This is a genomic window from Kitasatospora sp. NPDC023118, assembly GCF_055560875.1.
The window spans coordinates 1-101039 of the sequence record NZ_JBVHHW010000029.1 but is presented as its reverse complement, the minus strand read 5'-3'; the positions used below and the strand labels follow the sequence as shown (position 1 = coordinate 101039).

Annotated in this window: 80 protein-coding genes, 1 tRNA gene and 3 pseudogenes; 35 read left to right on the top strand and 49 right to left on the bottom strand. The window is 71.6% G+C overall.

Annotation, left to right across the window (positions count from 1 at the left end; genetic code table 11):
* The first annotated feature begins 651 nt into the window (after window positions 1–651).
* Window positions 652–795 carry a hypothetical protein gene (locus ACZ3UD_RS30320; protein ID WP_465594687.1) on the top strand — a complete coding sequence of 48 codons (144 nt, stop codon included), beginning with the start codon at window positions 652–654 and terminating at the stop codon, window positions 793–795.
* Between the two features lie 321 nt (window positions 796–1116).
* Here ACZ3UD_RS30320 and ACZ3UD_RS30315 read toward each other — a convergent pair whose 3' ends face one another.
* The 5 genes from ACZ3UD_RS30315 to cas7g all read right to left on the bottom strand — a co-directional run bounded on the left by ACZ3UD_RS30315 (window position 1117) and on the right by cas7g (window position 12267).
* Entirely contained in the window at window positions 1117–2250 is a 1134-nt protein-coding gene (locus ACZ3UD_RS30315) for an IS630 family transposase (protein WP_465594684.1), read from the bottom strand.
* Window positions 2251–5405: 3155 nt separating this feature from the next.
* Window positions 5406–6515, bottom strand: a complete 1110-nt coding sequence (locus tag ACZ3UD_RS30310; RefSeq protein WP_465594681.1) for a type I-G CRISPR-associated protein, Cas3-extension family — start codon at window positions 6513–6515, stop codon at window positions 5406–5408.
* Window positions 6516–6517: 2 nt separating this feature from the next.
* On the bottom strand, window positions 6518–9598 hold the full coding sequence (gene cas3g / locus ACZ3UD_RS30305) for a type I-G CRISPR-associated helicase/endonuclease Cas3g (protein WP_465594678.1): 3081 nt from the start codon (window positions 9596–9598) through the stop codon (window positions 6518–6520).
* Complete coding sequence (gene csb2 / locus ACZ3UD_RS30300) at window positions 9595–11067, bottom strand: type I-G CRISPR-associated protein Csb2 (protein ID WP_465594675.1); 1473 nt, start codon at window positions 11065–11067, stop codon at window positions 9595–9597. Before csb2 ends, cas3g begins: the two co-directional genes overlap by 4 nt.
* A 6-nt stretch (window positions 11068–11073) precedes the next feature.
* On the bottom strand, window positions 11074–12267 hold the full coding sequence (gene cas7g, locus ACZ3UD_RS30295) for a type I-G CRISPR-associated RAMP protein Csb1/Cas7g (protein ID WP_465594672.1): 1194 nt from the start codon (window positions 12265–12267) through the stop codon (window positions 11074–11076).
* 1269 nt (window positions 12268–13536) lie between these two features.
* On the opposite strand from cas7g, the pseudogene ACZ3UD_RS30290 reads away from it, so the two are divergent.
* A pseudogene (locus tag ACZ3UD_RS30290) lies at window positions 13537–13947 on the top strand (DNA/RNA helicase domain-containing protein); the annotation flags it as partial.
* Between the two features lie 119 nt (window positions 13948–14066).
* Here the strand turns inward: ACZ3UD_RS30290 and ACZ3UD_RS30285 are convergent.
* Complete coding sequence (locus tag ACZ3UD_RS30285; RefSeq protein WP_465594669.1) at window positions 14067–14996, bottom strand: phosphorothioated DNA-binding restriction endonuclease; 930 nt, start codon at window positions 14994–14996, stop codon at window positions 14067–14069.
* 257 nt (window positions 14997–15253) lie between these two features.
* On the opposite strand from ACZ3UD_RS30285, the gene ACZ3UD_RS30280 reads away from it, so the two are divergent.
* The 5 genes from ACZ3UD_RS30280 (at window position 15254) to ACZ3UD_RS30260 (ending at window position 21589) form a co-directional block, all read left to right on the top strand.
* Window positions 15254–15859, top strand: coding sequence for a hypothetical protein (locus ACZ3UD_RS30280; RefSeq protein ID WP_465594666.1), 606 nt, complete (start codon window positions 15254–15256; stop codon window positions 15857–15859).
* A gap of 954 nt (window positions 15860–16813) precedes the next feature.
* Window positions 16814–17443 carry a site-specific integrase gene (locus ACZ3UD_RS30275; protein ID WP_465594701.1) on the top strand — a complete coding sequence of 210 codons (630 nt, stop codon included), beginning with the start codon at window positions 16814–16816 and terminating at the stop codon, window positions 17441–17443.
* Between the two features lie 731 nt (window positions 17444–18174).
* A complete protein-coding gene (locus ACZ3UD_RS30270) occupies window positions 18175–18375 on the top strand; it encodes a DNA-binding protein (RefSeq protein ID WP_465594663.1) in 201 nt (66 codons plus the stop codon).
* Window positions 18376–19617: a tyrosine-type recombinase/integrase gene (locus ACZ3UD_RS30265; protein ID WP_465594660.1), complete on the top strand. Its 1242-nt coding sequence runs from the start codon at window positions 18376–18378 to the stop codon at window positions 19615–19617.
* A gap of 460 nt (window positions 19618–20077) precedes the next feature.
* On the top strand, window positions 20078–21589 hold the full coding sequence (locus ACZ3UD_RS30260; RefSeq protein WP_465594656.1) for a restriction endonuclease: 1512 nt from the start codon (window positions 20078–20080) through the stop codon (window positions 21587–21589).
* A gap of 101 nt (window positions 21590–21690) precedes the next feature.
* On the opposite strand, the gene ACZ3UD_RS30255 is transcribed toward ACZ3UD_RS30260, so the two are convergent.
* The 4 genes from ACZ3UD_RS30255 to ACZ3UD_RS30240 form a co-directional block, all read right to left on the bottom strand.
* A complete protein-coding gene (locus tag ACZ3UD_RS30255; protein WP_465594653.1) occupies window positions 21691–23610 on the bottom strand; it encodes a hypothetical protein in 1920 nt (639 codons plus the stop codon).
* A gap of 1094 nt (window positions 23611–24704) precedes the next feature.
* Complete coding sequence (locus ACZ3UD_RS30250) at window positions 24705–25706, bottom strand: AraC family transcriptional regulator (protein WP_465594650.1); 1002 nt, start codon at window positions 25704–25706, stop codon at window positions 24705–24707.
* Between the two features lie 108 nt (window positions 25707–25814).
* Entirely contained in the window at window positions 25815–26309 is a 495-nt protein-coding gene (locus tag ACZ3UD_RS30245) for an anthrone oxygenase family protein (protein WP_465594647.1), read from the bottom strand.
* A 1-nt stretch (window position 26310) separates the two neighbouring features.
* Entirely contained in the window at window positions 26311–27129 is an 819-nt protein-coding gene (locus ACZ3UD_RS30240) for an NmrA family NAD(P)-binding protein (RefSeq protein ID WP_465594644.1), read from the bottom strand.
* A 197-nt stretch (window positions 27130–27326) separates the two neighbouring features.
* Here ACZ3UD_RS30240 and ACZ3UD_RS30235 point away from each other — a divergent pair, with 197 nt between their 5' ends.
* Window positions 27327–27824, top strand: coding sequence for an anthrone oxygenase family protein (locus ACZ3UD_RS30235; RefSeq protein WP_465594641.1), 498 nt, complete (start codon window positions 27327–27329; stop codon window positions 27822–27824).
* A 70-nt stretch (window positions 27825–27894) separates the two neighbouring features.
* Here the strand turns inward: ACZ3UD_RS30235 and ACZ3UD_RS30230 are convergent, their stop codons facing one another.
* The 3 genes from ACZ3UD_RS30230 to ACZ3UD_RS30220 form a co-directional block, all read right to left on the bottom strand.
* Window positions 27895–28485, bottom strand: coding sequence for an anthrone oxygenase family protein (locus tag ACZ3UD_RS30230; RefSeq protein WP_465594638.1), 591 nt, complete (start codon window positions 28483–28485; stop codon window positions 27895–27897).
* Between the two features lie 185 nt (window positions 28486–28670).
* Entirely contained in the window at window positions 28671–30134 is a 1464-nt protein-coding gene (locus tag ACZ3UD_RS30225; RefSeq protein WP_465594635.1) for a multicopper oxidase family protein, read from the bottom strand.
* Window positions 30135–30259: 125 nt separating this feature from the next.
* On the bottom strand, window positions 30260–30904 hold the full coding sequence (locus tag ACZ3UD_RS30220; RefSeq protein WP_401086853.1) for an AfsR/SARP family transcriptional regulator: 645 nt from the start codon (window positions 30902–30904) through the stop codon (window positions 30260–30262).
* A 571-nt stretch (window positions 30905–31475) separates the two neighbouring features.
* Here ACZ3UD_RS30220 and ACZ3UD_RS30215 point away from each other — a divergent pair.
* From ACZ3UD_RS30215 to ACZ3UD_RS30160, 12 genes are read left to right on the top strand one after another with little or no spacing between them, the layout of a single operon-like run.
* The gene (locus tag ACZ3UD_RS30215) at window positions 31476–32687 is read left to right on the top strand and encodes an aminotransferase class I/II-fold pyridoxal phosphate-dependent enzyme (protein WP_465594632.1); all 1212 of its coding nucleotides are present in this window, start codon (window positions 31476–31478) and stop codon (window positions 32685–32687) included.
* Window positions 32688–32737: 50 nt separating this feature from the next.
* Window positions 32738–33991: a beta-ketoacyl-[acyl-carrier-protein] synthase family protein gene (locus ACZ3UD_RS30210; RefSeq protein ID WP_465594629.1), complete on the top strand. Its 1254-nt coding sequence runs from the start codon at window positions 32738–32740 to the stop codon at window positions 33989–33991.
* On the top strand, window positions 33988–34854 hold the full coding sequence (locus tag ACZ3UD_RS30205) for a MaoC/PaaZ C-terminal domain-containing protein (protein ID WP_465594626.1): 867 nt from the start codon (window positions 33988–33990) through the stop codon (window positions 34852–34854). The genes ACZ3UD_RS30210 and ACZ3UD_RS30205 overlap by 4 nt, the downstream gene beginning before the upstream one ends.
* Window positions 34851–36431: an AMP-binding protein gene (locus ACZ3UD_RS30200; protein WP_465594623.1), complete on the top strand. Its 1581-nt coding sequence runs from the start codon at window positions 34851–34853 to the stop codon at window positions 36429–36431. Before ACZ3UD_RS30205 ends, ACZ3UD_RS30200 begins: the two co-directional genes overlap by 4 nt.
* Complete coding sequence (locus ACZ3UD_RS30195; RefSeq protein ID WP_401086863.1) at window positions 36428–36685, top strand: acyl carrier protein; 258 nt, start codon at window positions 36428–36430, stop codon at window positions 36683–36685. Before ACZ3UD_RS30200 ends, ACZ3UD_RS30195 begins: the two co-directional genes overlap by 4 nt.
* A gap of 58 nt (window positions 36686–36743) precedes the next feature.
* Window positions 36744–37763, top strand: a complete 1020-nt coding sequence (locus tag ACZ3UD_RS30190) for an anthranilate phosphoribosyltransferase (RefSeq protein ID WP_465594620.1) — start codon at window positions 36744–36746, stop codon at window positions 37761–37763.
* Complete coding sequence (trpA, locus tag ACZ3UD_RS30185; protein WP_465594617.1) at window positions 37756–38649, top strand: tryptophan synthase subunit alpha; 894 nt, start codon at window positions 37756–37758, stop codon at window positions 38647–38649. The genes ACZ3UD_RS30190 and trpA overlap by 8 nt, the downstream gene beginning before the upstream one ends.
* Window positions 38650–38700: 51 nt before the next feature.
* Window positions 38701–39075, top strand: a complete 375-nt coding sequence (locus ACZ3UD_RS30180; RefSeq protein ID WP_465594614.1) for an ectoine synthase — start codon at window positions 38701–38703, stop codon at window positions 39073–39075.
* 57 nt (window positions 39076–39132) lie between these two features.
* Window positions 39133–40278, top strand: coding sequence for an acyl-CoA dehydrogenase family protein (locus tag ACZ3UD_RS30175; protein ID WP_465594611.1), 1146 nt, complete (start codon window positions 39133–39135; stop codon window positions 40276–40278).
* Complete coding sequence (locus tag ACZ3UD_RS30170; protein ID WP_465594607.1) at window positions 40275–41012, top strand: phosphoribosylanthranilate isomerase; 738 nt, start codon at window positions 40275–40277, stop codon at window positions 41010–41012. The genes ACZ3UD_RS30175 and ACZ3UD_RS30170 overlap by 4 nt, the downstream gene beginning before the upstream one ends.
* Window positions 41009–41731, top strand: coding sequence for a beta/alpha barrel domain-containing protein (locus ACZ3UD_RS30165; protein WP_465594604.1), 723 nt, complete (start codon window positions 41009–41011; stop codon window positions 41729–41731). Before ACZ3UD_RS30170 ends, ACZ3UD_RS30165 begins: the two co-directional genes overlap by 4 nt.
* Window positions 41728–42570: an alpha/beta hydrolase gene (locus tag ACZ3UD_RS30160; protein ID WP_465594601.1), complete on the top strand. Its 843-nt coding sequence runs from the start codon at window positions 41728–41730 to the stop codon at window positions 42568–42570. The genes ACZ3UD_RS30165 and ACZ3UD_RS30160 overlap by 4 nt, the downstream gene beginning before the upstream one ends.
* A gap of 257 nt (window positions 42571–42827) precedes the next feature.
* On the opposite strand, the gene ACZ3UD_RS30155 is transcribed toward ACZ3UD_RS30160, so the two are convergent.
* The 6 genes from ACZ3UD_RS30155 to ACZ3UD_RS30130 all read right to left on the bottom strand — a co-directional run bounded on the left by ACZ3UD_RS30155 (window position 42828) and on the right by ACZ3UD_RS30130 (window position 47683).
* Entirely contained in the window at window positions 42828–43463 is a 636-nt protein-coding gene (locus ACZ3UD_RS30155; protein WP_465594598.1) for a DUF6875 domain-containing protein, read from the bottom strand.
* Window positions 43460–44059 carry a hypothetical protein gene (locus tag ACZ3UD_RS30150; protein WP_465594595.1) on the bottom strand — a complete coding sequence of 200 codons (600 nt, stop codon included), beginning with the start codon at window positions 44057–44059 and terminating at the stop codon, window positions 43460–43462. Before ACZ3UD_RS30150 ends, ACZ3UD_RS30155 begins: the two co-directional genes overlap by 4 nt.
* Window positions 44060–44103: 44 nt before the next feature.
* Window positions 44104–45498 carry a pyridoxal phosphate-dependent decarboxylase family protein gene (locus tag ACZ3UD_RS30145; protein ID WP_465594592.1) on the bottom strand — a complete coding sequence of 465 codons (1395 nt, stop codon included), beginning with the start codon at window positions 45496–45498 and terminating at the stop codon, window positions 44104–44106.
* Window positions 45499–45681: 183 nt separating this feature from the next.
* On the bottom strand, window positions 45682–46434 hold the full coding sequence (locus tag ACZ3UD_RS30140) for an SDR family NAD(P)-dependent oxidoreductase (protein ID WP_465594589.1): 753 nt from the start codon (window positions 46432–46434) through the stop codon (window positions 45682–45684).
* The gene (locus ACZ3UD_RS30135) at window positions 46431–47417 is read right to left on the bottom strand and encodes a 3-oxoacyl-ACP synthase III family protein (protein ID WP_465594586.1); all 987 of its coding nucleotides are present in this window, start codon (window positions 47415–47417) and stop codon (window positions 46431–46433) included. Before ACZ3UD_RS30135 ends, ACZ3UD_RS30140 begins: the two co-directional genes overlap by 4 nt.
* A gap of 11 nt (window positions 47418–47428) precedes the next feature.
* On the bottom strand, window positions 47429–47683 hold the full coding sequence (locus tag ACZ3UD_RS30130; RefSeq protein WP_465594583.1) for a hypothetical protein: 255 nt from the start codon (window positions 47681–47683) through the stop codon (window positions 47429–47431).
* A 298-nt stretch (window positions 47684–47981) separates the two neighbouring features.
* On the opposite strand from ACZ3UD_RS30130, the gene ACZ3UD_RS30125 reads away from it, so the two are divergent.
* The 6 genes from ACZ3UD_RS30125 to ACZ3UD_RS30100 all read left to right on the top strand — a co-directional run bounded on the left by ACZ3UD_RS30125 (window position 47982) and on the right by ACZ3UD_RS30100 (window position 54087).
* Window positions 47982–48878: a class I SAM-dependent methyltransferase gene (locus tag ACZ3UD_RS30125; protein WP_465594580.1), complete on the top strand. Its 897-nt coding sequence runs from the start codon at window positions 47982–47984 to the stop codon at window positions 48876–48878.
* 10 nt (window positions 48879–48888) lie between these two features.
* Window positions 48889–50487 carry a flavin-containing monooxygenase gene (locus ACZ3UD_RS30120; protein WP_465594577.1) on the top strand — a complete coding sequence of 533 codons (1599 nt, stop codon included), beginning with the start codon at window positions 48889–48891 and terminating at the stop codon, window positions 50485–50487.
* Window positions 50484–52022 (top strand): FAD-binding protein, encoded by a 1539-nt coding sequence (locus ACZ3UD_RS30115; RefSeq protein WP_465594574.1) that lies wholly within the window; start codon window positions 50484–50486, stop codon window positions 52020–52022. Before ACZ3UD_RS30120 ends, ACZ3UD_RS30115 begins: the two co-directional genes overlap by 4 nt.
* A 102-nt stretch (window positions 52023–52124) precedes the next feature.
* Window positions 52125–52598 (top strand): SRPBCC family protein, encoded by a 474-nt coding sequence (locus ACZ3UD_RS30110; RefSeq protein ID WP_465594571.1) that lies wholly within the window; start codon window positions 52125–52127, stop codon window positions 52596–52598.
* Window positions 52595–53431, top strand: coding sequence for an alpha/beta fold hydrolase (locus ACZ3UD_RS30105; protein ID WP_465594568.1), 837 nt, complete (start codon window positions 52595–52597; stop codon window positions 53429–53431). The genes ACZ3UD_RS30110 and ACZ3UD_RS30105 overlap by 4 nt, the downstream gene beginning before the upstream one ends.
* A gap of 11 nt (window positions 53432–53442) precedes the next feature.
* Window positions 53443–54087, top strand: a complete 645-nt coding sequence (locus tag ACZ3UD_RS30100) for a 4'-phosphopantetheinyl transferase family protein (RefSeq protein ID WP_465594565.1) — start codon at window positions 53443–53445, stop codon at window positions 54085–54087.
* Between the two features lie 621 nt (window positions 54088–54708).
* Here ACZ3UD_RS30100 and ACZ3UD_RS30095 read toward each other — a convergent pair.
* The 6 genes from ACZ3UD_RS30095 to ACZ3UD_RS30070 all read right to left on the bottom strand — a co-directional run bounded on the left by ACZ3UD_RS30095 (window position 54709) and on the right by ACZ3UD_RS30070 (window position 60608).
* Window positions 54709–54782, bottom strand: a tRNA-Pro gene (locus tag ACZ3UD_RS30095).
* A 133-nt stretch (window positions 54783–54915) separates the two neighbouring features.
* Window positions 54916–56160 (bottom strand): MFS transporter, encoded by a 1245-nt coding sequence (locus ACZ3UD_RS30090; protein WP_465594562.1) that lies wholly within the window; start codon window positions 56158–56160, stop codon window positions 54916–54918.
* Window positions 56161–56421: 261 nt separating this feature from the next.
* Window positions 56422–57210 carry a DUF1684 domain-containing protein gene (locus ACZ3UD_RS30085; protein WP_465594559.1) on the bottom strand — a complete coding sequence of 263 codons (789 nt, stop codon included), beginning with the start codon at window positions 57208–57210 and terminating at the stop codon, window positions 56422–56424.
* A gap of 213 nt (window positions 57211–57423) precedes the next feature.
* Window positions 57424–58284, bottom strand: coding sequence for an acyl-CoA thioesterase II (gene tesB / locus ACZ3UD_RS30080; RefSeq protein WP_465594556.1), 861 nt, complete (start codon window positions 58282–58284; stop codon window positions 57424–57426).
* Window positions 58285–58498: 214 nt separating this feature from the next.
* Window positions 58499–59188 (bottom strand): alpha-ketoglutarate-dependent dioxygenase AlkB family protein, encoded by a 690-nt coding sequence (locus ACZ3UD_RS30075; protein WP_465594698.1) that lies wholly within the window; start codon window positions 59186–59188, stop codon window positions 58499–58501.
* 667 nt (window positions 59189–59855) lie between these two features.
* On the bottom strand, window positions 59856–60608 hold the full coding sequence (locus ACZ3UD_RS30070; RefSeq protein WP_465594553.1) for a transglycosylase family protein: 753 nt from the start codon (window positions 60606–60608) through the stop codon (window positions 59856–59858).
* A 592-nt stretch (window positions 60609–61200) separates the two neighbouring features.
* Between ACZ3UD_RS30070 and ACZ3UD_RS30065 the strand changes: the two genes are divergently transcribed.
* Complete coding sequence (locus tag ACZ3UD_RS30065; protein WP_465594550.1) at window positions 61201–62031, top strand: hypothetical protein; 831 nt, start codon at window positions 61201–61203, stop codon at window positions 62029–62031.
* Window positions 62032–62358: 327 nt separating this feature from the next.
* Window positions 62359–62916 carry a hypothetical protein gene (locus tag ACZ3UD_RS30060; protein ID WP_465594547.1) on the top strand — a complete coding sequence of 186 codons (558 nt, stop codon included), beginning with the start codon at window positions 62359–62361 and terminating at the stop codon, window positions 62914–62916.
* Window positions 62917–63012: 96 nt separating this feature from the next.
* Here the strand turns inward: ACZ3UD_RS30060 and der are convergent, their stop codons facing one another.
* The 4 genes and pseudogenes from der to ACZ3UD_RS30040 form a co-directional block, all read right to left on the bottom strand.
* Window positions 63013–64467 (bottom strand): ribosome biogenesis GTPase Der, encoded by a 1455-nt coding sequence (gene der / locus ACZ3UD_RS30055; protein WP_465594544.1) that lies wholly within the window; start codon window positions 64465–64467, stop codon window positions 63013–63015.
* A gap of 170 nt (window positions 64468–64637) precedes the next feature.
* Window positions 64638–65375 (bottom strand): (d)CMP kinase, encoded by a 738-nt coding sequence (gene cmk, locus ACZ3UD_RS30050; protein WP_465594541.1) that lies wholly within the window; start codon window positions 65373–65375, stop codon window positions 64638–64640.
* Window positions 65376–65461: 86 nt separating this feature from the next.
* Window positions 65462–66109 (bottom strand): annotated as a pseudogene (locus ACZ3UD_RS30045) (DUF4419 domain-containing protein); the annotation flags it as partial.
* Window positions 66110–66158: 49 nt separating this feature from the next.
* A complete protein-coding gene (locus ACZ3UD_RS30040) occupies window positions 66159–67244 on the bottom strand; it encodes a prephenate dehydrogenase (protein ID WP_465594538.1) in 1086 nt (361 codons plus the stop codon).
* 344 nt (window positions 67245–67588) lie between these two features.
* On the opposite strand from ACZ3UD_RS30040, the gene ACZ3UD_RS30035 reads away from it, so the two are divergent.
* The 3 genes from ACZ3UD_RS30035 (at window position 67589) to ACZ3UD_RS30025 (ending at window position 71860) form a co-directional block, all read left to right on the top strand.
* The gene (locus ACZ3UD_RS30035) at window positions 67589–69838 is read left to right on the top strand and encodes a DUF4139 domain-containing protein (RefSeq protein ID WP_465594535.1); all 2250 of its coding nucleotides are present in this window, start codon (window positions 67589–67591) and stop codon (window positions 69836–69838) included.
* A 3-nt stretch (window positions 69839–69841) separates the two neighbouring features.
* Window positions 69842–71407, top strand: a complete 1566-nt coding sequence (locus tag ACZ3UD_RS30030) for a mucoidy inhibitor MuiA family protein (RefSeq protein ID WP_465594532.1) — start codon at window positions 69842–69844, stop codon at window positions 71405–71407.
* A 90-nt stretch (window positions 71408–71497) separates the two neighbouring features.
* Window positions 71498–71860: a DUF952 domain-containing protein gene (locus ACZ3UD_RS30025; RefSeq protein WP_465594529.1), complete on the top strand. Its 363-nt coding sequence runs from the start codon at window positions 71498–71500 to the stop codon at window positions 71858–71860.
* A 15-nt stretch (window positions 71861–71875) separates the two neighbouring features.
* Here ACZ3UD_RS30025 and ACZ3UD_RS30020 read toward each other — a convergent pair whose 3' ends face one another.
* The 10 genes from ACZ3UD_RS30020 to ACZ3UD_RS29975 form a co-directional block, all read right to left on the bottom strand.
* The gene (locus tag ACZ3UD_RS30020) at window positions 71876–72883 is read right to left on the bottom strand and encodes a helix-turn-helix domain-containing protein (RefSeq protein WP_465594526.1); all 1008 of its coding nucleotides are present in this window, start codon (window positions 72881–72883) and stop codon (window positions 71876–71878) included.
* A gap of 237 nt (window positions 72884–73120) precedes the next feature.
* Window positions 73121–74362 (bottom strand): pseudouridine synthase, encoded by a 1242-nt coding sequence (locus ACZ3UD_RS30015; protein WP_465594524.1) that lies wholly within the window; start codon window positions 74360–74362, stop codon window positions 73121–73123.
* 63 nt (window positions 74363–74425) lie between these two features.
* Entirely contained in the window at window positions 74426–75019 is a 594-nt protein-coding gene (gene scpB, locus ACZ3UD_RS30010; protein ID WP_402944057.1) for an SMC-Scp complex subunit ScpB, read from the bottom strand.
* Window positions 75020–75279: 260 nt separating this feature from the next.
* Window positions 75280–76194 carry a segregation and condensation protein A gene (locus ACZ3UD_RS30005; RefSeq protein WP_465594521.1) on the bottom strand — a complete coding sequence of 305 codons (915 nt, stop codon included), beginning with the start codon at window positions 76192–76194 and terminating at the stop codon, window positions 75280–75282.
* 170 nt (window positions 76195–76364) lie between these two features.
* Window positions 76365–76958, bottom strand: coding sequence for a hypothetical protein (locus ACZ3UD_RS30000; protein WP_465594518.1), 594 nt, complete (start codon window positions 76956–76958; stop codon window positions 76365–76367).
* Window positions 76955–78022, bottom strand: coding sequence for a ParA family protein (locus tag ACZ3UD_RS29995; protein ID WP_030245868.1), 1068 nt, complete (start codon window positions 78020–78022; stop codon window positions 76955–76957). The genes ACZ3UD_RS30000 and ACZ3UD_RS29995 overlap by 4 nt, the downstream gene beginning before the upstream one ends.
* A 424-nt stretch (window positions 78023–78446) precedes the next feature.
* On the bottom strand, window positions 78447–79562 hold the full coding sequence (gene ald, locus ACZ3UD_RS29990; protein ID WP_465594515.1) for an alanine dehydrogenase: 1116 nt from the start codon (window positions 79560–79562) through the stop codon (window positions 78447–78449).
* A gap of 261 nt (window positions 79563–79823) precedes the next feature.
* Window positions 79824–81875, bottom strand: a complete 2052-nt coding sequence (locus ACZ3UD_RS29985) for a tetratricopeptide repeat protein (RefSeq protein WP_465594512.1) — start codon at window positions 81873–81875, stop codon at window positions 79824–79826.
* A 256-nt stretch (window positions 81876–82131) separates the two neighbouring features.
* Window positions 82132–82779 carry an NUDIX domain-containing protein gene (locus ACZ3UD_RS29980; protein WP_465594509.1) on the bottom strand — a complete coding sequence of 216 codons (648 nt, stop codon included), beginning with the start codon at window positions 82777–82779 and terminating at the stop codon, window positions 82132–82134.
* Between the two features lie 106 nt (window positions 82780–82885).
* Window positions 82886–84565: a CTP synthase gene (locus ACZ3UD_RS29975; RefSeq protein WP_465594506.1), complete on the bottom strand. Its 1680-nt coding sequence runs from the start codon at window positions 84563–84565 to the stop codon at window positions 82886–82888.
* A gap of 717 nt (window positions 84566–85282) precedes the next feature.
* Here ACZ3UD_RS29975 and ACZ3UD_RS29970 point away from each other — a divergent pair.
* Window positions 85283–87280 carry a glycoside hydrolase family 15 protein gene (locus ACZ3UD_RS29970; protein WP_465594503.1) on the top strand — a complete coding sequence of 666 codons (1998 nt, stop codon included), beginning with the start codon at window positions 85283–85285 and terminating at the stop codon, window positions 87278–87280.
* Here the strand turns inward: ACZ3UD_RS29970 and ACZ3UD_RS29965 are convergent.
* From ACZ3UD_RS29965 to yczE, 3 genes and pseudogenes are all read right to left on the bottom strand, one after another.
* Window positions 87277–88455 carry a glycosyltransferase family 4 protein gene (locus ACZ3UD_RS29965; RefSeq protein ID WP_465594500.1) on the bottom strand — a complete coding sequence of 393 codons (1179 nt, stop codon included), beginning with the start codon at window positions 88453–88455 and terminating at the stop codon, window positions 87277–87279. The two genes, ACZ3UD_RS29970 and ACZ3UD_RS29965, sit on opposite strands and share 4 nt — an antisense overlap.
* Window positions 88456–88687: 232 nt before the next feature.
* Window positions 88688–90421: a DNA repair protein RecN gene (gene recN / locus ACZ3UD_RS29960; RefSeq protein ID WP_465594693.1), complete on the bottom strand. Its 1734-nt coding sequence runs from the start codon at window positions 90419–90421 to the stop codon at window positions 88688–88690.
* Between the two features lie 88 nt (window positions 90422–90509).
* A pseudogene (yczE, locus tag ACZ3UD_RS29955) lies at window positions 90510–91066 on the bottom strand (membrane protein YczE).
* Between the two features lie 341 nt (window positions 91067–91407).
* On the opposite strand from yczE, the gene ACZ3UD_RS29950 reads away from it, so the two are divergent.
* Window positions 91408–93063 (top strand): aminotransferase-like domain-containing protein, encoded by a 1656-nt coding sequence (locus tag ACZ3UD_RS29950; protein ID WP_465594497.1) that lies wholly within the window; start codon window positions 91408–91410, stop codon window positions 93061–93063.
* A 19-nt stretch (window positions 93064–93082) separates the two neighbouring features.
* Here ACZ3UD_RS29950 and ACZ3UD_RS29945 read toward each other — a convergent pair whose 3' ends face one another.
* The 4 genes from ACZ3UD_RS29945 to ACZ3UD_RS29930 form a co-directional block, all read right to left on the bottom strand.
* Window positions 93083–93991, bottom strand: coding sequence for an NAD kinase (locus tag ACZ3UD_RS29945; protein ID WP_465594494.1), 909 nt, complete (start codon window positions 93989–93991; stop codon window positions 93083–93085).
* 96 nt (window positions 93992–94087) lie between these two features.
* On the bottom strand, window positions 94088–94894 hold the full coding sequence (locus ACZ3UD_RS29940) for a TlyA family RNA methyltransferase (protein WP_380610162.1): 807 nt from the start codon (window positions 94892–94894) through the stop codon (window positions 94088–94090).
* A gap of 36 nt (window positions 94895–94930) precedes the next feature.
* On the bottom strand, window positions 94931–95128 hold the full coding sequence (locus tag ACZ3UD_RS29935; protein ID WP_465594491.1) for a hypothetical protein: 198 nt from the start codon (window positions 95126–95128) through the stop codon (window positions 94931–94933).
* Window positions 95112–96005: a hypothetical protein gene (locus tag ACZ3UD_RS29930; protein ID WP_465594488.1), complete on the bottom strand. Its 894-nt coding sequence runs from the start codon at window positions 96003–96005 to the stop codon at window positions 95112–95114. Before ACZ3UD_RS29930 ends, ACZ3UD_RS29935 begins: the two co-directional genes overlap by 17 nt.
* A gap of 160 nt (window positions 96006–96165) precedes the next feature.
* Between ACZ3UD_RS29930 and ACZ3UD_RS29925 the strand changes: the two genes are divergently transcribed.
* Entirely contained in the window at window positions 96166–96513 is a 348-nt protein-coding gene (locus ACZ3UD_RS29925; RefSeq protein WP_465594485.1) for an alkyl sulfatase C-terminal domain-containing protein, read from the top strand.
* Window positions 96514–96535: 22 nt separating this feature from the next.
* Here ACZ3UD_RS29925 and ACZ3UD_RS29920 read toward each other — a convergent pair whose 3' ends face one another.
* The gene (locus ACZ3UD_RS29920; protein WP_465594482.1) at window positions 96536–97573 is read right to left on the bottom strand and encodes an HAD-IIA family hydrolase; all 1038 of its coding nucleotides are present in this window, start codon (window positions 97571–97573) and stop codon (window positions 96536–96538) included.
* A gap of 65 nt (window positions 97574–97638) precedes the next feature.
* On the bottom strand, window positions 97639–98223 hold the full coding sequence (locus ACZ3UD_RS29915) for a tetratricopeptide repeat protein (protein ID WP_465594479.1): 585 nt from the start codon (window positions 98221–98223) through the stop codon (window positions 97639–97641).
* Between the two features lie 92 nt (window positions 98224–98315).
* On the opposite strand from ACZ3UD_RS29915, the gene ACZ3UD_RS29910 reads away from it, so the two are divergent.
* Window positions 98316–99686 (top strand): DUF1015 family protein, encoded by a 1371-nt coding sequence (locus ACZ3UD_RS29910; protein WP_465594476.1) that lies wholly within the window; start codon window positions 98316–98318, stop codon window positions 99684–99686.
* A 75-nt stretch (window positions 99687–99761) separates the two neighbouring features.
* On the opposite strand, the gene ACZ3UD_RS29905 is transcribed toward ACZ3UD_RS29910, so the two are convergent.
* Window positions 99762–100655 (bottom strand): tetratricopeptide repeat protein, encoded by an 894-nt coding sequence (locus tag ACZ3UD_RS29905; RefSeq protein WP_465594690.1) that lies wholly within the window; start codon window positions 100653–100655, stop codon window positions 99762–99764.
* Window positions 100656–101039: the final 384 nt, after the last annotated feature.

Below are 101039 nucleotides of genomic sequence, written 5' to 3'. Positions count from 1 at the left end.
CAAGAACCGCGCCAAGCACCACGACGTCGGAAAGACCGTGAAACGCGCCGATTCGATCAAGGAACACCAAGCACAGCGAGGTTAAACGCCAAGCTCAGGTCCAGTAAAAATTCACCACCACGGCCGGGACGCTCTGCTGACCGGGATCGACCGGCATGTCGCCTGCGCCAAGCCCTACCAGGCCACCAGCACCGCGGGTGGCGTCCAGGATCGCCTCGTGCCTCGCGTGGAGATGCGCGCCTCAATCGTCTCGCTCCACGGCCTCGACGCGAATGGCCTCCACTTGACGTGATCAAGTGGAGGCCATTGTGAGAAGTTGTGAGAGGCTAACATCGACGCTGTCGCACCGTCAGGCGAAGACCGCCTCTGACCTGCGACTTTACGTCGGGACGACAGGATTTGAACCTGCGACCCCTTGACCCCCAGTCGCCCGGGGATAGCCATCGCTGCACGTCAGACGGTAGACAACCCGCGCTGTTCGTTCGCCGAAGCGCACCTCAGAGACGGTGGTGAACGGCGCGTGGTCCCCGGCAAATCCCTCACCGATACCCTTCCGGCTGCACCCCTCAGTCACGCTTGGCGTGCAACCGCATACAGAGGAGTGGGGCTCGGAATACTCATCCACAGGTCGTACTCGCCGAACTCACTGTGATGGTGCCGCACCAGAATGATGCAGAACGACTGCGCTCCAACGCCACCGACGCGGGCGTCACGTTCGAGCTCCGATGGTGCCGCACCGGGACGGCGCGGAGCGACGCCTCCGAACTCCGGCACGCCGAGCTGGACCGCCCGTGACTGCGATGGTGCCGCACCAGGATGGTGCGGAGCAACTGGCGACCTTGAGAACGGTCAAGCCCTCGGCTCCGTGGCTGCGATGGTGCCGCACGGGGACGGCGCGGAGCGACAAAGGGTTCAGGCGGTTCTACCGGCCCGGACCAATGCTGCGATTGTGCCGCACCGAGGTGGCGCGGAGCGACACCATCCGGGACTTCCAAACCCTGGCCGAGCGCGTGCTGCGATGGTGCCGCACCGGACTCATGCGGAGCAACACCGACGTGGTGGCTGGCGCGCAGCAGCAAGACCTCCTGCAACGGTGCCGCACCTGCTAGTGCCGGATCAGGCAACGTTTGCCCTGCTGACGACCTCACGTAGGCGCTCGTCCTGGGCGTGCTTGTTCCGCCAGATGATGTAGCGGCGGATCATGCTGCCCTGCTCCTTGTGGCTGGCATGGTCAGTGCCGTCCAGGGTGAAGTAGCGCAGGGCGGTGAACTGCGCCTCGATCCGGTTCAGCCAGGAGGAGTTGGTCAGGGTGTAGGCGATCTCGACATTGTTCGCCGCCGCCCACGCCCCGACCCGCTGGCATCGCTTCGTCGTCAGGTGCGGAGAATAGTTGTCGCAGACGATGGCGATCCGCACCTCGACCGGGTGCAGCGAGCGCAGGTAGCGGCAGAACTCCAGGAACTTCGTCCGGTTCTTGGTCTTCTTGATGTGGCCGTAGAGTTTGTCCTTGGCGAGGTCGTAGGCGGCGAACAGGTGCCGGACCCCGTGCGGTCGGGTGTAGGTCGCCCGTCTGCGGGGCCGGGGCGCGCGGTCGGGGTCCTTGTGCCTGCCGCCGCGTTCGGCCCACTGTCGGCCGGGGTGCGGCTGGAGGTTGAGTGGCCCGAACTCGTCCATGCAGAAGATGACTTCGGGTTCGCCCTCCTCGGGTATGACCTCGTCGTCGGCGATCGCGTAGAGGTGTTCGACGCGGGCCTTCTTGGCGGCGTAGTCGGGGTCGCGGGAGGTCTTCCAGGTCTTCACGCGTTGAAAGGAGACGCCCTCCTCTCGGAGCAGGACCCGAAGGCCCTCGTGGCTGATGTCGTCGACCACCCCCTCGGCGACCAGGAAGTCGGCCAGCTTGGCCAGGCTCCAGGTCGAGAAGGGCAGGCCGTGCTCGACCGGCTTGGACTTGGCGATCTTCTTGATCTCCCGGCGCTCGGGCAGCGTAAACGTCCGTGGTCGCCCGCCCCTGTACTTCGGATAGAGCGAGTCGAAGCCGTCGGAGTTGAAGTTGTGGATCACATCGCGGACCCGGTCCGAGCTGGTGAACGTGACCTCGGCGATCTTCGCCACGGGCATGTGCTGGGCGGACAGAAGCACCATCTGGGCCCGCCGCCAGGTCACCACCGACCCAGTGCCCCGGCGGACGATCCGCAGAAGTCGTCTGCCCTCATCGTCATCGATCTCACGGACCTGCACGCGTTCAGCCACGTGATCATTCTGATGGTTCCGTGTCGCCCAGCGCAGCAACCGGACGACACGTCACAGCGAGGCGAACGTTGCCTGATGCGGCACTAGGTACGAAGGAACGGCCACCGCGCGTTTTGGGCCAAGGAAGAGCAGTCGCTGCGACAGTGCCGCACCGGGATGAGGCGGAGCGAAGCGATCGGCGGGGTTGCCCTTTATCAGTTGACGGATGCTGCGATGGTGCCGCATGGGACAGTGCGGAGCGGAAGGGCATGTCCCGCGGTTTGAGGACGCGCTCGATGATGCCGCACCAGGAGAGTGCGGAGCGACATGCAGAGCATCCCGAAGATGGTCAGCTCCATGATGTCGCTGCGATGGTGCCACACCGGGATGGTGCGGAGCACCGCCCCCGGTGCGGAGGAGCATCCAGCCCTCGGCGCCTTCGGCGGCAGTGGTGATGCTGCGATGGTGCCGCACCGAAGTAGTGCGGAGGCGCGACGAGGACGGCGTCATCCACTTCGCGTTCCAGGAGCTGCGATGGTGCCGCACCGGCAGGGTGCTGAGCGACCGCCCTGCTCGCCGCCCCTCTGACCTGCAAAAGCCTCCTGCGATGGTGCCGCACCGAGCGATGCGAAGCGACAGGCCTGTGCAAGCGCGACGCGAAGACCGTCGTGCTCCTGAGATGGTGCCGCACCGGGGGTGCGGAGCAACTACCGATGACTGTCTTCGAGGTCTCCCGGTCCCACGCGCTGCGATGGTGCCGCACCGGGGTGGTGCGGAGCGACCCCCGGCACCGTGTGATCTTCCGCGACGCCGAGCTCCTGCGCCGCACCAGGATGGTGCGGAGAGACCCGCAGGAGGGCTACCTGATGGAGAGCTGGGCGGTGCTGCGACGGTGCCGCACCGGGACGGTGCGGAGGGAGGCTGCGCGGGTGGAAGATGCGCCTGCTGATCTGTGCGCTGCGATGGTGCCGCACCGAGGTCGTGCAGAGCAACCAGGTGGGAGCCGTAGTGCTTGGGCAAGACCGTGACGGTCCTGCGATGTGACGCACCAACGCGGTACGGAGCGACGACAGGGACGGCAGCACGGCGCGTACCGAGGCGGGCCTGCGATGGTGCCACACCGAGGTGGTGCGGAGCGACTACATCGGCTCTCTCGCCAACATGGTCGGCGGCACGCTGTGATGGTGCCGCACCAGGTGGGTGCGGAGCGAAACCTGAACGTGCCGACGTACCGCAACGTGCCGATCGTGCTGCGACGGTGCCACACCGGGAAGATGCGGAGAGACAACGCCTCGATTGCCACGGAGGCCGCAGGCAAGACCCTGCGATGGTGCCGCACTGGTGAGGCGTGGAGGAGCCCGAAGCCGTCCAGGTCCGTGGCCCTGCGCTGGCTGAGGCCGCGATGATGCCGCACTGGCAGGGTGCGAAGGGAGCGCCTCAGCCCTCGCTGGCGCCTCGGGAGCTGAGGTACCTGCGGTGGTGCCACACTGCAGTGTACGGCGGGGCTGCCGGGCCGACGACGCAAGCGGCCTCCAACTGGACACGGCGGCGATGCCGCACCGACAGGGTACGGAGGAACGCGAGTGCAATCATGGCACTCAAGGCTGGCTTGCCCCTGCAGCGGTGCCGCACCGAGATGGTGCGGAGTGACCCGAGCCCAGCTGGGTCAGCGACCGCTCGACCCCGGGACTGCGATGGTGCCGCACCGAGGTGGTGCGGAGCGACCGGTCACCTTCTGCGAGGACGAGGTAAGGGGTTCCCCTGTAACGGGTGCCGTACCAGGATGGCGCGGAGGGAGTGCTGCACGCCGCGCTCGTCACCTCTGCCGGGCACCTGCTGCGATGGTGCCGCACCGGGATGGTGCGGAGCGACGAGCTACTGGCAGCCGGCCTCCACCGACGCTCAGGGGCTGCGGTGGTGACGCACCCGGAGGGTGCAGAGCGGTGACGGGATGAGCTTGGACGAGAGCGTCTGGCTGGGCACGTTGCGATGGTGCCGCACCAGGGTGGTGCCGAGCGATCCGCCAAAGGAAGTAGCCGCGGTGGTCCAGCGGGAGGTGCTGCGCCCATGAAGCACCGACAAGATGCAGAGGGACATTGCCGTCCTGGCGGTTCGCTGCTTCCAGCACTGGATGCTGCGATGGTGCCGCATCGGGATGGTGCGGGGCGACAATCTGCCCCTTGAGGGTGGTGGCCTCGCTTGCGGAGCTGCGATGGTGCCCCACCAAAGGGGTGCGGAGGGACGACCGCAAGACGTTCACGGAGGCCGTGGTTTCCGAGCGGCGATGGTGCCACACCCGGGCAGTGGCGGGGGGACGTCCCGGCTGACCGCGCTCTTCGTGTCGCTCGTGCAGCAGCGATGGTGACGCCGCACCAGAACGGTGCGCAAAGGTTTTTGATCGCTGTCGAGGCCAGACTACCCCCGTGGAGCTGCGATGGTGCCGCACCGGAACGGTACGGAGGGACTTCAACCTCTCTACCAAGGGCACGGACTACTTCGTGCTGTGATGGTGCCGCACCGTGCTGGTGCGGAGCGACCCGGGGAAGTGCGCGCGCTGGCACTCGCCGGCTAGCTGCGATAGTGCCGCACCGGGGTAGTGCGGAGCGACTCGCGGACGCCGGGGTGGCCATCTTCTACCGCCACCTGCGATGGTGCCGCACCGGGACGGTGCGGAGCGACCTGGTGACATCACCCCGCCGATCGTCGGGCCGATCCTGCTGCGATGGTGCCGTACCGGGACGGCGACCGCCGGATCTCCCACCGAGCTGGCACCGGCCGGGTAGCTTCGATGGTGCCGCACCAGGACAGTGCGGAGAGAGTACTGATCGGGTCGACGCAGAAGATGGGCACCGGAACGCTGTGATGGTGCCGCACCGGGGTGGTGCGGAGCGATGTGCGGGTGACCGGGGACGCGCCGTCGTAGTGGACGCTGCGATGGTGCCGCACCACGATGGTGCGGAGCGACGAGCTGAGCTGCTGGTTTGGCAGTTCGGGGAACCCGTTGCCGTGCCTGCCGGGGCCTTCTTCGGGGCAATCCGGACTTGTTGCTTCTGTACGGTGGGGTGTTTCCGTGTGCTTGTGGTTCCGAAGTCGTGTTCGGCCGGGGTCTCGTTCTGCGTGTCGGCGCTGTGGAGTTGTCAAGGAGCGGGTGTTGAAGGGGTGGCCGGGGGTGGGGTTCAGGGCCAGAGGCGGCGGCTGGCGGCGAGGGGACCGTTGGATTGTTTGAGGCCGGTTCGGGGTGCGGTGTAGAGGGCGGTGACGCCGAGGTTGGTCAGCATTCTGGCCTTACGGGTGGTGCCGGGTTCAGTAGCGCGGACGGCGGGGTGTTCGAGGAGGACGGTCACGTCGGTGGTGGTGAGTGGGGGTGTCCAGGCGGGCCAGCGTAGGGCGCCGCGGCTGTCGGTGGTGTCCCAGCTGGTGGCGGCTTGGGTGCGGCCGGTGGCGGTGAGGCGGAAGGTGGCGAGGGCGTGGAGGGCGAGCCAGGTGGGGCCGGGGGCTCCGCGCTGGTAGGCCTTGCCTTCGGAGTTGGTGTGGGCGTCGCCGAGGGAGCGGTGGTCGAAGTTGGCGGAGGCGTAGTCGGGGATGCGGCGCCAGCCGTCCAGGGCCGAGCGGATCTGCCTCGGGTCCTTGTGGCAGCCGAGGACGGCTTTCTGCATCAGGCCGGTGATGGTCATCTGGCCGGCGGCGGCGATCAGCGGGGTGACGGGGGTACGCCGCACCGTGGCGGGATGTGCTCCTTCCGCAGGTTCCGGGTCGTGCCTGCCGGTCTTGGGTTTGGTGTCTTCGAAGCACATGACGTTGGCCAGGGAGGCGAACCAACGGGCGTGGAGGTCGCCCGTTTCGCGTTCGGAGCGGGCGAGTTCGCGCAGCGTCTGGTGCGCGGTGTCGACGCGCATGCGCAGGGCTTCGTTGGGGGCGGTGGCGTCCTCGCGTGGCCGGGTCAGGAGCCCGGGAACGTGCGGGAAGGAGTCCCAGATTTCACCCTCCGCGCCGGCCGCATCGGCGTCCCCACCCTCGCTGTCCTCCGTCTCGGCGCTGTCCGCGGGCTCCCCGGCGGTGCGGGCTGCCTTGGCGGGCATGGGCGGGAGGCGGCTGGCGAGGAACTCGGTGAGGGTGTCGAGAGTGAGGGGCTGGTCGGTGGTGAGGACTGCTGGGCCGGCCGGGCCCTTCCAGTGGAGTAGGGGCTCGGTGGGCAGGGCGACGGTGCTGAGTTCGAGGATGCCGAGGGCGGCAAGGAAGCCGAGCGGGTCGTCGGAGCGCAGGGCGGGGAGTTCGAGCTGGTGCATGGTCAGCTGCCTTCTTCGGAGCAGGCGATGTCAGCGAGGCGGACGATGGCTTCGAGCATGGCCAGGCCCCAGAAGCCGTAGCGCCGGTTGAGCGCGCGGAAGCGGCGTGGGCCCATCCAGTCGGTGCCGATCACCGTGCTGGAGACGGTGACGGTGGTGTCGTCGGGCATGGTGCACTCGACGAGGACGGGCTCGGGGTCGGTGAACGCGGGCAGCATCGGGCGGGCGTAGCCGTGGTGGGCGGCGACGAGGTGGGTGACGAGGTCGTGGTCGAGTCCTCGGGCGGTGGCGGGGTCGGTGGCGAGCCAGGTGTGGACGGCGGCGGCGCTGAGGGCTTCGTGGCGCAGGTCCTTGGACCAGTTGGCCACGCGGGCGGCGCGTCGGCGGGCGGCGCGGTCGGCGGGGTCCATGCCGGACTTGGCGAGGGGTTCGGGCAGGGACTCGGCGAACAGGCGGTCACCGGAGCAGAGCATGCACTGGAACCGCGGGTGGAACTTCCCACAGTCGTGGGCCCTGGCCGCCAGCACGACGGCTTCGACCAGGTCGTCGGGCAGGCCGACGGCCCGGGCGTAGTCGCGGGCGCGTTCGCCAACCTGCTGGTGGTGGTGCTTGAGGGTGACGGTGCGGGTGAGGCTGCTGCTGTCCGGGTCCTCGTCGTCCGCGGCGATCCGGTAGCGGCCGGCGTCGGCGAGCCGGGGCGGGAGGAGGGCGATCCGGCCCGGACCACCGTGGTCGATCAGCACCACCCCGGTCGTAGCCTCCCGTCCGGTGCGCCACTCGGTGACCTCCAGCAGGGTCTCCAGGTGCTGGCGCAGCAGGGGGGTGTGCCTGGAGGGACCGTTGTGTGCGGTGTCGGTGGGCAGGGCGGCGAGCAGCCGGGTGATCGCGGCGCGGACTGTGTCGGTCGTGCTCGGGGTTTCCGGGTCGTCGGGGTCTGTGGTGAGGTCGGTGTGGGCCTGTTTGATGATCGGGGTGAAGTGCTCGGGGGCTGTGCCGGTGGTGCTGGCTAGGACGGCCGGGTCCAGGCGTAGCGGGGTGCGGGTGTTGTCGGTGGGGTGGTCGCCGAGGTCGGGGACGGGGGTGTCGGGGTCGGCGGTCCAGCCGTGGGCGTCGTGGCCGCCGGCGGTGGTGGGCAGGACGAGGGTGGCGCCGGGCTTGAGGTCCTGGATTAGGCGTGGGGTGGTCCAGGTGCCGTCGGTTTCGCGTTGGAGGACGGTGGTGCGCAGGCGGGTGGGTGGGTTGCGGGGTTCGGGGGTGGTGTCGGCGTTGGGGCCTTCGAGGTCGCTGGTGTCGGGGGTAGCGCGGGGTTGGGTGAGGAAGCGGCGCACGGTGGCGAGGGGTAGGGCGAGGGTTTCGGCGGTGTGGACGGGGGTGGTGCGGATGTGTTCGGCGAGGGTCTCGGGGTCGGTGGTGTCGGTGGGGAGGTCGGCGCGCCACAGGAGTTGGACTTCGGGCTGGCCGGTGTCGAGGCCGTGGAGGAAGGGGGCGGGGGATTCGTCGGGGACGGGGATGGGGCTGGTGCGGGCCAAGGCATCCAGGCGCACCTGGTGAAGTGGCGGGATGTGACCGCCGGCGCGGGTGAGCGGTGTGGTGTCGGTACCCTCCAGCAGACCGGGCAGGGTGGCGGGGTTGAGGACCAGGCCGTCGAGGAGGTGGGGGGTCAGCTCGGCGGGATCCTGGCTGTCGTACGGCGTGGTGTGCTGGGTGAGCCACTGCCAGGTGTGGGCGGCGGCCGGACCGTAGACGGGGATGCGGTCGGGTTCCTCGGGGTTGTGGGTGCGTACGAGGATCGCGGGCACGGTGCCGAGTTCGCCTCTGCGGTCGAGGCGTCCGAGGCGTTGCAGGGCGGAGGCCCAGTCGCCGCATTCGCTGACCATCGCGCCGAAGGTGCAGTCGATCCCGACTTCGAGGGTCTGGGTGCTGACCACGACGAGGGGGCGTTCGCGGTGCGGGTCGATGCCGGTAAGGAGTTCGGCCAGCGGGCCGGTGACGAGCAGGTCGCGCTCCGCGGGCCGGCAGCGGCCGGTCAGCAGCAGCACGTCCACGTCGGTGCGCCGGGCCAGCGCTTCGTGGGCGGCGCGGGCGTGGGTGATGGTGTTGGCGATCACCGCGATCGCGGGCAGCCGCAGGATAGGCAGGACGGCATCCAGGCCGGTCTCGGCCGCGAGCGCGAACGCCTCCGCGGGCTTCTTCGAGCAGCCGGCGGCGTCCAGAAGCGTCACGTGGCGCTCGGCCGCGATCCGGCGCCCGGCGATCGGATGGGTGCGGTCGGCTTCACCGATGCCCAGGCGGGGCCGGCCGCTGGTGGCGCTGGTCGCCGACAGGCTCACCACCCGAAGCGCCCGCGCCGCCAACTCATGGCGCGCCGCAGTCTGCTGGTAGAGCGCGGTGTCGGCGGCGGTCGCGAGCAGGGCCTTCGACAGGTGGGCCTCGTCCAGGGCGAGCAGGGCGTCGTGCCCGGTCAGGGCGGCGTCGATCGGAGCGCGCTGGGGGGAGGTGTGGTAGCCGCGGAACAGCAGGCGGCTGCCGTACTGGTCCACGGTCGAGGTCACCACCAGCGGCTGGGCCGGACTGCGCACCCAGTTCGACTCCCAGCGGGTGCCGCCGCGCATCCGCACCACCTCCAGCGGAGACTCGCCGCCGCTAAGGTCGCGCAGCGCGGCAGCGACCTTCGCCCGCACCGAGCCGGACGGCGCCCCTGCGAGCGCCGCGGCCAGTTCCGTGGAGTGCTGGTGGGCCTGGTCGACCACGAGACGTCGGTCGACGCAGAAGAACAGCCGCAGCGGCACCGTCCGGTGCTCGCGGCCCAGCCCGCGGGCGTGTTCCCAGGCCAGAAGGAAGAGCCAGATGTCGATGAACGTGGTCTTGCCCAGGGCGGTGGGGACGTCGAGGTCGGGCCAGTCGGTGCCGTCGGCCACGGCGTCCAGGTAGGCGCTTTGCCATGGGAACGGCGCCCAGCCCTCGCACCCGTCGCACACCGCGGTCGCGGCTCCGTCGGGGCAGTGGGTGTGGTGGTGGACCTCCCGGAAGAAGGTCGGGAACTCGACCACCTCGATCGCCGGCAGCCGCTCGGTGCCCGTCACTGGTCGTCCTCCTGAAAGTGCGGCTCCGGTCGGCACAGGCCCAGGCCGAAGTTCTTCTTGCTGCCCAGCACCACCGGCCCCGTCACCGGGCCCGGGAAGGTCAGGCGCACGTGGCAGCTCGGCAGCGGCCGCTCCCCGTCTTTGCGGCGCACCGGGAACCGGTTAGCGTCTCGCGCCCCGGGTACGAGGCCGCCGCGCGGGCTCACCTGCACCTGCGCGGGTTCCGGCAGGCCAGCCGCGGTGCAGCTGGCCGTGACCGAGTCCTCCCACGCGGCTTCCTCGTACTTCTTGGGGAAGCGGTCGAGGACCATCGGCAGCACCGTGGTCCACACCGTCGAGGGCCTCTGCCACGTCCCCGGTTGGACGGTCTGCGGCCACGAGTCCGTGTCGGCGGGACTGACCCGTACCAGGTCCAGTGGTTCCCCGTCCGCCAGTCGGATCCGGCGCAGCCCTCCGTCGTGGCTGAGCAGGGCGGTGAGCAGTGCCTTGCGGTCCTGTCGGGGCATCTCTTGGGGAAGGGCGATGCCCAGGCCGCGCAGCATCCCGTCGGCGTGGTGGTGGCCGGCGAACGGCAGAGCGAGGTAGGCGACCGGCCGCGGGTCGTCCGGGCTGTTCTTGTGGCCGTGGACCGTGGTCATCGCTTCGACGTCGTGGCCCATCGCTTCCAGGGTGCTCATCACCGCGCCCCGCAGCCGGCCGGTCAGCTCCAGCGTCCATCGCGGGTCCAGCGCCACACCCGGCGCGAACGAGAACGCCAGCAGATCAGAGAACGGCCCCTCCACGACCTGCCTTTCGGGCCGGTCATCGTGCTCGGGGTCGAGGTAGTGGTGGGTGAGCGACTGGCTCCAGGCCGGCCGCTGCTCCTCGAACGCCTCCTCCAGCCATGCCAGATAGCCGCGGTAGGGGACACGGATCGGCCGCGAGCCCTTCGGGTACTCGCCCGCGGGGGCCGGCAGCCAGCGCTGCCGCCACCCATCGCCGTTGCCGGGCTCGTCGGGGCCGCACCAGGCGTCCAGCAGCCCCGTCCCGGTCGAGCGCCCGAAGTACGGCACCCGAAAAGCCAGTTCCTTCAGCACCGGGGCAAGCTCCTCCCCAGGCTCCGCGGCCCAGCTGAACACCATCCGCGTACCGGACAGTGTCTTCTGCGCCCACGTCCGCGGCACCCCACCGGCGGTGCGCCCTGGAAGAAGGCCGTGGGTGACCTTCTTCGGGTCCACGATGTTGGTCACCACCCATGCCGCGCGCGGGTGATCCGCCTCCAGCGGTCTGGCCGGCACCGTGACTACCGGCGGCTCCTGCGCCTCCAGCCACGTCAGCGCCATCCGGTGCGCGGCGTCCTCGAGGTCCGCATGCGCGACCAGCGCACAGAACAGGCGAGCCGGGTGGGGCGGCCACTCGGCCTGCTCACCGTCCATGGCGGTCGCCTGGTAGAGCGGCTCCAGCAGCTCCACCGAGATGTGGAAAGGCATGACGCTCTACTCGCCTTCCGCCTCGCCGATGCCCTCCAAGCGGAAGGAGCGCTCGATCGCCTGCTGCACCTGCGCGTTCGGCCGTAGCCGCACCGGCTCCTTCGACCACTTGAGGCCCGCCTCCTCGGCCCGCGAGCGCGCGAACTCGAACAGCTCCAAGGCCTGCGCCGCCGTCTCCAGCTCCAGCGGCTCCGTCGCCGCCACGCCCTCACGCCCGCGGCCGACCCACTCGATCCGCTCCGACACCAGCAGCAGGTCGCAGCCCGAGCGCAGCCGCACCGCCGGCGCCGCGAAAGCCAGCCGGTCGCCCAGCAGCGCCAGCGCCGCCAGCAGGGCCCTCCCTGCCCGCACGTACTCCTTCGGAGCGTCGCCGAAGCGCAACGCCCTCAGGCCGGCCATGGCCAGCGTCGCGTTCCGCTCGATCGCCTGCACCGTCACCCCGCCCATGCCCTCGACCGGCGGGACCATGCCGTGCCCGACCGCCGACGCCCTGAGCGTCTTTCCCTTGCCGCTCTTCTTCCCGGTGCCCTCCACCGGCCTCCAGCCATCGGAGGTCAGCTCCACGTTGTCCCCGGGGAAGTTCCACTTGTCGAAACGCCCCGCCGCCCGCACCCCCCGCAGCGGATCCAACCCCACCATCTCCGAGGTGTAAGTGCGCGGCACCTTCAACTGCACGCGCCGCTTGCGGTGCGAATCCCACAGCCCGTACACCAGGTCCGACGGCGCCGACTCCAGGAAGGCCCGCACGTCCCCCGTCCCGGTTTCACGCAGTGCCCGGCCCGTGTCCGTCTCGTCGAACTTCACACCGGACTCGTCCAACGCGTCCCGGAAGTAGGCGTCGCGGGAACGGTGCGGCGCATCCAGGTTCGTCATCCGCAGCGCCCGACCTTCCGCAGTCACGTGCAGCGCCAGATGCGGCACCACCGCCTCTCCCAGGTCGACGGCCTCCAGCAGGGCCGTCTCACAGCGGTTCGCCTGCGACTGCCGCTGGTCCAGCAGCACCACCCTCGTGCGCTGCCCCCCGACCCACCGGTCCTCGAACAACTGGCCCGGACCGTCGCTCTCCTTGAGCTTCACCGTCGGCGGCGCCACCGGCGCCCCCACCCCGGCCACCGGCTCGTACTGCGCCGTGACCCGGATCGCGCCGTCCACCGACAGCCCGCTCGCCGCCCCGGCCAGCCGCTCGTACAACGCCTCCATGAAAACCTCCTTGGGCAGAACCTCTCGGACAGTTCGCATCGAAGCAGCCCCCACCGACAGCCATCACTCATTCGAGTGAATCCCTGCCACGTGGAATTCCAGATTCATGGGAAAGCGATATAGTGCGCTGCCCGTCTCACCCGCGCCACGCCGGAGCCGCATTCTCGGGAATCGACTCGCACGGCCAATTCGAATATTTCCTCGAAGGATCACAGCGCACCGTAGCCTCAAGCCGCGCCCCATGGCGCCCCGGGGGGAAAGAACGGGGCATAGGCACCCTAAAGCGCTAGTCGGACGGCCGTGCGCTGGAGATGGTTACGCCCCCCGAGGCCTCCGAGCGCCTCTTGGGCACCACATCCGCAGCTCCATCGATCTCGGCCCGCCGCATCACGGCAGCCAATCCCACCCCTCGCCTACTGAAGGCTGTTCAGTGATCCACCGTCGACGCCACAGGACGGCGGCTTACACCCAGTACTGCGACGTCGAACGGCTCAACGGTGCCGCAGGCAGTTTCTGACTGCGGAGAGGGATCACATCACAGTCTGGTCCAACCTGACCCAGGCTGCTCTTCGATGGTGCCGACGCGTTTCATGCGCGACTTCGGAGGCACCTGACTCTAGTCACCACATGCTGATGAAGGGTCGTCAATCAGAAGCACTTCACTAGTTCGAGCTAATCTTTGGTAGGCGCAGAAGCTGCACCTAACCTCACTAATGCTGCGAACGCCTGCGGAGCCGATGATTCTCTCCGTGAAGAGGATTCAAATAGATCTGTACCCTTCTCTCTTGTCGCCACACTGCGATGCCTCCGTTCTCAGTACAAGTCAGTCCAGAGCCAATGGAGGTCTGGACCCTGTGAGGATGCGAGGCACTCATGGTGAAGAGCGGCAGGACGATCGCTACCCGTGGCGTCGGACGGTGGCTGCGGCGCAATGCGGCCGTCATCGCGGCACTGGCGGCTGTGGCCGGGGTCGTCATCGCGGCGCTCAAGTAGTTGCCGCAGGCTGAGCAGCCCTGGGCCCTCAGCCATGAACGGAGGCCCCGGCCATTGCAGTTGGCCGGGGCCTCCGCGGGCGATACACGGTTCAGGCTGTGCATCCGTCCAGCACGCTACCGCACCCTAGCCGTTGAGCTTTTATGATGCGCCGCATCAGGTCGCCAGTACAGCCTCGTTTGGATCGCGGTTGGGCTGCGCCCCGTGTCCGGCACGCGGGTCGGCCTTGCCTCGGCATAGGGCGTCCACCTCGTCCCTACCGGCGCCAACGCCGCTGGCCCGTGGGCCCGCCCGTGGAACGTGTACGGCGACCGCTCGATCGCCGGCGCTCCGCCGGCAGCGCTGTGGGCCACCGACCTGGCCGGCTTCGGCTAGGTCGGCTGCGTGTACACCGTCCAGGGCTTCGAGTACGACTGGAGCGGCGTCATCGTCGGGCCCGACCTCGTCTGGCGGACCGATCGGTGGGTCACCGACCGGACGGCGTCCAAGGACCCCGTCTTCCGCAAGGCCACCACCGTTGCCGACATCGACCGCCTGATCCGCAACACCTACAAGGTGCTGCTGACGCGAGGAATGATCGGTACGGTGGTGTACTCGACGGATCCGGAGGCGCGCGCGAAGCTGCGGGAGCTGGTCACCGGGCAGCAGGCCGGAAAGATCGCGGTAAGGCACGGCCGCCGCGGCTGACAACCACTCACTGGTCTCCCGTGGGGCGCCTGGTGCCGTCCGGGCTGCACGGCTTGTTCCTGGCCGTTCAGCCCGGACGGCACGTGGTCAACGCTGACGGGTCAGCGATCGAGCCTCCGTCAGCCCGCATACACCGAGCTCAGGGGCTCTCGGGGCTCGCCCCGGAAGACCTGTTCGGCGTGCCACTGCCGGTGTCGGCCGGCGACCGATGGAGTCCCCGCTTGCGGGCCGAGGACCAGCCGTCCGGCCAACGCGAGCACATGCTGCTTGCTGGCCTCGCTTCGTCCGACGAAGCGCTGTGAGACGAGTATGCGGCGCTCCTCCCCCAGGCCCAGGACGCCCTTGTCGAAGAGCTTGTGATGGAGGGAGCACAGGCACAGGCCGTTGTCGACCTCATCCGGCCCGTCGTAGGACCACCAACGCACATGAGCTGCTTCCAGGCCGACCGTGCTCGCACCCAGCATCCCGTCGTAGCCGCAGAAGGCGCACTGAAACTCATAGGCAGTCAGGACCAGTTCACGCATCCGACGGTCCCGCCGGCGTCGCGCTGCCCGCTCTGCTCGTCCCGGGGCTCCGGTCACACCCTCGGTCTCGACCAAGTCCAGGTCGAGACCGACGGCCTCGCACAGGTCGGTATGCAGGGACGGCGGGAAGTGGAAGTCCAGGAGCACCCGCGCCAGCCGCCCCAGGAGCGTCGGCTCCTTCCTCAGCGCCGTCCGCAGTTCGGGCGCGAGCCTTCCGGCCGCACCGCTGGCGCGGAGGACTCGCACCCCACTTCCAGGGCTCCCCGGCCCCCGGTCGGTCCTGACCTCCCACACGCCGTCACTGACCAGATGATGGAACGGGTACGCGGGAGTTGTCGGATGAGACGGCCCGTACTCTTCGAGCAGTCGCCTCAGCTCTTCCTCGACGGCGCTGTACCGCAGTTCGCCGTCGGCATCGCGCTGGAAGCTGCCCAGCGCGTACAACAGCAACAGCGGTTTGTGCGGCGCTCGAACGTCGTTGTTCGTCCACCGTCTCAGCTTCGCCACCCGCTCCAGCCAGTCCATGGCCGCCCAGCGTATTCCGGCAGACCGACATGACCACAGCCTCGAGTCCCCGCAGAGCCTCGTCCTGGCGTCGGCGCCGTCCACGGGATGGTCCCGAACTCCTCCCGGGGATCCCCGGACCAATCCCCACTCTCACCACGTAGCACTCCCTGCTCCGTGCACCCTGAGATCCCCCAATGCGCCCTTGATCCACCGTGCCGATCAGCGGACTGTCGGACCCTGAGGTTGGTCATAGGACGATTGATCGGGGGATTCTCATGTCGGAAGAAAACTCGGCCAGTCCGTGGGCGCGCACGGTCTTCGGCCCCCTCGCCGCCGATGTCGCAGCTATCGTGCCCGCGTGCCTTGTCCGCGCCCACGAACGCGCCCAAGGCGGCCACGAAGGCGTCCACACGCAGACGCTCGAGGCATACGGACACGGGCTCTACGCCGCACAGTACGAGGAACTGTCGGCCGGCCTCTCGCAGCTTCCCGGCGTTGAGCTGGTGCGCCTCCAGGCGCGGACCGTCGCCGTGGTCGCCAACCATGTCGTCTACCCCTACCGGTACGCGAAGAAGGACGTGCCCGTGACCGCTGCCAGACTCCGCAGCACGTCAGGGCTTCGCGCCGACCTCATCCGCAGGCATGGTCCCGACCCGCGTCAGGGAGAGCTGGATCTCGGCATCGAACTGCCGGACGAGGACGAGCCGCATGCGGATCTCGCGCGCCTCTCGCCGGACACCAAGGTTGTACTCGTCGCCTACGCCTGCTCCCTGGCCGACGGCGTGATCCGCCTGGAATGGGGATCTGCGGAGCTTCGCCGCGAAGATCGATCACTGATCTGGCACCGCCATGAGCCCCTGCCCATCCCGCGGCAACGCTGATGTGAGGGGTCTCCGGCAGATACCGCTTGCGGGTTCGATCTTGTCCCGAGTCGATCTGCTGAGGGCAGCGGTTTGGCCGTACACCTCACCACGCCTGTCGCTTCCGAACGCCGTTTCAAGAACCTCGCCAGTTGACCTCCGGAACAGGGCGATCTCGCGGCGCCACAGGTACATGCTGGCCATACGTTCATCTGCTGATTCAGAGGGAGGACGTCATGCGTGGCACTGGAACGATCTACAAGCGGTGCGGCTGCCGGGACTCCCGCACCGGCCGGCAGCTTGGAAGTCTTTGCCCACGCCTCCACCGCCGTGGCCACGGTTCCTGGTATCTCGCGATGCCACGACACGCGGCCGTCGACGATCACCGCTCCCGGCTGCGCCGGGGCGGCTACCGTACGCGGGCTGAGGCCGAGCGCGCGCTCAAGCGCCTGCGCGACCCCAACCTCACCCACCAGGGCGGACTGCTCACAACCGGCCAGTGGCTACAGCGCTGGTACGACATCGTCGAGCCCCATCTCCGGCCGTTGACCGCCCGCGGCTATCGCCAGCACCTGGAGCAGTACCTCTTGCCGCTGCTCGGCCGCGAACTGCTTTGCGAGCTGACCAACAACTCGGTACAGCAGGCCTTCAGCACCATCGTTCGCCGACACCAAAGCGCCAGCCGACCGATCAGCGCCAGCACTTTGCATCGCGTGCAGGCGACACTTCGTGCCGCTTTGAACCATGCGGTGCGCAACGGCCTTCTGGCGGCCAACCCCGCCCGGAACCTGGATCTCCCGCGGGCGCCGCGACCGCACCCGGTGGTCTGGACAGACAACCGTGTGGCGGAGTGGAGACGGACGGGCGAGCACCCACCCGTCGCGGTCTGGACACCCACCCAGACAGCTGCGTTCCTGGCGTACGCGAGCGATCATCGCTTGTACGCCATCTATCACCTGTACGCCTTGAGGGGGGCTGCGCCGCGGGGAAGGCGCGGGCCTCCGCTGGTCGGACTTCGACGCCTCGGGCCGCACACTCACGGTCGCACGGCAACTACAGCAACGGGAGAACGGACGGCTGGAGGTCTGCCCCGTGAAGACGCGCGCCGGCGAACGGACGATCGCCCTCGACGGAAACACCATCCACGTGCTGAACACACACCGTAGCCAGCAGAGAAAGGAGAAACTGGCCGCGGGAATTAGTTGGAATGAGTCCGATTACATTTTCACCGATGCTTACGGACGTCCACTGCGCCCGGACCACATCGGCCATGTCTTCCAGAACATGGTACGCAGAAGTGACCTACCGCCAGTCCGGCTCCACGACCTGCGTCACGGTGCGGCCAGTCTCGCCTTGACCGGCGGATCCGATCTCAAGGTCATCCAAGCCCAGTTGGGGCACTCTACGATCATGACCACCGCCGACACCTACACCTCGATCCTCCCCGAGACGGCCCATCTCAGCGCCGAGGCGACAGCCCGAGTGGTCATCGATGCGGCCCGAAAGCTCTCCCGGGGCATCCGGTACCAACCGAGGCCGCACAGGCGGCGCGCGAAGGCCCGGCCGGGCGCCTCGCCGAACAGAGGGATGCGTAGCTCAGCGTAAGAATTTGACGGCCCGTCGCCTGACTCCGGTGCCCCACGAGCGACCCACTCGCGACCCATCGAAAACAAGCCGCCCGCCCGGTCGCATCATTGCAGGCGCAAGAAAGGCCAGGTCACAAGGGATGGCGGACCGAAAAGTGATCCCCGAACGAAATCGGCAGACCTGCGGATTAAAAGTCCGCAGCTCTTGAGTTAGCGTCGGCGCGACGTAGGGGACCGGCAGCCCTGGACTCCTTACGTTCGTCACAGAACGTAGCTGCCATCCCCCCGTCTGCCGTCACTTTCAGGGTACTCCGGGCCATCGCGCGACGCTCCGGCCGCGACCCACTGGGCAAGAACGCCATTTACGGCGCGCATCGCCGCCGACGCCGAGAACTGCCCCTCCTCCCAAGGCGACCTGCACAGACTCCCCGTGACAGCAGGCCCTCGTCAGCGGTCGCAGACGTCAGGTCGCCTTCCACCCGGCGTGCCCGCCAGGTCTCGACGCGCTTCGCAGAACGACACGTGCGTACGGTCTGCCCCGTTCAGCACGCCAAACCCTGTTCCGCCCGTCCAGGCGGCCAGGTGACTGTGGGCGTGCCCAGCCGAGCCCGAGCGGCTCCACCACCCCACCAGAGGGAGACCATGCACGCCCGACCCCACGTTCCCGCCGCAAGCTGACTTTCGGCTCCGACCCCGGCCGTCGCCGCAGCCCCCGCGTACGAGGCCGATCCGGCAACGGAGTTCGACCTCTTGCACAGCGGCTGGTACTCGACCGAGGAACTCGCGACCCTGCTGAAGGTCGCCCCCTCGACCCTGCGGCGCTGGCGCTCCGCCACTCCCCCGCAGGACCCGCCCTTCGTCCAGATCGCGCCCCGCCTCTACCTCTACAGCATCCCCGACACCCAGCTGTGGCTCGCCCAGAAGCGCACCAACCCATCCGAGGCAGCCTGAATGCCCGACCACACCCCGCTCATCCCCATGGGTGTCGACCTCACCACCGACATCGAGCACCGCCCCGACCGCCGCCCGCAGTTCCGCTACCGCGCCCGCGTACGCTGGACGGACCCCAACGGCGGCGGCCGCAAGTCGGCTTCCTCCTCCGTCCCCACGGAGGAGGAAGCCAAGGCCTGGATCGCCCGCATGCAACGGGCCGCGGCACGCGGCATCACCCCCAAGACCCTCACCATGACCCTCGCCGAGTACGGCGACGAGAATTGGGACCTGGCGATGCGCGGCCTGGAGACCACCACCCTCGACCCCTACACCGCCGGCTGGAAGCTGCGCGTTACCCCGGTCCTCGGCCACATACCCGTCACCAGCATCACCAACGGCATCACCGACCGGGCCCTCCACTCCTGGATCGCCGACGGCCTCAGCATCTCCTCCGTCAAGAACAGCCTCGCCCCGCTCGTCCGCGTCATGGAGCAAGCCGTCCGCGACGGCCTCATCGACTTCAACCCCTCACGCATGAGCGGCTGGCAGCGCCTCTACAAGAAGGCCGAGGACGAACTCGACGACCCCCGCTCCCTCGCCCTCGCCGACTGGGATGCCCTCGACGAACTCGCCAACGCCCTGGTCGAGCGCTCCCACACCCGCTACCGCGGCTGGGGCGACATCGTCCGCTTCGCCGCCTGCACCGCCGCCCGCATCGGCGAAGTCTCCGGCGTCCGCGTCAAGGACATCAACCGCTTCGACTGGACCTGGGACCTGTGCCGCCAGACCACAACCGGCCCCGGCGGCCTCATCGACAAAGGCACCAAAGGCAAGCGGCGCCGCACCGTCCCCATCATCGAAGAGATCCGCGACCTCGTGAACTGGCGCATAACCGTGGTCGGCAACGACCCCATGGCCCGCCTGTTCACCGGACCACGCGGCGGACGCATCACCACCGCGATCCTGCGAGACGCCACCCACTGGGACGAAGTCGTCGTCGGCCTCGGCTACGAGTACCTGCGCCGACACGACCTACGACACACCGGCCTGACCTGGTTCGCCGACGCCGGCGTCCCCATCCACGTCCTCCAGAAGATCGCCGGGCACGGACACATCACCACCACCCAGCGCTACCTTCACCCGGACAAGAGCTCCATCGAGAAGGCCGGCCAGACCCTCAGCAGGCACCTGTCGGCGGACCGGCACAACCCATCGGCGGCCGTAGAAGAGCCAGTGCGCCATCTGCGTCTCGTCCAGTAGACGTCCTCAACCGGCATCCATCGGAAGTCCCCACTGACCAGCGCCGCACAGCAGCGATCCTGTCATCGTCAACCACCCTGCTGTAGAAGTGGTTTGTGAAAGACGATGACGAAGGTACGCAACCCTGGGACCGGTTGCTGCGCCGCGAGCAGACGGCGCGCAACATCCATGGCAGCCTCCGAGCCTCTGGAATCACCGTGTCGCTGGACGCCGTCCTCGACCGGTGCAACCTCCCTGTGGAGACGCACAACGCTGGCTCCTCCCAGCTCCTGCCCGAATGAGCGTTCCATCTCCTCGGCGGTGCCCGCACGTTGCGCCCCTGGGCCGCTTGGTCCGGCCTTCGCTCGGACCGCGCGGCGGATTTCCGGTGGCCCCAGCCGGGTAGGGCTGCTGGCATATCGCGCAGGCAGCGCGGACCCCCATGCGGGTCCGCGCTGCCGTGGACCAGGGGGTGGACTGGGTGGCACGTCGAAAGACGGTGCCGGAGATCCTCGCCGAGGCGTACCGCTTGAAGCAGCAGGCGCGAGCCGCGCAGGCGCAGGGCGGGGCCCAACAGCCGACCGGCCGCGCTGCCGCCGCGGCGGCTCAACCCCGTCCCAGGAAGCGGAAGGTGGACCCCGCTGTCGAACACGCCCGGCTCCTGGCCGCCGGCGAGAAGCACCTCCAACGCGAGGAGGCCGCCCGCGCCAAGGAAGCCGCCCGTGTGGAAGCCGAGTTGGCCAAGCGCCAGACGGCTCGGCGCCGGGAGGAGGAGGCGAGGAAGCGCGCGAACGCCCTGGCCGAGAAGGAAGCCCAACGGCAAGCCCGGCAAGCCGAGACGGCCCGACTCAAAACCCAGGCCGAGGAGAGCACCGCCGAGTGCAACCGGCGCCGCGAGGAACTGGAATCAGTCCTGCTGCTGCGCCCCGAAGGCCTGGAGGCGTGGCACCCTCACATCGAAGAGGCCTTCGCCCACGATGGCCCTCAGGGCGTCGCGGAGCGGATCGAAGACCTGCTCCAGCGCTCCCCTGTCCCCCCGGGCTGCCGGACCGCGGCCCAGGCGGTCTACGTCCCCGAGGCCCAACAGCTCCTGATCGACGTCGAGCTGCCCAACCACGAGATCGTCCCCACGGTGGCCTCCTACCGCTACGTCGCGCAGCAGGCCAAGGTCATCCCCCAGCCCGCCAAGCAGGCCGAGATCCACGAGGCCTACGCCCGACTGGTGGCCCGCCTGGCCCTGCGCGCGCTGGACGAGGCGTTCTCCGCCATCCCGGCCACGTTCGTGGAGACCGTCATCCTCAACGGCCGCGTCAACACCACCGACCGGGCGACCGGCCAGACCGTCCGGGCCTGCGTCGTCAGCGTCGTCGCCGAGCGCAAGGACTTCGCCGAACTGGTCCTGGACGAGCCCAGGCTCGACCCCCAGCAGTGCCTCCACCGCCTCGGCGCCACCGTCTCCAAGCACCCCCACGACCTGGAACCGGTCACACCCATCGTCGAGGCGGACCTGTCCCGCTACCGCATCATCACCGACACCGCCGTGGTCGCCACCCTGGACAGCCGGCCCGACCTGCTCCAGATGAACCCCTACGACTTCGAGCGCCTGGTGCGTGAACTCTTCGAAGCCATGGGCTACGAGACCTGGCGCACCCAGGGCTCCCGCGACGACGGCGTGGACGCTGTCGCGACATTGGCCGACCCGACCGGATCCACCATCTTCGCCATCCAGGCCAAGCGCTCCAAGAACGCGGTACCGGTGAACACCGTCCGCGCCCTAGCCGGCGTCATGCAGGACAAGGACGCCGGCTACGGCATCGTCGTCACCACCTCGTGGTTCGGCAAAGACAGCTACGACTTCGCCCACCGCAACGGCCGCCTCCGCCTCATCGACGGCCGCAACCTCAAGGCCCTGCTCGCCGAACACCTGAGCATCGACGCCCTGATCGGGCTGCCCAAGGTCCCCCCGGGCTGGCAGGCCGGCGACCTCATGTGAAGTCGAACGCGGACCTCTCCTGAGCCAGGCCGATGCAACAGCCATCCGCCACCTTCGGCTGGGCGGCCAGCCAGGTAGCGTCGCTGTGCCGAAGCCGGCGCCTACGCCGAGGACACGCTCGGTGCAGCGTTGGCAGCGATTCGAGCGCGCCAGTAGCTGGCAGCGTCCTGACCCGCCTGCATCCCGCTGAACTCATCAGTCCGCTTCGCGAGCGCGGCAGCAGGCTCCGTGCCCTCGACGTAGGACTCGAGGCCGAGGCTGAGTGCGCTACCACTCAGGAACTCGGCATACTCGCGCACGGACTCAACAATCGGGAAGCTCGCGGGATTGCCGTGCACCAAAGCGTTCCGAAGACGGCGACGCCTGGCCTCCAACACGGAACCTTCGGCGGTGTAGTACTCAATCAGGGCAAGGTACTTGGCGTGGTCGCTCACACTCTCAAACATCCGCCTGATCCAGGCACGCTCAGACTCGATGCGGCAGAGCGAGAATAGATCACTAGAACGGTCGGCGACGAACAGCATCCATGGACTCAACGAATTGCTCGAGAACAACTCGCAGGTCAGCTCCTGGCACAGTTCATCCTGCTCTCCACCGCCAAGCAGACACATACGAACGGCTCGCTGCACATCGGAAAGCCACCGAGCGTGCGGCCAACGCTCGCCGAGGAGATCGAACAACTCATTGGGGGCGAGCGCTGCGTGCGCTGCCACGTGTTGCACCACACGGTCCGAGAGAGGGATCACGCTGCTGATGTCTGCCTCGGAAGGCTTGCGCATCATCATGTCGCGGCTGAACGGATGGTCGGCTGCGGTCTGCACTTCGAGTGCGGCCGCGAGAAATCGGGGAAGCTCTTCACGAGCCATAGCCAAGGCGATGCGCGGGCCGTGTTCCTCGATCGCTCTCCTGGTGATGTCCGCACCATAGTGATCGTCAGGGATGCTCATCTCGCGCGACGATGCCTGGAAGCCAAATGAGCTGACCCGACCGGAGCGCAGGAGCCCGTGCTGGACGAGGTGTGGGCGGATCCCGCCAGAGTTGTGGATCGAGACGTTGAGGATGGTGTTCACGGTGCGAACAGCACGGTCCAACGCTCCGGCCGCCGTGGTCCTGCCAAGGTCAACGCGAACCAGGAAGTCCACATCAGACTTCTCGTCGACCAGCTTTGCGACCTTAAAGTGGCCCCCACCCCGTACTAGTTCCCACAGCTCTGCCTTGTGCTCGAAGTTTTGCCCCTCGGGCTCGGCGTTGGGCACCGCCCAATGGGCATCCATGAAGGACACGCCCCCAGCGGAGAGACGCGGGAAAGCCCGGCCCTGGTAGCCAAGCCACACCACGATCGACTGGGCTTCCGCGGGAGTGCCAACATAGGTTCGGGCGCTCGCGATCCGCTTCTCCAGCGGTACATTCGTCGAACCGATGGGAATGTCCTGGGGCTCACGGCCGAACGCGACCACCGAGACAAGGTCGCGAAAAGCCATCTTTGCATTGACGCCGCGCCTGCCCAACTGGTCGAAGAGCAGTTCAGCGATCGGGCGGTACTCCCGACCTACCAGGGTGCGGTCTTGCGCCGTAGCCACGAGGTCATCCCAGCTGGCGCGAACTGCTTCGTCCGCGTCAAGCGCTCCGAGGAGATCCTTCGAGGCCGCGGCAACGTCGGTCCAGACGGTGTCGGTGCGGGTCCCCGGTGGCTGCGTCAAAACCGCCGCGGGGCTACGGTCAAGCTGCGAGAAGGCAGCTTGGAATTGTGCGAGCGGTGCGACGATGTGTGCCCGGAGGGAAGCTCCGAGCGCATCAACGGACTCGTCGAGGTCCTGACGCAGCGACGTTCGATTGGCGGCTTTCTTCCAAGCATCGACACCGCTGGCAAGCTCAAGCCACTCCAAGATCTCCTCTACGATCACGGTGAGCGGCAGAACGGTGCTGACGCCGTGGCCACGGTCGAGCGACGAGACAAGGGACTTCAGCCAGTCCGGATCGTCAGCGGACCAATGATCGCTGACGTTGTAATCGATCATCATCTTCAGTCCGCCCCTCGCGCTACCCCGTTCCCCGACGGAGCTCTACCCAATTCGTCTTCCTCAGCGTGACACCAGCCGGCACCCGTACGACATCGTGGTCCCTCGCTGGTCCCTGGCAAGGTCTCCTGAGGCCCGGCGCAGAGGGCGCAGGCACCAACAACCTGCCAACGCAAAAGGCCGCTGACCTGGGATTTCTCCCGGCCAACGGCCTTCCGACATACTGTCGGGACGACAGGATTTGAACCTGCGACCCCTTGACCCCCAGCGGTCGAAAGGGCGTCCGACTTGTGCTTGTGAGTCCGAATCCCGCAGGTCAGGGCCCACCTCGTCCGCGGCGCATGACGCCCGATGACACCTCATGACGCCCAGTCCGTGAGAGGCGCGTGAGAGGCGGCCAGCAAGGGGGAGTTCGAGAGTGATTTGCCTCACAACCCCATTGCAGGACTCGCTCCGCCCACGATCACCTGCTGCACACCTCCCCGCAGCGTGGTCTGGAGGACCGGTGGCCGTCGCCCCCTGCAGGCCACTGCGCCTCGGCCGCCTCGGCGATGACCTGGCGGTGCGGACACCGGGCGTGTCCCGTGAGGGTCTGCGCGCTCCTGATCCACGGCGGTCAGGTATGCCTGTTCCGCCGTCAGCATGCCTGCGCCCGGCCGGGGTCCCCGGCCGGGCGCAGGCCAGGGTCTGAACAGCTCGCCTTCGCACACTTCATCGACACCGGAGCCCTCGACCGCCATCAGCGCAGACTGCGCGCCGAGTTCCACAAGCGCCGCGCGGTGGTCCGGCAACAGACATCACTTCACCTTCCGGGGGCCCGACTGCTCGGCGGCGACGGCGGGCTGCAGGCATACATCGAACTGCCCACCGAACTCGACGAGGACTCGGTCGTACGCGCCGCCCGGATGCGGTCCCTGCTCATCCGCGGGGGACGTTTCTACCCCTCGCCGACACCACCCGCCCTCCCGCGCTCGTCCTCAGCTACGCCACGGTCGGCTGCCCGGGTCTGACCCGGAGCAGGCCGTGCAGCCACATCACCCGCCCGAGCGGCCCGCACCCCGGCCTGCGAAGACGTCGAAAGTCGACGGCAGGCAGGATCACGAGGGCGTGGACAGGACGACCGTGCGTGGCGGCTGGGGGGTCTGGGCCGGGGTGGCGGAGGTGGTGCCCGTGCGGAATTCCTGGGGGCTGATGCCGCGGACGCGTTTGAAGGCCGTCGAGAGGGCGAAGGCCGAGCTGTAGCCCACCCGGCGGGCCACCGTCGCGATCGTGGCGTCGCGATCGCGCAGCAGGTCGGCCGCGACGGCCAGGCGCCAGCCGGTCAGGTAGGCCATCGGCGGCTCGCCCACGATGTCGGTGAAGCGGCGGGCCATGGAGGCCCGCGAGACGCCGGTCTTGACGGCGAGTTCCCCGACGGTCCAGCCGTGGGCGGGGTTCTCGTGGAGCAGCCGCAGGGCCAGACCGACCACCGGGTCGCTCTGGGCGCGGTACCAGGACGGGGACCCGCTGTCGGGTGCCGCGAGCCAGGTGCGCAGGACGCCGACCAGCAGCAGGTCCAGAAGCCGGTCCAGGACGATCTCCTGGCCCGGTTCGTCCTTGGAGATCTCCGAGGTCAGCAAGGGCACCAGGGTGTCGTCGGCGGCCTCCGCCGGGCGGACCAGGATGGCCGGCAGCGCGGTCAGCAGCCGGCGGCCGATCTCACTCGGCGTCTGGTAGGTGCCGCTCAGCATCACCGCCGATCCGGCGTCCTGGAAGCCGTCGCCCCAGGTGCGTACGCCGAGCGCCATCCGCTCGGTGACGTCCTCGCCCTCGTACGTGCTGCACCGCTGCTGCGGGCCGACGGTGATCTGGACCGGCGTGTCCAGAGCGTCCGCGACGGTGTACGGCTCGGGGCCCCGCAAGACGGCCATGTCGCCCGGGCGGATCAGGATCGGTGTGCCGTGGTCGGGTATCAGCCACGCGTCGCCGTGCACCATCGTCACGATGGACAGCGGGGCCCGGTCCTCGACGCGCAGTGACCAGGGCGGGTTGAAGACGGACTTGAGAAGGAAGGCGCCCCGGGCCTTGGGAGCTTCGAGGAGGCCGGTCAGCGAGTCCATCCGTACATCCTTCCAAACAGCACGGGGAAGCGCCCGCTCTCCCTCGGGGGATTTCGAGAGAGCGGGCGCAGTTCCGGGAGGGAGGTGGAACAGGTTGTGCGGCAGGGCCTATGCCGCTGCCGCCCGGCCGTGCAGCGTCAGTACGCGGCCTAGCGCGGCCAGGGCCGCCGTACAGGCCACCGTACGGACGAGGTTGCCGGAGCTCCAGCGGCTGCCGAAGCGGGAGCGGGCCGCCGAGGCGTCGGCCCCGACCCGCGCGAGCTGGTTGTTGAGGGGGACGTTCACCATCGCGGTCACGGCCATCGACAGGCCGTACAGTGCGAAGGCCAGCCAGCCCCAGCGCGCCGCGTTCGGGCGGCCGCCGCGCTGCTGCTGCGAGGCTGCCAGCCCGGTCGCCAGGAAGGTGCCCAGGAAGAGCAGGCCGAACAGTCCATTGTCGATCGCCTCGTTGATATTGCGCATGGCGGTCACGTAGGTCTGGTCGTCGCCGCGACGCAGACCCGGCATGACCGAAATGTCGAACGCGAAGTAGAGGCCGGCCATCAGGCCGGTGCCCACCGTCGCCGCCACCAGGGTCACGGACTCCTTCGTCGTACCGGTCACGTCAGACGTTCCAGACTCCGGTGGCCGCCGCGTCGCGGGCGAAGTCCGCGAAGTCCTTGGGCTTGCGGCCCAGGGCCTCCTCCACACCGTGCACCAGATGCGCGTTGCGTCCGTCCAGGACCATGGTGAACAGGTCGGCCCACTCCTCAGGGAGGTTGTTCTCGCGCAGCACCGCGCGGTACGCCTCACTCGTGACCGGGATGTACGTGATCTCGCGCCCGGTGGCCTTCGAGATCTCGGCGACCGCGTCGCTGTAGCTGATCAAGCGCGGGCCGGACAGCTCGTAGGTCTTCCCGATGTGCTTGTCGTCGGTCAGCGCGGCCACCACGACGTCGGCGATGTCGTCGGCGTCGACGAAGGCCTCCACGGCGTCCCCGGTCGGCAGGGCGAGCTCGCCGGCCAGTACGGGATCCAGGAAGAAGCTCTCGGAGAAGTTCTGGTTGAACCAGCTGGAGCGCACGATGGTCCAGTCGGCACCGGAGGCCTTCAGGTTGTTCTCGCTGACCTGTGCGGCTTCCTCGCCGCGCCCCGACAGCAGCACCAGGCGGCGCACGCCGTTCGCCACGGCCGTCCTGGAAAACTCGCCGACCTGCTCCGCGGCCCCCGGGAAGGCAAGGTCGGGGTGGTAGGTCACGTACGCCCGGTCGACGCCCTCCAGCGCCGGCCCCCAGGTGGCGGAGTTGTTCCAGTCGAAGGCGGGCTCGCCGGTGCGGGAACCGATCCGGACCTGACGGCCCTGGGCGGAGAGCTTCTGGGCGACACGTCGACCGGTCTTGCCGTGACCGCCGATGACGAGGGTGATCCGCGTGTTCTGAGTCATGAATGCAGTCAAGTCCAGTCCCGCGAGAGTCGCCATGTCCACGAAGCTCAGGTTCATACGCGTGCGTCCAAGGAACCGGAAACGGGAGGCCCGGGCCACCTGCGCCCGTATGATCGCGGCGACTTGACGATTCCACGATCTGTTCCCGAAGGTCCTGTGACCGGGGACCTCCGAGGACGTACGAGCAGGGGGACACGATGGAAACCGCGCGCCTGGCCTCACTCATAGCCGCCACTGTCACGATGGGCCTGGTCAGCGGCCTGTTCTACGGCTTCTCCATCTCCGTGATGCCGGGTCTGAAACGCACCGACGACCGTACGGTCATCGAGGTCATGCAGCGCGTCAACGCGGCCATCCTCAACGGGTGGTTCATCCTCGGCTACCTCGGCGCGTTCGTCTTCACCGCCCTGGCCCTGGCCCTGCACGTCCCGTCCGACGGCCGCGACGTGCTGCCTGCACTGATCGCGGCCCTGGTCTGCTACACCGTCTCGATGGGCATCACGAACAAGGTGAACATCCCCCTGAACAACGCCCTTGAGAAGGCCGGCCCGGTCGCGGCCATCAGCGAACCGGCCGCCGTTCGCCGCGCCTTCGAGGGTCCCTGGGTGCGCGCCAACGTCTGGCGCACCGTGCTATGCACGGCCTCGGTCGGTTTCCTGGCCTGGGCCTTGTACCTACACGGCAGCGTGCGCTGAGCGCCGGGTGGTACGCAGGAAGTCCCCCGGCGGCCGGGGGACTTTCTGCGTACCACGGGGTTCAGCGGCTTCAGCGGGTGGCACGTCCGTAGAGGACGAGGGCGCGGGAGAGGGCCGTCAGGGCAACGGTGCACAGCAGGGTGCGCATGATGTTGGTGGAGACCCAGGTGCCCTTGAACTTGTCGACGATCGAGAAGTCCGTCATCTTGGCCGCGTCGCCTGCGTCGGCCAGCTCGTTGTTCAGCGGGATGTTCACGGAGAAGGTGATCATCAGGACGATGAGGTAGGCCACGGCCGCCGCCCCCACCCAGACCGCCACACCGCGGCGCCCCTTGCGGAACTCGATGACCGCCGAGGCCGCGGACGTCAGCAGCGCGAGCACGAACACCATGCCGAAGAGCCCGTTGCCGTCGATCGCCTTGTTGAAGGCCTGCATCGCGGTGACGTACGTGTGCTGGTCGCCCGCCGCCAGACCCGGCATCACGGAGACGTCGAAGGCGAAGAAGAGACCCGCCATCAAGCCTATGAAGATCGTCGAGACCAGGAGGAGGGCGGTCGCCACCTTGCTGCTCCCGGCGGTCGCCGACCTGGACAGGGCCGTGTACGGACCCGGGCCGCCGCCGGGGTACTGCTGGTGGCTACCGGCCGGATTGCGGTTCATGGCACGTCCTCATCTGGGATGGTGGGAGAAATTGCTTGCCCTCGGTGCAGGCATCCGATCGCGTCATTCCACGGTATCGGGCCGTACGAAACACCGGAGGCACTAATCGGAACCGGGCTAGCCACTTCACAAATCAGCCGCTTGGCAGGAATGCTGAGCTCCTTCCCGTCGATCCTCGACCGACCTTAGCGGATTCTGAAGTTGCCCATCATTCCCATCGCCGAATGGTCCAGGAGGTGGCAATGGTAGACATAAGTCCCTTTATAGGTGTCGAAGGTGGCATGCAGCTTCACCGTCTCGCCGGGGAAGAGGCGGACCGTGTCCTTCAGCCCGGACTCGGCCGGGCCCGCCGCAACCCCGTTGCGCTCCAACACCCGGAACTGGACCAGGTGCATGTGGAAGTTGTGCGGGATGACTTTATTCGCATTCGTGACGGTCCAGATCTCCGAGCTGCCGTACGCAATGGTCTGGTCGATGCGCTGGGCGTCCCACACCTGGCCGTCGATGAGCCCCCGCGGCTCCGGGCGGCCGTCCTCGTCCATGCTGAGGACGATGTTCCGCTGGACCGTCGCCTCCGGCATGTCCGGCAGCACGCGCAGCACGTCCGGCACGAAGCTGGGGTCGTAGGCCTCCCGCACGACGTCGAAGCGCAGCACCTTGCCCACCTGGTCCGGCGTTCCGGGGCCCAGGGTGTTCTCCAGGACGATCTTCGTACCGACCGGGTAGCGGGAGAAGTCGATGACCACATCGGCCCGCTCCGCCGGGGACAGTCCGACGGTGTCCGTCGTGAAGGGGCGTTCCAGCAGTCCGCCGTCCGTGCCGATCTGGATCATCTGGCCGCCGTCCGACAGGCGCAGCTGGAAGAAGCGCATGTTGGAGGAGTTGAGCAGCCGGAAGCGGTACTTGCGAGCGGCCACCTCGAAGTACGGGCTGGGGCGGCCGTTGGCGAGGATGGTGGTCCGGCCGAAGGCGTCGTCCATGACGTAGACCAGCTGTCCGGCCTCGTCGAAGCGGGCGTCGCGCAGCGCGATGGGGACCTCGTACTGGCCGGACGGCAGCGGCAGGGACCGCTCGTCATCGTCCGAGAGCAGGTAGGTGGCTGACAGGCCACGGAAGACGTGCTCGGACTCCATGTGGTGCGCATGGTCATGGAACCAGAGGGCGGCGGCCGGCTGCGCGTTCGGGTAGGTGTACGTGCGCGAGGTGTTCGGCTCGAAAGTGTCCATCGGGCCGCCGTCGTTCTCGGGCGAGACGCTGCCGCCGTGCAGGTGGACCGAGACCGGCGTGGAGAGGGTGTTGCGGTGCCGGATCACCACCGTCCGCCCGCTGCGCGCCCGCAGTACCGGCCCCGGGAAGTGGCCGTCGTAGGTGAGGACTTTCGTCTGGACGCCCGGGATGATCTCCCGCGCCACCTCCTCGATGGCGACGGCGTAGGTGTCCTGGCCTTCTTGCCGGGATATCGGCGCGAGCTGCGTCAGCGTCGACATCCGTACGGTGAAGGGCGGTGGGACGGCGACCGGGCTCGTCCCGGCGGCGCCGGTCGCGGTGCCGGTGGCCCGCGTGGACTGGGCACCGAGCAGTCCACCCACGCCGAGCAGGCCCGCTCCGGTCGTGGCTATGGCGCCGAGCACACGGCGTCTCGTGACCATGGTCTTCCTCCTCGGAAGGACGGGGTGTGCGCGGGTACCCGAGAGACAGCGCCGGGCGCTGCGGGTAGCCGGGCATGCGGCTGCCGCCGCTGCGGGTCAGCGGCGGCAGCCGTCGTGTGGACGGATCAGGCGCCGGGGGAGTCCGGTACGCGGTGCGTGGCGCGGCTGTGCTCGGCCAGGGAGCCCCTGCGGTGGGCGGACGCGCTGTGGTTGCCTTCGGCGACCGCCGTCAGGACCGGCTCCAGGGCGGTGAAGAGGCGCGGGGCCCGCCGGGGTTCCTGGGCGCGCAGCAGTTCCAGGTACGCCGCCTCCGTCTCGGGCGCCGGGCTGATGCCCAGTTCCTCCGCCAGCACCTCGCGCAGCTGCTGGTAGCTCCTGATCGCCTCGGCGCGGTTGCCTGCCCGGGTGTGAGCCGTCATCCGGCAGCGGTAAGCGCTCTCCCGGAACGGGGCGCGGCGGACCGCCTCCTCCGCGTAGCGCAGCGCGTGGTGCTCGATGCCGAGGTTGGACGAGGACAGGCTCGCGATCTCCAGCGCCCTGAGGCGGAGTTCTTCGAGCTGTTCACGCATCGTGTTGACCCACTCGCCCTCGCGCGAGGGAAGGAACGAACCGCGCAGGTTCGTCACCGCGCCGGCCGCGAGCTGCTGGGCCACCGCGTACGCACCGTTCGCGAACGCATCGGCGGCTTCGGTCACCGCGGCTTCCGCGCACTCCACGTCCACGACCGCGTCCTGCGGCATCCGCAGGACGTAACGGCCGCCCTGCGACACCAGCGGAGTGACCCCGGGCTGGTCTTGCGAAGTCGTGACAAATGTGCGCACACGGCTCACGACACTCCGCAATGCCGACGCCCAGGTGTCCGGAAGACCGTCGGGCCATACCGTTTCCGCTAATTGGTGGCGGTCCGTACCGCTATTCCGCTCGATAAGCAGCCGCGCGAACGCCACCTGTGCCTGGGCGCTCGAAAGGTGCTGCGGCGGTCCCCCATCCGGCTCGACCATGACTAGACCGATGAGCCTGATCATCACTATAGCTTCCCCCTAGCTCGTGCATAGCTTCCCCCTAGCTCGTGCATAGCTTCATGCATAGCTTCCCCCTAGCTCGTGCATAGCTTCCCCCTAGCTCGTGCCGCCCAGAGGATATGTACGGGCTCTCTACGGATGTCAACCTTGATAGCGAACACCCGTACGCCGGCACAGGGCCGCCCCTGCTTCGTAGCGACCTTGCGCCGCTATTGCGCCCGGCGGGCATTAATGGAGTTCCATCAGGGCCCGGCCGAAAGAACGCCAGGTCACCGATGGGGTTCCGGATCCGCCGGACGCTCGCGACGAGGAGAAGTACGTGACCGTATCCGCTGCCTGGGACCGCCTCGCACCGAAGCTGTCGTACTTCCGTGACCGGGTGCGGTCCCTCGAGTACGAGCCCGCCCGGAAGAACAGCTTCGTCGCGTACACCGTCGAGCGCGACTCGGCGTACGCGGACCAGGATGGCCGGCGCCTGCTGATGATGTCCGGATACAGCTACCTCGGCCTGGCCGGGGACGAGCGCGTCGTCTCGGCCGCCAAGGCCGCCGTCGACCGCTACGGCACCGGCAACCACGGGGTCCGCGCGCTGGCCGGCTCCACGCCGCTGCATGAGGAACTGGAGGCCGAGGTCGCCCAGTTCGCCGGCCGTGAGCAGGCCCTCGTCTTCGGCTCCGGCTACGCGGCGAACGTCGGCACCGTCGGCGCCATCGTCGGCCCCGGCGACACCGTCTTCATCGACAAGTACGACCATGCCAGCATCGTCGACGGCTGCAAGCTCTCCGGCGCCACCGTCACCCGCTTCCGCCACAACGACGTCGCCCACCTGGAGCGGCGCCTCAACGCCGCCCCCGACACCGGCGTCCGCCTGGTCATCGTCGACAGCGTCTACTCGATGGACGGCGACATCGCCCCCCTCCCCGACCTGCGCAAGGTCTGCGACGCCCACAACGCGCTGCTGATGGTGGACGAGGCCCACGCGCTCGGCGTCATCGGCGACACCGGCAAGGGCATCGAGGAGCACTTCGGTTACGAGGTGAAGGTCGATGTCAAGCTCGGCACCCTGTCAAAGGCCATCCCCTCCATGGGCGGCTGGGTCGCCGGTTCCTCCGAACTCATCCACCACCTCAAGTACGCGGCCCGCCCGTTCCTCTTCTCCGCCGCCCTGGGTCCCGCCCAGACCGCCGCCGCCCTGGAGTCCCTGCGGATCCTCCAGCGCGAGCCGGGCCGCGTGGAGTTCATCCAGCGCGAGTCCGCCCGCTTCCGCTCCGTCCTCCACGAGGCCGGCATGAGCACCGTGGACAGTGAGACCGCTGTCGTCCCGGTGATCGCCGGATCCGACACCGCCGCCTACGACTACGCCACCGTCTGCCGCAAGAACGGTGTCATCGGCCTCCCCGTGGTCACCCCGGCCGTCCCCAACGACCTGGCCCGGCTGCGCATCGCCATCACCGCCGCCCACACCACGGCCGACATCGACTTCGCCGCCGAGGCCTTCATCACGTCGGCCCGCGAGTGCCGGATCATCTGAGCGCCGTCACGACGGTCCCTTTTACGCCTCTTACGCCTCAGGGAGCAGACATGCCTCGATCGCCGAGGGGCAGTTCGGCGCAGCCGCCCGTGGCCATCACCGGCATGGGCGTGGTCACCCCCGGCGGGTGCACCCCGGACGAGCTGTGGAACGCGCTGCGGGCCGGCCGGTCCACCGCCACCGAACTCACCCATTTCGACCTCAGCCGCCACCGGGTACGGATCGGCTGCCGGGTCCGCGGCCTCGACGGCCTCGACGGGCTCGTGCCGGCCAAGGACGTCCGCCGGATGGACCCCTTCGCCCACTACGGCACGGCCGCGGCCCTCAGCGCCCACCGCGACGCGGGATCGCCCACCGCCGAAGCCGGCCGCACCGCCGTCATTGTCGGCAATGCCGTCGGCGGCCGCGCCACCAGCGACTTGGAGTCCGCCCACTTCACCGAGGGCGGACCGGCCAAGGTCAACCCGCTGATGCCGCTGATGACGATGCCCAACGCGGCCGCCGCCCAGATCGCCATCCGGCTCGGCTGGACCGGCCCCGCCCTGACCGTCGCCAACACCTGCGCCAGCGGCGCCGACGCCGTCGGCCACGCCCTGATGCTGCTCCAGACCGGCCGCGCCGACCTCGTCATCGCGGGCGGCTGCGAGCACACACTCACTCCGGTCACCCTGGCCGGTTTCGGCAACCTCAACGCCGTTTCGCTGCGCAACGACGACCCGGAGCACGCCTCGCGCCCCTTCGACAAGGACCGCGACGGCTTCGTGATGGGCGAGGGCGCCGGATTCGTCGTCATGGAACGGCTGCAGGACGCCCGGGCGCGCGGTGCGAAGACGTACGGGCTGGTCGCCGGGTACGCGGCCACCGCCGACGCCCACCACCTCTCGATGCCGCTGCCCGACGGCGCGGGAGCCGCGGCCGCCATGGCCGGAGCCATCGCCGACGCCGGTCTCGACCCCGGCGACATCGTGCACGTCAACGCCCACGGCACCTCCACCCCGCACAACGACCGGTCCGAGGCCACCGCTCTCGCCAAGGTCTTCGGCACCTCTCAGCCGCCGGTCACGGCCCCCAAGTCGGTCATCGGCCACCTCATCGGCGCCGCCGGTGCCGTCGAACTCATCGCCACCGTGCAGGCCATGCGCAGCCGCGAGGTACCGCCCACCGCCAACCATGAACAGCTGGAGCCAGGAATGGACATCGACGTCGTCCACGGCGCGCCCCGCGCCGTGCGCTCGGGACCCGCGATCACGAACTCGTTCGGTTTCGGCGGCCACAACTCCTCCCTCGTGGTGACACCGGCATGACGCTCCTGTCGCCCCCCTCGGTCCCCCCGATCCCCTCCCGGGTCCGGACGGTCACCGTCACCGAGCCCGGGATCACCGGGTTCCGCCGCGCCGCCCGGCGAGGGCTGCCGGATGCTGCGCCGGGCCAGGCCTCTCCCGTCCACGCCTTCGTCCTCGCCCACACCGTGGCCGAGGAAACCGTCGCCGCGCTGACCGCAGCCGAGCCGGGCCCGGTGTCCGTGGTCCACCTCGGCCAGAGCATCCGCACCGTCCGGCCCGTCCGGCCCGCCGAGCAGGTGACCGTACGGCTGGACGTGCTCGGCATCCGCAAGGAGCCGCGCGGCGCGCGGGTCGAGCTCGGGGTCGAGCTCGTCGGCGAGGACGGCCCGAGCCCTTTCGCGGAACTGGTCATCTCCGCCCTGCTGGTGGGCGCGACCCTGCTGGAGCCGTTCGGCACCGTCGCGGGCGGCCCCGCCGCCCCCGCCGCGGTGGGGAGCGGCGAACCGCAGACCGCGGTGCACACGCTGACCACTGACTGGATCCGTGCGTACGCCCACGCCTCCGGCGATCTGAACCCCATCCACCTTGACGCGGAGGCGGCCCGCGGGTCCGGGTTCGACACCGTCATCGCGCACGGCATGAGCGTCGTCGCCCTCGCGGTGGAGGAGGCCGTGGACCGCTTCGTGGCCGGCGACTCCTCCAGGGTGCGCGGCCTCGGCTGCCGCTTCTCGGCCCCTGTGCCTCCCGACGTGCCACTGGAGATCGTCTTCCAGCCCGACGCCGAAGCCGGCGTCGTCCGTTTCACCTGCAGGACGCCGAAGGGCGCGGCCGTGAAATCGGGCTGGATCGAGTTCGCCGCCCCGGCGGAAGGCGGTCCCCGATGACCGAGCCCACGCCCGGCAGTGCGCCCCTGGGCTCGGCCGCCGGCTCCGAAGAGCTCGGCATCATCGGGGGGTTCCTCACGCAGGTCAAGACGCGGCCGGACGCCACCGCTCTCGTCTTCAACGCGGCGGAAACCAGCTACCGCGAGCTGTACGAGCTCGCCGGGCAGGAACGCGGGCGGCTCGCGTGCCTGGATCTCGCTCCGGGGGTGCCGGTCGGTGTCCTGGCCGACAAGTCGCCCGGTGCCGTGGCGCTCGTACTCGCCTGCTTGCTGGCCCGGCGGCCGGTGATGCTCCCGTCCCCTGCCCTCGCCGACACCCTACTCGCCGACCTCTTCGCACAGGCCGGCTGCACCCATGTCCTCGCACCCGGCGGGGAGCCCGCCAGGGTCACGCCCAACGCGGCGGTCGCGGCCCAGCCGTTGCCGGCGGAGGAGGCCGCCGGCGTGGCCTTCATGCTCACCACGTCCGGCTCCACCAGCCTGCCGAAGATCGTCCCGCTGGGCATGGACGCCGTGGACCGGTTCATCCAGTGGGCCGGCCCGGCCTTCGGGATCGGCCCCGGCCGTACCGTCCTCAACTACGCCCCCCTCAACTTCGACCTGTGCCTGCTCGACGTCTGGACCAGCCTCGCCCGCGGCGCGAGCGTGGTGCTCGTCGACCCGGCGCTGGCCGCCCACGGCCACCACCTGAGCGACCTGATCCTGCGCCACGGCGTCCAGGTCGTCCAGGCCGTCCCAATGGCCTTCGGGCTCCTGAAGGCCGCGGCGGACAAGAGCGGTGACAACTTCCCCGGGGTCGAGCACGTGATGTTCACGGGCGACGCCATCCCCGACCGGACCCTCGCCGCCCTGCCCGCCCTGTTCCCCGGGGCCCGCGTCCACAACATCTACGGCTGCACCGAGACCAACGACAGCTTCGTCCACGAGGTCGACACGCGGGCCGCCTCCTTCGCGGCCGTACCCATCGGCCGGCCGCTGCCCGGTGTGCGGGCCCTCGTCCTCGACCCCGACACCAACATCGTCGTCGAAGGGCCCGGCAGCGGAGAACTCTTCGTCTCCACGCCTTTCCAGGCTCTCGGCTATCTCGACCGCGTCCGGCACGCCGACAAGTTCACCGCCCACCCGCTCGGCCTCGACGACCGCCGCTGGTTCCGCACCGGCGACCTCGTACGGCGCGACGCCGCCGGCACCCTGCATCTGACCGGACGTACCGACTTCCAGGTCAAGGTACGCGGAGTCGCCGTCAACACCGCCGAGATCGAGAGGGTCCTGCTGGAACACCCCGGTGTACTGGAGGCGGGCGTCGCCGCCCGGCCCGACCCGATCGCCGGCAGGACGCTCGTCGCCGGCGTCCAGCGCGCCCCCGGTTCCGCCCTGACCGGCCTGGAACTGCGCAAACACTGTGCCCGGCGCCTGCCCAGGGCCGCCGTGCCCAACCGGCTCACCATCACCGACGCGCCGTTGCCGAAGACGGCCACCGGAAAGGTCGACCGCAACGCGCTCGACCACCTCGACCAGCCGAGCTCCTCCACCACCACGCCCGTCGCCGTACCTCTCGCCGAAGGAATCGCGTCATGAGCAACATCGACACCATCAAGAACTTCATCATCACCGAGTTCCTCCCGGGCACCGCGGCCGACGAGCTCTCGACCGACCACGACCTGCTCAACGACGGGGTCATCGACAGCCTGGGGGTCCTCAAGCTGATCGCCTGGGTCGAGGACCGCTTCGAGCTCGTCATCGGCGACACCGACCTGAACCCCGACAACTTCCGCAGCGTCGCGGCGATCGACGCTTTCATCACCGAGTCCCGCCGCACGGCGGACGCGTAGCACCGCCCACCCCTTCATCCCTGATTCATCCCCGACGGAGATGAGAAGGAGCCCGACCGTGCATGACGCACTCACCGGCCTGCTGAAGCAGCAGGCCCCGGTCGGCCGCGAAACCTGGCGGTCCTGGTGGGACCAGCTCGGCGACGGCAGTCTCGACAGGGCCGAGGCCGTCGCCCTGCTGGCCGCTCTGGGCAGCCGGCTCCCCGACCACCGGACCCTGCGCCACCTGGTGGACTCGCTCGCCGAGCGCCGGACGGCGAACACGGTGCCCGCCCGTTGGGACGGCACCGTCAACGTCGTCGGCACCGGGGGCGGTCCCAGGACCTTCAACATCTCCACCGCCTCGGCGTTCGTCGCCGCGGCCACCGGGGTCAAGGTCGTCAAGAGCGGATCCCGGGCCTACACCAGCTCGCTCGGCTCCGTCGATCTGCTGGAGCGGCTCGGCGTCCGTCTCACCTCCTCCTACGCCCAGACCGAGGACACCCTCGCCACGTACGGGATCGCCTTCGCAGGGCCCTTCGTCTACCCGGCACAGCTGACGCGGCTGGCACGGACCGTGGCCCCGCTGAGCATGAAGCCCTTCGGCCGCTTCCTGAACGCCCTGGGGCCCTTCCTCGCGGACCTCCCGGTGACCGCCCAGGTCACCGGGGTCTCGGCGAACGCCCCCCTCGGCACCCTGCGTGAACTCGCCGCGACCACGACCGGTCGCCGGATCTGGCTGGCCTCGAACGACAGTGGCGCGGACGAACTGCTGCCCTTCGTGACCAACACCGTCCACGGGGAAGACTCCCGGAGCCGGATCATCCGGCCGGGCGAACTCACCCCGGGCGACGGCTCCTTCGAGGATCTGAGGCCCGCCGCCGAGCCCGCCGGAGCGGTCGACCACTTCCTGTCCGTCCTCTCCGGCACGGCGGGCGCGGTGGCCACCCGCACGGTCTGCCTGGGTGCGGCCGCCCTGGCCGTGGCCGCTGACACCCACCCGGACTGGCGCTCCGCGTTCTCGCTGGCCGAGGAGGCGGTCCGGTCCGGCGCCGCTCACGACCTGGCGCGGGCCGTGCGGGCGGTGGCCCGTGCGTAGGCCTGCGGCGGTCACGACGACGACCGGGACCGTCACGGCCGGGACGGGGTCGCTCCCCTCCACGGGAGCGACATCGGCCCCCGCGCCCTTCTTCGCACACCGCGCTGCGGGCCGGGGCCCGGGACTCGCGGTGTTCCTCAACGCCGGCGACCCGCCGCTGCCGGTCCTGCGGGACCTGGTCCTCATGCTCGACAAGGAGGGGGTGGACTGCCTGGAACTGGCCGTCCCCTTCCCCAATTCGGTCACCGACGGGCCGGTCGTCCGGCGGTCGGCGCGCCGGGCGATGGACCACGGCGGGGTGGGGCTGGACGACGTCCTCGCCTTCCTCGCAGGCGTACGGCCGCAGCTCACCCGGACCCGGATCGCGCTGCTCGCCGATTGGAGGTACTCCCTGGGCCACCGGGACCTGGCCGCCGTCACCCGGGACATCGCCGCGGCGGGAGCGGACGGTCTGCTCATCCATGCGCTGCCCCCTCGCCTGTGCGAGACGCACCGGGAGTCCGCCGCGGCCGCCGGACTCCCGATCGTCACCACCTGCTACGCCGAGAGCCCGCCCAAGACCCAGGCCGAGGCCGCCGCGCACGCCTCCGCCTACCTCTATCTCGTCGCCCACTACGGACGCAGCGGGACCGCACCCGCCGCCGGCCACGCCGCGCTGGCCCAGACGGTGACCGGGCTCCGGGCGCAAACACGCTCCCCGATCGCCGTCGGCTTCGGGGTCAGCACGCGGCAGGACGTGGAGGCCGTGGGGGCCAGTGGCGCCGACGCCGCGATCATCGGCTCCGCCGCGGTGGCCGCCGTGGAGCGGGCGCAGGAAGCCGGCCTCGATGTGACCGAGGCCTTCCGTGACTTCGTCCGCTCGGTCCTGCCAGTACCGCCGCACTGAAACCTTTCCCAGTCGAAGAGCTCCACCACCCATCCTGAACAGGAGATTTCCGTGATCATTCGTGACATCGAGTCGGTGAAGACCGTCGAGTGGGGCAACGGCCTCAGCCGCCGCTTCCTCGTGGCCGAGGACGGCATGGGCTACTCGCTCACCGACACCACCGTGCTGGCCGGCACCAAGTCCCGCCTGGAGTACGTCAACCACCTGGAGGCCTGCTACTGCATCGCGGGCTCCGGCGAGGTCATCGAGCTCGACGGCACCTCGCACGAGATAGTCCCAGGCCGGATGTACGCCCTCGACCACCACGATGCCCACTACCTCGTCGCCGGCCCGCACGAGGACCTGCGCCTGGTCTGCGTCTTCTCGCCGGCCCTGCGCGGCGACGAGGTCCACAACCTGGACGCGCACACCTCCTCCGCCTACTGAGCACCGCACCCGAAGCGCCACTCGTCCGAACCATCAGTCCGATCAAAGGGGTCCGTCGTGCTCCGTTGGAACACCGACCAGGTAGATCTACGCGAAGGCCTGGAACGGTGGGGGGACGCACTCAGCGCAGACCACATCGAGCTCGACGAACAGTCCGCCTTCCCGCAGGACAAGTGGAAGGTCGTGCAGAAGACCGGCATCCTCGGACTGCCCTTCGACGAGGACTACGGAGGCATCGGCCAGTCCCTCCTCACCACCATGTACGTGCTGGAGGGCCTGGGCGCGTGCAACCGCGACTCGGGCCTCAGCTTCTCGGTCACCACGTCCATGTGCTCCACCGGAGTCCCGCTCCAGCAGTTCGGCACCGTGGAGCAGAAGGAGCGCTACCTGCCCGGGATCTGCTCGGGCGAGATGATCGGCGCCCATGCCGTCACCGAGGCCGAGGGCGGCTCGGATGCCATGGCGATGACCACCAGGGCCGTCCGTGACGGGGACGACTTCGTCATCAACGGCAGCAAGGTGTTCGTCAGCAACGGGCCGGTCGCGGACGTGATCGTGGTCTACGCCCGGACCCATCCGGACGGCGGCCCGCTCGGAACGACGGCGTTCCTGGTGGACAGGAACACCCCCGGACTGACCGTGGGCAGGCCCGTCAAGAAGATGGGCCTGCGGACCTCGCCGCTGAGCGAGCTGTTCCTCGACGAAGTCCGGGTGCACAGGAGCGCGGTGCTCGGCCGGGCCGGGGGCGGGTTCCTGGTCCTGGACCACGTGATGAAGCGGGAGATCCTGTTCTCCTTCATCGTCAATGTGGGCGAGATGCAGCACCGCCTCGACCGGTGCGTCGACTACGCGACGACGCGCAAGTCGTTCGGAAAGGCGATCGGTTCGTACCAGAGCATCGCCAACAAGATCGTCGACGCGAAGATCCAGCTGGAGACCGCCCGCAAATGGCTCTACGACACGGGCGAGAAGCTGGAAGCCGGCGAGGACGTCACCGTGGACCTCGCCATCTCCAAGCTCGTCACGAGCGAGAGCAATCTGGCGACCAGCCTCACCGCCGTGCAGATCTTCGGCGGCCACGGCTACATGTCGGAGTACGGCCTGGAGCAGGACGTGCGCAGCGCCGTCGGCGGCACCATCTACTCCGGCACCAACGAGATCCAGTACAACCGCATCGCCTCGATGCTGGGACTCGGCAAGTGAGCACCCAACACCCGCTGCCCCCGGCCCTGCTGAAGGTCTGCGGGGCCACGGCCCCGCAGGACATCGAAGCGGCGGCGGCCGCCGGGGCGCACTGCGTCGGGCTGTGGCACGGCGTATCCGGCGGCCCGTCGGAACTGGATCCGGACGGGCTCGCCGCCCTCTCTTCGGCGGCCCGTTCGGTCGGCCTGCTGCCGGTCCTGGTCACGTTCCTGGCTGATCCGGACCGGCTGACCGAGATCGTGCGGCGCACCGGCGTCGGCTGGGTGCAGCTGCACGCGTACCAGCCTCCGGCGGTCGTACGGGCCCTGCGCGGGGCGCTGCCCGCAGAGGTCGGCATCGTCAAGGTGCTGCACGTGGCGGAACACAGCGGCTGTGTGGAACGCCCGCTGATCGGCGCGTACGAGCGGGCCGGCACCGACCTCTTCCTCCTCGACACCACCACCGAGGACGGCCGGATCGGCAGCACCGGCCGCACCCTCGACCCGGCCCGCGTCAGGGACCTGCTGCCCCGGCTGTCCCGGCCCTTCCTGCTGGCCGGGGGCCTGACCCCGGCCAGCCGCCCCGCACACGAGGAGACCGTACGCCACCCCGGGTTCCGCGGTATCGACGTGGACACTGCGGCGCGCGCCCCGTCGACCGGTGGCTTCGGGAAGGCGGAGGTCGCAGCCCTGGCTCGCGCCTGGTGCACGGACACCCGCGTCCCCGACCACCCCCGGATGGAGCCGTTGCGATGACGAAGCGGAACCGCACCGAGTTCCCGTTCCTCGAGGCCCTCCTGGCCTCCCCGACCCCCGTGGTGATGGAGGTGAAACGGCGCGACGCACACGGGTACGACCTGCTCGGCGGCAGGACCCCGGCCGAGATCGTCGGGGCGTACGAGACGGCGGGCGCGCCCTGTGTCTCGGTGGTGACGGGCCACTGGTTCGGCGGCTCGCCGGCCCTGCTGCGGGACGTGGCGGCGCTGACCGGCCTGCCGCTCCTCCAGAAGGACTTCATCACCAGGAAGGACCAGATCCGCACAGCGAAGGATCTCGGCGCGACGGCGGTGCTGCTGACAGCAGCCCTGCTGCCCGGGTCGAGCATGCGCACGCTGGTGACGGAGTGCCTCCGGACCGGTCTCACCCCCTTCGTCGAGATAACGAAGGAGTCCGAGCTCGAACCGGTCCACCATCCCGCCGAGTGTGTGATCGCGGTCAACAACAAGGACATCAAGACACGTGAACGCGGCGCCGGTGACCCGGGCCGCTCCCTGGACCTGCTCCCGGCGGTCCGTGCGACCGGCACCGCGTGCCCGGTGAGCGCGAGCGGCATCGACGACCCGGCCACCGCCGCCGGACTCCTGGACGCCGGGTTCGGCGGACTGCTGGTGGGCACATCGTTGCTGCGCAGCGGGTCGCCGGCGGCGTGGATGGACGCGGTGGCGGGTGCGCGGACGGGACCGGCGGTCCGATGACGACTGCCCAAGACGGCATACCCGTGTACAAGCTGAACGCGGCGGGTGTCCCGCTGTCGGCGATCCTGGCGCTGCCGGAGGGCCGGGCGGCCCGGTCCACGATCCTGGCGATCCACGGCCGGGGCATGCGGGCGGCGTACTGGAACTCCTTCATCCCCCTCGCCACCGGCCTCGGGCATGCGGTACTGGCCGTCGACCGCCCCGGGTACGGCGACTCTGCACACCTGCTTCCCGAGGGCCAGACCTTGGCCGACCAGGCCGAAACGCTCCAGGCGGCCCTGAAGGAGCACGCCTGCGGGCACGACATCGGCGCGGGGGTCCTCCTCCTGGGCCACTCGGACGGCGGCAAGGTGGCCTTCCACACGGCCGCCGCGGAGGGCGGCGTACGGCTGCTGGGCCTGGACGTCTCGGGCGTCGGCTACCGGTACCACCCGCAGGCCCTGCGTCTGCCGTCCACCCTCGGCGGCGGGGCCATCGGGCTCAACTGGGGCCCCCTGCGCCTCTACCCTCACGGCACCTTCCGAGCCAGCCGCGCCCTGCTCTCCCCGACCCCGCCGCGCGAGTCGGCGGAGACGGTCCACTGGCCCGCCCAGTACGAGGCCCTGGCCCCGAACGTGCGCGTCCCGGTCCGGCTCACCTTCGCGGAGCACGAGGCCTGGTGGCGCCTGGACGATCCCACGCTGACGTCGATGACCTCCCGCCTGGCCTCGTCCCCGCGGGTGACCGTGGAGCACCTCCCCGCCGCGGGCCACAACATCAGCCTCGGCCACACGGCCACCGCCTACCACCTGCGCGTCCTGACGTTCCTTGAGGACTGCCTGCTGGCCGCGCGGTCCTGACGCGCGGCCCCGACCGATCCGACGACCCGGCGGCGATGGTCCGCCACACCGAGGGATGACGCGCACTCGGCATCCCCTTCGCCGCCGACCCCTCCCAGCACCTCGCCCGGCCGACCGACCGGCGCCCGGGTACTCGCCTTCGTCGCGACGCCCGCCGGCTCTTCATCAACGGAAGCCACGACGGCAGCCGGCATGACGACGGACGGCTGACCGCGCCTGACGGTACGGGCGCGGTCAGCCTCCGACGACAAGGGTGGTCAGGCGTTCACGACCAGGCTCACCAGCTGGTCCCGGATCCGGGCTGGGATCTCCGGCGCGAAGCGCTGGAGATAGTGGTCCATGTGCGACTCCTCGCTCACCAGGAACGGAAGGTCGAAGACCAGGAGCTTGCGGACCGCCAGCAGCGGCAGCGGGGCGCGCAGCGGGCGGAAGGCCTCGTTGTAGAGGCCCGGCTCCTCGCACACCGGGTGGAACTGTCCGATCATCAGCCCGTCCGCCACGAACTCGTCCTTCGCCTTGCGCTGGAGCTCGTCCAGTTCCACCGAGTCCGTGGGGTCGAAGCCCGGCAGGACCAGGAGGATGACCAGGAGTTCACGCTCCTCCGGCGACAGCGGCTCCGACAGGGCCGTATGGCGGGTGCGCAGCGAGTCGACCGCCGAGGCCAGGTCGTCGCAGTCGGCGGACGGCAGGGCCAGGTGGAACAGGTCCTTGCGCAGCGAAGGCTGGGTGTACGGGCACACCGGACCGGTCCGGCCCAGTTCGGGGTGGCCGGAGACCAGGAAGTCCCCGCTCCACCTGAGTACTTGCTGAAGCTGACCCAAGGAATCGGCCGGCACCTCGCCGCGGGCGACCTGGCCGGCGGTCCACGTCTGGATCAGGTCGTCTCCCCTCATCGGGGGTCCCTCCACATCGGTCGGAGCGTGGGTCCGCCACCGGGCAGGACTATGTCCCCGCCCAGACGGCGGAAGCCGGCGCGTCGGCTCACGGCTTCGCCGCCCGGCGAGCTGGCTTCCGCGTAGACGCCCGCGGCTTCGGCGTCCGCGCGGGCCAGCAGGTCGCTGACGAGCCCGGAGATCAGACCGCCCTTCTGGCGTTCAGCGCGGACCGCGCCGAACGAGATGTAGTAGTGCGGCGGTTCCTGCGGATGGCGCTGCGCCTGCAGGCGGGTGATGGTGCGCAGTGCGTCCGTGTGCTCGCCCAGGACACCGGCGAAGGCCGCGTCCAGGGCTCCCTCGTCCGGTTCGGCGCCCGGCGGCAGGAAGAGCAGCACCGCGTCGCCGTCAGGGGTGGTGAGCACCCCGTCGTAGGCGGCGGAAAGTTCGACGAACACTCGGAAGAATCCCGGCAGCAGCTCGGCCCGCAGCCGCTCGTCGGGGATCAGCCAGCGGGTCAGCGCGTCATCGTGGAAGCTGGAGGAGAGCAGGGCACACAGATGGGTGACGGTCGATCGACTCAGCCGGTTCGAGGAGGATGAAGCCGTCGTGGTCAAGACAAGGGCCTCCGTTCAGAGGGGAAGGGATCGCGCGAGGGCGCTCAGGCCGTCGTGCGGACGCCTGCGGCGAGCTCTTCCACACGAGCGTGCAGGGTCGGTAGGTAGTGCTCGAACTCCGGCTTGATCAGCACGCTGCGCATCACCCGCGCCGCCTCCGCGTCCGCTGCCACGTGCGGGTGACGCCGTGTGAACGCACCGGCGTCGGCGCGCAGCACACTCAGGAACACCGGGTCCGCCTCCGCTGTCATGGCGTCTCGCAGCAGCCGCTGCGACGCCGCGTCGATCGAGGACAGCGAGGCGTCGGCGGTCGCCGGGAAGTACGTCACGATGTCGAGGTCCGGGTGCTGGTACAGCTCCAGTTCGCCGGACGCGGTCAGCAGGTCCGCCCACCTCAGCGCGGCCCTGCGGTTCGCGGAGAGGATCCGCCCGAAGCCGTCCGGGGTGAGCGGCAACAGTTGCAGGGTCAGCCACAGGCCGGCGGCCGCCGCGCCCGCCCGCGAGCACTCCAGGCTGATCTCGCCGAGGTGCAGGTCCGAGTCGGTGAAGTAGGTGTACGGCGAGTCGTGCGCGAAGTGCCGGCCCGCGTGCGGGTCCGGGAAGAGGACCGCCCCGCAGCCGTACGGTTGCAGCCCCTGCTTGTGCGGGTCCACCACCACCGAGTCGCATTCGGCGATCGCTCGCCAGGGCGCCGCTTCGATGTCTGCGGCGCCCGCCCTGCCGAGGACCGCGTAGAAGCCGCCGTACGCGGCGTCGACGTGCACCCGCGCCCCGTAGCGGCGCGCCAGTGGCAGCACCTCGTGCACCGGATCGACCGCTCCGAGCCCGGTCGTGCCCGTGGTGACGACGACCGTGCCGATCCGCCCGCCGCGTAGCGCCGACTCCAGCGCACCGAGGTCGATGCGGCCGTGCTCGTCGGCCGGGATCCGGTGGCCCTGCATGCCCAGGACGTGACACATCCGCTCATGGGTGTAGTGGCACTCGCTGCTGTACGCGATCCCGCGTTGCGGGTGCAGCTGCCGGGCGACGTACAGGGCCTCCAGGTTGGCGATCGTGCCGCTGGTGGTGAGGTGCCCGGTGCACTGGGCGAGGCCGAACATGGCCGCCAGCTCCGCAACCGCCTCACGCTCCATCTCGGTGGTCGCTGGACCGCCCTCGGCGGCGTGGTTGTTGGGGTTGAAGAGCATGGCGGTGAGGTAGCCGGTGACCGCCGCCGGGTGGGGCGGCTTGACCATCTGTCCCGCGTAACGCGGGTGGAAGAACGGATAGTTGTGGTCCATCCGTTTGGCGAAGCGCTCGAAGGCCTCTGCGAACGCGTCGGGGTGCACGCGGTGCGCGTCGTGGGTCTCGTACGGGCCGAACCGCCCGCCCCACCGTTCCGCCACCCCGAGCGCGTGCGGCAGCCATTCGCGCAAGTCGTGCAGGTCGTGCAAGTCCACGGGACCTCCCCCCAGCGGCCGCCCAGGGCGGCACGAGTCAGACGTACGCGGGCATGCGCACGCCCATGAGGAGGATCGCGGAGACCCCGCAAGACCCACGCAACGCCGGGCGAGGACGCGCCCAGTCGGGCGCTCGGCCGTACACGGGGCCCGGTGTGCCGAAACGGTGGCGAGCGGGGGCGGTCAGGTGATGGACACGCCGCTGTCAATACTGATGACCTGGCCCGTCATGCAGTCCTGGTCCAGGAAGAGCCCGAGACTGCGGGCGACTTCTTCGACCGTGACGAAGCGGGGGATGGGAGCCTTGTCCTCCATCCCCTCGATCACGCGATCCGGGAGGGTCTTCGTCATACCCGTGATCATGAAGCCGGGCGACAGCGCGTTCACCGTCACCCCGCGCCGGCCGCACTCCGCCGCGAGGGTGCGTGTGAGGCCGATCAGACCTGCCTTGGACGCCGAGTACGCCGTCTGGCCGGCCGTCGCGATGATGCCCGATGGGGAGACGATGTTGATCACCCGGCCCCACCGCTGCCGCAGCATGTATGGCACCGAGACCCGCGCGGTGTGGAAGGACCCGATCAGGTTGGTCTGGATCACCTGTGCCCAGTCCGCCGGGTTCTGCATCGCCATCAGGCTGTCCTTGCGGATGGCCCCGTTGTTCACGAGGACGTCCACCGGGCCCAGCTCGATGGAGATCTGCTCGTAGAGGGCCTGGGTGGCCTCCCACGAGCCGACGTCACCCGTCACCAGGGCGGACGGGTTCGTCAGCTTCTCCTGGACGGCCTCGGCGGCCTCCCTGGAGCTGTTGTAGTGGACCGCGACCCGGCAGCCGAGCGCGTCCAGCTCCAGTGCCAGCGCCTGGCCCAGGCCGCCCGAGGCACCGGTCACGAGCGCGACCGGGTGCTCCGGGCACTGACCCGTACTGTTCTTGCTCATGCGGTGGCACCGCCCCATTCCATCAGGATCGAACCCCACGTCATGCCGGCCCCGAAGCCGGCCAGCAGGACCTTGTCGCCGGGCTTGATCCGGCCCGCTTCGAGGGCCTCCGTCAGCGCGATCGGAATCGACGCCGAGGCGGTGTTGCCGTATTTCTCGAGGTTGGTGACCAATGCCTCCTGCCGCAGCCCGGTGTGTGCCAGGATCGAGTTGATGATCCGGATGTTGGCCTGGTGCGGAACGACGTGGTCGACGTCCGCCGCGTCCACCTTGGCGTTCTCCAACGTCTCGCGGACCGTGCGGACGGTGTAGCGGACGGCGTTGAGGTAGATCTCGTTGCCGTTGATCTGCGCGTAGTGGAGGCCCGCGGCCACCGTCTCCGCAGTGGTCGGCATCCGGCTCCCGCCAGCGAGCACCTTGAGCGAGCCGGCGCACGAGCCGTCCGCACCCAGGTTCCATGCCTTGACCCGGTTCTCCGTGGCCGGCTGGATGACGACCGCACCCGCGCCGTCGCCGACGAGGATGGACAGGTCCCGGTCGGCCGGGTTGGCCGTCAGGGTATGGGTGTCGGAGCCGATCAACAGGATCGGGCGGGGGTCGATGGCGATCAGCGCCATCGCGGACACCAGCCCGTAGACGAAGCCCGCGCATTCGGAGTTGACGTCGTGCGCGCTCCCCGAGATGCCCAGTTCGTGGTGGACGAACGCGGACGTCGCCGGGGACGGCTGTTCGGGAGTGGCGGTCGCGACGATGAGGTGGGCGATGTCGGCGCCGGTCAGGCCCGCCTTCTCCAGCGCGCGCCGGCCGGCCTCGGCGGCCAGGGAGGCGGTGGTCTGCCCCGGGCCGACCGCCCGACGCTCGCGGATGCCACAGCGGCTGACGACCCAGTGCTCGTCGACGCCGAAACGCTCGGCGAGCTCGGCACTGGTGACGATGCGTTCGGGCACCGCCATGCCCCACCCCGTGATGTCAAAGCCGGTCACGTCAGCCCTCGCTACGCCTGAGCCGGGACGAGCAGGACGATCTTCGCGTACACGTCACGCAGGGTGGTCGTGTCGTCGAGGTCGGCGAAGAGCGACTCGTCGGCCGGAATGTGCGGGTACTGGGTCTGGAAGCCGTACAGCCACTCCATCAGGTCCAGCGAGTCGACGTCCGCGATGTGCTGGAGCGGGGCGTCGGGGCTCACCTCTGCGGCACCCGAAACGGCCTCGAGCTGGCTCGCCAGTTCTTCGATGGTGGGCAGCGACATGGGGTCGGTCCTCTCGACAGTGCGTGTGTGCGATTTCGGGAGTGATGAAATCCCCGCCCCCGCAAGGAAGGCGCAAGACCGAGCCTTCGCCGTCTTCGAATGTGTTGGTCGGCGGGGCCGGCGCGACGGCCCCGCGGGGTGCTCGCGCTGTCAGGCGGGGATGGTACTCCTGTGGCAGCGCGGTCCCGGCCGTACCGCGAATCCGCCCCGTCTTGCGCACGCCTTGCGGTGCATCCGGTTTTCTCGGACGCGAGTTCGGAAGTACGCCCCGGCGGACAGTCAGAAGCGAGGATTCAGGATGACAACGGTCGCCCCCAAGTCGGTGGACCCCGAGGTCGATGCGATCAGGCACCACTACGAGGTCAGCAACGATTTCTACCGGCTCCTTCTGGGCCCCACGATGATGTACTCCGGCGGCTACTGGGAGGCCGGCGAGGACCTGGTCGCCGCCCTCGACGAGGCCCAGGAGCGCAAGCTCGACAAGTTCGCCGAACTCGCGAACGTGGCGACCGGCGACGTCAAGCGCGTTCTGGACATCGGCTGCGGCTGGGGCACCATGCTCAACCGCCTGACCACCGTGCACGGCGCGGAGCAGGCCGTCGGCCTGACCCTGTCCCGCACCCAGGAGGCCTTCATCGCGGGCCTCGGCAACCCGCGCATCACCACGCTGGTCCAGAGCTGGGCGGACTACAAGGTCGCGGACGACAGCGAGAAGTACGACGCCGCGTTCTGCATCAACGCCCTAGAGCACTTCGTCTCCTCCAATCTGCCGCCGAAGGAGCGCACCAAGCGCTACCGCTTCTTCTTCCAGCAGGTCGCGAACGCCCTGAACCCCGGCGCGAAGTTCGTACTGCACACCATGACCGCCGAGGCGCTGCCGATGAACCGCGCGCTCCTCGACGACCTGAAGTTCCTCCAGCGCTCCGAGTTCGAGGGCTGCCACATCCCGCACCTGAGCGAGCTGAGCGCCGCTGCCGAGGGGCTCTTCGAGATCGACGAGATCGTCAACGAGCGCGAGTCCTTCGCGATGGCCTGCCGCGCCTGGCTGGTCCTGCTGGCCGAGCGCCGGGACGAGGCCGTCGCCATGGAGGGCGAGGAGGTCGTCAACCGCTTCGAGCGCTACCTCGACATCTTCGCGTACACGCTCGAGGACAAGTTCTTCAACAACTTCCGCGTCACCATCACCCGCCGCTGAGGAGGACGACGTGACGAGCATTCTCGAGCCGGCCAAGAACGGCGGGGCACCTACGGGCACCGGGACGGTCTCCGGCGGGCACGGCCCGACCCGGCATCTGCGGGTCGCGGTGATCGGCACCGGCTTCTCGGGCCTGGGCACCGCCATCCGGCTGCTGCAGTCGGGCATCGACGACTTCCTGGTGTTCGAGCGGGCCGACGAGGTCGGCGGGACCTGGCGCGACAACAGCTATCCGGGGTGCGCGTGCGACGTCATGTCCCACCTCTACTCGTTCTCGTTCGCCCAGAACCCGAACTGGAAATCCACCTTCGGCAAACGCGACGAGCTGTACGCGTACCTGCGTGAGACGGCCGACCGCTTCGGCGTGCGCCCACACATTCGGTTCGGCCATGAACTCCTGGCCGCTCGCTGGGACGACGTCGAAAGGCACTGGAAGATCGAGACCTCGCAGGGCGACTACACCGCGCAGATCCTGGTCACCGGCACCGGCTACCTCAGTGAGGCGGCCGTACCGGACATCAAGGGCCTGGCGGATTTCGACGGGAAGATCTTCCACTCCTCGAACTGGGACCACGACCACGGTCTCGCCGGCCGCCGGGTCGCCGTCATCGGTACGGGCGCCTCGGCCATCCAGTTCGTCCCGAAGATCCAGCCCGAGGTCGGGCAGCTCGACCTCTACCAGCGCACGCCTCCGTGGGTCGGCCCGAAGAACGACAAGCCCACCAGCCCGCTCCAGGCCAAGCTGCTGCGCTCGGTGCCCGGCTACCAGAACTTCCGGCGGAACTTCAACATGTGGGGCCGGGAGGTCCTGGCCTTCGTGATGGCCCGCCCGAAGGTCGCCGGGAAGATGCAGAAGATGGCGAGCGACCATCTGAAGAAGTCGGTCCCGGACGAGGCGTTGCGTGCCAAGCTCACGCCCGACTACGTCATGGCGTGCAAGCGGCTGCTCTTCTCCAACACCTGGTACCCGGCGCTTCAGCAGCCCAACGTGGAGCTGATCACCGATGGGATCGAGGAGGTCCGCGCCAAGTCGATCGTCGGCAAGGACGGGGTCGAGCGCGAGGTCGACACCATCATTCTCGGCACCGGGTTCCAGGCCACCGACCGTCCGGTGGCGCGCCGGATCTGGGGCCGGGGCGGCGTGCAGCTGCGCGAGGCGTGGAAAGACGGCATGTCCGCACACCGCGGCACCACCATCGCCGGCTTCCCCAACCTCTTCATGCTGCTCGGCCCGAACACGACGTTGGGGCACTCCTCCCAGGTCGTGATGATCGAGGCGCAGATCGCCTACGTCCTCGACGCGCTGAAGCAGATCGAGAAGCGCGGCCTGGCCAGCGTCGAGGTCCGGCAGGAGGCGCAGGACGCCTACAACAAGGCGCTCGATGCCAGGCTCGACGGCACCGTGTGGAACGCGGGCAACTGCAAGAGCTGGTACCTGGACGCGAACGGCCGCAATCCGTCGATCTGGCCGACGTACACCTGGCGCTTCCGCAGCCAGACCAAGCGCTTCGACCTGAGTGAGTACCAGCTCGCCTCGCAGGTGCGCACCAGCAAGGCCGGTACCTCACCAGTAGCAAGCCATGCCGATCGGGAGGCGGACTTCAGATGAGCACTACCCCAAGAACCGCCGCCGGGGCCTCCGAGGACGCCGTCGCGCAGCCGTCGCGGCGCAAGTTCCTCGGCGGCATCGCCGCCGCGGCTGTCGTGGTCGGCTGGAACGCGGTCGACCGGACCTGGGCGACGGCCGCCGAGGCCGCCGGCGACGCGCGCGTCGTCCCGGTGCCGCCACTGAGCGGCACGCTGGAGACGGCGCCGGCCACGGTCGAGGCCTTCGGCAAGGACTTCGGCCACCTGTGGGACGCCGCGGGCAACAGGCCGTGGGCCGTGCTTCGGCCGGGCGGGGTCGACGACATCGTCGCGATCGTCAACTACGCCCGGGCGAACGGCATCAAGGTCGCGGTCAACGGGCAGGGCGGTAGGGGCGCCGACCTCGAGTCGCACTCCGTGTACGGCCAGGCCCGGGTCCCCGGCGGCATCTCCATCGACGCCAAGGGCATGTCGAAGATCCTCTCGATCGGCAGCGACCACGCCGTGGTCGAGGCCGGTGTGACGTGGGGCCAGCTGACCGACGCCGCCCTGGCGCTGGGCAAGACCCCGCCCGCGCTGACGGACTACCTGCACCTGTCGGTCGGCGGCACCATCAGCGTCGGCGGTATCGGCGGCACCGTACAGAGGTACGGCCTGCAGTGCGACACCGTGCAGTCCATCGACATCGTCACGGGCGACGGCAAGCTGGTCACGGCCAGCCCGTCGGTGCGGTCGGAGCTGTTCAACGCGGCGCTGGCGGGCGGCGGCCAGGTCGGCATCATCGTCCGGGCAACGGTCGCGCTGATCCCGGCGCCGGCGCGGGTGGTCCTCTTCAGCCTCTTCTACAACGACGTGGAGACCTACCTCGCGGACGCCGAGCAGGTGATGGAGGACGGCCGGTTCGAGATCCAGGCCGGCGAGATGCTCCAGAAGCCGGACGGTTCAGGCTGGCGCTACAAGATGGAGGTCGGTGCCGCCTACGACACGACCCCGCCGGACCGCGACGGGCTGCTGGCCGACCTGAGGGACGTACGGGCCGACGCGGTCATCGAGGATATGACGTACCGGGCGTACGCGTTCCGGATCGACGCGGCCGAGGCGTATCTGAAGCAGGCGGGTTACTGGCCAGGGCCCAAGCCCTGGCTGAGCATGTTCCTGCCGGCGTCGAAGGTGAAGACCTTCATGAAGCAGGTCGAGCAGGAGCTGACCCCGGCCTCGCTGGGGGGCGGGTTCCTGCTCTTCTACCCGTACGTCACCTCGAAGATCGGGCGGCCGCTGGCGATGCAGCCGAACGAGTCGGTCGCCTATCTCTTCGACCTGCTGCGCTTCCCCAACCCGGGTGAGCCGAACATCCAGGGCATGCTCGACCAGAACCGCCGGCTGTACGACACTGCGGTGGCCATGGGCGCCAAGCGCTACCTGGTGGGCGCGGTACCGAACATGACCCAGGCCGACTGGAGGGCCCACTTCGGTAACCGCTGGACGGCCTTGCGCGCAGCCAAGGCGAAGTACGACCCCAAGAACCTCTTCACTCCCGGCCAGGGCTTCTTCGCCTGACCGCGACCCGAGCGCGGCCCGGCCGGACGTGAAGTCCCGGCGGCGGGGACGGGGCCCCCGCCCCCGCCCCCGCCCTTTTCCGTATCCACTGGAGGCTTCGGCATGACGACGTACGACCTGATCGACGAGGCGGTGATCGACGCTCCGGCAGACGCCGTCTGGTCCGCGCTCGTCGCCGAGTTCCGCGGTGCGAGGAAGTGGTGGGTCCCCGCCAACACGTTCACCACGGTCTCCGGCGCCCCCGACGCCGTGGGCGGCAGGGTCAGCGTGACGGTGCACACCAAGGGTGTCGACAAGGGCGGGCTGAAGCTGCGGTTCACCTCGCGCACCGTCGCGGTGGAGCCGGGCCGCCGCCTTGAGGTCGAGTACGTGGACGGCGTCTTCCGGGGCACCAGCACCTTCCTTCTCGAACCCCTGGCGGACGGCCGTACCCGGATCTCCATGCACTTCGACGGTAGCCCGCACGGCTGGCTGAAGCTGCTGGCCAAGGTCGCGGACCTGGGCGCGGAGCACTCCAAGGGCACCCTCGCCGCCTTCGTGTCGCTGGACCGGCAGCTGTCGGCGGTACCGCGGTGACGACGGCCCAGGACCTCACTCGCGAGCTGACGGTCCGTACGGATGACGGCGCCGGACTCGCGGTCACCGTCCTCGCCCCGCTGGCCGGCACGCCTTCGGCCGTCGACGTGGTGCTGGTGCACGGGTGGGCGCATGCACGCCGGGTGTGGGGCACGGTCGCGGACCGCCTGATCCGGGCAGGCCACCGCGTGGTGCTGTACGACCAGCGCGGTCACGGCGCCTCCACCCTGGGCCGTACGCCGGTCTCGGTGGAACGGCTGGGCGCCGACCTGGCAGCCGTGCTGGCGGAGACGAGCGCGCACGAGGCGGTGGTCGTGGGCCACTCGGGCGGCGGATTCGCCGCTCTGTCGTACGCCACCACGTCGCCGTCGGCGGGCCAGCTGCGCGGGCTGGTGCTGCTGGGCACGGCGGCGCACGGCCAGGACACCCCGGACGGCGAGGTGAAGATGATGGGCAGCACCCTCTTCACCAGGGCCCTCCACCGGCCGTGGCTCGGGCGGAAACTGCTCGGCTCCACCATGGGCAAGGGTGTGGATCCCGTCGTGCGGGACGTGAACCGCCAGCTGTTCGCCGCGACGGTCCCCCAGGTCCGGTCGGACTTCTTCCGGTGCACCCGCGGCTGGGACGTCCGTGCGGCGCTGGCGTCCGTTACGGTCCCGGCGGTGGTCCTGCACGGTGAGGCCGACAAGGTGATCGACCCGGCCCTGGCGGAGACACTCGCGAGCGTCATCCCCGGCGCCCGCTTCGAACGGGTCCCGCACGCGGGCCACATGCTGCCGCTCGAACGCCCGCTGCTCGCGGTCTCGGCGGTTGTCGAACTCGCCTCGCGGTGAAGTGACCGGCCGTGATCGAGGAACTCCTGCCGCCGGGCGTCATGTCGTCGGAGGCCTTCGACGACGCGGCGCCCGCTCCACTCTTTCCGGCCGAGGCAGCCCTGATGGAGGGCCGCCGGGCGCGCCGGCGCGCCCAGTTCGCGACGGCCCGCGCCTGCGCCCGCCGCTGTCTTGCGGAACTCGGCCACCCACCGGCCCCGCTGCTGCCGGGCCCGGGCGGCGCCCCCGGGTGGCCGTCGGGCGTGGTCGGCAGCATCACCCACTGCGAGGGGTACCGCGCCGCGGTGGCCGCCCCGGCCTCCGCGGCGGCGGCTCTCGGCATCGACGCGGAACCGGCCGACCCGCTCCCCACGGGCGTACTCGGCCTGATCGCCTCCCCGGTGGAACTCGCCCACCTGGACGCCCTCGTGCGGGCCAATCCCTCTCTGCCCTGGGACCGTATCTTCTTCTCCGCGAAGGAGGCTGCCTACAAGGCCTGGTACCCGGCCACCGGCATCTGGCTCGGTTTCCGCGACGCCACCCTGTTCCTGTCCCCCACGGGCACCTTCACGACCGCCCTCCGCCCTCCGGTCGCCCCGCCCGTGAACCCGGTGTACGAGGGCCGCTGGCTGAGTTCCGACTGCCTGGTCGTGACGGCGGTCTCACGCGGGAGCTAGCCTGAGCCCTCCGACCACACACAGGTGCACCTCGCCTCGTGGTGGATCGGAATCGCCCGGTATCGCATCCGGCCCTGTACGCCTCCCCCACGCGTCGGCACGCCGCAATGTGCCTCCCCCGCTATCCCTCCACGGCTATTTGCCTGCGCACTCGCCGACCCCGCTCGAAACCTGGGTCAGACTGCAGCGCGGCTTCACCCATCGCGCAGAAACCCGCTGTCCAAGAACAAGCGGGAATTTCAGGAAGCAGATCACGCCACGCTTTCGACGAAGGCGCCCACGGTCACATCACCTCGCCCGAATCCAACTCTTGGGCAGCCGTTGCGCCTGTCGGCGCGCACTTGATCGACGGAATGAAGCGTCAAGTGCAAACGCCTTGGCCGGAATCGGCGATCACAATGGGCAACCATCAATCCCATTTTTGGCGATAGACAGATCGGGCATACAGGAAGGATACGTGCATAGGGTCACCAGTACACAACCCCGAGCAGCATCAGGCCTCAGCGCAGGGCAGTGAAACCGTGAGACGGATATGAGAGGCACGCCCCGGAGCACGCCGAAGGCCGCTTCCTCACGAAGGAGGAAACGGCCTCTGACCTGCGACAATGGGGCGAACCCCAGTCGGGACGACAGGATTTGAACCTGCGACCCCTTGACCCCCAGTCAAGTGCGCTACCAAGCTGCGCCACGTCCCGTGGTCTCGTGCCGTGCGGCGGAGCCTGGGGGGCTCAGCCGGGTGGCTTTCCGACCTTGTCTCCGGTTGTCCCGGCGACGTGGAAAACAATACAGCACGTCGGGGGGTGCTCGCTGCCAGGTTTGGGGGGTGGGTCACGGGGTCGGGTGGCGGGCGTCGTAGGTGAGGAAGGCGGGGCGGCGGGCGGCGAGGAGGAGGACGGCGGCAACGCAGGCGAGGCCGCCGGTGATCACGGAGGTGGCGGGGCTGGTGAGGGCGGCGACGGCGCCGGACTCGAAGTCGCCGAGGCGAGGTCCGCCGGCGACGACGACGGTGAAGATGCCCTGGAGGCGGCCGCGCATCTCGTCGGGAGCGGCGACCTGCATCATCGTGTTGCGGAAGATCATGCTGATGGTGTCCGCACAACCGGCCACGGCGAGCAGCAGGAGCCCGAGCCAGAGGTTGTGGAGGGCGCCGAAGGCGGCGATGGCGAGGCCCCAGGCGGAGACGGCGGCGAGGACGGCGGCGCCCTGGCGGTGGACCCGGCTGACCCAGCCGGAGAACAGCGCGCCGATCAGGGCGCCGACGGCGGGGGCGGCGACCAGCAGGCCGACGGTGCGGGCGTCGCCGCCGTAGAAGGTGACGGCGATCGCCGGGAAGAGGGCGCGCGGCAGGCCGAAGATCATCGCGGCCAGGTCGGCGAGGAAGCTGGTGCGCAGGTTGGGCTGCTCGCGCAGGAAGCGCAGCCCGTCGAGGACGGAGGCGCGGCCCTTGCGTTCGCCGAGCGGTCGCATGGCGGGCAGGCGCCACATCGCGTAGAGGGTGCCGGTGAAGGCGACGGTGTCGACCAGGTAGGCGGCCTGGGCTCCGTAGGCGCCGATCAGGACGCCACCGAGCATCGGGCCGACGGTCATGCCGAGGTTCATGCTGACGGTGGCCAGAGCGTTGGCCGCCGGGAGCTGGTGGCTGGGGACCAGCCGGGGGATCATCGCGGAGCGGGCGGGAGAGCTGAGCGCGAAGAACCCGGCCTGGACGGCGACGGCCGCGTAGAGGACGGCGACCAGGCCGAGCCCGGCGATAGCCTGGACGGCGAGGACGGCGGAGACGGCGGCGAGGCCGGCCGAGCCGATCAGGCCCAGCTTGCGTCGGTCGACGGTGTCGGCGATCGCGCCTCCGTACAGGCCGAAGGCGACCAGCGGGACGAAGGAGAACAGCCCGACCAGGCCGGTCGCGAAGGCGGAGCCGGTCATCGCGTAGATCTGGACGGAGACGGCCACGGCCGTCATCTGCTGGCCTATGGAGGACACCACCTGCCCGAACCAGACCCGGCGGTAGTCGGGGTGGTCGCGCAGCGGACTGAGATCGGCGAAGGCCCGTCGGTACCAGGGCGCGGGCCCCACGACCACCACAGAGGCCGGTCCGGACGACGGAGCGGAATCGGCTGACGGCACGGGGCCGGGGGGCGGCACGGGGTCGGAGGGCAGAGCGGGATCGGACGCTGGAGCGGGTTCGGAGGACGGGGCGGGATCGGTGGCTGAATTGGCAGGATGATTGGTCGACACAGCCCCCATGCTCCGCCCCGCCCCTCGCCCACTCCACACCGGGGCCGACACCGGGTCGGCCCCGCGCCCCGTGCCCCGGCCCGCCGAACCCCCGCCGGACTACCGCGTCAGCACCTGCTTCTCCCCCGCCTCCACCGCGAAGTCCAGCCGGTTGCCCGGCGGCGGGAACGGGCAGATGAAGTGGTCCGCGAAGGCGCAGGGCGGCAGGTAGGCCCGGTTGAAGTCCAGAACGGTGCGGCCCTCCGTGTCCGGCGCCGGCAGGGTGATGAAGCGGAAGCGGTAGGTGTCGATGCCGCTGGTCGCGTCCGCGATCACGCCGCTGAGGCGCTTGCCGGAGCGGCTGACGGTCAGCATGCGGTGCTCGCCGGCCACGGTGAACTCGATCTTCCCGGTGACGGCCAGCGGGCGGTCCTTGCCGTCCGCGTTCGGGACGACGACCGACTGCGTCTCGTCGTCGAAGGGGGTGTAGACGGCGGGTACGGCCCACTCGGGGGCGTAGGGGTAGGCGGAGATGCCCGCGAAGGCGGCCCGGCCGGGCGCGGCCGGGTCGAATACCCGCAGGGCGAGCTCGCCCTCACGCTCGATCGGGACGAGCAGCAGGTCGCCGAGGACGGCGGTGTCCGCGGCCCGGTCGGTGTCCGGGCGCAGCAGCACCTCGCCGTCCACCGGCCCGTTCGCGCCCGCGACGCTGATGCCGTCGGCCGCGGCCGCCCGCACCCGGACGCCCTCGGCGTCGGACCACCAGTGCCCGGGCAGGCCCGGGACCTCGGCGGGCTCGGGCTCCAGCCAGTGCGTGCCGGTGAGTGCGAGCTGGCCGTGCGGCGCGCTCACCGATGCCGCCCGACTGTCGCGCCAGTGCTTCCAGTCCTCCGCTGCCGTCGCTGTCATCGGTCAACCCTCCCGGTCCGGTCTGCGGACGGCCCGCCGTTCGAGCCGTCCGTCTCGGTCATCCTCGACAACCTCATCCTCCACAACACCGCCCGCCGGGGCGGATCATTCCCCGCTCCCGGGAAGCCGCCGATACCGCAAGAAGACTGCAAGAAGCAAGAAGACTGCAAGGCGACTGCAAGGGGACTGCAATACGGCGGCAACACCCGAAGCTCAGCCCTTCAGCGGCCGGAACAGGCCCTCCTGCACCACCGACACCACCAGCTGCCCGTTCCGGTCGAAGATCTGCCCGCGCGCGAGGCCGCGCGCGCCGTGGGCTATCGGGGACTCCTGCTGGTAGAGCAGCCAGTCGTCGGTCCGGAACGGCTGGTGGAACCACATCGCGTGGTCCAGCGAGGCCATGTCGAAGTGCCGGGTGCCCCACAGCGGCTCGACGGGGGCGCGGACCGCGTCCAGCAGCGTCATGTCGCTGGCGTAGGTGAGGGCGCAGACGTGGATCAGCGGGTCGTCCGGCAGCGGGCCGTTGGTGCGCAGCCACACGCCGCTGCGCGCCTCCATGCCCGCCAGCTCCTCCTTGCTCCAGCGCAGCCGGTCGACGTAGCGGATGTCGAAGGGCTGGTGGCGGCTGATGAACGGGGGCACCTCGCCGAGCCGGGAGCCGACCTCCTCCAGGGCGCTGGGCAGCTCCTCGGGGGCGGGGACCTCCGGCATCGGGTACTGGTGCTCGATGCTGCCCTCCTCCGGTCTGTGGAAGTCGGCGGTGAGCGCGAAGATCGACCGGCCGCCCTGGATGGCGAGCACCCGACGGGTGGTGAAGGAGCGGCCGTCGCGGATGCGGTCGACCTGGTAGACGATCGGCACGCCGGGCACCCCGGGGCGCAGGAAGTACGCGTGCAGCGAGTGGACGGGGCGCTCACCCTCCACCGTGCGCCCCGCCGCGACCAGCGCCTGTCCGGCGACCTGGCCGCCGAAGGTGCGCTGCAGCGCCTCCTCGGGGCTGCGCCCCCGGAAGATGTTCAGCTCGATCTGCTCCAGGTCGAGCAGATCCACAAGGTCGTCGACGGGGGTACCCATGCGCGCGCTCCCTCTCAGGACTTCGATCGATTCTCCAGCTCAATCGAATTCTCCGGCGACCCGGGTCATTCCCGCGCACCGGGGCCGAACGACCAATTCACTCGAACGAGCAATCGATCAAGCGCACAGATGACGGACACTCGCAACGGACACCTCACGACGCGGACGCTTCGCGACGTGGACGCTTCGCGCCGGGACACCGCAGGGCCGCCGCCTACCCAACCAACCCCGACTCCCGCACCGTGATGTTGAGCCGCCCGACCAGCCCCAGCCCCGGACCCGCCGTCCCCGGCAGCGTCCGCACCACCCCGTGGTACGCGAACCGGACCGGCCCGCCGAACACCAGCAGGTCCCCGCTGCGCAGCTCCAGATCCGTCCACGGCCGAGTCCTGGTCTCGGTGTTCCCGAGCCTGAACACGCAGCCGTCGCCGAGCGAGAGCGAGACCACCGGCGCGTCCGTCCGCTCGTCGCGGTCCTGGTGGAGGCCCATCTTCGCGCCGTGCGGGTAGTGGTTGACGATCGCGATGTCCGGCTCGTACGCCGCCGCTCCCGCGATCTCGCCGACCCGCTCCCCGTACGCGTCCGCCACTGCCCGCCGGGCCAGGTCCCCGAGCAGCGGCGGGAACGGCTTGACCGGCGCGCCGTCCTCGGCGATCCGCGCGTACCCGTACGGATACCAGTGCCAGCCGAGGCTGACCATCCGCACCGACATCACCCCGCCCGTCGGCATCCGCACCGCGTGCAGCCCGGCCGGCGGGCGCGCCCACTCCCGGCAGGCGGCGATCAGGCGCAGCTGCGCGTCGGGGTCCAGCCAGCCGGGCAGGAGCACGGCCCCGGGCGCGGGCTCGACGCGCTCCCGGACGGCGGAGTCCCCGGGCAGGTCACCGTACAGCTCGCCCTGGATCACCCCACCATCCTCCCCCACCACCCGGACGGCAGCCCACCCGGACGGCGGCCCACCCGCCTTCGCCCTGCCGATCAACCCCAACTCCCGTGCGCAGGACGGCCAGGCCTCCCACCCCTGCTGCCGCAGGATCTCCTCCCCGACCGTCGCCCCCTCCCGCCGGCTCGCACGGTCGGGCCGGTCCGCGAAGTGCAGGCCCCCGGACTCCTCCCAGGTGGACGCCGGATCTGCAGCCCCCGCCGTAGAAGCCGTTGCCGGTGTTCGCCTGCCAGTTGCCGCCGCTCTCGCACTCGGCGAGCCCGTCCCACACCATGTCGGCGACCCGCATCGCCGCACCGGCCCCGAAGGCCGCCCGAGACGACGACCATCACCACCGCCACGGCGACGACCATCACCACCGCCACGGCGACGACCATCACCACCGCGACAGCGACCCCCACCCGTATCCCAACTCCCCCAACCCGCTCGTCAGACGATTCCGGCACGGCAGCCGACCCTAGACAGCCCGTACCCCCACCCACCCCGACGCGCCGAAAACGCCGACGGCCGCTCCCCCGCACAGCGGAGAAGCGGCCGTCAGATTCCGAGCGCCGAAGCCCGGGCATCACAGCCCGAGCGGCGAAAGCCCCATGGCGACAAGTCGCCTAGTCACCTGGAAGCCCGAGCCTCAGATGTTCAGGGTCTGACCGGGGAAGATCAGGTCGGGGTTGCCACCGACGACCTTGGCGTTGTTCTTGTACAGCTCGTGCCAGTCCAGGCCCTGCGCGGCGGCGATGGAGCTCAGGGTGTCACCGGACTTGACGGTGTAGCTGCCCTTGGCCGCCGGCTTGGCGTCGTTGGAGCCGGTCCAGGACTTGGCGGCGTCATTCTTCGGTGCGGTGTCAGCCTTCGGCGCGGCGGCCTTCGGCGCAGCCTCAGCCTTGGGGGCGGCCTTGGGCGCGGCAGCCTTCGGCGCCGGGGTCTGCGCCGGCTTGGCGGCGGCGGCACCGGAGCCCGCCGAGGTGTCGACGGCGGCCGGGGCGCCGCCCTTGGTCAGGCCCGCCTTGACGGAGCAGACCGGCCAGGCGCCGGGGCCCTGCGAGGCCAGGACCTTCTCGGCGACGGCGATCTGCTGCGCCTTGGTGGCCTGGTTGGCCTGCGCGGCGTAGGCGGTGCCGCCGTAGGCGGCCCAGGTGCTGGAGGTGAACTGCAGACCGCCGTAGAAACCGTTGCCGGTGCTGATGGCCCAGTTGCCGCCGCTCTCGCACTGGGCGACAGCGTCCCAGGTGGAGACGGGGGCGGCGGAGGCCGAGGTGGCCGTGACGAGGCCGGCCACCGGCAGGGCCGCGACAGCGGCGCCCGCCACGACGGCCATCCGAACGCGGTTGCGCTTGGTGGCGGCGGAGATGGTGGCAGCGGCGGTCTCGTTACGGAAGGTCATGAGGTTCCTCTCGACAGCCCCGGGCGGGCATGCGGAACCAGGCCCTGGAGAGGGCCGCGTTCGCTTGCCGCGTCCGTCGGGCGGCCGTGCACGTGTCGGACGTGCCGCTGCCGCCCCGGCCACCCAGCCGCGCGCCGACGACCTGTTCGAGCGGTCGCGTCGGCGGGCACCTGCCGCGCCCGGCCTGAGCCGGGGGGCTGTGCATCGGGGGTGAGCCCGGGTGGCGCTCGTTGCGCCGCCCAAGAAGCTACGAGTCGGTCGACGGGGAAACCAAAACTCCACCGGTCTGCCCAGCTCAGCAAAGGGTTACCGGTGGTAATAGCCACACAATCTTGACCGAAATGTCCGCTTTGACCATTGATTCCTAGATCAAACACCGAGATGGCGTGACTCACCTCACGGCTTCATTCCGGCAGTCCTGTCACCGACATCGACAGATTGCGACCAGGAGACCACGCGGCGCGGTCGGATCCGGGGCAATTCCCGTCAGCCTCGACGAGCACCCGTGACGCCTGACACAAGGGCCCGTTGGGCATGTCGACCTCCCCGTGTCCGCCCCCGAACCCCATCCGCATCCACCCGAGGAGACCCTGTGCCGCGCATGCTCGACGTCAGCGACGAGGTCCGGTCCGAGATCGGCGACGACGAGGCCGACCGCCTACTCGGCGGCGGCCGCGCCCCCGACAGTTACGAATGCACCTCCTGCCGCACCCCCGGCGACACCCATGCGGACCCCACCAGCACGGTGCTGTTCGTCGGCGAGGAGACGGCCGTCCTCGCCTTCGCACACGCCCGCTGCATCCCCTCCCAGGTGGTCCCGGTCTCCGAGGAGCAGCTGGCCGGCGCCGTCCGCAGCATCAGCCAGACCCAGCCCGCCGCCGCTGCCCCGGACCTCGCCGTCCCCGCCCCGGCACCCCCCACCGAGCCCCTGGCCCAGCCGACCGCGCCCGGCCAGGCCGCCATCCTCGGCATCACCTGCGGGCTGGTCCTGCACGGCAAGGTCGGCCACGCCTCGCTGGTGGTCGAGCCCACCGGCCCGGTCGGCCGCCCCGGCAGCACCTCCGGCGAGGACGAGTTCCTCGACCTCCTCCAGGACGCCGGCTACCAGCGGGTCACCGACCTCGACGAGACCCCGGACCAGCTGCCCGGCTGGTCGGTCCTGGTCGCGATGGGCAAGCTGCACGCGATCCTGCAGCCCGCCGCGGCCGGCGGCAGCACCGGGTGGTGGCAGGCGCACCAGCCGCTCCAGGTCACCGATGCCTGGCGGATGGCGGCCAGCCAGCTCTCCGAGGTGACGATGTACGCCGTCCCGGCCGGCATGGTGGGCCGCCAGCCCCGCGAGGACCTGCTGCGCCAGGCGCTGGAGCGGGCGGTGGCGCTGGGCCAGGTGGTCGCCGCCTCCCTCCCGCTCGCCGGCACCTGATCGGCCGCTCCGGCGCGCCGGATGGTGGCCGCTGCCGAACCGACCCGGCAGCGGCCACCATCCGGGGCTCGGCCCGTCCCCGCCGTTCAGCCTCCGGCGCCGGGAACACCCCCAGGCCCGCCGCCGTACGCCGAGCCCCCTCACCCCCATCCCGTACGCCGAGCCCCCTCACCCCCATCCCGTACGCCGGGCACCCTCACCGCCGCCCCCGTACGCCGAACGCCCCCGCATCCCCGCCGCCTCTCACTCGTTGGCCCCTACGTGTACAGCTACGACGTCTCCGCGCCCTCCAGCCGGTCCGCCACCGCTCCCCGCTCAATCCCCGGCATGCGCCCGTCGTACGACGCGGAGCACCCCCACTCGACGACCCCGATCTACGACGAGCTGTACTCCGAGTACCGACGGCTGTTCCGCGCCCTGCCGGGCGACCGCTCCGGCGAGGAGGACCTGAAGTTCACCGGCTTCGCGGTCCGCGACGGCTATCCGCGGCTCGGCGAGCAGCGCTCCTACCCGCCCCAGCAGCAGTCCTTCCACACCTACGCGGGCCAGCCGCCCGGCCTCCCCCAGTTCATGCCGGCCCAGCAGCAGCACCCCCAGCAGCAGCAGCACCCCCACCCCGAGCCCGCCGTCCCTACCACCGCCCCCACCAGCGACGGCTTCGGCCAGGCCGTCCCGGCCGCACCGCCCGGCGCCCAGTTCACCAACGGCCAGGGCTGGGTCGCCGCCGGCTACCTCGGCCCGGTCCCGCACGCCGTGCCCACGCCGCCCCCGGCCCCCTCCCCGACGCTCGGTACGGCCGCCGGCCTCGCCGCCACCCCGTCCACCGGCGGCCGCCACCGCCAGATGCTGTCCCTCCCCCCGGGCCGCACCGGCGACCACCACTGACGCCCGTAACAACGGCACCCGTGAAGCGGCACCCGGAAAACCGAAAGGGCCCCGCCACCACCGTGACGGAGCCCTTCCAGCGCGGTCCGAGAACCACTACTTCTTCTTGCGCTTCTCCCGCACCCGCACCGAGATCGAGATCGGCGTCCCCACGAAGCCGAACTCCTCGCGCAGCCGGCGCTCGATGAAGCGCCGGTAGCCCGCCTCCAGGAAGCCCGAGGCGAACAGCACGAAGCGCGGCGGACGGATGCCCGCCTGGGTGCCGAACAGGATGCGCGGCTGCTTGCCGCCCCGGATCGGGTGCGGGTGGGCGGCCACCAGCTCGCCGAGGAAGGCGTTCAGGCGCGCGGTGGGGATGCGGGTCTCCCAGCCCTCCAGCGCGGTCTCGATCGCCGGGACGAGCTTCTCCATGTGCCGGCCGGTCTTGGCCGAGACGTTGACGCGCGGGGCCCACTGCACCTGGACGAGGTCGCGCTCGATCTCGCGCTCCAGGTAGTAGCGTCGCTCCTCGTCCAGCTGGTCCCACTTGTTGTAGGCGACGACGACGGCGCGCCCGGCCTCGACGGCCATCGAGATGATCCGGGTGTCCTGCTCGGCGAGGGTCTCGCTGGCGTCGATCAGGACGACCGCGACCTCGGCCTTCTCCAGCGCGGCGGCGGTGCGCAGCGAGGCGTAGAAGTCGGCGCCGGCGGTCAGGTGGACCCGGCGGCGGATACCGGCGGTGTCCACGAACTTCCAGGTCTTGCCGCCGAGTTCGATCATCTCGTCGACCGGGTCACGGGTGGTGCCGGCCAGCTCGTTGACGACGACGCGCTCCTCGCCGGCGACCTTGTTCAGCAGGCTGGACTTGCCGACGTTGGGGCGGCCGATCAGCGCGATCCGGCGCGGGCCGCCGGGGGCGGCGTCGCCGAAGGTCTGCGGCGGGGCCTCGGGCAGGGCGTTCATGACGGCGTCCAGCAGGTCGCCGGAGCCGCGGCCGTGGAGGGCGGAGACGGGGTACGGCTCGCCGAGGCCCAGCGACCACAGGTAGGCGGCCTCGGCCTCGGTGGACGGGCCGTCGACCTTGTTGGCGCACAGGACGGTCGGCTTGCCCGCCCGGCGGATGATCTTGATCAGGGCCTCGTCGGTGTCGGTGGCGCCGACGGTGGCGTCCACGACGAACAGCACCGCGTCGGCCTGCTCGATGCCCAGCTCGGCCTGCGCGGCCACCATGGCGTCGATGCCGAGGACGTCGATCTCCCAGCCGCCGGTGTCGACCACCTTGAAGCGGCGGCCGTTCCAGCTGGCCTCGTAGGTGACCCGGTCGCGGGTGACGCCCGGCTTGTCCTCGACGACGGCCTCGCGGCGGCCGATGATGCGGTTCACCAGGGTCGACTTGCCGACATTCGGGCGGCCGACGACGGCCAGCACGGGCAGCCGGACGTGCTCGGCGCCGTCCACGCCGTCGAAGCCGTCGAAGTCGAAGCCCTCCTCGGCGGCGAGGGCCATGAACTCGGCGTAGTCGGCGGCGTCCAGCTCACCGTGCCCGGTGGCGGAGTGCTCTGCGGTCATGTTCGTCTGTTCCGTTTCCCGGCCCGGCCCTTCCCAGGGGCGAGCCGTGCGTACCTGCCCCGCTCGGGGCAGCGCGATGGTTTCCTCCGCGGCACCTTGACGGCCCGCGGTTCATTCAGTGGTCGGATGACCAGATGGCCGGATGGTCAGCTGGTCATCTGGTCATCTGGTCAGACCGAGGACAGCCCGGCCCGTTCCTCCACCAGCGCGGCGATCCGGTCGATCACCTGCTCCAGGGTGAGCTCGCTGGTCTCCACCAGCACCGCGTCGCCGGCCTGGGTCAGCGGCGCCGTCTCGCGCGAGGAGTCGGCGGCGTCGCGTCGGGCGAGGTCGGCGGCCATCGCGGTGATGGTCGCCTCGTCCACGCCCTTGGCGCGCAGCTCGGCCGCCCGGCGCTCGGCCCGGGCCCGCTCGGAGGCGGTCAGGAAGACCTTGACGGTGGCCTCCGGGAACACCACGGTTCCCATGTCCCGGCCCTCGGCGACGACGCCGCGCTCGGCGGCCCCGGCGCAGCCGCGCTGCAGCTCCACCAGCCGGGCCCGCACCGCCGGCACCGCGGCCACGGCGCTGACCTGTGCCGTCACCTCGGGGCCCCGGATCGGGCCGGAGACGTCCTGGCCGTCCACCGTGATGGTGGGGCCGTCGGCATCCGTGCCCGACACGATCACCGGCTTGCCGCACGCGACGGCCACCGCCTCCGCGTCATTGACGTCGACGTCGTTGGCCAGCATCCACCAGGTCATCGCCCTGTACATGGCGCCGGTGTCCAGGAAGCTCAGGCCCAGCCGGGCGGCGACCGCCCGCGAGACGGTCGACTTGCCGGAGCCGGAGGGTCCGTCGATGGCGACGACGACCGGGGCGTGCGCTCGGTCGGCAGTGTCCACGGGGGCGAACCTCTCTCTGAGCATGGAAGCCGACGCCTGCGCGGGCGGACGGCCGGGGATTTGTCTCCCTCAAGGTTAATGGACCGCCGCCGGACCCCGTCCCGGGCCGGTCACCAGGGGCGGACCCGCCGAAGGGCGGCCTCCGGGTCGGGCCCCTGCGGCACCTCCGGGACGACCTCACCGCGGCAGCGCATCAGGAGCCCCGTCCACCACTCCTCGTCCAGCCGGACCAGGCAGAGCGGCGGGTGGAGCTCGATCACCGCACCCAGCCTGATCACGGCACCCAGCTCGGCACGACCGGACCCCTCCCGGACAACCTCCAGATCCGCCTCCAACAGCCGGGCGAACGCGACCCCGGTCACGTCCCGCACCTGCTCGACCGTCCACCCCTCCGGCAGCTGCTCCGCGGCCGGCCGGGCCTGCTCGGCGACCGGAACCGGGGCCTCCCGCAGGATCCGCAGCACCGCGTTCCCGAGCCGGGGCCGTACGTACTCGCCGTCCCGCTCGATGCCCGGCACCCCGCCGACGAAGGCCGTCTTCGACGTCCCGGCCGGCGTCAGCCAGTCGAAGGGCACCTTCGACACAGGTAACGGGAAGGCGTTCTCGGTGAACCGCGTCCGCCCGTCCCGCCAGCCGAAGTCCGTCCGCGCCTTCGGCCCCGACAGGGCCTGGGTGTGGGCGAAGAAGGCGGTGATCCACCCGGAGACGCAGTCCCCGCCGGACTCCGACTCCCACTTGTCCAGGGACCGCCAGAACTCCTGGTCGACCGGCCCGCGCGCCGCCGTTACCTCGGTCCCGCAACCGGCCTCAGTCCCGAACGCTCCACCCGCCCGCCCGCAGCGCCGCCGCGAGCCGCTTGACCGCCGTCGGCGCCACCGCCAGCTGGACGAACCCGACCTGCTTCCCGTCCGAGTGCTCGATGACGACGTCCTCGATGTTGACCCCGGCGTCGCCGACCTCCCCGAACAGCCGCCCCAGCTCGCCCGGCTGGTCGCCGAGCACCACTGCGACCGTCTCGTACCGGGTGGGCGGCGCGCCGTGCTTGCCGGGGATGCGGGCCTGGCCGGTGTTGCCGCGCCGCATGACCGCCTCGATGCCCTGGGCGCCGGCCCGGCGTTGGCCCTCCTCGACCGCCGCGAGGGCGCGCAGCGCGGTGACGGTCTCGCCGAGGTCGGCGGCGACCTCCTCCAGCACGTCGGCGACCGCGCCCGCGTTGGCGGACAGGATGTCGACCCACATCGCGGGGCTGGAGGCGGCGATCCGGGTCACGTCGCGCACGCCCTGGCCGGAGAGCCTTATGGCCGTCTCGTCGGCGTGCTCCAACCGTGCCGCGACCAGCGAGGACACCAGCTGCGGGGCGTGCGAGACCAGGGCGACGGCCCGGTCGTGCTGGGTCGCGTCCATCACGATCGGCATGGCGCCGCAGAGCGCGACCAGCTCCAGCGCGGCGTTGAGCGTGTCGGTGTCGGTGTCGGCGGTCGGGGTGAGCACCCAGGGGCGCCCCTCGAACAGGTCGGCGCGGGCGGCCAGCGGGCCGGAGCGCTCCCGGCCCGCCATCGGGTGACTACCGATGTAGTGGACGGTGTCGCAGCCGAGCGCCGCGACCTCACTGCCCGGGCCTGCCTTCACGCTGGCCACGTCGGTGTACCAGTGCGCCAGGTTGCGGCGCTGGCAGTCGGCGAGCACCTTGCCGACCAGCGCGGGCGGGACGGCGATGATCGCCAGGTCGACCGGGCCCTCGGCCGGTTCGGTGGTGCCCGCGCCGAGCGACTCGGCGGTGCGGGCGGCGTCCGGGTCGGCGTCCTCCAGATGGACGGTCAGCCCGCGTGCGGACAGGGCCAGGGCGGCGGAGGTGCCGATCAGTCCGGTACCGACGACGACGGCAGTGCGCATGGCGGGTGGCTCTCCTCGATCACGGTTCTCGACTCGACGGTTCGACGATCCTCTGACGATTCTCGCCGGGTGCCGGGACCGGCCGGGAGCACCCGCGCCCATCCTCCCACCCGCCGGACCCCGGCCGCGCCCGTCCCCGGCTGCGGCCCCGTCCCCGCCGGCGGCGGCGTCGTCGGCGGCAACCGCGGCGCCTCGGCCCCCGTCCCACACAGTGCACACGCCGCGCCCCGGGAAATCCGGCGACGCCCGCCCCGACCCGGGGCAGACTGGCCGCCCGGGGGCCGACGCGGCACGACGGCGCCCGGCGGGACGCGCCGCACCGGACGCGAACGAAGGGGTTGCGCATGGACGATCAGCACAGCAGTCACACCGGGCCGTCGGAACCGCCGACCGTACCGGCGCACCCGTCGGTGCTGGACTCCGTCGTGGTGTACGCCGAGGGCGCGGTGTGCCGCCGCCGGGCCACCGTCCCGGTCCCGCCCGGCGGACGGCTGCGGCTGACCGGCCTGCCCGGCTCGATGGACGGCAGCTCGCTGCGCGCCCGGGTGCTCTCCGGCCCCGCCGGCACGACGGTCACCGAGGCCCGCCTCGAAACCCTCGCCGAGCTCCTCGAACCCGGCGAACTCCCCACTCTACGACGCGAGTTGGACGAGGCCATGGAGCGCCAGAGCGCACTGAACGAGCGCCACCGGCTGGTGCTGGCCGCGATCGCCGAGACCGCCGCGCTGCGCGCCGCCCCGCCGCAGCGCCGCCACGGCGAGCCGCTGCGCCGCACCCCCGCCGAGGCCTGGCTGGAGCTCGCCGACTTCGTCGACGAGCGGCTGGCCCGACTCCAGGAGCGCGCCGAGCAGCTCACCCGGGATATCGAACTCGCCGACCACGAACGCGAGTTGGCGGCTGACCGGCTGGAGCGGGAGTCCACCGCCGAGCGGACCGCGCTGATCGAGACCGTCGACACCGTGCTGCTCACCCTGCACACCACCGGCCCGGCCGACACCGAACAGGCCGACCGGGAGCCGAAGCCCGACCGGGAGCCGGAACTGGAGCTGGAGCTGGAGCTGGAGTACAGCGTCCCCACCGCCCGCTGGGTGCCCGCCTACCGCCTCTCCTACCGCACCGGCTCCGACGCCGGCCACCTCGTCCTGCGCGCGGCCGTCGCCCAGCACACCGGCGAGGACTGGACGGGCGTCCGGCTCGGCCTGTCCACCGCCGACCTCGACCGCCGCACCGACCTGCCCAAGCTGACCTCGCTGCGGATCGGCCGCAGCCAGCCCGCCCCGCCGCCCTCCGGCTGGCGCGAGCCCCCGGCCGGCCTGTCCGACCTCTTCACCGGCTACGACGCGGCCACCGCCACCCGCGCCGCCGCCGAGCACAACGCCCCGCTCCCGGTGTCCGCCCCCGTCGCCGCCAAGGCCGTCCGGATGGCCGGCCGTCCCGGCGGCGCCCGCCCCGAGCTGCTCGCGGACGAGGCGGCGCCGGCAGGCCCGTACGGCGGCGGCTCGTTGAGCGTCCAGGAGCCGGGCCAGGAACCGCCCCAGGCGCCACCCCACGGGGCAGTGCCCGCGCCCCCGCCGCCCGGCTTCGTCGGCTACGGCGCCCCGCCCGCGCTCTCCGCACCCGCACCCACACCCGCACCCGTCGCCGCCAGGTCCGCCCCGATGCCCCAGGCCCCCGGCGGCGCCATGCCGGAGGAGGCCCGCCGAGCGCGGCGCCGCAGCCCGCGCGCCACCGCGCCCCCGGCCACCGGCTTCTCCCCCGACGCCACCCTGCTCGACTACCCCGACCTCCTCCTGACCGGCCCCGACGCCCCCGCCGACCGCCGCGGCACCCTGCGCCCGAACCCCGCACGGGTCGAGCGCGACCAGCTGGAACAGTTCCTCCCCGGCGGCCGCGAGGGCGGCCGGCTCCGCGACCTCGCCCTCCCCCGCCACGCCGTCCCGCCCCGCGAGTCGGCCGGCTCCTTCGACCACCGCTTCGACGCCGCCGCCCCCGCCGACATCCCGTCCGACGGCACCTGGCACACCGTCACGGTGGACGAGATCCCGCTCTCCGTCCGCCCCGAGTACGTCACCGTCCCGGCCGTCGAGGAGAAGGTGTACGCGACCCTGGTGCTCGCCAACCGCACCGACCGCGCCGTGCTGGCCGGCCCGGTCGAGGTCACCGTGGACGAGGAGTTCCTGCTCACCGCCGCCCTGCCCACCCTCGCCCCCGGCGGCACCCGGCGCCTGGGCATCGGCGTCACCGAGAGCATCGAGGTGGCGCGCCGCACCGAGCTGCGCGAGTCCGCCACGGGCATGCTGAAGGGCAACAGCACCGTGCTCGACCACCGGGTGCACGTCCAGTTGGCGAACCGGCTCGGCCGCACCGTCACCGTGGAGGTCCGCGAGCGCGTGCCGGTCACCTCCGACGCCGAGATCCGGATCGAGGAGCGCGCCGACTGGCACGCCCCGACCGAACCGACACCGGACTGCCCGCCCAGTGCCCGGCTCTGGCGGGTCGACCTGCCACCGGGCGGCCGCACCGAGCTGGACGGCGGCTACCAGATCAAGATCCCGGCCGGAAAGGCCATCGTGGGCGGAAACCGGAGGAACTGACAGATGACCGGAGCACCCATGCCTCCTCAGGGGACCCCCCTCCCCGTCACCGCCGTCACCTGCCTGGAGGACCGCGCTCAGGTCGAGCGCACGGTGACCGTCGAGCTCGCCGAGGGCGTCCAGCGGCTACGGCTCGGCCCGCTCACCGCCCTCGCCGTCGACCGCACCCTGCGCGCCGAGACCGCCACCCCCGGCACCCGGGTGCTGGAGGCCCGGCTGGTCCGCACCTGGAGCCCGCGCGCCCCGCTGCCGCCCGGCCCGGAGGACTCCGCGCTGCGCCACCGGCTGCACGGTCTGGAGGCCGAGTCGCGCCTCGCGGACCAGACCCGGGCCCGGCTGGAGGCCCGCCTCGCCCTGCTCGCCCAGCTGAGCGCCGACCTGCTGCGGGAGGTCGGCGAGGGCGCCGGCGTCGGCGAGATCGAGCGCACCCGCTGGGCCCGCGAGCTGGACCGGGTGGACGCCGAGCGCGAGCGCTACGGCGAGGAACTGCGTGCCACCCGTTCCCGGCTGCGCCGCCTGGACCACGAGCGCTCCCAGGCCCTGATCGCCCTGGACGAGGCCGAGCAGGAGCCCGCCGAGCTGGTCGCCCACCTGGAGCTGACCGTCGAGGCCGAGCGGCCCGGCCCGGCCCGGCTGACCGTCAGCCACCTGGTGCCCTGCGCGCTCTGGCGCCCGTCCTACCGGGCCACCCTGGACGACGACGGCAGCCTGCGCCTGGAGTCGGAGGCGGTGGTCTGGCAGCGTACCGGCGAGGACTGGACCGGCGCCCGGCTCACCTTCTCCACCGCCCGCTCCGCCCTCGCCACCGACCCGCCCGCGCTCACCGAGGACCTGCTGACGCTGCGCGAGCGCACCGACGAGGAGCGCCGCACGGTCGAGGTCGAGCTGCGAGAGGAGGAGATCAGCACCCTCGGCCCGACCGCCGCCGTCCCCGGTCTGGACGACGGCGGCGAGGTACGGGTGCTGCCCGCCCCCGCCCCGGCCACCGTCCCCTCGGACGGCCGCGCGCACAAGGTCCCGCTGGGCGCCTTCACCAGCCCGGCGAACGGCGAGTACGCCTGCGTCCCGGAGCTGTCCCCACTGGTCACCCAGGTGGTCCGGTTCCGCAACGCGGCCGGTCACCCGCTGCTGGCCGGTCCGGTCGAGCTGGTCCGCGGCAGCGGCTTCACCGGCCGCGGCGAGCTGCGCTTCACCGCCGCCGGGGCCGACGCCGAGCTGTCCTTCGGCAGCTCGGACGGCTACCGGGTCGTCCGCGAGACCGAGGAGCGCCAGACCACCGCCGCCCTGACCGGCCGCCAGACCACCACCCGCACCGTCCGGCTGCACCTGTCGCGCTTCTCCGGCCCGGAGGAGCACGACGAGCAGCTGGTCACGCTGCGCGAACGGGTGCCGGTCTCCGAGGTCGCGGCGGTGGAGGTGCGGCTGCGCAAGGAGGAGTGCTCCCCGCCGCCGGACTCCTTCGACGCCGAGGGCATCGTGCGCTGGGACGTCCCGCTCGGTCCGGGCGCCCGCCGCACCCTCACCCTGGTGTACGAGATCTCGGCCTCCGCCAAGGTGGCCGGGCTGTGACCGAAGCGGCCGGGCTGTGACCGGCGGCCGGGCCATGACGCCCGACCGCTCGTGACGACCACTCAGGACGGAAACGGGTAGAAAAGGAACATGATCCTCCATCTCGCTCCCCTGGACGACTGGCTGGCCGACCCCGGCCGCCCGTACGCCGCCGCGACACTGCTCACCGACGGGTTCATCCACTGCTCCGCAGACGAGCAGACGGCACTCGCGGTGGCCAATGCCTTCTTCGCCGACACCCCAGACCCGCTGATGGTGTTGCTGATCGAGGAGTCGCTGGTGGAACCGATGGTCAAGTGGGAGGCCCCGCACGGCGCACCACCGCCCGGGGCCACCCCGGGCATCCTCTTCCCGCACATCTACGGCCGGCTGAACCGCTCCGCCGTGGTCGGCCTGGAGAAGGTCGAGCGCGGCCCGGACGGCCGCTGGGTCTCGCTCAGCCCCTGGAGCTGACCGGCTCCGGGACGCTCACAGCCATCCCCGCTCCCGGGCCGCCATCCCGGCCTGGAAGCGGGTGGTGGCCCCCAGCGAACGCATCAGGCTCTGCAGCCGCCGCTGGGTCGTCCGGGCGCTCCAGCCCAGCGAGCGGGCGATCGACTCGTCGGTCAGCCCCGCCGCCAGCAGGCCCAGCAGCTTGCGGTGGTCGGCCTCCGGCTCCGGCGAGGAGTCCCCGGTGCCGATCGCGGCCTGCAGCCGCACGGCCCGCTCCCACTCCGCCTCGAACAGCGTGTCCAGCGCCTGGAGCAGCGCCGAGGGGTGGATCACGTACGCGGCGTCCAGCACGCTGTCGCCGACGCTGATCGGGATGATCGCCATCCGGTCGTCCGAGATGATCATCTTCATCGGCAGGGTCGGCCGTACCCGGGCCTCCTCCCCGTCCGTGACGCCGACCAGGATGTTCTTCTCCAGCCGGCCGGGCCAGGCCACCGCCTCCCGGTCGTAGATGGTCCGGAACTTCAGCCCCTCCCGCAGCCGCCGCCGCTGCAACGGCATCGGCGCCACCGGGTCCTGGATGTACGGCGGGCGGTCGAAGCCGCGGACCTGGTACTGGCTGGTCTCGGTGATGTGCTCCAGCCGCTGGGCGATCGCCTCGCCGCCGGTCAGCACCTCCACCGAGTGCGCCGGGTCGGTGTAGCGCGAGGCCTCCCGGAAGGCGTCCATCAGCCGGTGCATCTCGGCCCGGGCGTGCCGCAGCTCGGACTCCCGGTGGCCGATCAGGGTGCCGATCGCCACGTCCGGGGCGACCGCCAGGAAGCGCTGCCGGTCCACCGGCGCGCGGGTGGCCATGCCCTGCTGTGCCAGCCGGTCCAGCGCGCGCACGCCCTGCTGGAGCGTCAGGCCGCAGCTCTCGGCCAGCTCCTCCGCGGTGGACTGCGGATTGGCCACCAGCGCCGCGTAGACCTGCCCGTCCGGCTCGGCCAGCCCCAGTGGTCCGAGGGCCTGTCCGGCCGACCGCCCCAGTACTGCATCGGACACGACGCCGTCTCCCCCTGCTCGCCCCGCACACCCCACCGGCGCCCGTTCTGGCGCAGTCCCGCCACGGGGCGGGGCGGTGGTCCGATGGCCATCCTCGGCCACGGATCATGGCGCTGACAAGGCCGTGACCAGGGGTTGCGTCCCGACTCACATACACGCGGGAGGGTCCCCCGCCACCACGGGCGGGGGACCCTCCGACGAGCGACCGGTGAGAACCCGGGGGACGGACCCCAGGGCCTACAGGCCGACCTCGCGCATCAGCTGGCCGACCTCCGGGTTGGTCAGACGGCGCAGCCAGCCCGACTTCTGGTCGCCGAGCGCGATCGGGCCGAAGTGGGTACGCACCAGCTTCTCGACCGGGAAGCCGACCTCGGCCAGCATCCGGCGGACGATGTGCTTGCGGCCCTCGTGCAGCGTCACCTCGACCAGGTAGTTCTTGCCGACGTTGGAGACCACCTTGAAGCTGTCGGCGCGCGCGTAGCCGTCCTCCAGCTCCACGCCCTGGGCCAGCTGCTTGCCCAGGTCGCGCGGGATCGGGCCCTGGATCGCGGCCAGGTAGGTCTTGGTCACGCCGTAGCGCGGGTGGGTGAGGCGGTGGGCCAGCTCGCCGTGGTTGGTGAGCAGGATGATGCCCTCGGTCTCGGTGTCCAGACGGCCGACGTGGAACAGCCGGGTCTCCCGGTTGGTCACGTAGTCACCCAGGCACTGGCGCCCGTCCGGGTCCTCCATGGTGGAGACCACGCCGGCCGGCTTGTTGAGCGCGAAGAACAGGTAGGACTGGGTGGCGACGGTCAGACCGTCGACCTTGATCTCGTCCTTGTCGGGGTCGACCCGCTTGCCCTGCTCGGTGACGCGCTTGCCGTTGACCTCGACCCGGCCCTGCTCGATCAGCTCCTCGCAGGCGCGGCGGCTGCCGACGCCGGCCCGGGCCAGCACCTTCTGCAGGCGCTCGCCCTCGGGCTCGCCGAAGGTCTTGGGCAGCTTGACGGCCGGCTTGTCGTGCCGGGCGAGGACGGCGTCCTCGATCTTGGCCTGCAGCTCGCGCGAGCGCTGCGGCTGGCGGCGCGGGTCGCCCGGGGCGCCCTGGCCCTCACGGCGCGGGCGCGGGGCCGGGCCGGGGCGCCGACCGGCGAAGCCGCCGCGGGCCGGGGTGGCGTTGGGGCCGCCGCCGTACTCGGGGCGGTCGTACTTGCGCTCCTCGGGCCGCAGCGGGCGGTCCGGGTAGCGGCGGTCGTCACGCCGGTCGTCCCGGCGGCTGTCCCGCCCGTACGAGCCGCCGCGCGAGCCCGAACCCGAGCCACCGCCGTACGAACCCCCACGCGAGCCCGAACCCGAGCCGCCGCCGTACGAACCCCCACGCGAGCCCGAGCCGCCGCGGCCGCCGCCGCTGCCGCCGTAGGAGCCGCCCCGGCCCCCGCCCTGTCCGCCGCGACCGCTGCCGCCGCCGCTGCCGTTCCTGCCGTTGCCACTGCTACGCATCAAAGTGTCCGTACGTCGTTACCGTCTGGGATGTGCGGTCGTCTCGGCCGACCTCACCTCCCCCTACCGATCAGGCGCTGCCCGACCGGCCTCGCCACTACCGTCCGCGGCCTGTGCGGCAGCGGAGGCGACCGCCTCCGCGATCATCGTGCCCTCCAGGGACTCCGCTTCCACGTCGTCGACCTCGGGCAGGAAGGGAGCGAGCTCCGGCAGCTCGTCCAAGCCGCGGAGCCCCATCCGTTCCAGGAAGTAGTTCGTCGTCCGATACAGGATCGCACCTGTTTCGGGCTCGGATCCGGCCTCTTCCACCAGTCCTCGCTGTACCAGGGTACGCATCACGCCGTCACAGTTCACACCGCGGACGGCGGAAACCCGCGATCTGGACACCGGCTGCCGGTACGCGACCACGGCCAGGGTCTCCAGCGCGGCCTGGGTCAGCCGGGCCTGCTGGCCGTCCAGCAGGAAGCGGTCGACGGCCCGGGCGCAGCTGTCCCGGCTGTAGAACCGCCAGCCGCCGGCCACCAGCCGCAGGTCGAAACCGCGGCCCGCCGCCTCGTACTCGGCGGACAGTTCGCGCAGCGCCGCGGCCACCTCGGCCCGCGGCCGCTCCAGCACCCCGGCCAGCCGCTCCTCGGTGACCGGCTCGTCGACGACCATCAGGACGGCCTCCAGCTCGGCCCGCAGCCCGGGCCCGGCCGGCTCCTCCGGCTTCCTCGGCACGTCGGAGGCCGGCGGGGCCGACTTCTGGTGCACCACCCGCGCCTCGGTGCCCACCGAAGCCGCCGCAGGCGCCGCCACGGGCGCCGCCGCGGGCTCCGGCAGCAGCTCGAAGGCCGGCTCCAGCCACTCCTCGGCCCGCGGCTGCCCCGGCAGCCCGAGCGGGCGCCGCACCGGCCGCCCGCCGTCGTTCCCGGCACTCATCTCCGCCCGTCCTCCTTCGCCTCACCCGAGACCTCGCCCGAGACCTCGCCCGAGACCTCGTCCACGACCTCGCCCGCCGGCCGGTCGAACTCGTCCGTCACCTCGACCGCGCCCCGGCCCTCCTCGGCCACCCAGCGCACCCGCAGCTCCCCGAGCGCCTCCGGCTGCTCGAAGGCGAGCACCCGCTCCCGGTACAGCTCCAGCAGCGCCAGGAACCGGGCGACCACCACCAGGGTGTCCGGCGCGTCCGCGACGAGCTGCTGGAAGGAGGCCTCCCCTAGGCCGGTGAGCAGGTCGACCACCAGCCCGGCCTGCTCGCGCACGCTGACCGGCGGGGTGTGGATGTGGTCGACGTACACCACGGGCTTCGGTTTGGGCTCCATCGCCTTGGCCGCCAGCTGGGCCAGCCGCTCCGGCCCGACGGTGATCACCACCTCGGGCAGCAGCTCGGCGTGCCGGGGCTCCAGCCCGACGGTCCGCGGCCGTCGCAGCAGCTCGGCCGCCCAGCGCTCGCCGAACAGCGCCGCCACCCGCTTGTACGCCCGGTACTGCAGCAGCCGCGCGAACAGCAGGTCCCGCGCCTCCAGCAGCGCGAGGTCCTCCTCGTCCTCGACCTCGGCCGCGGGCAGCAGCCGGGCGGCCTTGAGGTCCAGCAGGGTGGCGGCCACGACCAGGAACTCGGTCGCCGCGTCCAGGTCCCAGTCCGGCCCCATCGCCCGGATGTACGCCATGAAGTCGTCCGTCACCGTGGCCAGCGCCACCTCGGTGACGTCCAGCTTGTGCTTGGCGATCAGGCTGAGCAGCAGGTCGAAGGGGCCCTCGAAGTTGTCCAGCCGTACGCGGAAACCGCCCCGGGACTCCTCCTCGGTGGGGTTCACGGCGGTGGCGGCTGGTTCGACGGTGCTCGGCATGGCGGTCCATCTTCACCCGGCCCCGCCGCCCACCCCGCCGCGGGGCCGTCGACACGCCGCCCGACGGGCCCCAGGGCCCGGCCGACGGCCTCAGCGCCCGGCCGACGGCCTCAGCGCCCGGTCGCCCGGCCGACGGCCTCAGCGCCCGGCGGACAGCCCTGGACGCCGTTCTACCGGCCGCGCAGCCGCCGGACCAGGATGGAGGCCTCGCCGCGCTGTTCCAGGTCCGCCAGGACGACCGCGATGGCCTCCCGGACGATCCGCCCGCGGTCCACGGCCAGGCCGTGCTCGCCGCGCAGCACCAGCCGGGTGTGCTCCAGGTCCATGAGCTCCTCGGCGGAGACGTACACGGTGATCTTCTCGTCGTGCCGCTCGCGCCCGCTCGGGCGGCGCGGCGCGCGTCCCCGCGGCCGGGCGCGCCCGGCGGCACCGGTCTGCTCCTCGGCGGCACCCGCGTGCGCCCGGCCCGCCGGGGCGGCTGCGGCGCCACGGCCGCCGGAGACGGCCTTCCCGGCCGACCCTGCACCCGGCGCGGCGCCCTGGTCCCCGGCCTGCCGCTGGACGGGCGGCTGCGCGGGCGAGGGCACCCCGGTCGGCTGCTGCCCCTGCCGGTCGTCCCGGGCGCCCTCGGCACCGTCCGTGCCGTTGACGGTCCGCGCGGTCTCCGGTCTGGATGCCTCGGCGGCCGGACGCGGCGCGAGGGACGGCGACAGCGCCATCCCTCCGGTGGTCCGGAACAGCTCGTCGGCACCCGGGAGACTCACTCGGCGGGGCGGCACCGGTCGAGCACCTCCCTGGCGAGCTGGCGGTAGGCGGCGGCACCGACCGAGTTGGTGGCGTACGTCGTGATGGGCTCGCCGGCGACGGTGGTCTCCGGGAAGCGCACGGTCCGCCCGATGACGGTGTGGAAGACGTGCTCGCCGAACGCCTCGACGACCCGCGCCAGCACCTCACGGCTGTGCACGGTGCGCGAGTCGTACATGGTCGCGAGGATGCCGTCCAGGCGCAGCTCGGGGTTGAGCCGCTCGCACACCTTCTCGATGGTCTCGGTCAGCAGCGCGACACCGCGCAGCGCGAAGAACTCGCACTCCAGCGGCACGATCACGCTGTGAGCGGCCGTCAGCGCATTGACCGTCAGCAGGCCCAGCGAGGGCTGGCAGTCGATGATGACGTAGTCGTAGTCGGGCAGCAGCGGCTTCAGGGCGCGCGCCAGCGCGGACTCCCGGGCCACCTCGCTGACCAGCTGCACCTCGGCGGCGGAGAGGTCGATGTTGGAGGGCAGCAGGTCCATGCCCGGGACGGCCGTCTTCAGCAGCACCTCATCGGCCGTCAGGCCCCGCTCCATGAGCAGGTTGTAGACGGTGACGTCGAGCTCCATCGGGTTGACGCCCAGTCCGACCGAGAGCGCGCCCTGCGGGTCGAAGTCGACGAGCAGCACCCGGCGGCCGTACTCGGCCAGCGCCGCGCCCAGGTTGATGGTCGACGTGGTCTTGCCGACGCCGCCCTTCTGGTTGCACATGGCGATGATCTGGGCGGGGCCGTGCTCGGCGACCGGCGCGGGGATCGGGAAGTACGGCAGCGGACGGCCGGTCGGGCCGACCCGCTCGCGGCGCTGGCGCGCGGCATCGGGGGCCAGCGTGGCGGCGTACTCGGGGTCCGGCTCGTACTCGGCGTCCGGGTCGTCGTAGGCGCCGTAGGCGAACTCGCCGTAGGCCAGGCCGTAGGCGGCCAAGTCGGCGTCGTGATCGGTCACCGTGGTCACCTGTGCTGTGTTCTGACGTGCTTCGAAGGTACGGAGCGCGACCGAGCCGACCTCGGCCGAGCCCACGGTGGGCTGCCGGGCCCCGGACTCCTCACTCGGCTGGCCGGCGGTGAGCTCCGCCAGTCCTGGCTGACCACCCCCGGGAGCAATTGTCGACTCATTCACAAGTCGTCTTACCTCCTTGGGGATCCAGGACTCTATGTCGATTCGTCAGCGTGGCAGCCGCCGACGGTTTGCGACTCTAGGCCGTTCTAGGCGTTCGCAGCAACACAATCCACGGTAGTAGGCACGATGTGTCGACTATCGGGCGGGCTGCTGTCAAGGGATGAGTAGGCCTATGACCCTAACGTTTCTGCGGTCGAGTGACACGACCCACGGGAATTGACGACAGAGCGACCCGCCCGGTCCACCGACCGTTCACGGGCACGGCGAAGCCCCCGACCCGAAGTGATCGGGTCGGGGGCGAACGACCGCCGAGCGGTCAGGGGGTTCAGGCGAGCACGCTCTCCAGCGTGACCGACTCCAGGCCGAAGGCCTCGGCCACGGCCGGGAAGGTGATCTGGCCCTCGTGCACGTTGAGGCCCTTGGCGAGCGCCTCGTCGCGACGCAGCGCCTCCTTCCACCCGCGGTTCGCCAGCTCGATGACGTACGGCAGGGTGGCGTTGGTCAGCGCGTAGGTGGAGGTGTTCGGGACGGCGCCCGGCATGTTGGCCACGCAGTAGAAGACCGAGTTGTGGACCTGGAAGGTCGGGTCGTCGTGCGTGGTCGGGTGCGAGTCCTCGAAGCAGCCGCCCTGGTCGATGGCGATGTCGACCAGCACGGAGCCCGGCTTCATGCGGGAGACCAGCTCGTTGGTGACCAGCTTCGGGGCCTTGGCGCCCGGGATCAGCACGGCGCCGATGACCAGGTCGGCGTCCAGGACGGCCTTCTCCAGCTCGAAGGAGTTGGACATGATGGCCTTGATCTTGGTGCCGAAGATCCGGTCGGCCTCGCGCAGCTTGTTGATGTCGCGGTCGAGCAGGGTCACGTCGTAGCCCATGCCGATGGCGATGGTGGCCGCGTGCCAGCCGGAGACGCCACCGCCGATGACGACGGCCTTGGCCGGGTGGGTGCCGGGCACGCCGCCGGGCAGCACGCCGCGGCCGCCGGCCGGACGCATCAGGTGGTACGAGCCGACCTGCGGGGCCAGGCGGCCGGCGACCTCGGACATCGGGGCGAGCAGCGGCAGCGCGCCGTTGCCCAGCTGGACGGTCTCGTACGCGATGGCGGTGGTGCCCGAGGCGATCAGCGCGTCGGTACCGGCCCGGTCGGCCGCCAGGTGCAGGTACGTGAAGAGGGTCTGCCCCTTGCGCAGCCGGTGGTACTCGGAGGCGATGGGCTCCTTGACCTTCAGCAGCAGGTCGGCGGTGGCCCACACCTCGTCGGCGGTGGGGAGGATGGTGGCGCCGGCGGCCACGTACTCCTCGTTGGGGATCGAGGAGCCGAGACCGGCGTTGTCCTCGATGTAGACCTCGTGTCCGTTGCGGACCAGCTCATGCACGCCGGCGGGCGTGATGGCCACGCGGTACTCGTGGTTCTTGACCTCGCGGGGGATGCCGACCTTCACGGCTAAACACGTCCTCTTGCCATGGGGGTCCCGACCGGAGAAGACCGGTGGGCGACGCGCACGTGGGGAAGCCTCCGGGCAGCCCGGGGCAGGGGATCGCTGCGCGACTGAGTTCGAGTGTAATGAAGCCCAGGCGGCCTGTCAGCCTTCCAAATCGAATAATTTCGCCGAACACATTGGCAGGTTCGTAGGCTTCCGCCGGAGCTTACCTGCCTTAGGTGTCGTAACCGGGCACTTCCGACGATACCTCCGAAAGCGCCCTCACCACCCGGCGTCGACGCGTTCCCGCAGGTCCGCGAGGGCCACCCCGACGGCCTCCCGGCCCCGTTCGTCGCCGATCCGGCGCAGCACCGCGAGCGCGGCCCGGTACTCCCGGTCGGCCTCCTCGAAGCGGCGCTGCGCGGTGTGCGCCTCGGCCACCCGCGCCAGCAGCCGGGCCTCCGCCGCGTGGTCCCCGAGCGACTGCCGCAGCCCGAGCGCCCGCCCGTACCAGTCGGCGGCGCGCACCGCGTCGCCGAGCGCCCGGTGGCAACCGGCCGCGCCCTCCAGGGCCCGGGCGCAGAGCGGTTCGTCCGCGACCGTACGGGCGTGCTCCAGGGCGGCCCGGTAGTGCGCGGCGGCCTGCTCCCAGCGGCCCGCCGCGACCTGCAGGTCCCCCAGGTTGAGCAGCGCGGCCGAGGCCCGGCGGGGCCGGCCGTTGCGCTCGGCGACGGTGCGCACCAGCTCGTGCAGCCGGTAGAGGTCGGCCGGGGCGGCGCCGGTCAGCGGCAGCGACCGCAGCAGCGCGGTGACCAGCCGCCCGGCCGATCCGTCCAGGTCGCCCTGGCCGATCGCGTCGGCCACCGCGCCGAGCAGCAGCTCCCGCTCGCCGAGCAGCCAGTCCCGGGCGTGCGCGGCCGAGCGCAGCCGCAGCGCGGCGGGCAGCGGCTCGGGCCCGGGGCCGCCCGCCGGGTCGAGCAGGGCGCGGGCCGACTCGGTGAGCCGGACCAGCCGCTCCAGCAGCCGGGCCCGGGCCAGCTCGGTCTCGGCCGGCCGGTCCTCCCGCTCGCGCAGCCGGACCAGCCGCGGGTAGAGCCGTCCGGGCACCCGGTAGCGCGGGGTGCCGTCGCCGGCCGGCGCCTCCTCGCCGAGCAGCTCCCGCTCGGCGAGCGCGGCCAGCGTCGCGGCGGCCTCCGCTGCCGGGCAGCCGACCAGGGCGGAGGCGGTGCGCGGGTCGGCGGTCTGCGCCGGGGCCAGGGTGAGGGTGCGCAGCATCCGCGCCTGGGCGCGCGACAGGGTGCGGTAGACCAGGGTGAACGCGCCGATCAGCGGGTCGTTGTCGGGTACGGGCACCGGCTCGGCCGGCTCGGGCTCCGGCCTGACCCAGGTCGACGGGTCACCGGCCGGCTCGGGCACGGCGGCGGGTTCCGCGGCCTTGTCCTCCGCCGGCTGCTGCGGGCCCTCCTTCTTCTTCCCCACCTCGGCGGCAGCCCCGGCCCTACCGGTCCTGCCGGCCTTGCCCGCCTTGCCGCCCTTGCCACCGGCGGCCGCCGACTCCTCCCCCACCACCAGGTTGAGCTCCCGCGCCGCGTCCGTGACCGCGATCTCCGGGTTGCCGCGCAGCCACCCCGCCATCAGCCGCAGGGCGGCCGGCCGGGCGGCGCAGGCCTCGGCCAGGTCGGCCCCGCCGACCGGGTCGCAGGAGATCCGCGTGCCGCCGACCAGGTCGGCCAGCAGTTCGCCGGAGGCCTGCCGGTCCAGCCCGCCGAGGATCACCGGGTCGATGTCCTCGATCCCGGTGAGCGGCCCGGCGGTGGTGGCGAGCACCAGGCAGCCGGGCTCGTCGACGAGCAGCGGCCACACCTGCCCGGCGTCCCGCACGTCGTCCAGCACCAGCAGGACGCGCAGCCCCGCCAGCGCCTCCCGCAGGGCCACGCAACCCGGCTCGTCCCGTCCGTCCTCGACCGCCCCGGGCAACGGCACGGCCGCCTGCGGGTCGAGCTGCTCCAGCAGCAGTCGGGCCGCGCGCCCCGGCTGCACCCGCCCGCCGTCGGGGGCGGACAGCCGCGCGAACAGCACGCCGTCCGGGTAGTCGGCGGCGACGGTACGGGCGAAGCGGGCGGCGAGCGCGGTCCGGCCGGAGCCGGGGCGCCCGGCCAGCACCAGCACCGGGCAGCGGCCGCTCACCGGACGGGCGGCGGCCGCCCGCAACGCGGCCAGTTCGGCGCGCCGCCCGACGAACAACGTGGGCCCGGCCGGCAGCCGCTCCAGTCCGGGGACGGCGCTCGCGGGCGTGTCGGGGCCGGGGTCCGTCGTCGCCGTCTTCCTCGCCACCCGTGCCACTCCCGACGTCATCCCGCGCCCGGCGTCCGGCTGGTCAGCGTCCGGCGCTCGGCGAAGGCGGCCCGGCACGGGCGCCCCGTCTGCGAAGCGTAGTTCGACCGTCCGGCTCAGCCGAGATGACATCCGGTCGTACGAACCGGCAAATCACCCCAAGGCATCAACCCGGGTGGTCGGCCCACACCTCGAACGGCCTTGCACCCTCGAAGGACGCCCAGGCCCCGAAACGCGCTCAGGCCCCGAAAGGCGCTCAGGCCTCGAAGGGCCGGGCCGGCCACGGCGAGTCCGGCCGGCGCAGCCCATCCAGGCCGTCCGGGGCGGTGAGCGCGGCGTGCACGGCGAGGGTGCCGGTGATCAGGGTCGGGTTGTGCAGCTGCCCGGCGTGGATCAGCCGGATCAGTTCGGGCACCGGGACCCAGGCGACCTCGATCTCCTGCTCCTCGCCCTCGGCCTGGTAGCGCTCGCCCTCGGCGGCCGACAGGTCGGTGGCCAGGAACATCCGCAGCGCCTCGTCGGTGCCGCCCGGGGAGGTGTAGTAGTCGGCGAGGATCCGCCAGGTGTCGGCCTTGCAGTGCGCCTCCTCGTACAGCTCGCGCTGCGCGGCGTGCCACGGGTTCTCGCCGGGCACGTCGAGCAGGCCGGCCGGCAGCTCCCACAGCCGCTGGCGGACCGGGTGGCGGTACTGGCGCAGGACCAGCACCCGCTGCTTGTCGTCCAGCGCGAGCACCGAGACCGAGCCGGGGTGGGTCTGGTAGTCGCGCCGGGCCCAGCTGCCGTCGGGCATCCGGACCTCCTCGCTGCGCACACCGGTGACCTTGCCCTGGAACGGCGTCGCGCTGCCGCGGACCTCCCACTCCTCGGCCACGTCGGCGATCACCTGGTCGCTCTGCTCGTCCATCGCTCTCCCCTTTTCGTCAGTGCGACACAATCTAACGCCGGACGGCGGCCCCGCGGGAATCGCGGGGCCGCCGTCCGGTGAACGACCGAGGCCGAAGAGAGGAAAACTACGCGGAAGCCGCGGTCTTGATGTCGATGGCGGCCTTGACCAGGCCCGCGAACAGCGGGTGCGGGCGGGTCGGGCGGGACTTCAGCTCCGGGTGGGCCTGGGTGGCCACCAGGTACGGGTGCACCTCGCGCGGGTACTCGACGTACTCGACCAGGTCCCCCTTGGGCGAGAGGCCCGAGAACTGCAGGCCGGTCTTCTCCAGGTCCGCGCGGTAGGCGTTGTTGACCTCGTAGCGGTGGCGGTGGCGCTCCTCGACGTACTGCTCGCCGCCGTAGACCTCGCGGACGATCGAGCCCTCGGCGAGCTTGGCCGGGTACAGGCCCAGGCGCATGGTGCCGCCCAGGTCGCCCTTGCCGTCGACGATGGCCAGCTGCTCGGCCATGGTGGAGATGACCGGGTGCTTGGCGGCGGCGTCGAACTCGGTGGAGTTGGCCTCGGGCAGGCCGGCCAGGTTGCGGGCCGCCTCGATGACCACGCACTGCAGGCCCAGGCACAGGCCCAGCAGCGGGACCTTGTTCTCGCGGGCGTAGGTGATCGCGCCGACCTTGCCGTTGACGCCGCGGTCGCCGAAGCCGCCGGGGATGCAGATCGCGTCCACGTCGCCGAGCTGCGCCTGGGCGCCCTCGGGCGTCTCGCAGTCGTCCGAGGTGACCCACTTGATCTCGACCCGGGCGTTGTTGGCGAAGCCGCCGGCGCGCAGCGCCTCGGTCACCGACAGGTAGGCGTCCGGCAGGTCGATGTACTTGCCGACCAGGGCGACCCTGACGATGTGCTGCGGCTCGTGGACGCGGCGCAGCAGGTCGTCCCAGGTGGTCCAGTCCACGTCGCGGAACGGCAGGTCGAGGCGGCGCACCACGTAGGCGTCCAGGCCCTCGCCGTGCAGCACCTTGGGGATGTCGTAGATCGACTTGGCGTCGATGGCCGCGACCACGGCCTCCTCGTCCACGTCGCACATCATCGAGATCTTGCGCTTGATCGCCTGCGGGACCTCGCGGTCGGCGCGCAGCACGATCGCGTCGGGCTGGATGCCGATGTTGCGCAGCGCAGCGACGGAGTGCTGGGTGGGCTTGGTCTTCAGCTCGCCCGAGGGGCCGATGTACGGCAGCAGGGAGACGTGCACGAAGAACACGTTGTCCCGGCCGACCTCGTGGCGGACCTGGCGGACGGCCTCCAGGAACGGCAGCGACTCGATGTCGCCGACGGTGCCGCCGACCTCGGTGATCACCACGTCGACGTCCTCGGTCGCCATCCGGCGGATCCGGGACTTGATCTCGTTGGTGATGTGCGGGATGACCTGGACGGTGTCGCCCAGGTACTCGCCGCGGCGCTCCTTGGCGATGACGGTCGAGTACACCTGGCCGGTGGTGACGTTCGCCGAGCCGTGCAGGTTGGTGTCCAGGAACCGCTCGTAGTGACCGATGTCCAGGTCCGTCTCGGCACCGTCGTCGGTGACGAAGACCTCACCGTGCTGGAACGGGTTCATGGTGCCCGGGTCCACGTTGAGGTACGGGTCGAGCTTCTGCATCGTCACGCGCAGGCCGCGGGCCTTGAGCAGCGCGCCGAGGCTGGAGGCGGTCAGCCCCTTGCCGAGCGAAGAGGCGACACCCCCGGTGACGAAGAGGTGCTTGGTCGTCACGGCGCGGCCGTTCGCTGCCTTGCCGGAGTGGGGCTGTGCCAAGAGGGGGCTCCCGTGGGTCGCGTGTCGAAGGTGACGTGGGCGGGAGGCTCGCGGCCCGCCGGGCGACGGGAGGCCGGCTCGGTGCGCGGCGCTCGAAGGGTCGTCGGTTCGGCTGGTCCGGGGCGTTTGATCCCGCCGGTCCACGGGATACCAGGGTATCAGTGACCTGGCCTGGATGCCGTTCGGCCCGCGCGGCGCTCCGGGAGCGTGCGCCTGGCGCACCACCGGCGCACCATCAGCCGCACGGGTCACACCGGTCGCACGACCGGCCGGACCGGGCCAGCCCTCGGCATCCGTCCGGGCCATGCCAGCTCCTCCGTTACGACCACCCGGAGGTGATCCTTCCGGACCATCCTGCGCCCCGCCTCCGCAATGCACGGCATTTCCGCCGAATTGCGGCGCCACACGGGGCAGCGTCCGCGTGCTTCGCCCCTTTCGTCCGTCGTAAGCTGCACGGACGCATCGCGACAGCACGAGCACGCGGAGGGCGTGGGAGCGTCAGGACACTCCCGGTCCCCGATGCGCGACCGGACCTCCCCGTATTCCAGCTCCTCCCCACCCACCTCAGGGGCTCCACCGAGCCCCGCGCGGACACTCCAGCAAGGCCCGCCACCACCCCCCGGCGGGCCGGACGTCCCGGGGTGAACCTCCGGCCCCGCAGACCGCTCGCTCCCCCGTTCGCCGATGCCCTGACCACATTGCGAACTGGAGATCCACGTGGCCGGCCGTATCGAGGACTACGCACTCATCGGGGACATGCAGACCGCTGCCCTGGTCAGCAGGGACGGGGCGGTGGACTGGCTCTGCCTTCCCCGCTTCGACTCGCCGGCGGTGTTCGCCGGCCTCCTCGGCACCGATGAACACGGCTTCTGGCGGATCGGCCCGGCCGAAGCCGTCGCGGCCGAGGTCCCCGCTCCCGCCACCGCACCTGCCGGGGCCGACGGCCGGACCCGCTTCGCCGACAACGCCGACCTGCGCGTCCCCCCGGCCACCGCCGCCGCCCCCGCCGTACCCGCCGAGCGGCGCCGCTACCGGGGCGACTCGCTGATCCTGGAGCAGGAGTGGGACGCCCAGGGCGGCACCGTCCGGGTGATCGACTTCATGCCGCCCCGCCCGCTGGCCGGCCGCGACGCCGTCCCCCAGGTGATCCGGATCGTCGAGGGCGTGGCCGGCACCGTGCGAATGCGCTCGGCCCTGCGGATGCGCTTCTCGTACGGCCGGATCGTCCCCTGGGTGCACCGGGTCGAGCAGGCCGACGGCGGCCACCGCACCGTCGCCGTCGCCGGGCCCGACTCGGTCTGGCTGGACGGCGAGGCCGACACCTACGGGCGCAACCTCACCACCTACGCCGACTTCACCGTCACGGCCGGCGAGCGGATCGCCTTCGCGCTCACCTGGCAGGCCTCCCACCTCGACCCCCCGGCCGTCCCGGACGCCGAGGCGATGCTCGACGCCACCGCCGACTTCTGGCACGACTGGGCCGACCAGTGCACCTACCAGGGCCCCTACCGCGAGGCCGTGATCCGCTCGCTGATCACCCTCAAGGGCCTCACCTACGCCCCCACCGGCGGCATCGTCGCCGCCCCCACCACCTCCCTGCCGGAGGACGTCGGCGGCGAGCGCAACTGGGACTACCGCTACACCTGGCTGCGCGACGCCGCGATCACCCTCTCCTCGCTGCTGCGCACCGGCTACCGCGAGGAGGCCCGCGCCTGGCGCGAGTGGCTGCTGCGGGCGGTGGCCGGTGACCCGGAGAACCTGCAGATCATGTACGGCATCGCCGGCGAGCGCGAGCTCACCGAGTCCTCGTTGGACTGGCTGCCCGGCTACGAGGGCTCCCAGCCCGTCCGGGTCGGCAACGGCGCCGCCGGACAGCTCCAACTCGACGTCTACGGCGAGGTCGTGGAGGCCCTGCACCTGGCCCACATGACCGGCCTGGTGCGCAACGACCACGCCCACCACCTCCAGCTGCGCCTGATCGAGTACCTGGAGGACCACTGGCAGAACCCCGACGAGGGCATCTGGGAGGTCCGAGGCCCGCGCCGGCACTTCGTCCACTCCAAGGTGATGGCCTGGGTCGCCGTCGACCGCACCATCAAGCTGCTGGAGCAGACCCCCGAGGACGCCCCCTCCGACGGCCACCTGGAGCGCTGGCACGAACTGCGCGAGACCATCCACCGGGACGTCTGCGAGAAGGGCTACGACCCCGAGCGCAACACCTTCACCCAGTACTACGGCGGCCAGGAGCTGGACGCCTCGCTGCTGCTCATCCCGCAGGTGGGCTTCCTGCCGCCGGACGACAAGCGGGTGATCGGCACCATCGAGGCGATCCAGCGCGAACTGTCCACCGAGGACGGGTTCGTCCTGCGCTACCCGACCCACGACGAGTCGGGGAACAACGTGGACGGCCTGTCCGGCCACGAAGGCGCCTTCCTGGCCTGCTCGTTCTGGCTGGCCGACGACCTGGCCATGATCGGCCGGGTGCAGGAGGCCCGCGAGCTGTTCGACAAGCTGCTCTCGCTGCGCAACGACCTCGGGCTGCTGGCCGAGGAGTGGGACCCGCGGCTCAAGCGCCAGGTCGGCAACTTCCCGCAGGCCTTCAGCCACGTCCCGCTGATCGACACCGCCCTGCGGCTGACCGCCTGCGGCGCCGCCTACCTGTCGGCCCAGCCGGACGGCCCGGCCGCCGACCGGGTCGAGCAGGCGACCGTCTAGGAACCCTGCACCAACTCGTCGTAGGTGCTGAGCACCTGCGCGACGGTGGCGGCCTCGTCCGGCCAGGTCTCGGCCTGTTGCCGGCCCGCCGCCACCAACTGCTCGCGGCGGGCCGGGTCGGCCAGCACCCCGCGCACCGCCCGTCCGATCGCCGCCGGGTCGCCCGGGGGCACCAGCACGGCGGCGTCACCGACCAGCTCGGGGATGCCGCCGACGGCGGTGGCGACCACCGGCACACCGGCCCGCATCGCCTCCTGGACCACCAGCGAGCGGGCCTCCCAGCGGCTGGAGACCACCACCACGTCGGCGGCGGCCAACAGGTCGGGCACGTCGGTGCGGTAGCCGAGCAGGCGCACCGGCAGTTTCTCGGTGGTCACCCGCTCGCGCAGCGGGCCCGCCTCCGGGCCGTCCCCGGCGAGCAGCACCAGCGGCTCCGGGTCCAGCGCGGACAGCTCCCGGGCGGCGTCCAGCAGCAGCCCGAAGGCCTTCTGCGGGACGAGCCGGCCGACCGCCAGCACCAGCGGGCGGTCCGGGCCGTCGCCGAGCAGCGCGGCGCGCGCCTCGGGGCGGCCGAGCCGGCCCTCGGGCATCGGCGGGGCGGCCACCGGGCCCAGCCGGGCGTCGGTGGCGCCCAGTTCGCGGGCCCGGGCGACCAGGTCGGAGGAGGCGCCGAGGACGAGGTCGGCGGCGCGCGCCACCCGGCGCTCCATCAGCCGCTGCAGCCGGCGCTCCATGCCGGTGGCCAGCAGCGCGTGGTGCGAGGTGACCACCAGCGGGGTCTCCGGGCGCAGGCCCGGGAAGCGGCCGGCGGTGCGCAGCGCGAGGTCCGAGAGCAGCCCGGCGCGCAGCCCGTGGGCGTGCACCAGGTCGGCGCCGGTGAAGGCCCGGCGCAGCTCGCCGATCGCGGTGGCGTCGCTGCGGGCGCCCGCGGTGGGGGTGATGTCGACGGTGTGGAACCGGGCGCCGGTGCGGGAGAAGCCGAACAGCGCGTCCGTGCCCGCCGGCGCGCATACCGTGACGATCACCCCGTGCGCGACCAGGCCCTGGGCCAGGGAGCGCACGTGCGCACCGATGCCGCCGGTGCTGGCGGCCAGGACGAGCACCACGCGCAGCTGCCCCGGTTCCGGGGCGGCCGCGGTGGCCCGGGCGGCGGAATGGTCCACGTCGTCTCGCATCCGACTCGATCAGGTTCGCGCGCCGCTTCGCGAGGATTGCCCGCCCGGCGGCACTCGGGACTGGAAAGCCAGTGTCCAGCCGCCACCATGCCAGGTCCGCGGCCCTCTTGGACAGTCGGCGCCACCAGGGCGCGTCGTGGTGCCGCGAGGGCCGCCGGACCCGACGGAGCGACCGGCTCAGGGCCTGTCCGGCGGATCCTCGCCGGGTCCGACGAAACCCACCGGACAGGCTCTAACGCTGGCGCGGGGCCCGGGCGGTGGCCAGCAGCTCCTCGGCGTGGGCGCGGCCCAGCTCCGAGTCCTCCAGGCCGGCCAGCATCCGGGAGAGTTCGCGCACCCGCTCCTCGTCGTTCAGCACCTTGACGCCGGAGCGGGTCACGGTGCCGTCGCTGGTCTTCTCCACCACCAGGTGCCGGTCAGCGAAGGCGGCGACCTGCGGGAGGTGGGTGACCACCACGACCTGGGCGGTTTCGGCCAGTTTGGCCAGTCGGCGGCCGATCTCGACCGCGGCCTTGCCGCCGACGCCTGCGTCCACCTCGTCGAACAGGTAGGTGGGGACGGGGTCGGCGCCCGCGAAGACCACCTCGACGGCGAGCATCACACGGGACAGCTCACCGCCGGAGGCACCCTTGGCGATCGGGCGCGGCTGGGCGCCCGGGTGCGGGGCGAGCAGCACCTCGACCTCGTCCACGCCGTGCGGCCCGTACGTGACGGTGCGGCCGTCGACCTCGATCCCGGCCAGGTCGTCGACCTGGGTGATCGAGAAGGTCACCCGGGCGTGCGGCATGGCCAGTTCGGCGAGTTCGGCGGAGACGGCCTCGGCGAAGCGGCCGGCGGCAGCCCGCCGGGCGGCCGACACCTCGGCCGCCAGCTCGGCCAGCTCGGTCCGCAGCTCGGTCTCCTGGGCGCCGAGCCGGTCGATCCGGTCGTCGTCGCCGTCGAGTTCGGTGAGCCGGGCGGTCCCGACCTCGGCCCAGGCGATCACCTCGGCGAGGGTGTTCTCCTCGCCGCCGTACTTGCGCAGCAGCTGGGCCAGCACGGCCCGGCGGTCCTCGACGGCGGCCAGGCGCACCGGGTCGGCGTCCAGGTCGTCGGCGTAGCCGGCCAGGTCCCCGGCCACGTCGGCCAGCAGGTAGCCGACCTCGTTCAGCCGGTCCGCGAGGGCGGCCAGCCGCTCGTCGTGGTGGCGCACGGCGTCCAAGGCGCGGCGGGACTGGGCGAGCAGGGTGCCCGCGTCCAGCGCCTCCGGGTCGGCCGGGTCGCCGGCCAGGGCGGCGTGGGCGAGGGTCGCGGCGGAGGACAGCGCGTCGGCGTGGCCGAGCCGTTCGGCCTCGGCGGCCAGCTCGACGTCCTCCCCGGCCACCGGCTCGGCGGCGGCGATCTCGTCCAGGCCGAAGCGCAGCAGGTCGGCCTCCTGGGCGCGCTCGCGGGCCCGGGTGGTCAGCTCCTCCAGGGTGGCCGAGACCTCGCGCAGGGCGCGGTAGGTCTCCCGGTAGCGGGCCAGCGGCTCGGCCACCGCCTCGCCCGCGTACCGGTCCAGCGCGCCGCGCTGGCGGGCCGGGCGCAGCAGCCGCTGCTGGTCGGTCTGGCCGTGCACCGCGATCAGGTCCTCGCCGAGCTCGGCGAGCAGCCCGACCGGGACGGCCCGTCCGCCGACGTGGGCCCGGGAGCGGCCCTCGGCGGAGACGGTCCGGCTGATCAGCAGGGCGCCGTCGTCCAGTTCCGCCCCGGCCTCGACGGCGCGGGCCGCTACCGGGGAGCCGGCGGGCAGTTCCAGCCGGCCCTCCACGACGGCGCGTCCGGAGCCGTTGCGCACCAGGCCCGGGTCGGCGCGGCCGCCGAGCAGCAGGCCGAGGCTGGTGACGACCATGGTCTTGCCGGCGCCGGTCTCACCGGTCACGGCGGTGAAGCCGGGGGCCAGTTCGACCACCGCGTCGTCGATGACCCCAAGATCCCGTATCCGCATCTCGTCCAACACGGAGACGACCTTACGAGGTTCCGCCCCCGGAGCGCGACGAGCGGCAACGGTGTGCGGCAACTCCGTGCCCGAAAGTTCATCCCTTCCGGGACGTTTGCGGCGGGGTGTCCTTGGCCTGCGATGCGGTGCACACGGGCAGGAACAGCTGTACCAGCGGGCCGATGGCCAGCGCGTACACGACCGTGCCGACCCCGGCGGTGCCGCCCAGCAGGACACCGGCCGCCAGCACGGTGACCTCGATGCCGGTGCGCACCAGCCGCAGCGAGCGACCGGTGCGCCGGTGCAGGCCGGTCATCAGGCCGTCGCGCGGGCCGGGGCCGAAGCGGGCGCCGATGTAGAGGCCGGAGGCCAGGCCGTTGAGCACGACCGCGGCGGCCATCAGCGCGATCCGGGCGGGCAGTCCCGCGGGGCCGCCGACCAGCCGCAGGGTGAGGTCCATGGCCGCGCCGATCATCAGCACATTGGCGACGGTGCCCAGGCCCGGGCGCTGGCGCAGCGGGATCCACAGCAGCAGCACGAGGGCGCCGCAGATGGTCACCCAGGCGCCCACGGTGAGGCCGATCACCCGCTGCAGGCCCTGGTGGAAGACGTCCAGGGGTCGAGACCGAGGCCGGAGCGGAGCATCAGCGCCATGCTCACGCCGTACAGGACCAGGCCGACGGCGAGCTGCGGGAGCCGGCGGCCCAGCGCGTGGGTGTCGCCGAGGATCCGTACGACCGGGCCCGGCCGGGTCGGCCCGGGGGCGGGCGGGGTCGTGGTCGTGGTGGCCAATTGGTGCTCCTGCGGGTGGTGCCGCACCCCGGGGCGACCCCGGCGGTGGCGGCTTGACGGCCGCCCTGCCATGATGAGCAGGCCAAATAGACCCCTTCCAGGGCCAATTTCGAGCAAGTGGACTGATGAGCGAGCGAAGCGAGCTCATCATCAAAGAGGTGCGGGTTGCGCGAAGCGCCTGCCGAGCGAAGCGAGGTGGGCGCATGGCCGACTGGCACACCACCGTCACCCCGCCCGCACTGGCCCGGCTGCTCGCCACCGTCCGGCTCCCCGAGCCGGCCGCCGCGCGCCGCCCCGCCTACCGCACCCTCGCCGGCCAGATCCGGCTGCTGGTCACCGAGGGCCGGCTGCCGGTCGGCGCCCGGCTGCCCGCCGAACGCGAGCTCGCCTCCGCCCTGGAGCTCAGCCGCACCACCGTCGCCACCGCGTACGAGACCCTGCGCGGCGACGGCTACCTGCTCAGCCGCCGCGGCGCCGGCAGCTGGACCGCCCTGCCCGAGGGCGCCCCGCCGCCCAGCGACGCCCTGCATCCCGTCCCGCCGGACGAGCAGGGCGGCACCCTGGACCTCGGCGTCGCCGCGCTGCCGGCCCCGCAGCCCTGGATCGGGCAGGCCGCCGCCCGGGCCGTCGAGCTGCTCCCGCACTACGCCGCCGGACACGGCCACTACCCCACCGGCGTCCCGGTGCTGCGCGAGGCCGTCGCCCGCCGCTACACCGAGCGCGGGCTGCCCACCACCCCCGACCAGATCCTCATCACCACCGGCGCGATGGGCGGCCTGCACCTGGTCCAGCGGGTGCTGATCGGCCGCGGCGACCGGGTCGCCGTCGAGGCCCCCAGCTACGCCCACACCCTGCAGGCCCTGCGCCTCACCGGGGCGCGCCTGGTGCCGGTGCCGTACAGCTGGGGTCCCGGGTCCCGCCCCGAGCCGAAGGGCGCGCCGGTGCCGAAAGCGATGAGCGACCAGCGACCGACGAAGGAGGGAGTGCCGGAGCGTGGGGGCACCGCCCAGCCGCCAGGCTGGGGGAGAGCGTCGGCACCGGGTCCGAGCGCCCGGAGGCGAGCGGGCGAGCAACAGTGGGACCTGGAGGAGTGGCAGCGGGTGCTGCGCGGCGCCGCGCCGAAGGTCGCCTACGTCATCCCGGACTTCCACAACCCCACCGGCGCCCTGATCGACGAGGAGCAGCGCCGCGAGCTGCTGGCCGCCGCCCGGGCCGCCGGGAGCGTCGTGCTGGTCGACGAGACCACCGCCGAACTCGGCTGGGGCGTGCCGCAGTCCACGCCGCTGCCACGCCCGATGGCGGCGCTGGACCGCGCCGCCCAGGTGGTCACCGTCGGCTCGGCCGGCAAGCTGCTCTGGGGCGGCCTGCGGATCGGCTGGGTCCGCGCGGCGCCCGCGCTCGTGCGCCGGCTGGCCACCGAGCGGGTCTACAGCGACGTCGGCACCCCGGTGCTCGACCAGCTGATCGCCGCCGAGCTGATGGGCGAGCCGCTCCAGGCCGTCCGGGCCCACCAGCTGGACCGGCTGCGGGCCACCGCGCACGCCTTCGCCGCCGCGCTGCCCGGGCACCTGCCCGGCTGGGACTTCCCGATGCCGCCCGGCGGCCTGGCGCTGTGGGTCTCCACCGACGGCCTGTCCGGCGCGGCACTGGCCCAGGCCGGGGAGCGTGCCGGGATCCGGATCGCCTCCGGCAACCGGTTCGGCTCGGACGGCGCCTTCGAGCACCACGTCCGGCTGCCGCTCACCGTGCCCGCGGCGGCCGTGCCCGCGGCCGTCGAGCGGCTCGCCGCGGTGGCCGCCCGCGCGGCGGCGGGCGGCCGGCTCGGCTCGGCCGACGAGGCCCAGCCGCTGGCGGTCTGACGGTCAGTCAACCGCCGCCTCAGTGCCCGGTGTTCGACCGCCCGCGCCAACCCGTCACCGGGAGCGCGAACTTGGCCACCAGCCGGTCGGTGAACGGCGCCCGGTGCAGTCTGGCCAGCCGCACCGGCGTCTGCCCCCGACGCACCTCCACCCGCGCCCCGGCGGGCAGTTCGACCGAGCGCCGCCCGTCGCACCAGAGCACCCCGTGCGGGGTCTTGGGCTGCACCTCGACCGCCAGCACCGAGTCCGGCGAGGTCACCAGCGGCCGGGCGAACAGCGCGTGCGCGGAGATCGGCACCATCAGCAGCGCCTCCACCTCCGGCCACACCACCGGCCCGCCGCCGGAGAACGCGTACGCGGTCGAGCCGGTCGGCGTCGCGCAGACCACCCCGTCGCAGCCGAAGTTGGAGACCGGGCGGCCGTCCACCTCGGTCACCACCTCCAGCATCCGCTCCCGGGACGCCTTCTCGATGGACGCCTCGTTCAACGCCCAGTCCTGGTGGACCACATCGCCGTTGGTGCGGACGATCACGTCGATCGTCATCCGCTCCTCGACCTCGTAGTCGGCGTCCACCACCCGCTCGACCACCACGGCCAGGTCGTCCCGCTCGGCCTCGGCCAGGAAGCCGACCCGGCCGAGGTTGATCCCCAGCATCGGCAGCCCGTGCGAGCGCGCCAGCTCGGCACCGCGCAGCAGCGTCCCGTCGCCGCCGGCGACCAGGATCAGCTCGCAGCCGTCCGCCGCCCCCGGCCCCTCGGCCACCTTCTCGACCCCGTCCGGCAGGTCGAGGTCCACCGCCTCGGCCTCCAGCAGTCTGATCCGGAGCCCCGCCTTCAGCAGCCCGTGCACCAGGCCCTCGACGCTGCGCAGCGCCGCCTCCCGGCCGGTGTGCGCGATCAGGAAGACCGTACGTTCTTCATCGCTCATGCCGCTGCCCTCTCCCTACGCCTGCCCGGGGCGCCCTTGGCCCGGTGCGGCCGCGCCATACAGCATGACGGGCCGGACGCTCGCAGAGCACCCTACCTACCGGGGCCCCTCCGCCACGGCCCGGTCCGCCTCCGCGGGGTCCAGCTGCGGGGCGTCCCGGCGCATCCAGAGGAAGTACTCGACGTTCCCGGACGGCCCCGGCAGCGGGCTCGCGGTGACCGCCCGCACGCCCAGCCCGAGCTCCCAGGCCTGCCCCGCCACCTGGCGCACCATCTCGGCGCGCAGCTGCGGGCTGCGCACCACCCCGCCGCTGCCCAGGCGCTCCTTGCCGATCTCGAACTGCGGCTTGACCATCAGCACCAGGTCCGCGTCCTCCGCCGCGCAGGCGGCCAGCGCCGGCAGCACCAGGCCCAGCGAGATGAAGGACAGGTCGCCGACCACCAGGTCGACCGGGGTGCCGCCGATCGCGTCCCGGGTCAGTTCGCGCACGTTGGTGCGGTCCATCACCGTGACCCGCTCGTCGCTCTGCAGCGACCAGGCGAGCTGCCCGTAGCCGACGTCCACCGCCAGCACGTGGGCGGCCCCGGCCCGCAGCAGCACGTCGGTGAAGCCGCCGGTGGAGGCACCCGCGTCCAGCGCCCGGCGGCCCTCGACCACCAGGCCCTGCGGCACGAAGGCCGCGAACGCCCCGGCCAGCTTGTGGCCGCCGCGCGAGACGTAGTCGGGATCGTTGTCGTCCTTGGCCACCACGACCGCCGCCGAGGTCTCCACCTGGGTGGCCGGCTTGGTCGCGGTGGTGCCGCCGACGGTCACCCGGCCGGCCGCGATCAGCTCGGACGCGTGCTCACGCGACCGGGCCAGCTTGCGGCGGACCAGCTCCGCGTCGAGTCGGCGTCGTGCCACTGCCACTGGTGCTTCAGCTCCTACGGGTCCTGCGGGTCATTCCTGGTCGAGTGCGGCCAGCGTGTCAGCGAGCCGCTGGTGAACATCTTCGTACACCGCGACGTGTGCCTCGGCGGGGACCCCGTCCAAGGCCTCCAGCCGGGCCAGCCCGGCGTCCACCCCGGGGTGGCCGGTGGGCAGCAGTTCAACGCCGAGCGGCCCGACCTGCGGGCTGGGCTCACTTGTTCCGGGCATCGGGCTCGTCTCGGGCATCGGGCTTCTTCGAACTGGTGGCCTTGCGGACGGTGGTCCTCTTCGTCGCCGTGCGCTTGGCGGGGGCCTTTGGCTGGGCGTCCGGCTGCTTCGCGGTGGCGGTCTTCTTGACCGTGGCCTTCTTGGCCGTGGCCTTCTTGGCGGCGGTGGTCTTCTTCGCGGCGGTGGTCTTCTTCGCGGCGGCCTTTCCGGCCGTCGTCTTCCTCGCGGCAGCCTTCCCGGCCGTCGCCGTCTTCGCCGTCGCCTTTTTCGCGGCCACCGGCTCCCCGGCCACCGGAGCCTGCGCCGCGTCCGCCGTACGCGGCTCCCGCGCCCCGGCCCGCGGCGCGGGCGGCACCGGCGGATCGACCTCGACCGGCTCGTCCACCTCCACCCGCTCGGCCACTATCGGCTCCCCCGCCGGGCGCTCGCTCTCATACTCCCAGCCGCGTCCGAACAGGTCGTCCGCCCGCGGCGCGGGCGCCGGCTCCTCCGCCACCGCCTCGTACGGGTCCGGTCCGGGCTTCGCCGCGGCCGGCTCCTCCTCGATCTCGCGCAGCTTGCTCTCCAGGTACGCCAGCACCACGCCGACCTTGGTCACCTGGTCGCCGACCCGCTCGAAGGCCTTCTCCACCTCGTTGCGCGCCACCCCGACCGCCAGGTCCACCCCGGCCCGCCCGGCGGTCACGGCCTCCTCCGCCATCGTCTGCAGCGTCTTGGCGGACGGCGGGAACTGCCCGCCGAGCTTGCGCTCGACCTCGGCCACGTCGACGCCGGTCTTCTCCAGGACTGCGGACGCCGTCTCGACGACCCGCTTGCCGACCTCCTCCACCACCACGGCGGCGGCCGCCACCGCTCCCCGCACCGTCCTCGGCAGCATCCGGGTGCCTCCTTAGCGCCTACGCGCGCATCGCTCCGTCGCCGTCGGTACCCGGGCCGTTTCCGGGCATCCCACTGACGACGCTACCGCCAAAACCCTCCTGAGGTACCGTGGCCCGGCAGTCAGAGCACCGTAGTGACCTGGGGATGGAGCCACCGCCATGGCGAACGTCGAGGAGTGCCGGGAGGCGCTGGAGCAGCTCAGCCGGAACATGGCCGGCTCCACCGGCGACGTCCGCAAGGCAGCCGCCATGGACCGGTCGCTCAGCTGCCGGATCACCGACCTCGACCTGACCTTCACCGGCCGGCTGCGCGAGGGCCGGATCCAGGACGTCGTCGCCGCGCCCGGCGCGCCCGCAGCAAAGGCGGAGATCCGGCTCACCATGGCCAGCGACGACCTGCTCGCCCTGGTCGTCGGCAAGCTCAACTTCGCCTCCGCCTGGGCGAGCGGCCGGGTCAGGCTGGAAGCCGGCTTCCGCGACCTGCTGCGGCTGCGCACCCTGCTCTGACCGCCACCGGGGGACGGGAGCCTCAGAAGCCGAGCTCGGCCAGCGCCTTCCGTCCGTCCACCGGCCCGCCGTCCGCGTCCAGCGCCGTCCACGCCGCCGCGCACAGCGCCCGCAGGCCGTCCCAGCGGTCCCCGGTGCCGGTCAGCCGCAGCTCGCCGCCCTCGGCCGTCGCGACCCAGCCGCCGCAGCCGAAGCCGCCGTCCCGGGCCGTCACCGCCGGCTGCGGAACCAGCAGGCCGCGCAGGTCCGCCGCCAGGTAGGTCGGCCGGTGCTCGACCGGGGCCGCCAGCAACTGCCCGGGGGTAGTCACACCGGTGAACACCAGCAGGCTGTCCACCCCGCCGTTGAACGCGCCCTCGATGTCGGTGTCCAGCCGGTCCCCGACCACCAGCGGCCGCCGGGCACCGGTCCGCAGCACCGTCTCCCGGTGCATCGGCGGCAGCGGCTTGCCCGCCACCTCCGGCTCCACCCCGGCCGCGGCCCTGACCGCCGCGACCAGCGTCCCGTTGCCCGGCGCGATCCCGCGCGCCGTCGGCACGGTCATGTCGGTGTTCGAGGCCACCCACGGCAGCCCGGCGCGCACCGCGTAGGCGGCCTCCGCCAGCTGCGGCCAGCCCACCGACGGGTCGAAGCCCTGGACCACCGCGAGCGGCTCCTCGTCCAGTGAGCGGACCGCCACCAACCCGCGCTCGGCCAGCGCCTCCTCCAGTCCCAGACCACCCACCACCAGCACCTTCGCCCCGGCCGGCACCTTCTCGGCGACCACCCGGGCGGCCGCCTGGGCCGAGTTGATGACGTCCGCCGGCTCGGCGGGCACACCCAGCTCGGTCAGGTGCTCGGCCACCACCCGCGGCGGGCGGGAGGCGTTGTTGGTCACGTACGCGAGCCGCATCCCGGCCGTCCGGGCGGCCGCCAGCGAGTCCACCGCGTGCTCGATCGCGTGCGGGCCGGCGTAGACCACGCCGTCCAGGTCCAGCAGCGCGGTGTCGTACGCCTCGGTCAGCGGGCCCTCGCTGCCGCCGGGGGCGGTGCGTCGCACGGTGGTGGCCGTCTCGGTCATGGCTGCGCTACCTCATTCACTGCGGTTCACCGCGTTCGACAACTGCACTGCTCGTACCTGCCCGTTCAGGCGTCGCCGTTGACACCCTCGGGCTCTCCCCCCGCCTGCTCCCCGGCATCCGCCACGGGCTCCCCGCCCTGACTCCTGCCGCTGGCCGGGACCCCGGGCAGCAGCGGGCCGAACGCCCCGGCGCGGGCCGCCAGGGTGGCCCGGGTCTGCCGCAGCGCCTCCTGGTAGTGGTCGGTCTCCGGCCGCATCGCCACGGCCAGCGCCAGGTGCTCGGCGGACGTCTCGAAGTCACCCAGCCGGGCCGCCGCGACGCCCCACCCGAACTGAGCGTAGTCGTCCGCCGGATCGGCCAGCGCCACGGCCCGGAAGTTCTCCAGCGCCGCCGCGTACGACCCGGCGTCGAACTGCGCCCGGGCCAGCGCCTCCCGGATGCTGCGCGAGTGCGGCTCGGCGTCCGCCGCCCGGGCGAGCAGCTGCTCGGCAGCCGCCGGATGCCCCTGGGCCAGCAGTTTCGCGCCCCGGCGGAACCAGTCGTACACGTCCCCGGTGGGCTCTCCGGGCCGTCCCTGGGCCGGGATGCCCCCCGTCGGCACGCCCTCCCCCGGGCCGCCGCCGTCCGACCGTCCCTGCCCGTCGTCCATGCCGTACCTCGCCCTCGATCGCTCGCCCGCCCCACGAGACGGCACGGGTATCCAGATCTTTCAACAACGTGTACCCGGTTACCATGCCCAGAATGAGCGCACCCAGTGCAGAAGACGGAGTCGAGACTCCCGAGGGCGGCCCCGGCGATCCCGGGCACGTCGCCACCGCAGGCCTGTCCCTGTCCCCCTTCCGGGGCCTGCGCTACGTCCCCGACCGGGTCGGCGCGCTGGCCGCGGTGATGTCCCCGCCGTACGACGTCGTCGACCCGGGGCGCCGGCTCGACCTGGAGACCGCCGACCCGTTCAACGTGGTCCGGCTGATCCTGCCCCGGCCCGAGCCCGAGGACGCCGGTGACCGCCCCGACCGCGACACCAAGTACCGGCACGCCGCCCGGCTGCTGGCCGCCTGGCAGCGCGAGGGCGTGCTCGCCCCCGACCCGCTCCCCGCGATCTACGTCTACGAGCAGAGGGTGCCCGCCACCGGCGACTCCCCCGAGCTGCTCCAGCGCGGCCTGATCGGTGCCCTCGCGGTGAGCGGGCCCGAGGCCGGCGTGGTCCTCCCGCACGAGGACGTCATGCCCCGGCCGGTCGCCGACCGGGTCGGCCTGATGCGCACCACCCGGGCCAACCTCGAACCGCTGCTGCTCACCTACCGCGGCGGCGGCGGTGCCTCGGGCGTCCTCGAGCAGACGGTCGAGGGCGAGCCGCTGCTCTCCACCGCCACCAGCGACGGCACCCACCACCGCCTGTGGGCGGTCACCGACCCCGACGAGATCGCCGAGATCAGCCGCGACCTGGCCACCTGCCGGGCGCTGATCGCCGACGGCCACCACCGCTGGGAGATGTACCTGCGGCTCCAGCGCGAGCACCGCCACCTGCCGCGCAGCCCGTGGGACCGCGGCATGGTGCTCCTGGTGGACACCGCCCGCTACCCGCTGCGGGTCCGGGCCATCCACCGCGTGCTGTACCGGTTGCCGGTGGCCGAGGCGCTGGACAAGCTCGGTGACCACTGGAAGGTCAAGGAGGTCCCGGGCCCGCTGCCCGCCGCGCTCCAGGCGCTCGCCGAGCAGAAGCGGCACGGCGGCAACGGCTTCGTGCTGACCGGCGGCGACGGCGTCTACTGGCTGGTCGGCGAGCCCGAGGAGTCCCTGCTGGACGCGACCGTGCCGCACGGCCGGCCCGAGGAGTGGCGCCACCTGGACGCCACCGTCCTGCACGCCACCCTGCTCGACCACACCTGGCGCGTCCCCGACGGCCCGGACGACATCGGCTACCTGCACACCGCCGAGGCCGCCGAACGCGAGGCGGCCCGCACCGGCGGCACCGCCGTCCTGCTGCACCCGGTCCGGGAGAGCGTGGTGCGGCGGCTCGCCGAGCAGGGCGTCACCATGCCGCGCAAGTCCACCTCCTTCGGACCGAAGCCGGCCACCGGGCTGGTGCTGCGCAACCTCACCCTGGGCTGACCGCCCTGGACGCCGTGAGGCCCTGCCGCTCCCCGAGGGAGCGGCAGGGCCTCACGGTGTGCCAGGTCAGGGCGCTCAGCTCTGGGCGTCGCCCTTGTCCTCGGCCTTCTCCGACTGCTCGGCCGGCTTGTCCTCGGCCTTGTCCTCGGCCTTGGCGTTCTGGGAACGCTCGGGCACCACGCCGTCGAAGTCCTCGTCGATCTCGAGGTCGTCCTCGTCGTAGTACTCCTCGACGTCCTCCTCGTCCTCGAAGATCACGCGGTCGTCGGCGATGTCGCCGCCACGCTTCTTCGCCGGGGCCTCGGCCTTGTCGGCCTCCTCCTCGGCCAGCTCCGGGTCGAGCGCGTCGGTGAACTCAACGCCGTCGATCTCGGCCAGGCGCTCGGAGGCGTTGGTCGAACCGTCGGTGTCGGCCTCGGCGGCCTTGGCGAACCAGTCGCGGGCCTCGTCGCCACGGCCGGCCGCGATCAGCGCCTCGGCGTAGGCGTACCGCAGCCGCGCGGTCCACGGGTGCACGGCGCTGGAGGCCAGCTCCGGGCTCTGCAGGGTCACGACGGCGGCGTCGAACTGCTCCATGTCGCTGCGGGCACCCGCCGCGACCAGACGCATCTCGACCTGGCCGGCCTTGTCCAGCTGCTTCACCTCGGGCTCACCGGCCATCGCCAGCGCCCGCTCCGGACGGCCCAGACCGCGCTCGCAGTCGGCCATCACCGGCCACAGGTCGGCGCGGCCGGTCATCCGACGGGCGGCGCGGAACTCGGTCAGCGCCTCGGAGTAGCGCTGCGTCATGTACGAGGCGAACCCGGCCGCTTCGCGGACGGCCGCGACGCGGGAGGCCAGCCGGAGCGCGACGCGCGAGTACTGGTAGGCCTCCTCCGGCTCGCCGTCGAGCAGACGGGCCACCATCACGAGGTTGCGGGCGACGTCGTCCGCGAGCGTCTTGGGCAGGCTCTTGAGCTCCTGGCGCACGTCCGCGTCCAGCTCGAAGCCGGTGACGTCCTCCGGGATCGGCAGGCGCTTGACCGGCTCGTAGTTGCCACGGCGGTCGTCGTAGTCCCGACGGCCGTGGTCGCCGCCCCGGTCATCCCGACGGTCGTCGCGGCGGAAGCCACCCTGGCGGTCGTCCCGGCGGTAGCCGCCGCGGTCGCCACCGCGGTCATCGCGGCGGAAACCGCCACGGTCACCGCCGCGCTCGCCACGGTCACCGCGGTCGCGGTTGAAGCCGCCGGAGGGGCGGTCGTCGCGGCGGAAGCCACCGCCGGCCGGACGGTCGTCACGGCGGAAGCCACCACGGTCGCCACCGCGGTCATCGCGGTCACGGTACGGACGGTCGTCACGACGCGGACGATCATC

Excerpts from the sequence above, each read along its gene's own strand:
- ACZ3UD_RS30115 (WP_465594574.1), top strand. The coding sequence starts at position 50,484 with ATGAGCACTACCCCAAGAACCGCCGCCGGGGCCTCCGAGGACGCCGTC.
- ACZ3UD_RS30155 (WP_465594598.1), bottom strand. The coding sequence starts at position 43,463 with ATGAGGGGAGACGACCTGATCCAGACGTGGACCGCCGGCCAGGTCGCC.
- ACZ3UD_RS30250 (WP_465594650.1), bottom strand. The coding sequence starts at position 25,706 with ATGGACTCGCTGACCGGCCTCCTCGAAGCTCCCAAGGCCCGGGGCGCC.
- ACZ3UD_RS30235 (WP_465594641.1), top strand. The coding sequence starts at position 27,327 with ATGGAAACCGCGCGCCTGGCCTCACTCATAGCCGCCACTGTCACGATG.
- ACZ3UD_RS30255 (WP_465594653.1), bottom strand. The coding sequence starts at position 23,610 with ATGATGATCGATTACAACGTCAGCGATCATTGGTCCGCTGACGATCCG.
- ACZ3UD_RS29925 (WP_465594485.1), top strand. The coding sequence starts at position 96,166 with ATGGCGAACGTCGAGGAGTGCCGGGAGGCGCTGGAGCAGCTCAGCCGG.
- cas7g (WP_465594672.1), bottom strand. The coding sequence starts at position 12,267 with ATGGAGGCGTTGTACGAGCGGCTGGCCGGGGCGGCGAGCGGGCTGTCG.
- recN (WP_465594693.1), bottom strand. The coding sequence starts at position 90,421 with ATGCGGATACGGGATCTTGGGGTCATCGACGACGCGGTGGTCGAACTG.
- ACZ3UD_RS30265 (WP_465594660.1), top strand. The coding sequence starts at position 18,376 with ATGCCCGACCACACCCCGCTCATCCCCATGGGTGTCGACCTCACCACC.
- ACZ3UD_RS30140 (WP_465594589.1), bottom strand. The coding sequence starts at position 46,434 with ATGAGCAAGAACAGTACGGGTCAGTGCCCGGAGCACCCGGTCGCGCTC.
- csb2 (WP_465594675.1), bottom strand. The coding sequence starts at position 11,067 with ATGCCTTTCCACATCTCGGTGGAGCTGCTGGAGCCGCTCTACCAGGCG.
- ACZ3UD_RS30205 (WP_465594626.1), top strand. The coding sequence starts at position 33,988 with ATGACGCTCCTGTCGCCCCCCTCGGTCCCCCCGATCCCCTCCCGGGTC.
- ACZ3UD_RS30310 (WP_465594681.1), bottom strand. The coding sequence starts at position 6,515 with ATGCACCAGCTCGAACTCCCCGCCCTGCGCTCCGACGACCCGCTCGGC.
- ACZ3UD_RS29980 (WP_465594509.1), bottom strand. The coding sequence starts at position 82,779 with ATGGACGAGCAGAGCGACCAGGTGATCGCCGACGTGGCCGAGGAGTGG.
- ACZ3UD_RS30160 (WP_465594601.1), top strand. The coding sequence starts at position 41,728 with ATGACGACTGCCCAAGACGGCATACCCGTGTACAAGCTGAACGCGGCG.
- tesB (WP_465594556.1), bottom strand. The coding sequence starts at position 58,284 with ATGGGTACCCCCGTCGACGACCTTGTGGATCTGCTCGACCTGGAGCAG.
- ACZ3UD_RS30225 (WP_465594635.1), bottom strand. The coding sequence starts at position 30,134 with ATGGTCACGAGACGCCGTGTGCTCGGCGCCATAGCCACGACCGGAGCG.
- ACZ3UD_RS29950 (WP_465594497.1), top strand. The coding sequence starts at position 91,408 with ATGGCCGACTGGCACACCACCGTCACCCCGCCCGCACTGGCCCGGCTG.
- ACZ3UD_RS30125 (WP_465594580.1), top strand. The coding sequence starts at position 47,982 with ATGACAACGGTCGCCCCCAAGTCGGTGGACCCCGAGGTCGATGCGATC.
- ACZ3UD_RS30200 (WP_465594623.1), top strand. The coding sequence starts at position 34,851 with ATGACCGAGCCCACGCCCGGCAGTGCGCCCCTGGGCTCGGCCGCCGGC.
- ACZ3UD_RS29965 (WP_465594500.1), bottom strand. The coding sequence starts at position 88,455 with ATGCGAGACGACGTGGACCATTCCGCCGCCCGGGCCACCGCGGCCGCC.
- ACZ3UD_RS30320 (WP_465594687.1), top strand. The coding sequence starts at position 652 with ATGGTGCCGCACCAGAATGATGCAGAACGACTGCGCTCCAACGCCACC.
- ACZ3UD_RS30040 (WP_465594538.1), bottom strand. The coding sequence starts at position 67,244 with ATGCGCACTGCCGTCGTCGTCGGTACCGGACTGATCGGCACCTCCGCC.
- ACZ3UD_RS30085 (WP_465594559.1), bottom strand. The coding sequence starts at position 57,210 with ATGACAGCGACGGCAGCGGAGGACTGGAAGCACTGGCGCGACAGTCGG.
- ACZ3UD_RS29910 (WP_465594476.1), top strand. The coding sequence starts at position 98,316 with ATGAGCGCACCCAGTGCAGAAGACGGAGTCGAGACTCCCGAGGGCGGC.
- ACZ3UD_RS30195 (WP_401086863.1), top strand. The coding sequence starts at position 36,428 with ATGAGCAACATCGACACCATCAAGAACTTCATCATCACCGAGTTCCTC.
- ACZ3UD_RS30025 (WP_465594529.1), top strand. The coding sequence starts at position 71,498 with ATGATCCTCCATCTCGCTCCCCTGGACGACTGGCTGGCCGACCCCGGC.
- ACZ3UD_RS30005 (WP_465594521.1), bottom strand. The coding sequence starts at position 76,194 with ATGCCGAGCACCGTCGAACCAGCCGCCACCGCCGTGAACCCCACCGAG.
- scpB (WP_402944057.1), bottom strand. The coding sequence starts at position 75,019 with ATGGTCGTCGACGAGCCGGTCACCGAGGAGCGGCTGGCCGGGGTGCTG.
- der (WP_465594544.1), bottom strand. The coding sequence starts at position 64,467 with ATGACCGCAGAGCACTCCGCCACCGGGCACGGTGAGCTGGACGCCGCC.
- ACZ3UD_RS30110 (WP_465594571.1), top strand. The coding sequence starts at position 52,125 with ATGACGACGTACGACCTGATCGACGAGGCGGTGATCGACGCTCCGGCA.
- ACZ3UD_RS30070 (WP_465594553.1), bottom strand. The coding sequence starts at position 60,608 with ATGACCTTCCGTAACGAGACCGCCGCTGCCACCATCTCCGCCGCCACC.
- ACZ3UD_RS30035 (WP_465594535.1), top strand. The coding sequence starts at position 67,589 with ATGGACGATCAGCACAGCAGTCACACCGGGCCGTCGGAACCGCCGACC.
- ACZ3UD_RS30230 (WP_465594638.1), bottom strand. The coding sequence starts at position 28,485 with ATGAACCGCAATCCGGCCGGTAGCCACCAGCAGTACCCCGGCGGCGGC.
- cmk (WP_465594541.1), bottom strand. The coding sequence starts at position 65,375 with ATGCTCAGAGAGAGGTTCGCCCCCGTGGACACTGCCGACCGAGCGCAC.
- ACZ3UD_RS30210 (WP_465594629.1), top strand. The coding sequence starts at position 32,738 with ATGCCTCGATCGCCGAGGGGCAGTTCGGCGCAGCCGCCCGTGGCCATC.
- ACZ3UD_RS30285 (WP_465594669.1), bottom strand. The coding sequence starts at position 14,996 with ATGGACTGGCTGGAGCGGGTGGCGAAGCTGAGACGGTGGACGAACAAC.
- ACZ3UD_RS30240 (WP_465594644.1), bottom strand. The coding sequence starts at position 27,129 with ATGACTCAGAACACGCGGATCACCCTCGTCATCGGCGGTCACGGCAAG.
- ACZ3UD_RS29915 (WP_465594479.1), bottom strand. The coding sequence starts at position 98,223 with ATGGACGACGGGCAGGGACGGTCGGACGGCGGCGGCCCGGGGGAGGGC.
- ACZ3UD_RS30015 (WP_465594524.1), bottom strand. The coding sequence starts at position 74,362 with ATGCGTAGCAGTGGCAACGGCAGGAACGGCAGCGGCGGCGGCAGCGGT.
- ACZ3UD_RS30130 (WP_465594583.1), bottom strand. The coding sequence starts at position 47,683 with ATGTCGCTGCCCACCATCGAAGAACTGGCGAGCCAGCTCGAGGCCGTT.
- ACZ3UD_RS29920 (WP_465594482.1), bottom strand. The coding sequence starts at position 97,573 with ATGACCGAGACGGCCACCACCGTGCGACGCACCGCCCCCGGCGGCAGC.
- ACZ3UD_RS30280 (WP_465594666.1), top strand. The coding sequence starts at position 15,254 with ATGTCGGAAGAAAACTCGGCCAGTCCGTGGGCGCGCACGGTCTTCGGC.
- ACZ3UD_RS29945 (WP_465594494.1), bottom strand. The coding sequence starts at position 93,991 with ATGAGCGATGAAGAACGTACGGTCTTCCTGATCGCGCACACCGGCCGG.
- ACZ3UD_RS30030 (WP_465594532.1), top strand. The coding sequence starts at position 69,842 with ATGACCGGAGCACCCATGCCTCCTCAGGGGACCCCCCTCCCCGTCACC.
- ACZ3UD_RS30165 (WP_465594604.1), top strand. The coding sequence starts at position 41,009 with ATGACGAAGCGGAACCGCACCGAGTTCCCGTTCCTCGAGGCCCTCCTG.
- ACZ3UD_RS29930 (WP_465594488.1), bottom strand. The coding sequence starts at position 96,005 with ATGCTGCCGAGGACGGTGCGGGGAGCGGTGGCGGCCGCCGCCGTGGTG.
- ACZ3UD_RS30060 (WP_465594547.1), top strand. The coding sequence starts at position 62,359 with ATGCGCCCGTCGTACGACGCGGAGCACCCCCACTCGACGACCCCGATC.
- ACZ3UD_RS29935 (WP_465594491.1), bottom strand. The coding sequence starts at position 95,128 with ATGCCCGGAACAAGTGAGCCCAGCCCGCAGGTCGGGCCGCTCGGCGTT.